The 115,343-nt window shown below is 27.4% G+C and carries 109 protein-coding genes and 11 tRNA genes (2 of these 120 cut by a window edge); 78 read left to right on the forward strand and 42 right to left on the reverse strand.

All coding sequences use genetic code 11. From position 1 onward, the window contains the following. A protein-coding gene (gene lpxB / locus CURT_RS08255) for a lipid-A-disaccharide synthase (protein ID WP_018713606.1) crosses the window boundary here: on the reverse strand, nucleotides 1-868 show its 5' portion. 176 nt of this gene lie to the left of the window's left edge; only the first 868 of its 1,044 coding nucleotides appear in the window; it begins with the start codon at nucleotides 866-868; its stop codon lies off the left edge, out of view. Between the two features lie 318 nt (nucleotides 869-1,186). On the opposite strand from lpxB, the gene CURT_RS08260 reads away from it, so the two are divergent. The 3 genes from CURT_RS08260 (at nucleotide 1,187) to CURT_RS08270 (ending at nucleotide 3,044) form a co-directional block, all read left to right on the forward strand. Beyond that, nucleotides 1,187-2,107, forward strand: coding sequence for an AEC family transporter (locus CURT_RS08260; RefSeq protein ID WP_026320349.1), 921 nt, complete (start codon nucleotides 1,187-1,189; stop codon nucleotides 2,105-2,107). A gap of 79 nt (nucleotides 2,108-2,186) precedes the next feature. Next, nucleotides 2,187-2,263: transfer RNA gene (locus CURT_RS08265), tRNA-Met, on the forward strand. A gap of 115 nt (nucleotides 2,264-2,378) precedes the next feature. Next, nucleotides 2,379-3,044 (forward strand): DNA alkylation repair protein, encoded by a 666-nt coding sequence (locus CURT_RS08270; protein WP_018713608.1) that lies wholly within the window; start codon nucleotides 2,379-2,381, stop codon nucleotides 3,042-3,044. Between the two features lie 58 nt (nucleotides 3,045-3,102). On the opposite strand, the gene sodB is transcribed toward CURT_RS08270, so the two are convergent. From sodB to CURT_RS08290, 4 genes are all read right to left on the reverse strand, one after another. After that, the gene (gene sodB, locus CURT_RS08275) at nucleotides 3,103-3,759 is read right to left on the reverse strand and encodes a superoxide dismutase [Fe] (protein ID WP_018713609.1); all 657 of its coding nucleotides are present in this window, start codon (nucleotides 3,757-3,759) and stop codon (nucleotides 3,103-3,105) included. Nucleotides 3,760-3,878: 119 nt separating this feature from the next. Next, on the reverse strand, nucleotides 3,879-4,022 hold the full coding sequence (locus CURT_RS08280) for a hypothetical protein (protein ID WP_018713610.1): 144 nt from the start codon (nucleotides 4,020-4,022) through the stop codon (nucleotides 3,879-3,881). A gap of 75 nt (nucleotides 4,023-4,097) precedes the next feature. After that, nucleotides 4,098-6,308 carry a mechanosensitive ion channel family protein gene (locus tag CURT_RS08285; RefSeq protein ID WP_018713611.1) on the reverse strand — a complete coding sequence of 737 codons (2,211 nt, stop codon included), beginning with the start codon at nucleotides 6,306-6,308 and terminating at the stop codon, nucleotides 4,098-4,100. Further along, nucleotides 6,271-6,906 carry a carbonic anhydrase gene (locus CURT_RS08290; RefSeq protein ID WP_051080280.1) on the reverse strand — a complete coding sequence of 212 codons (636 nt, stop codon included), beginning with the start codon at nucleotides 6,904-6,906 and terminating at the stop codon, nucleotides 6,271-6,273. The genes CURT_RS08285 and CURT_RS08290 overlap by 38 nt, the downstream gene beginning before the upstream one ends. Nucleotides 6,907-7,105: 199 nt before the next feature. Between CURT_RS08290 and CURT_RS08295 the strand changes: the two genes are divergently transcribed. Genes CURT_RS08295 through ung form a run of 3 tightly spaced genes read left to right on the forward strand, consistent with a single transcriptional unit; the run spans nucleotide 7,106 to nucleotide 8,920 of the window. Next, nucleotides 7,106-7,807 carry a Bax inhibitor-1/YccA family protein gene (locus CURT_RS08295; RefSeq protein ID WP_018713613.1) on the forward strand — a complete coding sequence of 234 codons (702 nt, stop codon included), beginning with the start codon at nucleotides 7,106-7,108 and terminating at the stop codon, nucleotides 7,805-7,807. Beyond that, complete coding sequence (locus tag CURT_RS08300; protein ID WP_039750147.1) at nucleotides 7,797-8,234, forward strand: hypothetical protein; 438 nt, start codon at nucleotides 7,797-7,799, stop codon at nucleotides 8,232-8,234. Before CURT_RS08295 ends, CURT_RS08300 begins: the two co-directional genes overlap by 11 nt. Continuing rightward, nucleotides 8,231-8,920, forward strand: a complete 690-nt coding sequence (ung, locus tag CURT_RS08305) for a uracil-DNA glycosylase (RefSeq protein ID WP_018713615.1) — start codon at nucleotides 8,231-8,233, stop codon at nucleotides 8,918-8,920. The genes CURT_RS08300 and ung overlap by 4 nt, the downstream gene beginning before the upstream one ends. A 1-nt stretch (nucleotide 8,921) precedes the next feature. Here ung and CURT_RS08310 read toward each other — a convergent pair whose 3' ends face one another. The 15 genes from CURT_RS08310 to rpsU form a co-directional block, all read right to left on the reverse strand. After that, the gene (locus CURT_RS08310; RefSeq protein ID WP_018713616.1) at nucleotides 8,922-9,476 is read right to left on the reverse strand and encodes a hypothetical protein; all 555 of its coding nucleotides are present in this window, start codon (nucleotides 9,474-9,476) and stop codon (nucleotides 8,922-8,924) included. Next, the gene (locus CURT_RS08315) at nucleotides 9,473-9,730 is read right to left on the reverse strand and encodes a hypothetical protein (RefSeq protein ID WP_018713617.1); all 258 of its coding nucleotides are present in this window, start codon (nucleotides 9,728-9,730) and stop codon (nucleotides 9,473-9,475) included. The genes CURT_RS08310 and CURT_RS08315 overlap by 4 nt, the downstream gene beginning before the upstream one ends. Further along, nucleotides 9,712-9,981: a hypothetical protein gene (locus tag CURT_RS08320; protein WP_176324085.1), complete on the reverse strand. Its 270-nt coding sequence runs from the start codon at nucleotides 9,979-9,981 to the stop codon at nucleotides 9,712-9,714. Before CURT_RS08320 ends, CURT_RS08315 begins: the two co-directional genes overlap by 19 nt. Before the next feature lie 105 nt (nucleotides 9,982-10,086). Beyond that, a complete protein-coding gene (locus tag CURT_RS08325) occupies nucleotides 10,087-11,943 on the reverse strand; it encodes a hypothetical protein (RefSeq protein ID WP_018713619.1) in 1,857 nt (618 codons plus the stop codon). 41 nt (nucleotides 11,944-11,984) lie between these two features. Beyond that, nucleotides 11,985-13,013 carry a hypothetical protein gene (locus CURT_RS08330; RefSeq protein WP_018713620.1) on the reverse strand — a complete coding sequence of 343 codons (1,029 nt, stop codon included), beginning with the start codon at nucleotides 13,011-13,013 and terminating at the stop codon, nucleotides 11,985-11,987. A 3-nt stretch (nucleotides 13,014-13,016) separates the two neighbouring features. Next, complete coding sequence (locus tag CURT_RS08335; RefSeq protein WP_018713621.1) at nucleotides 13,017-13,280, reverse strand: YkgJ family cysteine cluster protein; 264 nt, start codon at nucleotides 13,278-13,280, stop codon at nucleotides 13,017-13,019. Between the two features lie 4 nt (nucleotides 13,281-13,284). Next, on the reverse strand, nucleotides 13,285-13,698 hold the full coding sequence (locus CURT_RS08340; protein ID WP_018713622.1) for a hypothetical protein: 414 nt from the start codon (nucleotides 13,696-13,698) through the stop codon (nucleotides 13,285-13,287). Continuing rightward, on the reverse strand, nucleotides 13,698-14,195 hold the full coding sequence (locus tag CURT_RS08345) for a TerB family tellurite resistance protein (RefSeq protein ID WP_018713623.1): 498 nt from the start codon (nucleotides 14,193-14,195) through the stop codon (nucleotides 13,698-13,700). Before CURT_RS08345 ends, CURT_RS08340 begins: the two co-directional genes overlap by 1 nt. Further along, nucleotides 14,186-15,007 carry a helix-turn-helix transcriptional regulator gene (locus CURT_RS08350; protein ID WP_081617955.1) on the reverse strand — a complete coding sequence of 274 codons (822 nt, stop codon included), beginning with the start codon at nucleotides 15,005-15,007 and terminating at the stop codon, nucleotides 14,186-14,188. The genes CURT_RS08345 and CURT_RS08350 overlap by 10 nt, the downstream gene beginning before the upstream one ends. A 162-nt stretch (nucleotides 15,008-15,169) precedes the next feature. Further along, nucleotides 15,170-16,513: a coproporphyrinogen III oxidase family protein gene (locus CURT_RS08355; RefSeq protein ID WP_018713625.1), complete on the reverse strand. Its 1,344-nt coding sequence runs from the start codon at nucleotides 16,511-16,513 to the stop codon at nucleotides 15,170-15,172. Nucleotides 16,514-16,615: 102 nt separating this feature from the next. Continuing rightward, complete coding sequence (locus CURT_RS08360) at nucleotides 16,616-17,554, reverse strand: D-2-hydroxyacid dehydrogenase (RefSeq protein WP_018713626.1); 939 nt, start codon at nucleotides 17,552-17,554, stop codon at nucleotides 16,616-16,618. 3 nt (nucleotides 17,555-17,557) lie between these two features. Further along, nucleotides 17,558-18,739: a glutathionylspermidine synthase family protein gene (locus CURT_RS08365; RefSeq protein ID WP_018713627.1), complete on the reverse strand. Its 1,182-nt coding sequence runs from the start codon at nucleotides 18,737-18,739 to the stop codon at nucleotides 17,558-17,560. Nucleotides 18,740-18,788: 49 nt separating this feature from the next. Continuing rightward, nucleotides 18,789-19,385 carry a UPF0323 family lipoprotein gene (locus tag CURT_RS08370; protein WP_018713628.1) on the reverse strand — a complete coding sequence of 199 codons (597 nt, stop codon included), beginning with the start codon at nucleotides 19,383-19,385 and terminating at the stop codon, nucleotides 18,789-18,791. A gap of 15 nt (nucleotides 19,386-19,400) precedes the next feature. Then, entirely contained in the window at nucleotides 19,401-20,057 is a 657-nt protein-coding gene (locus tag CURT_RS08375) for a hypothetical protein (protein ID WP_018713629.1), read from the reverse strand. Nucleotides 20,058-20,177: 120 nt separating this feature from the next. Continuing rightward, nucleotides 20,178-20,390, reverse strand: coding sequence for a 30S ribosomal protein S21 (gene rpsU, locus CURT_RS08380; RefSeq protein WP_018713630.1), 213 nt, complete (start codon nucleotides 20,388-20,390; stop codon nucleotides 20,178-20,180). 151 nt (nucleotides 20,391-20,541) lie between these two features. Between rpsU and ccoG the strand changes: the two genes are divergently transcribed. From ccoG to CURT_RS08405, 5 genes are all read left to right on the forward strand, one after another. Next, nucleotides 20,542-21,918: a cytochrome c oxidase accessory protein CcoG gene (gene ccoG / locus CURT_RS08385; RefSeq protein WP_018713631.1), complete on the forward strand. Its 1,377-nt coding sequence runs from the start codon at nucleotides 20,542-20,544 to the stop codon at nucleotides 21,916-21,918. Between the two features lie 9 nt (nucleotides 21,919-21,927). Next, nucleotides 21,928-22,560 (forward strand): TetR/AcrR family transcriptional regulator, encoded by a 633-nt coding sequence (locus CURT_RS08390; RefSeq protein WP_018713632.1) that lies wholly within the window; start codon nucleotides 21,928-21,930, stop codon nucleotides 22,558-22,560. Nucleotides 22,561-22,674: 114 nt separating this feature from the next. Continuing rightward, complete coding sequence (locus CURT_RS08395; RefSeq protein ID WP_018713633.1) at nucleotides 22,675-23,790, forward strand: efflux RND transporter periplasmic adaptor subunit; 1,116 nt, start codon at nucleotides 22,675-22,677, stop codon at nucleotides 23,788-23,790. Then, the gene (locus tag CURT_RS08400; protein ID WP_018713634.1) at nucleotides 23,790-26,951 is read left to right on the forward strand and encodes an efflux RND transporter permease subunit; all 3,162 of its coding nucleotides are present in this window, start codon (nucleotides 23,790-23,792) and stop codon (nucleotides 26,949-26,951) included. Before CURT_RS08395 ends, CURT_RS08400 begins: the two co-directional genes overlap by 1 nt. Next, nucleotides 26,944-28,389, forward strand: a complete 1,446-nt coding sequence (locus CURT_RS08405) for a TolC family protein (protein ID WP_018713635.1) — start codon at nucleotides 26,944-26,946, stop codon at nucleotides 28,387-28,389. Before CURT_RS08400 ends, CURT_RS08405 begins: the two co-directional genes overlap by 8 nt. Before the next feature lie 56 nt (nucleotides 28,390-28,445). On the opposite strand, the gene CURT_RS08410 is transcribed toward CURT_RS08405, so the two are convergent. Further along, complete coding sequence (locus tag CURT_RS08410) at nucleotides 28,446-29,279, reverse strand: hypothetical protein (RefSeq protein WP_018713636.1); 834 nt, start codon at nucleotides 29,277-29,279, stop codon at nucleotides 28,446-28,448. Between the two features lie 177 nt (nucleotides 29,280-29,456). Between CURT_RS08410 and CURT_RS08415 the strand changes: the two genes are divergently transcribed. From CURT_RS08415 to CURT_RS08445, 7 genes are all read left to right on the forward strand, one after another. After that, nucleotides 29,457-29,533 (forward strand) — tRNA-Pro (locus tag CURT_RS08415). A gap of 10 nt (nucleotides 29,534-29,543) precedes the next feature. Beyond that, nucleotides 29,544-29,620, forward strand: a tRNA-His gene (locus CURT_RS08420). Nucleotides 29,621-29,637: 17 nt separating this feature from the next. Then, nucleotides 29,638-29,714, forward strand: a tRNA-Arg gene (locus CURT_RS08425). An 18-nt stretch (nucleotides 29,715-29,732) separates the two neighbouring features. Then, a tRNA-Arg gene (locus CURT_RS08430) sits at nucleotides 29,733-29,809 on the forward strand. Between the two features lie 12 nt (nucleotides 29,810-29,821). Continuing rightward, a tRNA-Leu gene (locus CURT_RS08435) sits at nucleotides 29,822-29,906 on the forward strand. 398 nt (nucleotides 29,907-30,304) lie between these two features. Then, nucleotides 30,305-30,670, forward strand: coding sequence for a hypothetical protein (locus CURT_RS08440; protein WP_026320350.1), 366 nt, complete (start codon nucleotides 30,305-30,307; stop codon nucleotides 30,668-30,670). A 29-nt stretch (nucleotides 30,671-30,699) separates the two neighbouring features. Continuing rightward, nucleotides 30,700-31,137: a zinc ribbon domain-containing protein gene (locus tag CURT_RS08445; RefSeq protein WP_051080279.1), complete on the forward strand. Its 438-nt coding sequence runs from the start codon at nucleotides 30,700-30,702 to the stop codon at nucleotides 31,135-31,137. Between the two features lie 56 nt (nucleotides 31,138-31,193). Here CURT_RS08445 and CURT_RS09525 read toward each other — a convergent pair whose 3' ends face one another. Genes CURT_RS09525 through CURT_RS08455 form a run of 3 tightly spaced genes read right to left on the reverse strand, consistent with a single transcriptional unit; the run spans nucleotide 31,194 to nucleotide 31,880 of the window. Continuing rightward, on the reverse strand, nucleotides 31,194-31,328 hold the full coding sequence (locus CURT_RS09525) for a hypothetical protein (RefSeq protein WP_018713637.1): 135 nt from the start codon (nucleotides 31,326-31,328) through the stop codon (nucleotides 31,194-31,196). Between the two features lie 25 nt (nucleotides 31,329-31,353). Further along, entirely contained in the window at nucleotides 31,354-31,623 is a 270-nt protein-coding gene (locus CURT_RS08450; RefSeq protein WP_018713638.1) for a type II toxin-antitoxin system RelE/ParE family toxin, read from the reverse strand. Next, nucleotides 31,623-31,880, reverse strand: coding sequence for a hypothetical protein (locus tag CURT_RS08455; RefSeq protein ID WP_018713639.1), 258 nt, complete (start codon nucleotides 31,878-31,880; stop codon nucleotides 31,623-31,625). Before CURT_RS08455 ends, CURT_RS08450 begins: the two co-directional genes overlap by 1 nt. A gap of 693 nt (nucleotides 31,881-32,573) precedes the next feature. Between CURT_RS08455 and pepT the strand changes: the two genes are divergently transcribed. Then, entirely contained in the window at nucleotides 32,574-33,803 is a 1,230-nt protein-coding gene (pepT, locus tag CURT_RS08460) for a peptidase T (protein ID WP_018713640.1), read from the forward strand. A 108-nt stretch (nucleotides 33,804-33,911) separates the two neighbouring features. On the opposite strand, the gene dcuC (CURT_RS08465) is transcribed toward pepT, so the two are convergent. Continuing rightward, nucleotides 33,912-35,222, reverse strand: coding sequence for a C4-dicarboxylate transporter DcuC (gene dcuC / locus CURT_RS08465; RefSeq protein ID WP_018713641.1), 1,311 nt, complete (start codon nucleotides 35,220-35,222; stop codon nucleotides 33,912-33,914). A 205-nt stretch (nucleotides 35,223-35,427) separates the two neighbouring features. Here dcuC (CURT_RS08465) and CURT_RS08470 point away from each other — a divergent pair, with 205 nt between their 5' ends. From CURT_RS08470 to CURT_RS08655, 38 genes are all read left to right on the forward strand, one after another. Continuing rightward, the gene (locus CURT_RS08470) at nucleotides 35,428-37,122 is read left to right on the forward strand and encodes a ShlB/FhaC/HecB family hemolysin secretion/activation protein (RefSeq protein ID WP_018713642.1); all 1,695 of its coding nucleotides are present in this window, start codon (nucleotides 35,428-35,430) and stop codon (nucleotides 37,120-37,122) included. Between the two features lie 9 nt (nucleotides 37,123-37,131). Beyond that, on the forward strand, nucleotides 37,132-45,717 hold the full coding sequence (locus tag CURT_RS08475) for a hemagglutinin repeat-containing protein (protein WP_176324086.1): 8,586 nt from the start codon (nucleotides 37,132-37,134) through the stop codon (nucleotides 45,715-45,717). 729 nt (nucleotides 45,718-46,446) lie between these two features. Continuing rightward, nucleotides 46,447-46,692 carry a hypothetical protein gene (locus CURT_RS08480; RefSeq protein ID WP_176324087.1) on the forward strand — a complete coding sequence of 82 codons (246 nt, stop codon included), beginning with the start codon at nucleotides 46,447-46,449 and terminating at the stop codon, nucleotides 46,690-46,692. Between the two features lie 23 nt (nucleotides 46,693-46,715). After that, nucleotides 46,716-49,628 carry a hemagglutinin repeat-containing protein gene (locus CURT_RS08485; RefSeq protein ID WP_115651880.1) on the forward strand — a complete coding sequence of 971 codons (2,913 nt, stop codon included), beginning with the start codon at nucleotides 46,716-46,718 and terminating at the stop codon, nucleotides 49,626-49,628. Nucleotides 49,629-49,657: 29 nt separating this feature from the next. Beyond that, nucleotides 49,658-50,221, forward strand: a complete 564-nt coding sequence (locus CURT_RS08490) for a hypothetical protein (RefSeq protein ID WP_115651879.1) — start codon at nucleotides 49,658-49,660, stop codon at nucleotides 50,219-50,221. Between the two features lie 90 nt (nucleotides 50,222-50,311). Next, nucleotides 50,312-50,716 carry a hypothetical protein gene (locus tag CURT_RS08495; protein ID WP_176324088.1) on the forward strand — a complete coding sequence of 135 codons (405 nt, stop codon included), beginning with the start codon at nucleotides 50,312-50,314 and terminating at the stop codon, nucleotides 50,714-50,716. A gap of 6 nt (nucleotides 50,717-50,722) precedes the next feature. Continuing rightward, nucleotides 50,723-50,998, forward strand: a complete 276-nt coding sequence (locus tag CURT_RS08500; RefSeq protein WP_115651877.1) for a hypothetical protein — start codon at nucleotides 50,723-50,725, stop codon at nucleotides 50,996-50,998. Nucleotides 50,999-51,235: 237 nt separating this feature from the next. Further along, nucleotides 51,236-51,604, forward strand: coding sequence for a hypothetical protein (locus tag CURT_RS08505; protein WP_172539786.1), 369 nt, complete (start codon nucleotides 51,236-51,238; stop codon nucleotides 51,602-51,604). Further along, nucleotides 51,594-52,001, forward strand: a complete 408-nt coding sequence (locus tag CURT_RS08510; protein WP_018713849.1) for an adenylate kinase — start codon at nucleotides 51,594-51,596, stop codon at nucleotides 51,999-52,001. The genes CURT_RS08505 and CURT_RS08510 overlap by 11 nt, the downstream gene beginning before the upstream one ends. Nucleotides 52,002-52,947: 946 nt before the next feature. Beyond that, nucleotides 52,948-54,642 carry a ShlB/FhaC/HecB family hemolysin secretion/activation protein gene (locus tag CURT_RS08515; protein ID WP_018713642.1) on the forward strand — a complete coding sequence of 565 codons (1,695 nt, stop codon included), beginning with the start codon at nucleotides 52,948-52,950 and terminating at the stop codon, nucleotides 54,640-54,642. A gap of 9 nt (nucleotides 54,643-54,651) precedes the next feature. After that, nucleotides 54,652-63,240 (forward strand): hemagglutinin repeat-containing protein, encoded by an 8,589-nt coding sequence (locus CURT_RS08520; protein ID WP_176324089.1) that lies wholly within the window; start codon nucleotides 54,652-54,654, stop codon nucleotides 63,238-63,240. After that, entirely contained in the window at nucleotides 63,224-63,724 is a 501-nt protein-coding gene (locus tag CURT_RS08525) for a hypothetical protein (RefSeq protein WP_018713966.1), read from the forward strand. Before CURT_RS08520 ends, CURT_RS08525 begins: the two co-directional genes overlap by 17 nt. 9 nt (nucleotides 63,725-63,733) lie before the next feature. Then, on the forward strand, nucleotides 63,734-64,198 hold the full coding sequence (locus CURT_RS08530; protein WP_018713965.1) for a hypothetical protein: 465 nt from the start codon (nucleotides 63,734-63,736) through the stop codon (nucleotides 64,196-64,198). A 150-nt stretch (nucleotides 64,199-64,348) separates the two neighbouring features. Then, a complete protein-coding gene (locus tag CURT_RS08535) occupies nucleotides 64,349-66,223 on the forward strand; it encodes a hypothetical protein (RefSeq protein ID WP_115651874.1) in 1,875 nt (624 codons plus the stop codon). 351 nt (nucleotides 66,224-66,574) lie between these two features. Beyond that, nucleotides 66,575-69,130, forward strand: coding sequence for a hemagglutinin repeat-containing protein (locus CURT_RS08540; RefSeq protein WP_172539785.1), 2,556 nt, complete (start codon nucleotides 66,575-66,577; stop codon nucleotides 69,128-69,130). An 8-nt stretch (nucleotides 69,131-69,138) separates the two neighbouring features. Next, nucleotides 69,139-69,537, forward strand: coding sequence for a hypothetical protein (locus CURT_RS08545; RefSeq protein WP_018713934.1), 399 nt, complete (start codon nucleotides 69,139-69,141; stop codon nucleotides 69,535-69,537). A 43-nt stretch (nucleotides 69,538-69,580) separates the two neighbouring features. Beyond that, nucleotides 69,581-69,970, forward strand: a complete 390-nt coding sequence (locus CURT_RS08550; protein ID WP_018713935.1) for an Imm41 family immunity protein — start codon at nucleotides 69,581-69,583, stop codon at nucleotides 69,968-69,970. Beyond that, complete coding sequence (locus tag CURT_RS08555) at nucleotides 69,970-70,350, forward strand: Imm41 family immunity protein (protein WP_018713936.1); 381 nt, start codon at nucleotides 69,970-69,972, stop codon at nucleotides 70,348-70,350. Before CURT_RS08550 ends, CURT_RS08555 begins: the two co-directional genes overlap by 1 nt. A 225-nt stretch (nucleotides 70,351-70,575) precedes the next feature. Continuing rightward, nucleotides 70,576-70,860: a hypothetical protein gene (locus CURT_RS08560; protein ID WP_018713937.1), complete on the forward strand. Its 285-nt coding sequence runs from the start codon at nucleotides 70,576-70,578 to the stop codon at nucleotides 70,858-70,860. After that, nucleotides 70,844-71,062 carry a hypothetical protein gene (locus CURT_RS08565; protein ID WP_018713938.1) on the forward strand — a complete coding sequence of 73 codons (219 nt, stop codon included), beginning with the start codon at nucleotides 70,844-70,846 and terminating at the stop codon, nucleotides 71,060-71,062. The genes CURT_RS08560 and CURT_RS08565 overlap by 17 nt, the downstream gene beginning before the upstream one ends. 533 nt (nucleotides 71,063-71,595) lie before the next feature. Beyond that, on the forward strand, nucleotides 71,596-71,811 hold the full coding sequence (locus tag CURT_RS08570) for a hypothetical protein (protein WP_018713939.1): 216 nt from the start codon (nucleotides 71,596-71,598) through the stop codon (nucleotides 71,809-71,811). Next, a complete protein-coding gene (locus CURT_RS08575) occupies nucleotides 71,783-72,049 on the forward strand; it encodes a colicin E3/pyocin S6 family cytotoxin (RefSeq protein ID WP_018713940.1) in 267 nt (88 codons plus the stop codon). The genes CURT_RS08570 and CURT_RS08575 overlap by 29 nt, the downstream gene beginning before the upstream one ends. Before the next feature lie 4 nt (nucleotides 72,050-72,053). Next, complete coding sequence (locus CURT_RS08580; protein ID WP_018713941.1) at nucleotides 72,054-72,323, forward strand: hypothetical protein; 270 nt, start codon at nucleotides 72,054-72,056, stop codon at nucleotides 72,321-72,323. 85 nt (nucleotides 72,324-72,408) lie between these two features. Next, nucleotides 72,409-73,032 carry a hypothetical protein gene (locus CURT_RS08585; protein ID WP_018713943.1) on the forward strand — a complete coding sequence of 208 codons (624 nt, stop codon included), beginning with the start codon at nucleotides 72,409-72,411 and terminating at the stop codon, nucleotides 73,030-73,032. Nucleotides 73,033-73,118: 86 nt separating this feature from the next. After that, complete coding sequence (locus tag CURT_RS08590) at nucleotides 73,119-73,448, forward strand: hypothetical protein (RefSeq protein WP_018713944.1); 330 nt, start codon at nucleotides 73,119-73,121, stop codon at nucleotides 73,446-73,448. Between the two features lie 46 nt (nucleotides 73,449-73,494). Then, on the forward strand, nucleotides 73,495-73,725 hold the full coding sequence (locus tag CURT_RS08595) for a hypothetical protein (protein WP_154646927.1): 231 nt from the start codon (nucleotides 73,495-73,497) through the stop codon (nucleotides 73,723-73,725). A gap of 1 nt (nucleotide 73,726) precedes the next feature. Further along, the gene (locus tag CURT_RS08600) at nucleotides 73,727-74,668 is read left to right on the forward strand and encodes a hypothetical protein (protein ID WP_018713946.1); all 942 of its coding nucleotides are present in this window, start codon (nucleotides 73,727-73,729) and stop codon (nucleotides 74,666-74,668) included. Between the two features lie 37 nt (nucleotides 74,669-74,705). Next, nucleotides 74,706-75,110, forward strand: a complete 405-nt coding sequence (locus CURT_RS08605; protein ID WP_018713947.1) for a hypothetical protein — start codon at nucleotides 74,706-74,708, stop codon at nucleotides 75,108-75,110. 137 nt (nucleotides 75,111-75,247) lie between these two features. Then, on the forward strand, nucleotides 75,248-75,757 hold the full coding sequence (locus tag CURT_RS08610) for a hypothetical protein (protein WP_018713948.1): 510 nt from the start codon (nucleotides 75,248-75,250) through the stop codon (nucleotides 75,755-75,757). A gap of 588 nt (nucleotides 75,758-76,345) precedes the next feature. Beyond that, a complete protein-coding gene (locus CURT_RS08615; RefSeq protein WP_172539784.1) occupies nucleotides 76,346-78,619 on the forward strand; it encodes a hypothetical protein in 2,274 nt (757 codons plus the stop codon). After that, the gene (locus CURT_RS08620; protein WP_018713843.1) at nucleotides 78,616-79,080 is read left to right on the forward strand and encodes a hypothetical protein; all 465 of its coding nucleotides are present in this window, start codon (nucleotides 78,616-78,618) and stop codon (nucleotides 79,078-79,080) included. Before CURT_RS08615 ends, CURT_RS08620 begins: the two co-directional genes overlap by 4 nt. Nucleotides 79,081-79,119: 39 nt before the next feature. After that, nucleotides 79,120-79,548: a hypothetical protein gene (locus CURT_RS08625; RefSeq protein WP_018713844.1), complete on the forward strand. Its 429-nt coding sequence runs from the start codon at nucleotides 79,120-79,122 to the stop codon at nucleotides 79,546-79,548. Then, nucleotides 79,541-80,068, forward strand: coding sequence for a hypothetical protein (locus tag CURT_RS08630; protein WP_018713845.1), 528 nt, complete (start codon nucleotides 79,541-79,543; stop codon nucleotides 80,066-80,068). The genes CURT_RS08625 and CURT_RS08630 overlap by 8 nt, the downstream gene beginning before the upstream one ends. Before the next feature lie 32 nt (nucleotides 80,069-80,100). After that, nucleotides 80,101-80,268 carry a hypothetical protein gene (locus CURT_RS08635; RefSeq protein ID WP_018713846.1) on the forward strand — a complete coding sequence of 56 codons (168 nt, stop codon included), beginning with the start codon at nucleotides 80,101-80,103 and terminating at the stop codon, nucleotides 80,266-80,268. Then, nucleotides 80,255-80,602, forward strand: a complete 348-nt coding sequence (locus CURT_RS08640; RefSeq protein WP_018713847.1) for a hypothetical protein — start codon at nucleotides 80,255-80,257, stop codon at nucleotides 80,600-80,602. The genes CURT_RS08635 and CURT_RS08640 overlap by 14 nt, the downstream gene beginning before the upstream one ends. 56 nt (nucleotides 80,603-80,658) lie before the next feature. Beyond that, entirely contained in the window at nucleotides 80,659-80,898 is a 240-nt protein-coding gene (locus tag CURT_RS08645) for a hypothetical protein (RefSeq protein WP_018713848.1), read from the forward strand. A gap of 1 nt (nucleotide 80,899) precedes the next feature. Beyond that, the gene (locus tag CURT_RS08650) at nucleotides 80,900-81,295 is read left to right on the forward strand and encodes an adenylate kinase (protein WP_115651872.1); all 396 of its coding nucleotides are present in this window, start codon (nucleotides 80,900-80,902) and stop codon (nucleotides 81,293-81,295) included. Further along, nucleotides 81,292-81,852, forward strand: coding sequence for a DUF637 domain-containing protein (locus tag CURT_RS08655; protein WP_018713850.1), 561 nt, complete (start codon nucleotides 81,292-81,294; stop codon nucleotides 81,850-81,852). The genes CURT_RS08650 and CURT_RS08655 overlap by 4 nt, the downstream gene beginning before the upstream one ends. A 41-nt stretch (nucleotides 81,853-81,893) precedes the next feature. On the opposite strand, the gene CURT_RS08660 is transcribed toward CURT_RS08655, so the two are convergent. Together CURT_RS08660 and dnaG are read right to left on the reverse strand one after the other, a co-directional pair. After that, complete coding sequence (locus CURT_RS08660) at nucleotides 81,894-82,880, reverse strand: argininosuccinate synthase domain-containing protein (RefSeq protein ID WP_018713851.1); 987 nt, start codon at nucleotides 82,878-82,880, stop codon at nucleotides 81,894-81,896. Further along, nucleotides 82,877-84,526 carry a DNA primase gene (dnaG, locus tag CURT_RS08665; RefSeq protein WP_018713852.1) on the reverse strand — a complete coding sequence of 550 codons (1,650 nt, stop codon included), beginning with the start codon at nucleotides 84,524-84,526 and terminating at the stop codon, nucleotides 82,877-82,879. The genes CURT_RS08660 and dnaG overlap by 4 nt, the downstream gene beginning before the upstream one ends. 58 nt (nucleotides 84,527-84,584) lie before the next feature. Between dnaG and CURT_RS08670 the strand changes: the two genes are divergently transcribed. The 10 genes from CURT_RS08670 (at nucleotide 84,585) to CURT_RS08715 (ending at nucleotide 93,673) form a co-directional block, all read left to right on the forward strand. Then, nucleotides 84,585-85,604 (forward strand): tetratricopeptide repeat protein, encoded by a 1,020-nt coding sequence (locus CURT_RS08670; protein ID WP_018713853.1) that lies wholly within the window; start codon nucleotides 84,585-84,587, stop codon nucleotides 85,602-85,604. Further along, entirely contained in the window at nucleotides 85,582-86,019 is a 438-nt protein-coding gene (gene rnhA, locus CURT_RS08675) for a ribonuclease HI (RefSeq protein WP_018713854.1), read from the forward strand. The genes CURT_RS08670 and rnhA overlap by 23 nt, the downstream gene beginning before the upstream one ends. Nucleotides 86,020-86,022: 3 nt before the next feature. Further along, nucleotides 86,023-86,700, forward strand: coding sequence for a ribonuclease III (rnc, locus tag CURT_RS08680; protein ID WP_018713855.1), 678 nt, complete (start codon nucleotides 86,023-86,025; stop codon nucleotides 86,698-86,700). Then, nucleotides 86,697-87,797, forward strand: coding sequence for a chorismate synthase (gene aroC, locus CURT_RS08685; RefSeq protein WP_018713856.1), 1,101 nt, complete (start codon nucleotides 86,697-86,699; stop codon nucleotides 87,795-87,797). Before rnc ends, aroC begins: the two co-directional genes overlap by 4 nt. Nucleotides 87,798-88,152: 355 nt before the next feature. Then, entirely contained in the window at nucleotides 88,153-89,475 is a 1,323-nt protein-coding gene (locus tag CURT_RS08690; RefSeq protein ID WP_018713858.1) for an amidohydrolase, read from the forward strand. Between the two features lie 12 nt (nucleotides 89,476-89,487). Further along, a complete protein-coding gene (gene pepE, locus CURT_RS08695) occupies nucleotides 89,488-90,183 on the forward strand; it encodes a dipeptidase PepE (protein WP_016646457.1) in 696 nt (231 codons plus the stop codon). Nucleotides 90,184-90,192: 9 nt separating this feature from the next. After that, the gene (gene dcuC / locus CURT_RS08700; protein ID WP_018713859.1) at nucleotides 90,193-91,503 is read left to right on the forward strand and encodes a C4-dicarboxylate transporter DcuC; all 1,311 of its coding nucleotides are present in this window, start codon (nucleotides 90,193-90,195) and stop codon (nucleotides 91,501-91,503) included. Between the two features lie 62 nt (nucleotides 91,504-91,565). After that, complete coding sequence (locus tag CURT_RS08705) at nucleotides 91,566-92,132, forward strand: superoxide dismutase family protein (RefSeq protein WP_018713860.1); 567 nt, start codon at nucleotides 91,566-91,568, stop codon at nucleotides 92,130-92,132. Between the two features lie 152 nt (nucleotides 92,133-92,284). After that, the gene (nhaA, locus tag CURT_RS08710) at nucleotides 92,285-93,481 is read left to right on the forward strand and encodes a Na+/H+ antiporter NhaA (protein WP_018713861.1); all 1,197 of its coding nucleotides are present in this window, start codon (nucleotides 92,285-92,287) and stop codon (nucleotides 93,479-93,481) included. A 116-nt stretch (nucleotides 93,482-93,597) separates the two neighbouring features. Continuing rightward, nucleotides 93,598-93,673, forward strand: a tRNA-Val gene (locus CURT_RS08715). Nucleotides 93,674-93,937: 264 nt separating this feature from the next. Here CURT_RS08715 and CURT_RS08720 read toward each other — a convergent pair. From CURT_RS08720 to CURT_RS08735, 4 genes are read right to left on the reverse strand one after another with little or no spacing between them, the layout of a single operon-like run. Beyond that, complete coding sequence (locus tag CURT_RS08720; RefSeq protein WP_018713862.1) at nucleotides 93,938-94,546, reverse strand: nitroreductase family protein; 609 nt, start codon at nucleotides 94,544-94,546, stop codon at nucleotides 93,938-93,940. A gap of 47 nt (nucleotides 94,547-94,593) precedes the next feature. After that, the gene (locus CURT_RS08725) at nucleotides 94,594-96,303 is read right to left on the reverse strand and encodes an ATP-binding protein (protein WP_018713863.1); all 1,710 of its coding nucleotides are present in this window, start codon (nucleotides 96,301-96,303) and stop codon (nucleotides 94,594-94,596) included. Between the two features lie 37 nt (nucleotides 96,304-96,340). Beyond that, entirely contained in the window at nucleotides 96,341-97,180 is an 840-nt protein-coding gene (nfo, locus tag CURT_RS08730; RefSeq protein ID WP_018713864.1) for a deoxyribonuclease IV, read from the reverse strand. Further along, the gene (locus CURT_RS08735) at nucleotides 97,177-97,641 is read right to left on the reverse strand and encodes a hypothetical protein (protein ID WP_018713865.1); all 465 of its coding nucleotides are present in this window, start codon (nucleotides 97,639-97,641) and stop codon (nucleotides 97,177-97,179) included. The genes nfo and CURT_RS08735 overlap by 4 nt, the downstream gene beginning before the upstream one ends. Nucleotides 97,642-97,700: 59 nt before the next feature. Between CURT_RS08735 and CURT_RS08740 the strand changes: the two genes are divergently transcribed. Next, a tRNA-Glu gene (locus CURT_RS08740) sits at nucleotides 97,701-97,775 on the forward strand. 171 nt (nucleotides 97,776-97,946) lie between these two features. Here the strand turns inward: CURT_RS08740 and infC are convergent. From infC to CURT_RS08755, 3 genes are all read right to left on the reverse strand, one after another. Then, entirely contained in the window at nucleotides 97,947-98,462 is a 516-nt protein-coding gene (gene infC / locus CURT_RS08745) for a translation initiation factor IF-3 (protein ID WP_026320363.1), read from the reverse strand. Continuing rightward, nucleotides 98,459-100,282 carry a threonine--tRNA ligase gene (gene thrS / locus CURT_RS08750; RefSeq protein ID WP_018713867.1) on the reverse strand — a complete coding sequence of 608 codons (1,824 nt, stop codon included), beginning with the start codon at nucleotides 100,280-100,282 and terminating at the stop codon, nucleotides 98,459-98,461. The genes infC and thrS overlap by 4 nt, the downstream gene beginning before the upstream one ends. A 124-nt stretch (nucleotides 100,283-100,406) precedes the next feature. Then, a complete protein-coding gene (locus CURT_RS08755; protein ID WP_018713868.1) occupies nucleotides 100,407-101,603 on the reverse strand; it encodes a replication-associated recombination protein A in 1,197 nt (398 codons plus the stop codon). 183 nt (nucleotides 101,604-101,786) lie between these two features. Between CURT_RS08755 and CURT_RS08760 the strand changes: the two genes are divergently transcribed. From CURT_RS08760 to CURT_RS08775, 4 genes are all read left to right on the forward strand, one after another. Beyond that, nucleotides 101,787-101,863, forward strand: a tRNA-Ile gene (locus tag CURT_RS08760). A 153-nt stretch (nucleotides 101,864-102,016) separates the two neighbouring features. Further along, nucleotides 102,017-102,235 carry an Arm DNA-binding domain-containing protein gene (locus CURT_RS08765; RefSeq protein ID WP_018713869.1) on the forward strand — a complete coding sequence of 73 codons (219 nt, stop codon included), beginning with the start codon at nucleotides 102,017-102,019 and terminating at the stop codon, nucleotides 102,233-102,235. 9 nt (nucleotides 102,236-102,244) lie between these two features. Beyond that, nucleotides 102,245-102,949, forward strand: a complete 705-nt coding sequence (locus CURT_RS08770; RefSeq protein WP_018713870.1) for a hypothetical protein — start codon at nucleotides 102,245-102,247, stop codon at nucleotides 102,947-102,949. Between the two features lie 135 nt (nucleotides 102,950-103,084). Then, on the forward strand, nucleotides 103,085-103,912 hold the full coding sequence (locus CURT_RS08775) for a hypothetical protein (RefSeq protein WP_115651871.1): 828 nt from the start codon (nucleotides 103,085-103,087) through the stop codon (nucleotides 103,910-103,912). 176 nt (nucleotides 103,913-104,088) lie between these two features. Here the strand turns inward: CURT_RS08775 and CURT_RS08780 are convergent. The 6 genes from CURT_RS08780 to mraY all read right to left on the reverse strand — a co-directional run bounded on the left by CURT_RS08780 (nucleotide 104,089) and on the right by mraY (nucleotide 109,152). Then, a tRNA-Arg gene (locus tag CURT_RS08780) sits at nucleotides 104,089-104,165 on the reverse strand. A gap of 284 nt (nucleotides 104,166-104,449) precedes the next feature. Beyond that, entirely contained in the window at nucleotides 104,450-106,189 is a 1,740-nt protein-coding gene (locus tag CURT_RS08785; protein ID WP_018713925.1) for a lysophospholipid acyltransferase family protein, read from the reverse strand. A 128-nt stretch (nucleotides 106,190-106,317) separates the two neighbouring features. Further along, nucleotides 106,318-106,674 carry a sigma factor-like helix-turn-helix DNA-binding protein gene (locus CURT_RS09630; RefSeq protein WP_018713926.1) on the reverse strand — a complete coding sequence of 119 codons (357 nt, stop codon included), beginning with the start codon at nucleotides 106,672-106,674 and terminating at the stop codon, nucleotides 106,318-106,320. A gap of 54 nt (nucleotides 106,675-106,728) precedes the next feature. Continuing rightward, nucleotides 106,729-106,804 (reverse strand) — tRNA-Phe (locus tag CURT_RS08795). 73 nt (nucleotides 106,805-106,877) lie between these two features. Next, nucleotides 106,878-108,083, reverse strand: coding sequence for a UDP-N-acetylmuramoyl-L-alanine--D-glutamate ligase (murD, locus tag CURT_RS08800; RefSeq protein ID WP_018713927.1), 1,206 nt, complete (start codon nucleotides 108,081-108,083; stop codon nucleotides 106,878-106,880). Between the two features lie 4 nt (nucleotides 108,084-108,087). Beyond that, nucleotides 108,088-109,152 (reverse strand): phospho-N-acetylmuramoyl-pentapeptide-transferase, encoded by a 1,065-nt coding sequence (gene mraY / locus CURT_RS08805; protein WP_018713928.1) that lies wholly within the window; start codon nucleotides 109,150-109,152, stop codon nucleotides 108,088-108,090. 85 nt (nucleotides 109,153-109,237) lie between these two features. On the opposite strand from mraY, the gene gpmI reads away from it, so the two are divergent. Continuing rightward, nucleotides 109,238-110,701, forward strand: coding sequence for a 2,3-bisphosphoglycerate-independent phosphoglycerate mutase (gene gpmI, locus CURT_RS08810; protein WP_018713929.1), 1,464 nt, complete (start codon nucleotides 109,238-109,240; stop codon nucleotides 110,699-110,701). Nucleotides 110,702-110,719: 18 nt separating this feature from the next. Beyond that, nucleotides 110,720-111,043: a hypothetical protein gene (locus tag CURT_RS08815; protein WP_018713930.1), complete on the forward strand. Its 324-nt coding sequence runs from the start codon at nucleotides 110,720-110,722 to the stop codon at nucleotides 111,041-111,043. Nucleotides 111,044-111,258: 215 nt separating this feature from the next. On the opposite strand, the gene CURT_RS08820 is transcribed toward CURT_RS08815, so the two are convergent. Both CURT_RS08820 and CURT_RS08825 read right to left on the reverse strand, forming a co-directional pair. Then, a complete protein-coding gene (locus CURT_RS08820) occupies nucleotides 111,259-111,510 on the reverse strand; it encodes a ComEA family DNA-binding protein (RefSeq protein WP_018713931.1) in 252 nt (83 codons plus the stop codon). Nucleotides 111,511-112,171: 661 nt separating this feature from the next. Continuing rightward, complete coding sequence (locus tag CURT_RS08825; protein ID WP_143297708.1) at nucleotides 112,172-112,396, reverse strand: hypothetical protein; 225 nt, start codon at nucleotides 112,394-112,396, stop codon at nucleotides 112,172-112,174. Nucleotides 112,397-112,558: 162 nt separating this feature from the next. Here CURT_RS08825 and CURT_RS09635 point away from each other — a divergent pair, with 162 nt between their 5' ends. From CURT_RS09635 to CURT_RS08845, 4 genes are all read left to right on the forward strand, one after another. After that, nucleotides 112,559-112,690 (forward strand): type II toxin-antitoxin system RelE family toxin, encoded by a 132-nt coding sequence (locus tag CURT_RS09635; protein ID WP_408609400.1) that lies wholly within the window; start codon nucleotides 112,559-112,561, stop codon nucleotides 112,688-112,690. Between the two features lie 168 nt (nucleotides 112,691-112,858). Beyond that, a complete protein-coding gene (locus CURT_RS08835) occupies nucleotides 112,859-113,881 on the forward strand; it encodes an IS1595 family transposase (RefSeq protein ID WP_018713961.1) in 1,023 nt (340 codons plus the stop codon). Nucleotides 113,882-113,892: 11 nt separating this feature from the next. Then, nucleotides 113,893-114,717: a hypothetical protein gene (locus CURT_RS08840; protein WP_018713960.1), complete on the forward strand. Its 825-nt coding sequence runs from the start codon at nucleotides 113,893-113,895 to the stop codon at nucleotides 114,715-114,717. Then, nucleotides 114,717-115,343, forward strand: partial view of a site-specific DNA-methyltransferase gene (locus tag CURT_RS08845; protein WP_115651837.1) — the 5' portion only. It continues 456 nt past the right edge of the window; 627 of the gene's 1,083 nt are visible here — the first part of the coding sequence; the start codon lies at nucleotides 114,717-114,719; its stop codon lies beyond the right edge, outside the window. Before CURT_RS08840 ends, CURT_RS08845 begins: the two co-directional genes overlap by 1 nt.

The following is a 115,343-nucleotide window of genomic DNA, read 5'->3' on the forward strand; positions in this document are numbered from 1 at the left end:
GTTCGGATTTGCCCATAAAATCATAAAATATATTTGCTAAGCCAATATGTTTTATTTTAACAAAATTCTTAGCTATGAAAAAATCAATCTCCCTAGCTTTATAGCAAAGCACAAAAGGTGTTCCAATTAAGGCTGATTCAAGTGTTGCAGTTCCTGAGCAAATAAAAGCAAAATCACTTTTTTGCAAAGATTCATGAGTATTTGTACTAATCACAAATCCACTTGTATCTCCATAAATTTCATCGTCTTTTAAACTTGGTGGAGTAACTAAAATTTTAGTAAAATCATCATCAAATTTACAAACTAATTCTCTAAAAATAGGCATAAGTCTTTTTATCTCAGCTTTTCTTGAACCGGGCAAAAAAGAGATGATTTTTTTAGGAGTATAGTCATCTTTAAAGCTCTTAATCTGATCTAAAAGCGGATGTCCTACAAAGGTTGATTTTGAATAGAATTTTTCATCAAAAGGCAATATTGAGGCCAAATTATCACAAAATGCTTCTACTTTTTTTACTCTTTTTTTCTTCCACGCCCAAACTTGCGGCAAAATATAATAAGTAATTTTTGCCTTTACTCCCTCTTTTTTTAATGCTTTTGCAAGTGGGAGATTAAACGCTGGACTATCTATTAAAAGCACCACATCACATTCTTTGGCGAGCTTTACCATTTCTTTTATAGCTCTTTTTGCTTTAAAAATAAGTGGTAAAACTTCAACAAATCCCATAGCACTAAACTCACTACTTGCAAGTAGAGGTTCTCCAAATTTTGGATCAAAAATACCTTTTAGCTCATAATTTTCAAGATTTTTTAAAATATATCCTAAATGCAAATTTGCCGATGGCTCCAAAGACGAGACTAAAATTTTCATAAACTTCCTATTTTTTTTAAGACAATTATATCAAAATATCTAAAAGCTTTTTTAAAAATTCCGCTAATTATCACCAAAGCTCAACTAATACACAAAAACAGACCTAAAATATCATATTTATTTACGCTTTGTTTTTTTTTAACAAAAAATAGCCATAAAACAGAGCTTATGATATAAAGTCCTCTATTTATAATTTTAAATTTAAAAAAGAATTTTAACAAATTTTTTAAAAAATATTTTAATATAAATTTTTTAAATTTAAGTGTAAATTTAGATTGAAAATATTATATTTCCAACTTTAATTTTTAAAAAAGGATAATTATGGTTTTTGAACCTTTATTTGCCATTTTTATGATACTTGGTGGAGGTTATATAGCAAAAAAAGCTAAAATTTTAAAACAAAAACAAACTAGGATGTTTTTTGACTTTGCGATAATTTTTGCAACTCCGTGTTTGATATTTAATAGAATTTACCATCTACAAATCGACTTAACTTTAATTTCGCTTATTTTTACAGGATTTATTTCTACATCATTAGCAGCTTTTATCTCATTTGTAATAGGAAAAATTTGCGGGTTTTCAAAAGCGACTTTGGTTTCAGTTGTAGTGTTATCATCTTTTGGAAATACATTATTTGTTGGAATGCCAATAGTTGAAGGTGTTATAGGCACACCAAGTGCTATTGGTGAAGTTATATTTTATGATGCATTAGCTGGTGCTTTACCGATATCTTTATTTGTGCCACTTATTTTATCACTTGGCTCAAATGAAAAATTTAGCCTTATAAATAGTATTAAAAAAATCTTTTCTTTTCCACCATTTTACGGACTTTTGCTTGGAATAGGACTTAAAATTATAGATATTCCTGATTTTATTTTTAAACCTATTATAATGCTAGGAGATGCTGCCACACCAGTTGCGTTATTTGCCATTGGATTAAGTCTTGGATTTGGTGCTATAAAAAGCTCTTATAAACAAACTATGGTTGTAATTTTATGTAAAATGATAATAGCTCCATTAATTTTCATTATACTTTTTAAATCTCTTGGTTTTGAAATTACAAATAGCCTTAAAATTGCATTTTTAGAAACTACCATGCCAACAGCTACGATAGTTTGTGCAATGGTTATGAAAGCAAAAATGGATTCAAATTTAGCAGTTAGTTCAGTTGCCTTTGGATTAATTTTTAGTATTATTTCAATGCCATTTTGGGTCTATATAATGCAAAATTTAGGCTAAATTTGATTTATAATAAAAATGTTTAAAGTTAAAATAAGAATTTATTTGGTATAATTCATACTTCTTTTTTTAACTTTGTGTCAGGGTAGCTCAGCTGGTTAGAGCGCTGGTCTCATAAGCCGGAGGTCGGGAGTTCAAGTCTCCCCCCTGATACCATTTTTATTTTAAATCCATTTTATAACAAATTGATAAAACACAATTTTTACTTTATTGTAAAATTTTGGTTTTATTATTTTGTTAAAACTATAAAATAGTTCTAAAAAGGTAAAATTTGAATGAAATTTTAAATATTTTAAACAATTTAAAAACTCAGAAACAAAAAACTTTTATACAAAAATTAATTTTTACAAAATATAAAATTTTAGGTGTAAAAACTCCGCATTTAAGGAAGATTGCTAACAATTTATGTAAAAATTTAAATAATTCTAATCTTTTAAACTTTATAAACTCAGATGATGAAATTTTTGAAATGATTTTACTTAAAGGGCTTATTTTGACTGATTTAAAATGCGAGTTTTCTAAAAAACTAACTCTTTATGATAAATATATTAAAAAAGCTGATAATTTGGCATTAATTGATACTATTAAGTTTAAAAAAATAGATGAGAATTTACTTTTTAATGAAATAAATTTATGGTTAAAGTCAAATGATGAGTTTATTTTAAGAGCTGGTTTTGTAAATTTACTCTATTATTTTATTAAAGATGAATATTTAGATTTTATATTCAATACGCCAAATCCAAATAAATACTACGCACAAATGGCAAAAGCATGGCTGATTTGTGAATGTGCGGTACAATTTCCAAAAAAAACTTTATTTTTTTTAAAAGACAAAAAACTAAACAGTGAAATTTTTAAAATGACTAAAATAAAAATAAAAGATAGTTTTAGAATCGGTAATGAGTTTAAAGATAAAATTTCAAAAGTCATTTATTAAATTTTAAATAAATAAGTGATTTGAAGTCCGTTTGGACTTCAAATTTAATTTTGTTAAATTAAGCGTTGCATGAACAACCACAACTTTTTTTAGCAAGTTCTGGATGAATGTCTTTTATATAAAATTTAACTGAATTAACACCTTCTTTTAAAGCCCACTCATAAGCTTGTGATACAAATTCCCAGTTAATATTCTCATAAAATTTCTCTAGATATGCAGGTCTTGCATTTTGAGTATCAAGATAATATGCATGCTCCCAAACATCAACAACCAAAAGTGGAATTTTTCCATCAGTTACAGGTGTTGCTGCATTTGAAGTTTGAATAATTTCAAGTTTTTTTGAGTTTGGATCATAAGCCAACCAGCACCAACCAGAACCAAATAATGTTGTAGCTGCTTTTAAAAACTCAGCTTTAAAATCATTAAAATTCTCATCTAAAGCTTTTTTTAACTCATCACTAATATCTGATTTTTTAGCTATACAATCCCAGTAAAAATCATGATTATAAACTTGAGCTGCATTATTAAAAAGACCACCTTTTGCTTTTGTTAAAATATCATAAAAACAAGCATCTTTAAACTCGCTATCTTTTACAAGATTATTGAAATTATTAACATAAGTATTGTGATGTTTTCCATGGTGAAAATTACAGGTTTGTTCACTAACTACTGCATTGCTTTTTGCACAAAACGGAAGAACTCTAAGTTTTAACATTTTTTATCCTTTAATATAAAATTTAAAATCATTATATTGTTTTAAAGTAACAAAAAAGTAAGCAGATTGTAAATAAGAGTTATTTTGTATTATTACAATCTGCAAAAATTTAGCATTTTTTAGTATTCATCATCAAAAGTATAATCGTCTTTGTCGTAAACAAACTCATCATCATCCAAATCTCCCCAATTTTCTTCATCATCGTAAAGATCTTCATCAAAATCTTCACTTGGGTCGAAGTCATCTTCAAAGTCGTCTCTCATACTTATCTCCTTAGTAAAAATAGGCTTTAACTAATTAAAGCCTTGTAATTTTACTATTTTTTTTCAAAATTTCAACTATTTTTTGTCAATATTTTTATCATTTTTATCATCTACATCGATCTGTTTTGTTTCTGTAGCTTTATCGCCATTATCCTTAACTGAAATAATATCTTTAAGCATAGGAGTTTCTTCTATGTAGATGCTTTTAGAGGGAAAGGCGAATCCGACTTTATTTTTTTCTAAAATTTTCATCATTTTTATCATAACATCTTGTTTAACGTCCAAAAATTCAGCCCAAACAACGCTTTTAGTAAAACAATAAATCATAATATTTATAGATGAATCATCAAATTTATCAAGTGTTACAAACAAATTATTTTTATATCCTGCTAAATCATCCAATGAGACAATGCTTTGTCTATATTTAAATCTCATATCATTTAATGCATCTTTTTTTGTAGGATTTGCAATGCCTGGATGAGTATAAAGCATCTCTTTTATCTCTTTTATGACTTGCTCAACCATATGCGGAGGCGTTGCATAATTTAGACCTAAAAACATTTTTATCTGTCTTCCAACTTTTCTTCTGCTCCAGTTTATTATATTATTATCAATAATTTTTGAGTTTGGAACAAAGACTAAAGAGTTATCAAAAGTTCTAATAGTTGTTTTTCTTAGCCCTGTTTCAACCACAGTTCCCTCAACATTTCCTACAACTATCCAATCTCCTTGAGAAAATGAGTTATCAAATAAAACCATAATTGAAGCAAATAAATTTGCAATGATATCTTTAGTTGCCAAAGCAACAGCCAAACCACCTATTCCAAGTGAAGCAACAATGGCTGAAACATTTATCCCCATTTTGGTTAAAATAAGTAAAAATGCAACTATAACAACTACAATATATAAAATTTTAACAACTAAATTTAGCACTTCTTTTCTACTGCTTTTTTTGGCTAATTTGCTAATTATTATAATCCCGTAACCATTAATAATTTCAATAATAAGCCAAGAGTATAGGAGAATAAAAATTACTCCAAAGGCTTTATTAAATATCAGTGGAACAGGGCTTGGATAGTAAAAAATACTCAAACAAATATCGACGCCATAAGCTATCAATAAAACACCAAGTGGTTTTTTAATAAGATCAACAACTTGTGTTTTTATCTCTATGTTTTTTTCTTTATTTTTATTAAAGAGTGTAAAAACAAAATAGATAATATTTGCTAAAAATCGTCTTATTGAAAACAGAAGAACCATTATTAAAATAATTGGAATTATTTTTCCCAAATTTATAGCACTTGCCTCAAAAGGTGATAAGTCGTTAATATAATCAATTATAAATTTTAAATTCAATCCTACAAAAAGAGCATTTCCAGTTAATAAATTTGTATTTTTTGAAAGATAACTTAAAATTTCTTCATAAGTTTTTTTATTTGATATTAAATTTGAATATTTGTTATTAAGTGTAGTTTTTTGATCATCTTTTATATTAAGCTCATTTATTTTATTTTTTATATTTGAAAAATCTTTAATTTGTAAATTTAAAAGCGTATCTTGGATAAGTTTTTTTATCTCACTTTCTTTTCTGCCATCTTTAAACATATACTCAAGCCTTAATAAAGATGAGTAAAAGCTTTCTCCAATCTCTATAGCAGTAAGACTTAAATTAGCATCAAAATAATCAAACGAATTTTTTCTATTTTGCAAATTTGATAATCTTTTATTTAAGTCCTTTTTATTTGTAAGATATGCTATTAAAGCAGCCTCATCAACTGTTTGACTCGTAATAGCAGATGGTATATGCAAAAGTAAATTTTCTTTTGTGCTTTGCAAATTAGAAACCTCATCAACTGTTTTATTAGCATCAACAGAGGCTTTTAAAAGATCTATTTTTATATTTATATCTTTTATCTCTTTAACTATATCACCTAAACTTTGTTTGTTGGAATTATCAGGTTTTTTTGGTGAATTTACTGCTTTTTCAGCTATGAGCTCAGCAACTGCAATTTCATTATCGCTTTTATTTGCTTCTTTCCCATCAGTTAAAAACTCAACAAGCTTTTCTTTTTCGGCAGTTTTATTTTCTTCTGAAATTTGATCTGTGCTTTGCTTTATAATGCCACTTAATACCGAACTTTGCTTAACTTCTTCAGTTTGATTTGCCTCAGTTTGATTTGTCTCGGTTAAGACTTCATTAACCTTTGGTAGATCTGTATTTTTTGCTTGTAAGTTAAGTAAAAAAATACTAATTATCAGCAAAAATTTCGTTATAAATTTTCTCATAATCACTTCCTTCATTTAATAATTCAAAATCCTTTGTTACCATATCATAACTAAACAAAGAACCAGTTTCTATAACATAATGCCAACCATAAATTCTTATCTTTCCAAGCTTAACACCCTCTTTTACGCCTGGATAAGTTAAAAGGTTGTCAATTGAGTTTATTATATTTAATCTCTCAACAAACCAAGCTTTTTTCTTTAAATTGCTAAGTCCTAGCGCCTCAACTTGGGCTTTAACATTATCCAAAGATTTAAGCCAGGTTTTAACATTTGGTGTTTTATCAAATTTACTCTCATCGTAGTAAAGTGCCGCACAACCACCACAATTACTATGTCCGCAAATAATAATATCTTTTATGTTTAAAATATACAAAGCATACTCAATGGCTGAAGTTGTGGCTAAAAACTCATCACTAACTCTATATTTTGGTATGATATTTGCTATGTTTCTTATGACAAACATCTCACCTGGTTTTGTATTTGTTATAAGATTTGGCACAACTCTTGAGTCAGAACATCCAATAAAAAGTGTGTGTGGAGTTTGGCTATCCTTTAATGTTTTAAAAAGTTCAGCATTTTCCTTAAAATACTTCTCCATAAACTCTATTCCGCCCTTTACAACGTTTGCATTTTCCAAATTATCCAAAATTTTTTCCTTAAATAAAAATTTTCATTATTCTACCTTAAATTTAAAAACAGATATAAAATTTAAACTTACTTTTATATAATAAATTCAAATTTAGATTTTATTTACTGAGTTTTTGATAAAATCAAATAAAAATTACAAAGGAGAAAATATGAGTTTATACGATAGAGATTATGTACAAGATTCTCAAAGTATAGAGCATTCATTAGAACAAAGCTCAGAATTAAGTACCTTTATAAAAGATACTTATAAACTAATTGCAGCTTCATTAATTGCAGCTGTTGCAGGAGCGTTTGTAGGGATGAATGCAGGAATTCCAAGAAGTCCTATGCTTTCAATTTTATTTTTAGCAGTTGAGCTTATTATGCTTTTTGGTATGAGTTTTGCTGATAAAAGAGGCATGAGAGGACTTGCTCTTGGATTGCTTTTTGCTTTTACTTTTGTCACAGGACTTTTTTTAGGACCTGTTTTAAGCATGTATGTTGGAGCTGGTGCAGGACATGTAGTCACACAAGCTTTTGTTATGACAGCAGTTGCTTTTGGCGGACTTACACTTTATGCTATAAATGCAAAAGCTGATTTTAGTTCTTGGGCAAAGCCACTATTTTTTGTGCTTTTAGGCGTGATAGTTGCTGGACTTTTAAATCTATTTTTATTTAGAAGTACAATGCTCTCACTTGGAATTTCATCAGTAAGTGCGATTTTATTTAGTATGTACATACTTTTTGATACACAAAATATCATAAGAGGAAGATATGATTCTCCTATTATGGCAGCTGTTGGTATGTATCTAAACATATTAAATTTATTTATTTCACTTTTAAATATTTTAGGAATTTTAAATAGAGACTAAAATTTATCGCATAATTGATGCGAATTTAAACCGCTTTAAAGAAGGTATCAGAGTTGTTGAAGATATACAAAGATATATCTTTGATGATAAAGAGCTTTCTTTAAAGCTTAAAAACTTACGACATTTAGGAAATTTAAAGAGTTTAGAACTGCAAATAAATTGTCTAAATTCCCGCGATGCAAATCTCGATGTGCTTAAAAAATCAATAAATTTAGAACTCCAAAGAAAAGATTTAAACTCCGTTTTAACTGCGAATTTAAAACGCTCGCAAGAAAGTGCAAGAGTTTTGGAAGAAATTTTTAAACTTATTGATTTAGAAAATTCACAAATTTTTAAAAATGCAAGATATGAGCTTTATGATTTAGAAAAAGAAATTTTAACTAATTTTTTAGAGCATTCAAAAATGGGAGATAAGCCTATAAAATGAGTATTTTACTTGAAAATGTTAAAATAGAAAAAAGCTGGAAAGAAGCTTTAAAAGATGAGTTTTTATCACCATATTTTGAAAATTTAAAAGCAAATTTAATTATCTCTAAAAAATCTGCCACCGTTTTTCCACCATCAAATTTGATATTTAACGCGTTTAATCTAACACCATTTGATAAAGTAAAAGTTGTTATTTTAGGACAAGACCCGTATCACGGAGACAATCAAGCTATGGGACTTAGCTTTTCAGTTCCAAAAGGTGTAAAAATTCCACCAAGTCTAATTAATATTTATAAAGAAATTTATGATGATTTAGGCATAAGTGAGCCAAATAGCGGAGATTTAACATATTGGGCAAAGCAAGGGGTTTTACTTTTAAATGCGAGTTTAAGCGTTGAAAAAGGTAAGCCAAACTCACATAAGGACTTTGGCTGGCATCTATTTAGCGATGCAGTGATAAAAAAAATAAGTGATGAAAAAAATGGAGTTATTTTTTTGCTATGGGGTAATTTTGCTAAAAATAAAGCAAATTTGATAGATCAAAATAAACATTTTATTCTAACAGCCCCACACCCAAGCCCTTTGGCAAGAGGTGGTTTTTTTGGCTGCAAACATTTTTCAAAAACAAATGAAATTTTAAAAAAGCTTGGAAAAAGTCCAATTGATTGGGATTTAAATAACTATTAGTTTATTCACGATATTCAAGTTCAAGTTTTAAATCCATATTATTATTTTTTGCTATCATTTCAAAATATTCTTTTGAAATATTTTGTGTCATTTCAAGCATTTTTGGTTCATATTTTCGTAAAGTAGAATTTAAAGCTTCCAACATCTTTTTTTCTACATCGAACTCAGTTCCATTTTCATCAATTGGGGAATATTTTTCTCTTCTTGTTTTTAAATGTGCTATTTTTCTATCTATTGAAATCTGCTCTGGTCTTGGAAGTTTTACATAAAGTATTTTTTTATCACTGCCATAGACTTTTACTTTTATCTTATCAAGTGGATATCCGTAAAATATCCTAACATCATCAACTCTTACATAAAAATCATTACTTCTTATTAAATTTTTACTTGTATTTGTAAAGTCAATCCCATAAAAAGCCTCTAAATTTGACAAATAGCCCATATCTTTTAAAATTTGTGAATTTAATTTTTGTGTTAAAGCTTCATTTTCCTCACTATTAAAACAACCTGTAATTAAAAAAGAAATTATTAAAAATAAGCATAATCTAAATCTCATAAATTATCCTTTGCTTTATTTTGACTGGTCTGCATGTTGTTAGGGCAATAATTTTTCAAAAATGTAATCAGCATATTTTTACCATTTTTTGATATAGAATTTCCATAATTTTGATATATATGTCTTCTTATTTCTATCTCACTTTTTGAACCATTTGCCTCTTTTATATCATATGAATCACACTCCGATCTCGTATATTTTCCATAAATTTCTGATGAAACTGGATTTGTGGATATTATTTGTGGACTTGGCAAATTTTCAATGTTGTCATTTTGACAAATATCATTTTCATATTTTTTGAAAATTTCATAAATATTTTTGTAACCAAGTCAACTTCATAACGTCTAAGACAATAACCATCTGCCATATTAGGGTTATCGGAAAATAAAGTAAACCTATCCTTAAAAACAATAATTGGCACATAAGCAAAAGATGTAAATAGCGTATCGATTTTTTTACTTCCTCGCAGACTTACTTCCATACTTGTCTTTCCGATCTTTTTCATAAAATCAAAAAACCCAAGCTTGAAGCTACCACTAAATATTATAGTAAAACCAAATGGGCTTTTGTTGAGATATCGAATAAAATATTTTTTCATTTTTTTACTTTTTTAAATTTTTATCACATTATCACTAAGCATTGCTTGGTCAAATTCTTTAAAGCTGATATACTTTAACTTCTGACCATAAACTCCATTGATTTGCACCAAACTATTTATAAACAAAATTGAATTCGAACCAATGATTGCATTTTGCAAATCTTCAAATGAACTATCAAGCTTTAACTTCATATCTTTAAATTTTGTTTTTATAAGAGTTTCAAGCTTTTCGTTATCTTCTACGAGTTGTGGTAAAAACTCATCTATAACTTTTTCTATTTCAGCTCTTCTTTCTCTGCTTTTTATTAAATCTGCATAAACTCCGAATAAAGAATTTATAGCAGAATCAATAGCTCTTGTTCCAAGCACCACAGCAAAAGCTCCAACAACTATGGCTAAAATAGGTGCTACAAAAGATGCAATCATAGGTGTTATGATAGGCGATAAAACAGCTTCTATTTTAGCTTCAAGACCAATAGATGAAATAATTGTAGTAAAAGAAAATAAAGCTTTTATAATAGCACTTACTAAATCTCTATATGTTTTAGTTTTACCGGTTATAAAGTCATAAATAGCGTTATATATTGATTTTGCTGAACTTCTTAAATTCTTCCAAATATATTTGATTTTAACTGAAATTGATTTAAAAATTTGAGATAAAACCCCAACAATAGCATCAATACTGCCAAACCCAGCACCTCTTTTAAATGTGCTTTTAAAAGCTTCAATGACTTTTTTTATAAGTCTTTTTAATCTTTGAGTTATGGAAATTTTTTCTCCATTTTCGCTAAACATATCTTTTATCTCATAGATTGTTCCATTTGCAAGCGTGCTTAAAGCAACTACAACGCCATCGCTTGTGCCAACTGAGACTATATGAGAACTTGCAACCGCACTTTGAGTTAAAATAGCCGTGGTTTTTGGGTTATCACACATTAATCTATTTGCATAATTGCTTTTATTAAGTTTATCAAGTGCCATTTTTGCAGCTTTTTTTGTTTCTGGGTCTGTTTTTGGATCATTAATCATTTCTTCTAAATTTTCTCTATGGCGTTTATAGTCATCAAATGGAACTTTTAAATCGATATCTTTGTCATTGCCAAATTCATCTTTACCGATATATTTATATATAGGGTTTCCATTTTTATCAAGCTTATCTGTCATTTTTTTTCTATAGCAAATATTTCCGTTTTTATCTCTTTTAAAATTTCCATCTTTGTCTCTTTTGGGAATTTTTATCTCATTTCCATTTTCATCAAGTTCAGGTGTTTGTTCTTTAGCTAGCAAAACTTTGGTATTATTGCTAGCTTTAAGCTGTTGCCTGTTAACAATATTTCCATCTTCATCGTAAGTTACTAAATCAGTTTCTGTATCACATTTTGTGAAACTGCCAAAATTATCATTTCCATTTAAAACATCATCTACCTCGTCACTATAATTTCGCATGATATGATCAAATTTGGCTCTATCTTCTTCATTTAATTTTTCAAGCTTTTTTCTATCTTTAATGAGCTCAGCTGCATTTCTAATATCATGTATAGTATCTGTAGTATAAGTTTTATCTCCTTTATTTAAAAAAGCGTTATTTACGTTTTGAAATCCTTCTTCAAGGGTCTCATACATATAACCACGATATGTGCTTTTTCCTTTTTTTAACTTTTGATCATATGTTTTGTCCGTATCATCATCTTTTAATTCTGGCGTAAGCATTCCTTTTTTTCTATCGTGCTGATAAATTGTATTATTTGTCATAGTTACACTTGCACCATAAGCATTATAAGTGCTAAAACTAAAAATATTTAAGCCAACTCTTGCTAGGGTTTGCGTTCCTATCTCATCTATAACTTCTTCATAAATTGGTTTTGACATCTTAAATTCCTTGTAAATTTATAAGTGGCAAAAGCCACTTATTATTTATATTTTTCATCTATTTCGATAATTTTTTCAAGCATTCTTTCAGCTTTTCTCCTTGTTTTTCTTGCTTCTATTTCTATTTCTCCTTTTTCATCCATCAAAGGAACACTGATTAAATTTTTAATACTTTGCGCCATAAGAAGCGAGTGATGAACGAGAGTTTTTTCTTTTTCATCATATGCTTTATAGTTATCGTTTTTAGCAACTAAAGCATCTAAATTATTTATCATTGTATTAAAATAAAAAACTAATTTTTCTATGGTATTTTTTAATCTATCTGTTAGCTTGGAAACTTTTTCTAATTGCAAAATAATAGTTTTATTGCTCTCTTCGATAGCCCTTGCTTTGTTTAAATTTGTATAAGCATCATTTTTTGCTTTTTCAGCACTTGAAGCCATAACCCAACCAGCCACAGCAAGAGCAGGTCCTGCCACAAGACCACCCAAAACCATAGTTCCGCCTGCTATTCCAAGACCACCACTTGCCAAACTTCCGCCACCAAGCCATGCAAGAGTTGCATTTGTAGCAGCAGCTCCACTTAAAGTGCTTATTGCAGTACCGGTTGATGCAGTTGCCAAAAGCCCAACTCCACCATATGCACCAAATCCAGCCAATGCACCGGCTCCTAGACTTGTAACTCCACCACCTAAAAGTGATTTCATATTTAAAACATCTGTTTTTAACTTTTCAAACTCTTTCATATCTACTACAAAATCATCATCTTTGGAGACACTATTTTCAAATTCAATATTTTTAATTTTTTCGAAAATATTAAAATACCTTAAAAGAACAGAGTTAAAAATTTTTATTTTATACTCGCCAAACTCTTTAATATCACTGTTTGTTTTTTCTCTTTGATTATCTAAACTTTTTTGGCTTTCTTCAAAAACATCTTCTGCTCTTCTATTTAGTCTTTGTGCTTCTCCACTATCTTGTATGGCGTCATATCCCTTTTTAACTCCAAAGCCTGCTGTAACTGCTGCTAGACCTCCAAGAATAATTGGAACTAAGAATGGTGCTGGCATTTTTTATCCTTTATTATAAATTTCTTTTAATTTTTCACAAGATAAGGCGTTTAAATTCAGATACTCCTCTTTACTCATAAATTTGTAAAAAACCTTTTTAAACATCTCATCAACTCTACAAATATCAGGTCTTTTGTCATAAATTTTGCATAAATTTGAAGTTTTATCTAAATTTATGCAACTTTCATCATCAAGCATAAAATTTTCTAACTCTTTTATGCCTTTAATGTGCCGACAACAAAGACCACATTTATCACACTCAAACACAAATCTAGCTTTTAACACTACTTATAATTTTTACTGCATTATTTATATGTGAAGCTGTATTTATAGCCCAATTGTTAAGTGTCATGATCTTTTCATCTGATAAATTTAACTTCTCTTCTAATCTACTTTTTATATCATTTGTAAGCTTACTAGGGATTAGATTTATGAGCATCAAAAACTCAATATAAAAGTTAATATCAGCATTTTCTAATAAATCTAAAATTTCATCTTCAAACTCATCTTTATCATCTTTTAAAGATAAAATATCTTGGCATTCATCTGAAATCTCATTTACATCAAGAGATAAACCGCTTTCACAAATATAACTCTCAATAATATTGCTATCATCATAAATGATTCCAGCAAGTTTTATAAAATTTTCTTTTAGCTTGTCATCTTTAAATTTATTCAAAAACATCATATATCCTTTTTAATTAATTTAAGCATATTCATTTGAGATACTAAAGCTCTTGCACTATTTTCTAAAACCGGTAAAAGAACTTCTCCTCCAGCTCCTCTAAATAGATTTAGAGTGTTACTAGAAATATAACTTGCTGCACTCTCTAGAATCTTCTTTTCAAGCTTGAGAATGATATCTTTCTCAATCTCATCAAAAGAATTATCTGCATAAATCATCGCAAATAATTCAAAATAGACTATAATTAGCTCTTTTGGGGTAAAATTATTAAAAATATCTGTCAATTCTTGTTTGTATTTTTCAATATCATTTTTATACAAATCAACAATATAATCCGCCTTGTATGTCTTTGTAGGCTTAGCAATCCCCATTTCGTTGCAGTAAATTTCTAAAATTTCCGCTTCTTTATTGTCTAAATTTTCATCGGCCTTAGCACAAATTAAAGCCAAATCCAAAAACGCCTTTTTTGAATCATCTTTTAACTGATTTAAAAACATTGCTTCTCCTTTTTTAAATAATTTTTTATATTTTTTAATAACTCGTCTTTTAAATAAAGTGGTTCTAAAATGCTAATATGTGGTATCCAATAGCTTATAATCCCCAAAATATCTGGTATAAAACTAGCCTTTGTCTTGATGATGATATCTCCATCTTCAAGCTCTTTGATGGTTTGTTGATTTGGAAAAACAGCTCTTCTTGTTATAAATTCTTTTATTTGTTTATCAACTTTTAGTCTTATATTTACTGGGTTTGCTGAGATGAAAGTATGGTGATTGTCCTCAATAAATTTTGTTATTTTTGCATTTTTATTAAAATGTTTAGAGATTTGTAAATTTGATATTTTTCCTAGTGAGAAATTTTTTATAATATCGCCGTCAGTTGCTATAAGATACCAAATACCGTTTAAATTTATAAGTTTATAGGGATTGACATCTCTATTTTTGTTATTATATGTGAAATTTAATGTCTGATTTTCTACAATAGCGTTTTGAATTTCATCAAAAAAGTTTTTATCTATTTTTTCATAGTTAAAACCTTTTACAAAGTTATCCTCGTTTAAGTTGTCGATGCTTGGATAAAGTCCAAAAACACCACTTTTTTTACTAAAATTTATAAAATCATAATTTTTTAAATTTGAATTATCTGATAAAAAATATTTGCCATTTTTACAGACAATAGGAAGATGAATAAGCCTTTTATTTAAATCTGTTCTAATGGTTCTAGTTGTGACATTAAACTCATCTGCAAGCTCATCTATATCAAGTTTTTCGCCGCACAGCAAAAGAGTGATAATCCTAGCAATTCGTATGCCAAGTTTATCATAATCGCTTTTTAGCGACCCCCCCCAACATCTTTTTTGAGTTTAACTATCATTTTCCATCTTTAGAATAAATTTTCACTAATTATATCAAAACATATTGAAAAGATGCTTCATTTTTAAATTTAAATGTAAGATTAATATATTTTAAAATTATGCTGTGGCAATTTTATCTTCGCCAACCTTTAAATCGTTATCATACTCCATAACTCTTAGTTTTTTACTTGATTTTACTTTTGCATCATCTCTAAATGCAGCTCTTACTTTATCCATACCAGTATAAAATTCTTTCATTAAAACCATTGCAAGATAGCTTCCAAACTCAGTTGGTTTTATGACTCCGTTTTCTTCATAAATAGCATTTACAAGTTTTAATAAATTTATTTCTAAAAATAGTTCTTTTTTAATGTTTGTTTCATTTTGAGCATTAAAACTAGCAATATCAACACTTCCATCAAAGAGTTTTGTCAAAAATACATATTGAATTCTTTCTTTTTTATTAAAATCACAAACAGCAATAACAGGGCTTTTTTTAGATTTTATCCTATTGGAATATTCCTCTAAATTAAAAGCATTTACCAAAAGTCTACCATTTAAAAAGCTAAATGCCCCACTTCCAACACCCACATACTCAGCATTTGAGCCAACATACTCATCAACTAAATTTGAACTTTGTTTAGAAAATGCCCAAGCGTTACTTGCGTGATAATGTTTAAATTCTTCTTTTATGATTTTGTAAAATTCCCACTCTCTATCATCATCACTAACTCCCAAAGTTTTAGCAATTGCCTCTCTCGTGATAGGAGATTTCATTAATGGATAAAATGTAATTTGCTGTGGAGCAAGTTTTTTAGCTATATTTATATCACTTAAAAGTTGTTCTTTTGTTTGAAATGGAAAATTAAAAATTAAATCCAAACTTAAAGTTGGAAGAATATCAATCGCACGACTTAATTTCTCTATTAAAACCTCTTGTGATCCAAATTTATTATATCTTGAAACTTTTTTTAATATATCATTATCAAAGCTTTGAACTCCAACACTTAGTCTATCAATATAACCTTTAAATCTTTCTAAGGTTTTTGGCTCAATGTGGTTTGGATCACTTTCTGATGAAATCTCTTCTATGCTAAAAAGTTTTTTTGCTAAATCTAGCGTTTTTAAAAGCTCATCTTCATCTATTAAGGTAGTTCCGCCACCCACATACATCGAAGTAAAATCATAACCAGCTTCTTTTATTTGCTTTAACTCTTGTCTTAAATTTACAAAATAATCTTTGCATAAATTTGCTTCAAATTTGTATTTGTGAAATGAACAATATGGACAAAAAACATGGCAAAATGGCACATGTGCATAAAGCATATATTTTTTATCTTTACTTGGAATTTTTTCTATATTTTCATTTGTAATGTCTATGTTTAGGCTTTTGTAAAGAGCTTTTTGCATTTTATTATGTGCGTAATTTACAGCTTTTTCCTGTGCAAAATTTAATAACATTTCTTAAAGTCCTCTTGATAATATAATTAATTTAATTTGTTAAGTTTAGCATAATAAAATTAAGGTTTTATTAACAAATAACGATAGATAAAACAAATTTATCTATCTATTTTTTAAAAAATTTTCTATATTTAAAGATATTTTTTTAATAAGCAAATCTCTAGCCGTTTTACTTCCCCATGCCACATGCGGAGTTATTAAAACATTATTTTTATTTTTTACATTTAAAAGCGGATGATTTTTAATCATTGGCTCAACTTCAAGCACGTCCAAAATAGCTTTTATATCTTTTTCATCAACCGCCTTAGCAAGAGCTTTTTCATCAACTATTCCACCTCTTCCAAAGTTCATTAAAACAGCACCATTTTTCATTTTATTAAGTTCGTTTTCGCCAATTAGATTTTTTGTATTTTCATTAAGTGGAGCGTGGATTGATATGATATCAAAGTTTTTAAGCATTTCATCTAGCGAAATACTCTTAAACTCATCATTTTTATTTTTGCCACTTGTTGAATAATATGCAACTTCTGCGCCAAAGCTTTTTGCTATTCTTGCAACGCCTCGACCTATTTCTCCAAGACCAATAATTCCAAATTTTTTACCATAAATTTCAACTATTGGCTTATCTAAATTTGTAAAAATTTCACTTTTTGCCCATTTTCCACTTTTTACATAATCACTATAAAAAATTGTATTATTTAAAAGTGTGAATAAACTTGCAAAAGTTTGTTGAATAACGCTATTTGTCGAGTATCCTGCAACATTTTTTACCTCTATTTTAAGCTCTTTTGCAGCTTTTAAATCGACATTATTCATCCCAGTTGCACTTATGCAAATCAACTTTAAATTTGTTTTTTGCATAATTTCTTTTGTTATTAAAACCTTATTTGTTATCACAATATCAGCATCTTTTAATCTTTCAATTACCAAATTAGGATCTAAATTTGAAGTGTTATCATAGCTTTTAAACTCACCAAATTTATTAAATATACCTAAATCAATATCACCCAAAGTAAGAGCATCCAAACAAACTATTTTCATTTCTTAATCCTTTATATAATGTCCTACAAATTTGGCAAAATTTCCTAAAATTTCCCCGCCTTTTCTATATCCTAAAGCACATCCCTCGTAAGCAAAAAATACTCCTGCTTGATATGAATTTCCATCTTTGTCTTTATTGAACTCATAAAACTCTTGATAAATTTGTTTTTGATCTGCGTAATCACCACTTTCTTCTATGGTTTTTTTACCATCTTCATCAAAAATAGCAACATTTGCACCCTCTCTTCCCAAAACTGGTTTTCTTACCATTTTTTTGCCTATTAAAGGCTCATTTGAAGCCTCAAGCAAAAGCGGGTGATTTGGGTATAAATCCCATAAAATTTTTAAAATTCCTTTTGTTTGAAATAGTAGAGTATAAGCTGGATTTAAAATAATAGCTTTTTGATTTTTTATAATATTTTTTAAAATTATTGCAAGCTCACCCTCATCAATTGCAATATTTTCCCAAGGAATTAGTTTAAACCAAAACTCGTAATTAACATCGTTATAAAAAATACCCTCTTCATCGTTAAACTCAACCTCATCAACATAGGCAAACTCAGTTTCATAGCCTGCTTCTTTTGCACAAAGTTCTAAAAATCTAGTGGTAATTTCATCCTCGATATTTCCAGCAACGCTACTAAATAGTATTTTCCAACCATCATAATACTCATCAAATTTAGAAGTATCTTCACTTAAAGTTACAAGGCGTTTAAAATTCTCTTTCAAGGCTTCAAAAACATCATTAAATTGTGAACTTTCATCCATATTATTTTCTTTTAACATAGCCCATTGGATAATAGCTGTTTCAAACAAAGCAGTTGGCGTATCAGCATTAAACTCAATTAATTTTATAGGTTTTCCATCAAGCCCGCCAGCTAAGTCAAATCTTGCATAAAGATGCCAATGAACATCATTTTCCCAGCTATCTTTTATAATATCAACTAAATTATATGGAATTCCAACTTCATGAAAAAGATTATTATCTATTATATGCTGTGCAGCATTTATAAACATATCATAAAGTTCATTTGCTGCTTCATAATAGGCATTTGCTTCATCTTGACTAACCTCAACTAGCTCATTGGCTAAATATGGAGTTTTATCTTCATCAGTGTGCCAAGAAAAGCCCAAACTTTCTAAATATTCATCACTTAAAGGTTTAATTTTTTTTAAATATATCATTTTATTCCTTGTTTTGCTGTTCGAAGTCTATTTTGTGATTGTTAAAAATTTAACTTGCGGCTGATTTTTGCTTTGAGCCACCACCAAAAAAGCCACTTTTTCCAGTTGATTTTTTACTTGAAGCACCTGTTTTTTTAGCATTACTAAAACTATTTACACTTCTTTGATAAGCAGATGGATTTTTATAAGCATTTTGTCTTTGGCTTTGATAAGCTGGATTATTAAAAAGCTTACTTCCTATCCAGCTTCCTATCATTCCAGCTGCCATACTTGTTAAAATAACTTCTCCAAGTCCCATTCCGCCACTACTAATTTGGGCATTTGGATTGGTTAAATTTGAAGTTCCATTTTCTATTTTTTGGTTTTCAGCTCTTATTAATGCATCCATTTCCTCTTTTGTTAGGACTTTTTCAGTTCCATCAAGTTGCTTTAAAACTATTCTTGTTTCAGCGCTTGGAAATTCCTCTAAAATTTTATACTTCCCAGGTGAGGTTTCTTCGATGACTACAAAAGCACCTTTAACGGCTTGTTCTTCATTTACAACATTATTGCCACATCCAGTTAATCCCCCAGCTAAAACTAATCCTAAACCACCAACTAAACTATAAGCTGCTATTTTTTTTACTTTACCAAAATTTTTTTTCATTTTATTTACCTTTTTTTATATTGATTTTATATCAAAATTTGAATTTATATAGAGCATTCCAGCTTCTATTTTGATGTTTTCGTTTTCATACGCATTATCAACTAAGTATTTTTTAAGCTCTTTTCTCTCTTTTTTTTTCATATTTTGAGAATCTAAAAAATCTCTTAAAGATAACCAAATTTCTTCTTTTTTATTTTTCTTATCTGATTGAGATTTTTTGTTTTCATTTTTACTTCCATTAATAAGTTCTTTTTTTAGCTCTATTGCTTGTGTACTTACCTCAACATCGATTGGTTCTTTTGATAAAAATGGTTTTTCTAAAAGTGTTAAAAAATATTTTAATTTCTCATCTCTTTCTTTATAAATACCCTTAATCTCATCTTTTGTGCTGATTAAAAGCTCTTCTTTTTCTCTAAAAAGTTTTTCTTTATCGTCTTGTAAAGCTCTATTTTTAAGCTTTAAATATTCAATTTCACTTTTTAAATACTCTATAAAATCACTACTAGTTCTTTGAGTATTGTTTTTTATTGGAGTTTGCTTTTCATCTAAAATGACATATTTTGTGCCATTTTCTTCAAAACTTCTCATAGTCTTTCTTCTAATTCTATTATAAATAGCCTCTTTTGAAATTCCAAGTTTTGAAGCTGCATCAGCAACTGAAAGTTTTTGCATCTTAATAACCTTAATTAATATTTTATTGTTTATTATCGCAAATTTAGGCTAAAAGTCTTATAAAATAGAGTATTTTTTACTTTGCACTAACTAACAAAGTGCTAGTTAGTGCTTTTTGGCTTAGAGTCTTGATTCGTAACGTCTTAACATATAAAGTCTTTTTAGCATTTTTTTGCGAGCTGAAATTTTTTGTTTTTTTCTTATTTCAGTATTTGGTTCAAAAAATCTTCTAGCTCTTGCTTCTGTAACGATTAAGTTTCTATCAGTTTGCTTTTTAAACTTTCTGTAAGCTTCGTCAAAAGACTCATTTGGATGCACTTTAATACCAGGCAATCCAATCACCACCTTTCATAAAAATTGAAATGTGATTATACTTAAAAAAATAGTTTTATTCAAATTTAATTTTATTGTAACTTAAATGATTGTAGAATACTAAATAAACTTTTATAAATTTAATACAAATTTATAATTTTAAGGAGCTAGGATGCCAATTAATGCAAAATTTAAAACAAATTATACGAAAAAAAGATATTTTGTTTTTGGGCTTATAGCCATTGTTGCTTTAATTTTACCATTTATTACAATTGGTGAAAATCACTTTTTTTTATTAAGTTTTGATAAAAAAGAACTTCATCTTTTATTTTCCGTTTTTTCAACACAAGAGCTTTTTTTAATGCCTTTTGTTTTGATAATGGCCTTTTTAGGAATATTTTTTATCACAACTTTAGGAGGAAGAATTTGGTGTGGATGGGGCTGTCCTCAAACTAGTTTTAGGATATTTTATAGAGACTTCATATGCACAAAATTGCTTAAGATAAGAAAAAACATAAAAAATAAACAGCTTCACCCCAAAGGTCAATTTGTTAAAAAAACTATTGCAAAGATAATTTTTGCCTGTTTTACACTTTTAATGGCTTCAAATTTTATGTGGTATTTCATCCCACCAGAAGACTTTTTTAGATATTTAGCAAATCCAAGCGAACATCTTTTAATGGTTGGTATAGTTTTAGGAGTTGCTTTATTTATATTTACAGATGTTGTTTTTATAGCTGAGAATTTCTGCATATATATCTGTCCTTACGCAAGAGTTCAATCAGTAATGTTTGATGAAAACACCTTACAAGTTATGTATGATGAAGAAAGAGGCGGTAAAATTTATGATGAAAAACATAATAAAATAAACGACCGACCAACTGGCGAAGATGATGAATGCATCGGATGTTTAGCCTGTGTAAAAGTGTGTCCAACTCATATAGATATAAGGCGCGGTCTTCAGCTTGAATGTATAAACTGCCTAGAATGTGCTGATGCTTGTAGCAATATCATGGCAAGACAAAATAAACCTTCTTTAGTCAGATGGACTAGCGAACATGCTTTAAAACATGGTAAAACTAAAATTTTAAGATTTAGAACTGTTGCTTATATGGTTGCTTTGTCTATTGCATTTGTGGCTCTTTTAATAGTTGGATCAAAAAGAGAAACTATGCTTTTAAACATCAATAGAGATAGTAGCTTTTATAATTTAAAGGTTGAAAACAGCCAAGTTGTTATTGAAAATAACTATATATTTTTAATAGAAAATACAGATAAAGTAGCTCATGAGTTTTATTTCGAAACAAACAATGACAAAATAAGTGTTAAAAAGCCTAAAAAGCCTGTAAAAATTGATGCAAGAAAAAAAGATAAAATAATTGTGACTTTAGAGGCAAATGAAGGTGCTTTTGAAAAAAGCAATGTTGATATAACTATTCCTTTGGTAATTAATGCTTATGCTACTGATAACAAAGAAAATATAAATGTTAAAAGAGATACTATTTTTGTTTATCCAAAAAATAGCGTTATAGAAAATAAGCTAAAATAAAGGCTTTAAGTGGAATTTAATTTAGAAAACAAAAGAGCAAAAAATAGATGTGAGACCATTTTAGAAGATGCTCTTTATCTTTTTTTAAAAAAAGGGTATGCAAACACAAGTTTAAACGATATAGTGGAAAAAAGCGGTGGCTCACTTGCTACAATTTATAAATATTTTGAAAATAAAGAAGGTCTTTTTAAAGCAATTGTTTTAAAAGCAATTTCTAAATTTAAAGATGATCTTGAAAAAAATATAAGTGTTAGCTCAAATTTAAATCTTGAAGAGTTTTTATTTAAATTTAGTGAGCTTTACTTAACACTTATCTTAAGTCCAAAATCCATAGCACTACATAGACTTATTTTAAGTGAAGGCTTTAATATGGAAAATCACAACATAGGCAAACTTTTTGCCGATGAGTGTTCCAAATTTTTAAATGAGTATTTGATTGATTTCTTAAAATCCTGTAAAAAAACTGAAAATTTAAGCGTCGAAGATATAAGCAAGTTTGCAAATATCTACCTTTTTGCTATAAAAGAACCATTTTTTTATAGTTCACTAATAAATTCAAAAGAAGTAAAGCTTACACAAACAGATAAAAAAGCACATATTGATAAAACTATAAAAATGCTCTTATATGGATTTTTAGGTTAATTTTACTAATAATTTTTAAAATAAATAGCTTGACAAATAAAAGCTAAAAAGATAAAATCAGATTTTATTTTAGTGTAATAACAATTACACAAACTTATAAAAAGGAAAACTAATATGAAAAAAAAGCTACTAATTATCATCTCTTGTTTGCTTTTAATAACAGGTTGTGATTCTGGTAAAAAACAAAACCAAGGAAAAGAAGCTATGAAAAGAACTCAAGGGCCTGTTCCAGTAGCTACTTTTACAGCTAATATGACAGATGAGCTAATCACATTAAGATATCCAGCAAGAATTGTAAGTGATCAAAGTGTTGATATTATTGCAAAAGTTCCTGGAACTTTGATAAAGCAATACTTTAATCCAGGTGATTTTGTAAAAAAAGGCGACATTTTATTTTTAATTGAGCCTGACAAATACGAAGCTGCCTATGAGGTTGCAAAAGCAAATTTAGCACTTTCAAAAGCAAATTTTGAAAGAGCAAGGCTTGATTATAATAGAGCTATAAAACTTAATAAAACAAAATCAATAAGCCAAAAAGACTTTGATACTGCAGTTGCAAATTTTAAAAGTGCAGAAGCTTCTATAAAAAGCTCAGAAGCTTTGCTTAAAAATGCAGAAGTTGATTTAAACTACACAAAAGTAATAGCACCATTTGATGGTATTTTAGGCGATAAATATCAAGACGAGGGTGCTTATGTAGGACCTCAAAATCCAAATTTAATCCGCCTTACAAAGCTTAATCCTATTTATGCAAAATTTGCAATTGCTGATGTTGATGCACTTAGAATAAACTCAAAAACAAAAAACAATGAATGGGTGCAAAAAGAAACTTTTACCAAATTTTATGTAAAAGATATGGAATTTGATGGAAAGACTATTTTTATAGATAAAGTTATAAATCAAAAAACAGGCTCGGTTGATGCAAAGGCTATATTTGATAACAATGACTCAAAACTTTTACCAGGAAGTTTTGGAACTGTTGCTATGAGTGGACTTTATCAAAAAGATGGTTTTAAAATACCTCAAATTGCAGTTCAACAAGATGCAACAAATACTTTTGTATATGTTATAGAAAAAAATGCAACTACAAAAAAAATAGTTGATATAGTTTTTCAAACAAGTGAATTTGCTATTATTTCAAAAGGACTTACAAATGGTGATAAAATTATAATTGATAATTTTATGAAAATAGCTCCTGGAGTTCCCGTAAAAGAAATAGAGGTTAAATAATGTTTTCAAAATTTTTTATCCATAGACCAGTTTTTGCATCTGTAATTTCTATAATTATAGTAATTGCTGGAATAATTTCTATGAGAGTTTTACCAGTTGAAGAGTACCCTCAACTAACTCCTCCAAGAATTGTAGTTAAGGCAATTTATAGTGGTGCAGATGCCCAAACTATTGCAGATACTGTTGCAGCTCCACTTGAAGAGGCAATTAACGGTGTTGAAAATATGATTTATATGCAATCAACTTCAAGCTCATCAGGCGAAATGTCATTAAGTGTTTATTTTGATGTAGGAACTGATCCACAAGAAGCATTGGTAAATGTTAATAACCGAATTAGAATCGCTCAAGCTTCTCTTCCTGAAGAAGTTCAAAGAATAGGTGTAAATGCATCTGAGATGAATCCTAATATTTTAGAAGTCGTGCAATTTTATGATCCAACAGGCAAAACTGATATAGTTAAGTTAAATAACTATATAAACATAAATGTCGTTGATGAAATAAAAAGAGTTCCTGGAGTTGGAAATGCCGTCTTAATAGGAAGTAAAAACTACTCTATGAGAATTTGGATAAAGCCTGATTTACTTCAAGAATATAAAATAACAATACCTGAAGTAATCACATCTATTAGAGAGCAAAACAGCCAGTATGCAACAGGTAAAATTGGACAACAACCAATGACTACCAATAACCCATATGTTTATACTATAAAGCCAGATGGTCGTCTAAAGTCAGTTAAAGAATTTGAAAATATAATTTTAAGAAGCAATGAAATAGGCTCTTCTTTAAAGCTTAAAGATGTAGCTGAAATTTCGCTTGGAGCGGAAAATTATGCTTTTGAAGGATTTATGAAAAAATATCCCGGAGCTCCTGTTTTGATATTTACCCAAAGCAATGCAAATGCTCTTGAAGTAGCAACTGCAGTCAATGAAAAACTAAAAGAGCTATCTAAGTCTTTTCCAGGAGGACTTACTTATAAAGTTCCTTACGATACCACAACTTTTGTCCAAATCACAATAAAAGAGGTGGTAAAAACATTTATAGAGGCTATGGCTTTAGTTTTTATAGTAATGTATCTATTTTTAGGAAACATAAGAGCTACAATTATTCCTATGCTTGCGGTTCCAGTATCTATTATAGGGTCTTTTGCCGGACTTTTAATAATGGGGTTTTCTATTAATATGATAACACTTTTTGCGATGATTTTAGCTATTGGTATAGTCGTGGATGATGCAATTATAGTCATAGAAAATGTTGAAAGAATTTTAGAAGAAGAACCAAATTTATCGGTTATTGAAGCAACCGATAAAGCAATGAGCGAAATTGTTGCACCAATTATTTCCATTGTTTTAGTTTTAAGCTCTGTTTTTATACCAGTTGCTTTTATGGAAGGATTTGTTGGAGTCATACAAAAACAATTTGCCTTAACCATGGTTGTCGCAGTCGCAATATCTGGATTTTGTGCTTTGACCTTAACTCCTGCACTTTGTGCATTGATGTTAAAAAAAGAAAGAGGCAAGCAGTTTTGGTTCGTAAGAAAATTTAATGAATTTTTTAATCTAAGCACAAGAATTTACTCAGCTGGAGTTCAAAAAGTACTAAAGCATATAATTCCATCTTTAATAATTGTAGCAATTATGATATTTGCAATTACAAGTTTATTTAAAATAGTTCCAAGTGGCCTTGTTCCAAATGAAGATAAAGGAAGCTTAATAGTCATGAACACATTACCATCGGCTTCTTCAATCGCAAGAACAATAGACCATGGTCACTTACTTGGAAATTCAGTAGAACAAGATAAAAATGTTGATTTATATGCGCTTATGGCAGGATATGATTTAGTATCAGGCTCTTTAAGAGAAAATGCATCTGTTATGTTTATAAAACTTGCTCATTGGAATGAAAGAAAAGATCTTAGCCAGTCATCATTTGCACTTGCTGGAAAATACAACAAAATGTTTTCACAAAATAGAGATGGAATAAGTTTTGTTGTAAATCCACCACCAATTACAGGTCTTTCAATGACAGGTGGATTTGAGCTTTTTGCACAAACAACTACTGGAAAAACATATGCACAAATGCAAGAAGACATGAAAAAAGTTATTGCTGCTGCAAACAAACGAGGAGATCTGTTTTTAGTAAGAACTAGTCTTGATACAAATTTCCCACAATATAATTTAACATTAGACAAAGATAAGATTAAAGCACATGGAGTAAGCATAAATGAGTTATTTGCCACAATTAATTCAACCATAGGAAGTTATTATGTAAATGATTTTAATATGCTTGGAAAAACATTTAAAGTTAATATTAGAGCTAAATCTAATTTTAGAGACTCAGAAGCTGCATTTAGAAATATATTTGTAAAAAGCCATACAACAGGCGACATGATACCAGTAAATTCGCTCGCTAAACTTGAAAGGAGCCTTGGGCCTGATAATGTTGATAGATTTAACGCTTATCCAGCAGCCAAGGTTATGGGTGAACCAGCTCCTGGATACACCTCTGGTCAAGCAATAAAAGCTATTTCTGAAGTATTTAAAGAAGTTTTTCCTGATAATGATTATATTCTTGGATGGTCAGGAACAGCATATCAAGAGGTTCATTCAGCAGGAACAGGAATGATAGCATTTATCTTTGGACTAATTTTTGTTTATTTAATTTTAGCTGCACAATACGAAAGATGGCTTATGCCTATGGCAGTTTTAACTGCAGTTCCTTTTTCAGTATTTGGAGCTTTGCTTACAACATGGGCAAGAGGCTTAAGCAATGATATATATTTCCAAATAGGACTTTTACTCTTAATTGGCCTTGGTGCAAAAAATGCTATTTTAATTATAGAATTTGCGATGGAAGCTCACGAAAAAGAAGGAAAAAATCTTTTTGATGCAAGTATCCAAGCTGCAAAGCTTAGATTTAGACCAATTGTGATGACATCACTAGCATTTGCATTAGGAGTTTTACCAATGGTATTTAGCACAGGAGCTGGTGCAGCATCAAGACACTCTATTGGAACAGGTGTTGTAGGTGGAATGATAGCAGCTTCAACAATAGCAATTTTCTTTATTCCTATGTTTTATTATATGATTGAAAATTTTAATATTTGGCTAGGTAAAGCTTTTGGCAAAGATGATAAACAAAATAGAAAGGTAAAAAATGTTTAATAAAAAATTACTTCTTACTCCTTTGGTATTGTTTTGTTTAGCAGGGTGTTCTTTTAAGCCAGTTACTCCACTTAAAGACACAAGTTACACTTCAACTTACAATGAAGCAAATATAAATGCTTTTTGGTGGAAAGAGTTTAATGACCCTGTTTTAGACGATCTTATTGCTAGTGCATTAAAATATAATTCTGATTTAGCACTTGCTTTGAACAATATAGAAACAGCGAGAGCAAATTTAGGACTTAGCAAAATAGAGTATTTGCCAAATGTAAATTATCAAGGAAAAGCCTCAAGAGGTACTCCAAGTGGTGATTTAAACTCTTATGCCTCTTATAGTGCAAATGCTGTTTTAAACTACGAGCTTGATCTTTGGGGAAAAGTGAGAAATAGCGTAAAAGCTAAAAATTCTCTTTTTAAAGCCACAAAATATGACTATGAAGCAGCGAGATTAAGCATCGCAAGTAGTGTTGCAAATAGCTATTTTAAACTACTATTTTTAAAAGAGCAAGAAAGTGTTTTAAGAGATACATTAAAAAGCTATGAAGATACATTTAAATTTAGGCAAAATCAATTTAGCGTTGGAGCAATAAGCTCAATCGCACTTTATCAGGCTAAAACTCAAGTTGATAGCGCTAAAGTAAAACTAACAAATGTTATAAATGAACTCTCAAGCACAAACACAGCACTTGCTATTTTAACAGGCAAAAGCTATGATGAAATTTTATATAAAGATATAATTACAGATAAAGCTCATCAACCAACCCCACCAGAAGTTCCAAACGGAGTTCCTTCGGATTTGTTATTAAGAAGAGCTGATGTTGCTGCAAGCCTAGAAAGACTAAAGGCAACAAATTTCTTAGTAGGCGTAGCAAGAGCTAATTATTTTCCAAGTTTTTCATTAACTGGAATGTTTGGATACACAAGTATGGAATTCGATAGATTATTTATAGAAAATGCCAATAGCTGGAGTGCTGGAGGATCTTTAGTCGGTCCATTGCTTGATTTTGGAAGAAGTGCAAAAAGAGTTGAAATAGCAAATTTAGAACAAAATGCAAGCTTTATAAATTATGATAAAACTTTGAAAGAAGCCTTTGGAGAAGTTAGAAATGCTCTTGTTGGTAGAGAAAACGCAATTTCAAAACAAACTGATATGGCAAATTTACTAAACTCACAAGAAAAACTTTACAACATTGCAAATGAAAGATTTAAAACTGGATATAGTGATAACTTGGAATTGCTAGATGCTCAAAGAGGATATTTATCAGCTAGACTTGAATATGCAGCTTCAAATTTAGAAGTTTCAAATAGCGTTGTTGAAGTATTTAAGGCTTTAGGTGGCGGGTTTAAAGTTGAAGATAATAAAACAAAGCAGATGCTTGAATCAAATGCAACTATTATTCCAACCTCATCAGTAAATCCATTTAAAGACTTAAACTAAATTTATTTAACCAAGCTTTTGGCTTGGTTAAATTTTGTATTTTTTATGATTATTTCTCAAAACAATATAAAATAATCTTTTCTAACCTTATCAATATCAATACGCTTTCTATCTAAAAAATAAGCTTTAATTTCATCATAAGTTTTTTTATCAAAATAATAAATAAGATAATATCTTTGAGCTAGTATTCTCCCATCTGTTATATAGCCTTTTGGGATTATGGGTTCGGCGACGCAAATTGTATTAAAAAATTTAAAATCTCTTAAATTTTTACCAAAAATTATTTGGGTTATTGCTTTAAAAATTATCATATAAACATACAAAAGAAATATTGTTATTACTGAAAACTTTAAAGATATAGCAAACAATAACAAACATAAAACTATATGAAAAATTTTATTCCAAATATTATTTGTTCTTGGAAAATAATAACACCAAAGTGGTTTAGAAATTATGTGTTTTATAAGTATATTATCCACGCTTGATTTTGGCTCATCATTTTCGTAAAATCTAATAAAGTTTTGATTAAAATGTATTTGGTCATTGTTTTTTACAATATCTCTATAATAAACATAAACGCCACCAACACTAAAAAGAACAATATGATAACAAATTAAAATTATAATTATATTTAATGGTTGATTTTCCCAAAACAAAAACGAGTAAATTATAGTAGTAGTAAAAATGGCTAACCATATAGATATAAAGTGCAAATACCCAACAAAAAATCTCTCATAGCTTTTTATAATAAGTGGCTCTTTATCATAATCTCTTTTATTTGAATTTGTTTTATTGTTTGAAATTTGAGAACCTTTTAAATCACCTTTTGAAGCATTTAAATTTGTCTTATTTTTAAAATATTGCTTAATTCTTTGGTATTTTTCATCCAAATTTAATCCTTTAATTTATGCTTTATCTATTTTACTATTTTATATCTTAAAATATTTCTTAAATTTAATTTAAAAAATTTCCTATATTTTTGCTGAATTTAAAAAAACAAATTAAAATTTAATTTATCTTGACATTTATAAAAAAATCTTGTATAATTCTCCTTTACTTTTAAGTTACGGGGCGTAGCGCAGTCTGGTAGCGCATCTGGTTTGGGACCAGAGGGCCGAAGGTTCGAATCCTTTCGCCCCGACCATTTACAGATGGTGAGTGTAGCTCAGTTGGTTAGAGCATCAGATTGTGGTCCTGAGGGTCGTGGGTTCGATTCCCATCACTCACCCCATTTAAAGAATGTTTGTTGCGTTCGTAGCTCAACTGGATAGAGCAACAGACTTCGGATCTGTAGGTTGAAGGTTCGAGTCCTTTCGAGCGTACCATTGTTAATAATATTTTATGCGTCCTTAGCTCAGCTGGATAGAGCAACGCCCTTCTAAGGCGTAGGCCAAAGGTTCGAATCCTTTAGGGCGTACCATTTATAGCTAGTGCGGATGTGGTGAAATTGGCAGACACGCCAGACTTAGGATCTGGTGCCTCACGGCGTGAAGGTTCAAGTCCTTTCATCCGCACCATTAAGCTATTTTTTATCTCTCAAAGCCCCTTAAAATTTATACTTCAAACTTATAAAAATAAACTGAATGTAGCCTATGTATAGCCATAATTTAATTTTTGTATTTTTTGTAACCCTTAAGGATAAAATCTCTTATGCTTCATTGTTAAATTTAATTGATTTTTGTAAATGCGTGGGTAGTTTGTCAATAGATAGATATATTTTTTTGAGTGCAAATCATCTCTAAAGCTATAAGCTCTTGTTATGGCTATCTTTTGCGATGAATTTAACAATGCTTTCTATTTCTATCTGAAATCTAACAAAAAAAACAATTAAAATAGTTTAAGTCTTTAAACTTTTTAATAACTCATCTGTTCTTTTTAAGCTATTATCAAAAGTATTAACAAAGGAAAGCCTATAATGATACCTTTAAAATCAAACAGCTACTTTGATAGTATAAAAGGCAATATTGCTAATTTTATTCAGATAAATAACAGAGATATTTCTTTAATTAAAGAGATAAATAAATCAGAATATAAACCTTTAACTGATAAAATAGCTATAGATTTAGGACTTTGTTCTTTATTTGTAACTAATTATGGAGATAGATTTGGTAATAGCTATTTCTTTAATTATTTAAAGAAAATGGATACTATAATAACTAAATTAATATCTAACTTACAAAAGCAAGGTATTAAACCAAATCATTCTAAAAAATACAGAAAATTAATTAATAAAGTAAGAAATTTTATAAAAAATAACATAAATAGATTATTAAATTTATAGTAGATAGATATAAGCCACATGAAATTGTAATGGAAAGACTTAATTTTAAAAGCTCTAACTTATCCGAAAGATTAAATAGAATATTGCATAAATTTGTAAAAGGAGCTATAACATCTAAATTAGATGATTTTAAAAATAAACTAGGAATTACCATTACAGAAATTAATCCAGCTTATACAAGTCAAACTTGTAATAGTTGTGGCTATATAGCTAAAAATAATAGAAAAAGTAGAGATGAGTTTATATGTGTATGTTGTAATAAAAAATCCCATGCAGATATAAACGCATCTAGAAATATCTTTGGTAGAAGTTCTACCCCACTTAAAGATATTTATTTATCAAAAGCGTTTATTCTTGATAAATTGATAACAAGATTTATTGAGAGACAAAGAAGCCATTATAATTTGGCTAGTTTGATAGTTAATAATAAATATTTTAATAACTATCAACAAACTCTAGTGGAGTAGTACTATTGAATACTATTGTAAGAGAAACTATAAGTTTTCATCGTGTCTTTTTTTAATTATTCGATTGTATCTAATACCTCATCTTTAATTTTATCTTGCTTATCTATTTTGATATTTAGCTTATTAGCACTTATAAACTCTAATAATTTATCTATTGTGTTTTTATCAGCGTGTAAAGTTATAGTTTGCATTTTCAATCCATAAAATTAAAGCTTTTTATTTGCTCCAAAGATTATTTTTAAATATTCCTAAAATGTAGATATCATCTTTTAAAATTTCAAAAGGTATCACATATTTTTTATAAATCAACTTTCTGATAAATTCATTGTCTTTATACTCTGGATAAGCTAATGGGTGGTTTGGAATATTTTCAATTTTTAAAAATAGCTCATCACTAAATTTTAAAGCTCTTTGTTGGCTGTCTTTTAAGATAAAAGCAGTTATATTTTCTAACTCTTTATAAAAACGGCTTGAATAAATAATCATTAAAAGCCTTTTATAAAGTTGTAAATATTTCTTTTTACTTCATCGTGGCTTAAAAGTTTAGCAGTTTTGTTATGAATTTCTTTGCTGCGTTTTAAAACTTCTTTATAAATTTCATCATCGCTTAAAGCTGGTAAATCATCATCAAAATTACTTTTAATGTCTATTTTTTGATTTTGTTCTTTTGCTAGTTTTTCAAGTAGTTTTATAGCTTCATTTAAAAAGCTTTGATTTGCTTGTATTGTTATAGTCTTTTGCATTTTTACCCCTTTATAGCTTATCAAAGCCATAAAATAAGTTTTTATTAATTAGGTTATTTTATGTTTAAAGCCTTGAATAAAAGCTATTATACAAAAGTCAACTTTTAAATTTGCTAAATTTCATCAAAGATTTTTAAAACTTCATTTAAGCCGTTATCTTTAGTTAATTTTGCGTATCTCATTGTTTGCTTAATGTCTTTATGATTTAGCAGTTTTAATTAAAATATGTCATAAATGTGTATCATAACTCTATTAGTATCTATTATTATTGTTTGCAAAATATATATCTTTATAATCTGTACTAAAAATATTTACTTCAATAAGCTTAATCAACTATAATAGGTCAAATATTTACAATTAATTTACACTTAGAGTACATATTTTAGCAAAATTACAACTTATAAACATATTATTTTGTGATATCATGCCACTAAATATATGGCATTTATAAATAAGTTATATATTTATAGATGATCAAACTTAGAATATTGTGTCTTGTTTCGTTAAGTCCTAGGCCATTTCATCCATGCCATTAAGCTACTTTTATGCATATAAAAATTAATAAAAACTACACTTCAAATCTTATTTTGTGTAAAAAATTTCTATTAAACTTTAAATTTAAAAATTTTATTTTTATATAAATTTAAAATTTAAAGTGATAAAATATATTAAATTTTCAAAAAAGGACTAAAAATGGATATTGTAACTCGTTTTATAAACTACACTAAAATAAATACTACAACAAACAGAAAAAATGGAAGTCTTGGTATAATGCCCTCAAATCCAAATGAAACCAAGCTTGCTAAACTACTTGAAAATGAATTAAAAGAGCTAGGTCTAACAAATATAAAAAGAAGAGATAATGCCATCACAACTGCCGTACTTCCCTCAAATTCATCTAAAAAATTACCTAAGATAGCATTTTTTGCACATCTTGATACAAGTGCCGAGCAAACAAACGACACAAAAGCTCAAATCCACAAATTTAATGGTGGTGAAATTTGCCTAAATAAAGAACTTAATATCTATTTAAAAGATGAGAGTTTAAAAAACTACATAGGTGATGAAATTATAACAACTGATGGAACAAGTTTACTTGGAGCTGATGACAAAGCTGCAATTGCTTCAATTATGAATGCAGTGAAATATTTCGTTGATAATCCAAAAATAGAGCACGGTGATGTTACTGTATGTTTTGTGCCAGATGAAGAACAAGGATTACGTGGCGCAAAAGCCTTAGATATAAATGAAATTGATGCAGATTTTGGATATTGTTTGGACTGCTGCGAAATTGGAGAGCTTATCTATGAAAACTGGAACGCAGGAAATGCAGAAGTTACATTTAATGGAGTTTCAGCTCATCCTATGAATGCAAAGGGAAATTTAATAAACTCACTTTTACTAGCACATAAATTTATCTCAATGATTCCAAGTGGCGAAGCACCAGAATATACAGAAAATAAAGAGGGATATTTTTGGGTAAAAGAATTAAGTGGAAATAGTGCTCAAACTATTTTAAAGCTTGATATTAGAGAATTTGATGAAAAAAAATACCATGAAAGAATGGAATTTTTAAATGAGCTTACAAATTCCTTAAAAAAACTTTGGGGTGATGAGAGAATATCGGTAAAACTTACAGATAGATATAAGAATGTTTTTAACTACTTAAAAAATGAAGATGCAGCTCCTATAAAACTTGCTAAAAAAGCGTTTAAGAATTTAAATATTACTCCGAAAATAAAACCGATGAGAGGTGGATATGATGGCTCAGTAATATCAGAAAAAGGAATTCCATGCCCTAACTTATTCACAGGAGCACATAATTTTCACTCAATTTATGAGTTTTTGCCAGTTAGCTCATTAAAGGCTTCGAGCAACACAGTAATTGAAATAATCAAACTCGCTGCTAATTTAGAAAAATAACTAAAAAATTTAAGGCTAAAATATTATTAAATTTAGCCTTAAAAACACCATTTTAAATTCATTAGATTTAAAGAACAAAGTCTTATAAAATCTAAGACTTTTTAAATTTTATAAGACGAAAAACGCTATTGCACAAACTGATAAAAACATTCCAAGAGCTGTTCTTTTAGCTATTTCTATAGGATTTACTCCAGCAAGTCCTGCACAAACTATGCAAGCTCCTGCTATTGGGGAAGCACTTCTTCCAAGAGCACCTGAAATAGCAGCTGCCATACCAAGCTTATCTTGTGCAAAACCTAAATCATTTGCATGTATTGTTACTGCTTGATTAAAAGCAAATGCCGCTGCATCGCCTGAGCCGGTTACAACACCCATTATAAATGGCACGAAAGTTCCACCAAATTTAACAAAACTTTGGTCATTTTTAAGCCAACTTATAACAAAATCAATCGCCCCGCAAGCAGAAAGTCCAGCGACAAACACTCCTGCTGCTATGATAATACCGATAATATTTGCATACGCATTTCCCATTCCATTAAAAAATTCTTTTGTGATTTTTTCAGGATTTGTAAGGGTTACAATTATAGTTATAACAGCTCCTAAAATCATCGCTTCTGCAACACCCATTTTTGTCCAAGTTAAAAATGAAATTTTATTTAAACTAGTTCCTCCAATTATCAAAATAACAAGTGGAACAATTGGCATTAATGCATGAAGTGGATTTATTTTTTCACTATTTTCAGATGTGTTTTTGGAATTTGTTGCATCTAAAAGATAGTTTTTTCCTTTTGAGTAGTCCTTTAAGATTAGCGCCATAATAGAAATCATAATTAAAACTATAACTAAAGAAATAACAGCACTTTGAAACTGTACCTTTATAACATCTTGAACTGTATAAAGTGGATTTGTAGCTTTTACCATATCTGTTATAAATATATTGTGGGCTGAACCTGGGCTTAAAACACCTCCAAAAGTTCCAGCAAAAACAGCTGCTCCAGCCATCGCTGGCCTAACACCTGAAGCCATTAAAAGTGGTATCAATGTCGCTCCAACAGCAGCCGAACATCCAGCAGCTGATGGAATAGCTATGTTTATAAGATAAGTTAAAAACATAGTAAATGGAATTAGCAAAAAGCCAATGTTTTTCATAGGAAGAGTCAAAGCATTAACGAGTTGCTTATCACATTTTGTATATTTCATAACAAATGCAAAACCCATTGATGCGCAAATTGCTTTTATAAGTCCAGCCTTTGTCATATACTCAGTAAATGCACCAAATGCATTCATAGGCTTTAAACAAAGTAAGCATAAAATTAGCCCAACGCCTATTAAAACAGTTTTAGTTTCTTTTTTCATAACCAAAAGCACAACAACAGCAACAATGCCAAGAAGTGCTAAAATAAGCCTTAAGGTATCCATCATATTCCTTTAATTTGAAATTTTTATAGTCAAATTTTAGCAAATTTTAAATTTTATGTAAATATAATAAAAATTATATTAGTAAATATTGTCAATATTATATTTAATTTTAATTTAATATAATTTTAAGTCGAAAAGAATTTCATTTTTTCATAAGAATTATATGTTAAAATAACGAAATATGTTTCATTTTTGTGAGGTTTTTATGAGAGTATTTTTTATACTTATGCTTATTATAATTCAAATTTTTGCAAATACCTTAAACCAAATTTCTCAAACCCAAGCCAAGCAAGAAGAAGATAGACTAAAGTTTATAGAAAGTCAAAAAGAAAACTCAAATATTATTTTAACTCCTAAAAAAAATCAAATTTCAGCCATTATCTCAAACGAAAAACCCTGCTTTATTATTAATGAAATTTTATTAATCGGTAAAGATAATAATAAATTTGAAAAATATCTAAAAAAATCTTTAAAAAATGTAAAATTTAAAAATGGAAATTGTATAGGAAAAAAGAGTGTAAATATTATTTATAATTCTTTTTATAATGAAATTTTAAAAGCTGGATTGATTACAACTGCTATAAATTTACCATCACAAAATTTAAAAAGTAAAACTCTAAAATTTGAAATAATACCAGGAAAAATAGACACTATTAATATAAATGATAAAAATTCCACTAAAAATAGAGCTTCAATTTTTACTTCATTTGGCATAAACAAAAAAGGCGATATATTAAATTTAAGAGATATTGAACAAGCCTTAGAAATTTTACAAAACGCCTCTAATGGTAATGTAAGCTTTGAACTACTTCCATCAAATAAAGAAAATTATAGTGATATAAATATAACAAAAGAAGAGAAGTTGCCACTTAATTTATCTTTATCATTTGATAATTTAGGAAGTAAAGCAACTGGAAAGTATCAAGGTAGCTTAAATTTAAATGTGCTTAATTTAATGGGATTTAACGAAATCTTATATTCCTCTTACTCTAAAAATATATTTAAAGCAGACAAACAAAGTGTAGAAAATGATACAAAAAGAGGAAAAACAGACAATATTTATTACGGTATAACAATCCCATACAAAAGATTTTCTTTAGATTTTAACGAGTATAGATATAATTACGATCAAGCAATTCCTGGAGCTTTTGGAGTTTATAAATATAGTGGAAAAAGTAAAAGAAGAAATTTAACAATAAATTATCTTTATCACAGAGATCAAATTTCAAAAAACAGTCTATTTTTTAGACTTTGGGAAAAAGAAAATAAAAATTATATAGAAGACTATGAACTAGATAATCAAAGAAAAAAAACTGCTGGATACGAAATAGGTCTAAGCTCTCAAATTTTTATAGAAAATGGTCATGTAGTTTTTGGGGCAACTTATAAAAAAGGCACAGGTGCAAGAGGGGCTTTAAGAGCACCAGAAGAAGACTATAATGATGGAACAAATAGATTTGAGACAGTAACAATTGACTTTAATTTTAATAAATCATCTTTAAATGTGCCTTTAACTTATGATTTTAAATTTCACGGTATGTGGAACAATACATCTTTAACTATGCAAGAAAGACTAAATATAGGTGGATATTATACAGTTAGAGGATTTGACGGAGAAATGAGTTTGGTTGGCGATAGAGGATATTATATAAGAAATACTTTGGAGTATAGTTATTTAAATTCCCATAAACTATACGCGGCTTTTGACTTTGGCAAGGTAAGTGGAAAAAGTTCAAATTATATGACTGATAATACTTTAGTTGGCTCTGGGGTTGGCCTAAAAGGACATTTTAAAAGAAAAGTACAATATGATCTTTTTTTAGGTTTTCCACTTAATAAGCCAGAATTTTTTAAAACAGATAAAACTGTTTTAAATTTTAATACTACATACAATTTTTAAGGACAAGCAATGAATTTCAAAAACCATCTCAACATAATTTTATCCTTAACACTTCTTTTTCCAAATCTATCTTTAGCTGAGATTTTAGCTGATACTAATGTCCCTAAATCTAACCAACCTACCATTTTAAAAACTCCAAATAATGCTATACAAGTTGATATCGTTAAACCAAACAATAAAGGAGTATCAATAAACGAATACTCTAAATTTAATACAACAGATGATGGAACGATACTTAATAATTCAAGAAATGGAGCAGATACTATAACAGGAGGCTATATACATGCAAATCCAAGACTAAGCGAAGGCTCAGCCAAACTTATTGTAAATAAGATAAACTCAGATAAAAAAAGTAGCTTAAAAGGAAATATAGAAATAGCAGGAGATAAAGCTGATCTTATGATAGCAAATCCTAGTGGTATAGATATAGATGGAGTTCATTTTATAAACTCTAAATCAACTACTTTAACTACAGGAGAGCTTAAATTTAAAGATGGAGCTTTAAATAATATAGATGTAAAACAAGGTGAGATATCTATAAGTAATAGAGGTTTAAAAGATGAAAGTAATTATTTAAATATCATTTCTAAAACTGCTAAGATAAGTGCTAATGTTTATGCCAATAATCTAAACATAATAACTGGAAAAAATAAACTAGATAAAGATTTAAATATATTATCAAGTAGTAGTGATGATACTAAAATATCAATTGATACTTCAAATTTAGGTGGAATGTATGCAAATAGAATAAAACTTATTGCTACAAATAAAGGTATTGGAGTAAATAATAATGCAAAAATAGTTGCAAATAATGATATATCTATAAACTTAAATGGAGATCTTATAAATAAAGCAGATATAGTATCTAATGATAATATAAATATAAAAGCTAAAGATGTAGAAAATAGTGGAAATAATGATAAAAAAACCATAGTTAAATCGCAAACCATAAATTTAAAAGCAAATAATTTAAACAATAAAGACTCTATCATACAAACCAACTCTAAACTAACCCTAAAATCAAATAATTTAATAAATAAAGACTCTATCATAGGAAAAGATAATTTAAATAAAAATACTCACAATAATATAAAAAACAATAATAACAACAATAAAAAAAACACTAACAACAGCCAAATAGTAGTAAAAAATACTATTTTAAATAAAAACTCTAAAATACTATCTAATAAGTTAAATCTTGAAATAAATAAAGATATAGATAACAAAAACTCAAATTTAAATATTTCAAGCATAAATAATAAACTAGATAATATAAAAAACAGTAATACAAACTTTATAGTAGAAAATGAAGTAAATTTAAACCTTAATAGCCTTCTTCAAAACAGCTCTAACTTTAGCTCAAACAATAATTTATCCATAAAAGCAGATAGTGATATTATAAATAGCCATAACTCACAAATCTCATCATGTAAAAATTTAAACTTAATAGCTAGTAACACTATAAAAAACAGTAACTCTAAGCTAGTTTCTAATGGTGATATAAATTTAAAATCAAATTATATATACACAGATAAATTGATATCATCAAATAAAAACTTATTTATAGATTCTAAAAAAATAGATAATTTAGGCGATATAAAAGCAAACAATATAACAATTAATTCAAATTTTTTAAATAACGAGTTAAGTATAATATCTTACAGCAATTTAGATATTAAAACAAACTTTTTAAATAATAAAAACTCTTTAGTTTATGCATTAAACAAAGCTATTATTAAATCAGATGAAATTATAAATAGTAGTGATGAAAAAAACAATAAAGGTATTCAAGCTAAAAATTTAAAAATAGATTCAACTACTTTAGATAACTCAAACGGAAATATTATTTCAAATGGGTTGTTAGATATAAAGATTAAAGATTCTTTAAATAATACCTTAGGCTATATAGGTGCTTATTTAGATCTTAATTTAAACTCATCACTTCTTAATAATAAAGATGGATTTATCATCTCAAATAAAAATCTATTTATAAATACCGATAAATACAGTAATCACGGAAATCTTCAAGCAAGAAAGAATTTATCTTTAATCACAAAAGATACTATAAACTATAATGGTGGCTTTTATGCAAATAAAGATATCTTTATAAAAACAACAGATGATTTTATAAATAATACAAAGCTTATATCAAACAATAACCTTATAATAAATGCAAACAATATAACAAATAAAGGCACTATTCACTCATTAAACGATATGAGTTTAAACTCATATTTAAATTTAAATAACTTTGGCGAAATAGCATCAAATAAAAATCTTTTTATAAACTCTAATTATTTAATGAACAATAAAGCAAATATCTATTCAAACAAAGCTTTGATAATTAATTCAAACGATATTTTAAATATAGATAAATCAACTCTTTATAGTAAAGATGATATGATTTTAAATACAAATACTCTTATAAATAAAGATAGCTCAAATATAATATCGGACAAAAATCTAAATATCTTTTATACAAAAGATAAAATTTCAAATAACAGTTTAGATTATAATAATTTACTAAAATCAAATTATGACTATTTATCTTATCTATCAAAGCTAAATAGTAATGAAAACTATAAAAGTTTAAAAATAGATAATCTATCATCTTTAATGTATTCTAGAGGTGATATGAGTATAAATGCTAAAGAGCTTAATAACAGATCACTTGATGAACTTAAAATAAATAAAAATCCTAAAACAAAAAAAGGAAGTATAAATTTAAGAGATAATAATCAAAAAATAATACCATTTGGAGTTGATATAGATAAATTAAAACAAGATATTATAGAAAACTATAAAATAAATAATAATTATAAAGAGCCCAGTAGCAAGTATGTAGAAAATGAACTTAAAAAAGAAATTATTAACAAAAATGAAAAACTATATATCTTAAGCTTACATAAAAATACAAAATCAAATGGTAAAAATATCTACAATGATATAAAATTTGATTTTATAAATAATCAAGCCATTATTACAACAAGCCATATAAGAGATAATGAAAAAACAAGAAAGATAGATTATGCAATTAATAAGCAAACTATAAATGAAGATGATTTGGCTAAATTTAGACCATCTAGTATTATTTCAAATAAAAGTATTAATTTTTTAACAAATAATTTATTAAATGATAAAAGCATAGTATTTGCAAACAAAGATATAAATTTAAAAGATACAAATTTAATTAATCAAGGTCTTGATTTAACTCATAATATCATATCAAGAGCTACTTATGAGTGGAGAGAGAAAAAAAGACGAAGAGATAAAATAAGACACAAATGGGTTACAAAAGGTGGATCTTTAGGAACCATATCTAAAAATTACCAAGAGGTAGGATATCCATCTATATTTGCAGCAAATGGTAAAATAACAGGCTCTTTAGCTAAGCTTAATAACGGAAAGCCAAATATCGCAGATACAATAATAAATAAAACACCCAAATTTATGAAAGATGATAAGGATATATTTTATAAATCTTTATTAAAAAAAGATATATATTTAAACAATATCACAAATCCATATAAAAACAACTCTTTTATAATTAGCAATAACCCCCCTACTTTTAAAGATAATTTTATAAATCCTACTAATCAAAAATACTACTATTTAAATAACGGTTATATTTATGATGAAAACATTCCAAATAGTGATTATATGCATAATAAACTAACTTATATTTATGATTTTAGAAACAGCGCTTTAAAAAGCATATTATTTAAAAATAACACTCCATTAAATGCTTCATCTTTAATTTATTCAGGTAGTGGAATTTCTCTAGATATAGATGGAGACTTAAATAACTACTCAAGCATTATAAGCAATAACTACATAAAGATAAATGCAAATAACATTACAAATAAATTTGCAGATATAAAGGCAAATAATGAATTAATCCTAAATGCAAATAATGATATATTAAATCTATCTTCTTTAATTGAGGCAGGAAGTATCTATCTACAAGCAAATAATATATTTAATCAAACCCTATCAAATACAAACACCCTAACTCACTCTTATGGAAAAGAAAGTTTTACAAATATAGCAGATATTTCAGCTATTACTTCAACCAAAGGCGATACAGTATTAAATGCAAAAGATAGTATCTATCTAAGAGGTTCAAACATAAACTCAAATAAAAATATAGCCCTACTTGCAAATAACAACATCTTAAGTAAGACTGTAAAAGATAAAGGCTCATATGACTTTTCTATGAGCGGGGGATATTATAAAAGAGATTATGAATACAGCCTAGGATCAAATTTAAATGCAAAAGAAAATATTTTATTAAAGGCAAATAAAGATATAACTTTAATAAGTTCAAATTTAAACTCAAATAAAGATACAATCCTAAACTCAGGTAACAACATAAATGTCCTCTCATCCTTAGAGAGTGATTACAGCGAAACTAAATCAACCTCAAAAGGATTTATGTCTAAAAAAACAGAACTTATAAAATCTTTAGAGCAAAACGTAAAAAGCTCAAATATAGATGGAAAAAATGTATTAATAAACTCAGGAAAAAACATAACTATTGCAGGATCTAGTATAAAAGCTAATAATGCTATAAATTTAAACTCAAATAACGATATAAATATACTATCTTCTAAATACTCAAATTTTAGCCAAAGCTATAAAAGTAAATCCAAATTTGGTGGAGTTAGTAAGAGTATAAATTTAGATGAGAGCGCAAATACTTTATTAAAATCAAGCAGTTTAAAAAGCAGTGATATCTTACTTAATTCAAACTTTAATATCTTACTCTCATCAGCTACTATAAATGCAGATCAAAGCATCTTTTTAAATGCAAAAGATAGTGTATTTATAAACTCAAGCAAAGAGATAACTAGCAAAAGATCTATTAGTAAAAAAAGTTCATTTAATCCGTTTAATTTAGCTTTGTCAATATCAAGTCTAGGAGTTATAGATAATCCCATCTACACACAAAACATCCATAAAGATCTAAACTCTAAAGTTACTCAAAAAGCTTCTAATCTAAAAGCCAATAAAGATATATTAATTAACTCAAACAACGATATCAATATAAATGGATCAAACCTAATTGCAAATAAAGATATAAGCTTAACTTCAAAAAAAGGAAGTGTTAATATACTAGCTTCTAAAGATAGCATAACAAATGCTGTTTATGATAAAAAAATAGAAGTTTCTATGATAAGTCCATTTGAGTCTTTTAAAAACTCAATCAATGATATAAAAAATCAAGAAACCAAAGCAAAAACTAATTTAGCCAAAGCAAGTTATGATGAGTATGATAAACAAACAAACATATCTAAAACAAACTCATCAAATTTAATCTCAAATCAAAATATAAAAATAAACTCTTTTAAGGATACAGACATTATAGGTTCAAACCTAAATGCTAAAGAAAATATTAATCTCTCTTCAAAACATGGAGATATAAACATACTCTCATCAACTAATAATCTATTAGAAGATATTAAAAAGAAAAACATTGAAGCAACCCTTTCTCTTACTGTACAAAACGAATACGCACAGATAGGAAGTGCGGCTAAGGATTTAGAGGAAGCAACCAAACAGTTAAAAAGTGTAAAAAAAGAGTATGACTCTTATAAAAAAGAGCTTAACTCCTTAAAAGATAAACTTTCAAATTTAAAACAAAGATATAAAAATAAAGAAGAAGGAATTGATTACTTAGATATAGAAGATTTACAAGATTTTATAAATGATCTAACAGATGAAGAAAAATACTATAAATCAAACATAGCTTTAGCTACTGAAAATGTAGCTTCTAAATCAGCAGCTTTACTCTCTCAAACAGCCTCAGCAGCAGCAAGCTCAGGAACTTATGGATTTAGTGTAGGAGTAAGTGCTGATATAAAAGGAAATAAATTTAATTCAAATCTAAATGATATAACAAATATAAGCTCAAACCTAAAAGCAAACAATATAAATTTAAACTCCTATAATGATACAACCATAACAGGATCAAATTTATTAGCCTTAAATGATATAACAATAAACTCAACTAATCTAAATATAAACTCATCACAAGACACTTTTACATATAAAGATAAAAACAAAGAATTAAGTGGAAGTATAAGCTTTACAATCTATGGAGGAGGTGGTGGAAGCTTAGGACTAAATTATGCTCAAAGCCATCTTAATAAAGACAGTATAATAAACAATAACTCAAAGCTTTTAGCAAACAATGATATAAATATAAATACTGCAAATAATACAGCTATAAAAGGAGCAAATTTAAAAGCTGATAATACTTTTAATCTAAAAACAAACAATCTTACATTACAGAGTCAAAGAGATATATTAAACTCAAATTTCAAATCAAACTCATTTGGAGTAGGAGTTGGATTTAGTGGAGATAATAATCCAAATCCATCTGCTATCTCTAACAATATGGTAAGTTATAAAGATACAAAACTATCAAATGCAAATGCAAACTTTTCTAAAAATAGATCTAGCTCTAAAACTAAGCAAACAGTTCTTTCAAGTATAACAGGAGATAAGGTAAATATAGATGTGCAACAAAACACTAATCTAAAAGGCTCTTTAATAGCAGCAGGAGAGTATAAAACTATAATAGATGAAGATGGAAGTAAAAAAACTATATTTATAGATAATAAAAATCTAAATTTAAAAACAGGCTCTTTAACATTTAGTAATCTTAAAAACTCAAACTACTCTAAAAAAACAAGTTTAGGTGTGGGAGTAAATGTAGCTTTAAATAAAGATGATAAAAATAAACCAAACAATCAAAAAACAAATAACACAAATCTAAACTCTAAAATAACAAGTGCAACTTATTCTAATAACAAAGACTTAACTTATAACTCATCAAAAACATTAGCAACTATAGGAAAAGGAAATCTAATAGTATCAAACATAGATATCTCAAATTTAAATAAAGATGAGTTAGATAATTTTCAATCTAATAAAACAGATAACTTATCTAATTTAGATGACTTAGTAAGACTAAATAAAGATACAAATCAAATAAATAAAGATTTATATAATACAAACATAAACTCAAACATAGATGCATCAATAGATACAAGATTATTTAGTAAAGAAGGAAGGAAAGAGATAAAAGATGATTACAATAAAGCAACCGCTATAACTAAAGCTCTTTCAACTATAATTCAAACAAAAGAGCTAAATTTTAATGAAGAAGTTGGACAAAACTATAATTCGTATGTATTTAATACTATCTACGGCAAAGAGCTTATAGATACTTTAATAAACCCAACTATTCAAATCAATGAAAAAGAAAACTACATAAGCTACTTAATGAAAAACTTAGCTAAACAAAACGGATATAACCTTGATAATTTAGAAGTTAAATTTATAGATGATACTAATACATTAGGAGCAAACAATCAAAAATTTAAAGGAAACTACAATCAACAAAATAACACAATAATTCTAAATTTAGCTAATATAAAAAATTTAAATGAGTTTATAAATACATTAGGACACGAACTAACTCATGCTATAAAATCTCATCAAAATAGTTTTATTCCACAAGATAATTTTCAAAACAACTATGCAAACATAAAAGGTGAAATTTTAAGTAATTATTTAAATAAAGCTTTAAATTTAAAAGATGAAAATGTAAATTTAAACAATACAAATCTAAATTACACAAACAATACAAACACCAAAGATACACTATTATCAAACTTAGACAAATTTAACTCGCAAGATATGAGTAAGAGTGATAATAAAATATTTATATACAATAATCGTGTCGTTGGTATAGATAAAAATTTAAATGATAATTTAGTTGTAGATCTAACAACTTGGGAAGCTTTAACAAACGGATATCTTATGCCAGATATAAAAGATAAATTGTTTTTTTCACCATTTATTAAAATCAATAATATCTTATCAGACAAAACAATTATAAACGATATCCCAGATACAAACAAATACACAAATCAATATGATTTAACAAACAAATCAGACTTTGAAAAATTAAGAGTAAAAACAGAGCAAACATATGAAAATATAAATAATAATACAAAGATTGTATTTATAAATGGTATGGGCAATACTTTGGAAAATGCAAGGGAAAGTGTAAATTTAATAAAACAAGATTATGGAAACAATGTGGGTTTAATAAATAATGCTACAGGTAAATATTTAGGCATAATAGAAGATGCTGCTGAGTGGGTATCAAACTTCACTACTACAAAAGATGTATTAAATGCATATAGCATAAAGCAACTATCAAAAGATACAATCATAATAACTCACAGTGCAGGAAATGAAGATATATTCAAAGCAAATAAAATAAATAAAGAAATAGGAGTAAAAACGCCATACAATCTAATAAGTGTAGGTTCACCAAAATCAGCAACTGATTTAAAACAAAGCACTAAAAATGTAGGTGCAAATTTCATAACACAGATAAATCATAAAAATGATCCTGTGGCAAATGGATGGTTAAATAAGGATGCGAGTTATAGGATGAAATTTTTAAATGATGATAAAAGCTTTAGATTGCCATTTTTTGACGATTTAAAAGAATATCATCCGTTTGAAACATATTATCCAGATATAAAAGATATAAAGAATAAAAATGATAACTAAATTTCAATATATATCGTTTTTGCTGATTTATTTGCAAGCGATTATCCTTGCTCCAAATTTAACGCAATATAGCAAGATAATGCATAATACGATTTTATTTTACATTTTTATCTTATGTGAGATATGCTTTATTTTGTCTATACTATTTTTTAATGTCAAATATAAAATATTTAAAATAAAACATATGATTTTAATTATATTTTTTTGTTGTTTTTTATTTGTGTATATTTGGATAGAGCAAATAATTATAAAATTAGTTATGTATAATTTGTTTGACGAAGGTGGGATCGTTAGATACATCATGAAAGATTGGTACTATAATTTTAAAATAGTTGAAGTTTTGTTTTGGAATTTTATATTTTCTTTGCACTATTTTTTATATCTGTTTTTTATTATAAAGCCATTTTTTGGCTATGTGAACAAAATTTCCAATAAATATAAATGCGTTAAAAAGGACAATAGTTGAATAAAAAAGAGGAATTTTTAATAACGATTTTTTACATGCTGCCAGTTTGGTTTCAGGCTGTTTTTTTTGAATCAAATTTACCAAATATTAGATTTTTAAAAGAAACAATACTTTTAATATATTTTATTTTATTATTAAATATGATGTATCAAGCTTATAAATTGTGCATAAAATATTTTATCAATATAAAATTTGGTTACCTTTTTTCTACAAAAATTGTATTTTTCACTTTGATATTTTTATTTTATTTTTTTATATATAAATTGATTTTTGAATTATGTTTTTTTGGCGATGGGCTTTTTCAAGTAAATATACAGTATAAAGAGGATATTTATGGTCAAAATTTTAAAAAATTGTTTTGGAATTTCATTTTTTCACTTCACTATCCAATCTATATATTTATATTTATAAAACCATTTGTCAATCATCTAGATAGATCTATAAAAGAATATAAATCAAGCATGAAAGATTTAAACGAGAAAAATGAAACAAAAAATACTCAAAGTTAAAAAATTATATAAAGAAAATAAATATGTTTAATGATCTAACAGATGAAGAAAAATACTATAAATCAAACATAGCTTTAGCTACTGAAAATGTAGCTTCTAAATCAGCAGCTTTACTCTCTCAAACAGCCTCAGCAGCAGCAAGCTATGGAACTTATGGATTTAGTGTAGGAGTAAGTGCTGATATAAAAGGAAATAAATTTAACTCAAATCTAAATGATATAACAAATATAAGCTCAAACCTAAAAGCAAACAATATAAATTTAAACTCCTATAATGATACAACTATAACAGGATCAAATTTATTAGCCTTAAATGATATAACAATAAACTCAACTAATCTAAATATAAACTCATCACAAGACACTTTTACATATAAAGATAAAAACAAAGAATTAAGTGGAAGTATAAGCTTTACAATCTATGGAGGAGGTGGTGGAAGCTTAGGACTAAATTATGCTCAAAGCCATCTTAATAAAGACAGTATAATAAACAATAACTCAAAGCTTTTAGCAAACAATGATATAAATATAAATACTGCAAATAATACAGCTATAAAAGGAGCAAATTTAAAAGCTGATAATACTTTTAATCTAAAAACAAACAATCTTACATTACAGAGTCAAAGAGATATATTAAACTCAAATTTCAAATCAAACTCATTTGGAGTAGGAGTTGGATTTAGTGGAGATAATAATCCAAATCCATCTGCTATCTCTAACAATATGGTAAGTTATAAAGATACAAAACTATCAAATGCAAATGCAAACTTTTCTAAAAATAGATCTAGCTCTAAAACTAAGCAAACAGTTCTTTCAAGTATAACAGGTGATAAGGTAAATATAGATGTGCAACAAAACACTAATCTAAAAGGCTCTTTAATAGCAGCAGGAGAGTATAAAACTATAATAGATGAAGATGGAAGTAAAAAAACTATATTTATAGATAACAAAAATCTAAATTTAAAAACAGGCTCTTTAACATTTAGTAATCTTAAAAACTCAAACTACTCTAAAAAAACAAGTTTAGGTGTGGGAGTAAATGTAGCTTTAAATAAAGATGATAAAAATAAACCAAACGATCAAAAAACAAACAACACAAATCTAAACTCTAAAATAACAAGTGCAACTTATTCTAATAATAAAGACTTAACTTATAACTCATCAAAAACATTAGCAACTATAGGAAAAGGAAATCTAATAGTATCAAACATAGATATCTCAAATTTAAATAAAGATGAGTTAGATAATTTTCAATCTAATAAAACAGATAACTTATCTAATTTAGATGACTTAGTAAGACTGAATAAAGATACAAATCAAATAAACAAAGATTTATATAATACAAACATAAACTCAAACATAGATGTATCAATAGATACAAGATTATTTAGTAAAGAAGGAAGGAAAGAGATAAAAGATGATATTCAAGATGCTACTACTATAAAAGATGCAATTACTCAAATAGTAACTACAAATAGAGCTAGCATAATAGATTTTTTTAAAGAAAACTATAAAGCTTATAACACTCTTCAAGGAGTAAAAGAGCAAATCTCAAATAATAAAGAGTTAAAAGAGATTTTAAATAGTTCAAATGTATCAGACACTCAAAAAAGTAAGATTATACAAGAAGTTACAAACTCTGTTATGATAAATCTAGGTTATTTACCAAATGAAACTAAAGCAATCTTTTCAGATGAAAAAGGTTACAACAATAAAAACATAAAAGGTTTTTACTCTCTTCAAACAGATACTAGTTATATAAATATAAAAAATACTTCAACTATAAAAGATTTAGTTAATACAACAGCTACAGAGTCTCAAAGAGCAATGGATACTATAGATAATATAGACATAACAATAAATAGAGATGATAATTCAAAATACTCACAAAACTTTGGAGAGTATGTAAGTAGATACTACTCTTATGCATTAGGTAAAGATACACACAACTATAAAAATAACTCTTTTAATAATAATTTAAATAATATAAATAAAGATTACTACACAATAAACAATTATGAGTTTAGTAAGTTAAATAAGAATAAGGGGGATAATAGACAGTTGCATAAAGATGAGATTGAGTTTATAAATAATAACCATGAAGAGTTTAAAAAATATTACAAAACTAAAATAGGTAAAAACATAACTAAAGATGAAGCAAAAAAGCTACTTGATTTTTCAGGTAAATATATGATTGATTATGAAAAAAATGGATGGTATAATTTTAAAAGTCTATTTGGTAAAGAAGAATATAGCAAAGATGAAATAAATACAGCGATGGGATTTTTAATTGATAAATCAAAGGGGTTGAAATTCGAGGATAAATATTTAAAACCATTCACTAATGAAGCTCCACAACAAGATTATTTTACCGCTACTAATTTACAATTTTATAATAATTCTTATGACCCATCCAATGAATTTTTTGAATCTGACACATTGGCAACAAAATTATATGCTATAAATAACCCATATAAATATAGTCATTATTCTAGAAATAAGTTTAATAAAGTATCACAACAAGAGCTAGATATAATATCTAAAGGTTTGCTGAATCATAGTGATACTATAAAATTGCTTCAGGATAAAAACAATAAAGATATTAAAATAAAAATTGGGGATTGGGAAGTATATCCGAAAGATAAATCAATTTATCATCAAATGGGCGATAAAAAAAATAGAAACAATGTAAAACTGGTAAATAATGACGGTAGAGAGATAGTTGTTCGACTGACAAACGATAAATATACAATTATAGACGATAACCTTAATGTAGGAACTTACAATTACAGTAATCCAAATGGAGGTTTAAATACTTTTATGCATAGCATTGCTGATGTTTTGCCATATTATATTTATGGAAATACTCCTTATGATGGTTTAAAATATGGCGATCGAGTTATTACCACAATTGAAGGATTAAAAAATGATTTTTGATACCAATATGCCAAAATAAGGTAAAAAAGATGAAAAACATAATTGAAACTATTTTATGTATATTATCAGGATGCATCGGTGCTTTCACAGGTCTTTTATCTCCGTTTATATTTGCTTACTTTGTCGATAATTACCTTGGGCATTCTGTTGTTCGTGAGTATTCTTTTAATTTAGACACAATTGACTATAAAAGCAATCCAATTTTATCCCCTTATGTCTATACAAATAGTAAAAAAGGTTTTTCTGATTTGCTATTTGTTGTAGGTTTTGACACAGGCAATATTGTCAGCACGGATCCTAAAAAAGATATAAATATGCTATATAGCATAAGCATAAAAGATTATGAAACAAAACAAATTATATATGAATTTCAAGATATATACTTAGAAATTCACCTTCCAGGAAGCAAATATTCTAACATAAGTAAAAATATTTATTTTAATAATCTATCTTTGGAGGATAAAAAATATATTTTTGAGATGAAATACTATCAAGTAGGTGATTCTGCTACTATCTATCATTATAATGCGGTAATGAAACCATACGATTGCAATATTGAATATAAACTTTTTAATACACTTATGTCTGTATAATAGAGGATTAATATGATTAAACGGATTATTAAATATTTTTTTCTTTCATTTTTTTTAGTAGTTTTTTTAATAATTGGCTTTTTTTCTTTTATGATAGGTATGTCATATCTATATGAACACCTTACAAAAGAAAGTTACAGCAATCACCATTTTATATTAAAACAAAAAATGAATTTTAATAATAGTAAGTCCAAAATAAAAGTGGATTTGTCTTGGAAAAAAGAATTTTTTAAAGAGTACAGATATACTTTAAAAATACTTCCGAACAATAATGAAGACAACATTATCTACGGCTTTACACTAAAAGAAGAAGACACTCTAAAAACTATTTATGGTATAGAAAAATTAATCTCTCCAGCAAATATAGAGCTTACAAACTTATATTTAAGAGATAAAATATACCTGCTTGAAGTTAAATTTTACTATTTAAACAATCCAAATGATATTTTTGTATATAATTATGAAATTGTGCCAAAGGATAAATTGAAAGATTGATTTTAGATGATTTTATTTTTAGATAATAAGCAAAATATAAAACTTGTGAATAATTACGGTAGAGAAGTGGTTTTAAGACAAATGGATAATGGAGAATATATTATAATAAATGACTATAAAAATATAGGAACTTATAATTTTTCAAACCCTACACCATTTAGACATTCTTTTGATTTTTTGAGTGCTATAACTGGCGAAAGTATGGAACATGCAGTGCAAGACTTGTTGCCGTATTTTATTTATGGCAATACTCCTTATGATGACATAGGAAAATCAAAATGAAAAAACTAATAAAAATTTTTAAAATTTTATTTTTTACATTAGCTTTTATAGGTGCTATTTTGTTTATACGAGTAGTTGGGCTTTTGAGTAGGGGTTAGAAATTAGTATGAAAAAAATTTTTTATACAGCATTTGTAATTTTATGTGTATTATTGATAATCTTTGCTATACATTTCACATATAATTGTATTGCTGATAGACATTTTAGAGAAATTTATCTTTTTACAAGGTGGATTTAATGACTAAGTTTTTGTGGCTTTTATTAGATATATTTTGCTTTGCTTTTCAAGTTTTGATTTATTTATTTTTAATGATTTTGTTTTTAATTTTTTTAGGGTTTATGTATGGTGCGTATATATATTCACCTAAATATGATGATAATCAAGCCATATCAACAACAAAACCAATAAATTATACTATACCTGATAATGCTTATTGGTTTGGAAATACTATATCAGATCCTAGAGTTTGGATATATGGAACAGCTGGGTTTGAAATTGCAAATGATATATTTAATGATAGCACAACGCCAGGGACACAAAAAGGAACATTGGGAGCTATTATTAAAAATATGTATCAAAATATTAAAAAACGAGATGAAGAATAAATTGAATAGTTTTTCTTATGTTTTTTTAGGAATTATTTTTATTGTAGAAGCCGTTTGGTCTTTTTGTGGTGGAAAAATTTATATAAAATATACCGGCTGGATAGAACCATCCATACAAATGTCTATAACCTCTATGGCTATAGGAATTATTTTTATATGTATAGGAATTTTTTATAACTCAAAACATTCAGATTTTATGCGTTGCAAAAAATGCCATAAAGTTTATAATTATATTGATGTAAAAGATAAAGATAAAATTTGCCCAAAATGTGGTGGAGAGTTGCAAGATTATAAAGAATTTGAAAAGGAAGAACAAGAAAAGAAAAACAAAGAATTTAAAAGAATTGATAAAATAGAAAGAGAATTGATTGAAGAATATAAAAAGAGTAAAAAATGAAATTTATCTTAAATTTATTACTATTTATAAGTCTATTTTTTAACAATATATTATTAGCATCAAGCTCAACTATACAAAGTGGAATTTATGGAACAATTTAAACAATGAAATATATAGAAGAATACTTAATTATAATAACAAAAACAGATATGCACAACAAACTAAATTTTAACACATAAATTAGATAGTGATAATTTTTGGAGGGGCGTTCAAAGAAAAGAAAAATTTTTAGGATTATTGCTTAACTTTAAAAAATTTAACTATTGAAGATTTCAAAAAAGTTGGAATAAAATTATGGATAATTTAATGATAGTCGATTAGATGGCGATTGGGTTAAATATCCGTATGTTGTTAAAAACAGCCATGAAAAAACAGAGATGAAATTTTTATTATATTGTTAAGTGTAAAACTGATAAATTTAGAAATACTTTATTAGATAAATATTGACACCTATTATAGATAAGGTTGTGAATTTTATTTGAATATTAGAAATATATAATCAAAATAAAACATCAATAAAAGCTGAACTTTCATATAAAAAACAATAGAAAATATAGGTGCTAATTTATATAAATTGATTAAATTTAAAAATAAAGATATAAATATAATACAAGATAAAGGTGTAGATTTGTACTTTATAAAATCAAACAATAATAATTTTAAAGCAGATTTTAGTATCAATAAATTTTGACATTATTTTAAAGCATGCTAATAAGTGGTTATTTGATAGTTGATTAATAATTTCTCCTAAATAGCGTTATATTAAAGAATTTTTAATATATTTTGGAAAATCTTTAAATAAATATAATAAAAATTATATTAGTAAATATTGTCAATATTATATTTAATTTTAATTTAATTTAAATTTAAGTCGAAAAGAATTTCATTTTTTCATAAGAATTATATGTTAAAATAACGAAATATGTTTCATTTTTGCGAGGTTTTTATGAGAGTATTTTTTATACTTATGCTTATTATAATTCAAATTTTTGCAAATACCTTAAACCAAATTTCTCAAACCCAAGCCAAGCAAGAAGAAGATAGACTAAAGTTTATAGAAAGTCAAAAAGAAAACTCAAATATTATTTTAACTCCTAAAAAAAATCAAATTTCAGCCATTATCTCAAACGAAAAACCCTGCTTTATTATTAATGAAATTTTATTAATCGGTAAAGATAATAATAAATTTGAAAAATATCTAAAAAAATCTTTAAAAAATGTAAAATTTAAAAATGGAAATTGTATAGGAAAAAAGAGTGTAAATATTATTTATAATTCTTTTTATAATGAAATTTTAAAAGCTGGATTGATTACAACTGCTATAAATTTACCATCACAAAATTTAAAAAGTAAAACTCTAAAATTTGAAATAATACCAGGAAAAATAGACACTATTAATATAAATGATAAAAATTCCACTAAAAATAGAGCTTCAATTTTTACTTCATTTGGCATAAACAAAAAAGGCGATATATTAAATTTAAGAGATATTGAACAAGCCTTAGAAATTTTACAAAACGCCTCTAATGGTAATGTAAGCTTTGAACTACTTCCATCAAATAAAGAAAATTATAGTGATATAAATATAACAAAAGAAGAGAAGTTGCCACTTAATTTATCTTTATCATTTGATAATTTAGGAAGTAAAGCAACTGGAAAGTATCAAGGTAGCTTAAATTTAAATGTGCTTAATTTAATGGGATTTAACGAAATCTTATATTCCTCTTACTCTAAAAATATATTTAAAGCAGACAAACAAAGTGTAGAAAATGATACAAAAAGAGGAAAAACAGACAATATTTATTACGGTATAACAATCCCATACAAAAGATTTTCTTTAGATTTTAACGAGTATAGATATAATTACGATCAAGCAATTCCTGGAGCTTTTGGAGTTTATAAATATAGTGGAAAAAGTAAAAGAAGAAATTTAACAATAAATTATCTTTATCACAGAGATCAAATTTCAAAAAACAGTCTATTTTTTAGACTTTGGGAAAAAGAAAATAAAAATTATATAGAAGACTATGAACTAGATAATCAAAGAAAAAAAACTGCTGGATACGAAATAGGTCTAAGCTCTCAAATTTTTATAGAAAATGGTCATGTAGTTTTTGGGGCAACTTATAAAAAAGGCACAGGTGCAAGAGGGGCTTTAAGAGCACCAGAAGAAGACTATAATGATGGAACAAATAGATTTGAGACAGTAACAATTGACTTTAATTTTAATAAATCATCTTTAAATGTGCCTTTAACTTATGATTTTAAATTTCACGGTATGTGGAACAATACATCTTTAACTATGCAAGAAAGACTAAATATAGGTGGATATTATACAGTTAGAGGATTTGACGGAGAAATGAGTTTGGTTGGCGATAGAGGATATTATATAAGAAATACTTTGGAGTATAGTTATTTAAATTCCCATAAACTATACGCGGCTTTTGACTTTGGCAAGGTAAGTGGAAAAAGTTCAAATTATATGACTGATAATACTTTAGTTGGCTCTGGGGTTGGCCTAAAAGGACATTTTAAAAGAAAAGTACAATATGATCTTTTTTTAGGTTTTCCACTTAATAAGCCAGAATTTTTTAAAACAGATAAAACTGTTTTAAATTTTAATACTACATACAATTTTTAAGGACAAGCAATGAATTTCAAAAACCATCTCAACATAATTTTATCCTTAACACTTCTTTTTCCAAATCTATCTTTAGCTGAGATTTTAGCTGATACTAATGTCCCTAAATCTAACCAACCTACCATTTTAAAAACTCCAAATAATGCTATACAAGTTGATATCGTTAAACCAAACAATAAAGGAGTATCAATAAACGAATACTCTAAATTTAATACAACAGATGATGGAACGATACTTAATAATTCAAGAAATGGAGCAGATACTATAACAGGAGGCTATATACATGCAAATCCAAGACTAAGCGAAGGCTCAGCCAAACTTATTGTAAATAAGATAAACTCAGATAAAAAAAGTAGCTTAAAAGGAAATATAGAAATAGCAGGAGATAAAGCTGATCTTATGATAGCAAATCCTAGTGGTATAGATATAGATGGAGTTCATTTTATAAACTCTAAATCAACTACTTTAACTACAGGAGAGCTTAAATTTAAAGATGGAGCTTTAAATAATATAGATGTAAAACAAGGTGAGATATCTATAAGTAATAGAGGTTTAAAAGATGAAAGTAATTATTTAAATATCATTTCTAAAACTGCTAAGATAAGTGCTAATGTTTATGCCAATAATCTAAACATAATAACTGGAAAAAATAAACTAGATAAAGATTTAAATATATTATCAAGTAGTAGTGATGATACTAAAATATCAATTGATACTTCAAATTTAGGTGGAATGTATGCAAATAGAATAAAACTTATTGCTACAAATAAAGGTATTGGAGTAAATAATAATGCAAAAATAGTTGCAAATAATGATATATCTATAAACTTAAATGGAGATCTTATAAATAAAGCAGATATAGTATCTAATGATAATATAAATATAAAAGCTAAAGATGTAGAAAATAGTGGAAATAATGATAAAAAAACCATAGTTAAATCGCAAACCATAAATTTAAAAGCAAATAATTTAAACAATAAAGACTCTATCATACAAACCAACTCTAAACTAACCCTAAAATCAAATAATTTAATAAATAAAGACTCTATCATAGGAAAAGATAATTTAAATAAAAATACTCACAATAATATAAAAAACAATAATAACAACAATAAAAAAAACACTAACAACAGCCAAATAGTAGTAAAAAATACTATTTTAAATAAAAACTCTAAAATACTATCTAATAAGTTAAATCTTGAAATAAATAAAGATATAGATAACAAAAACTCAAATTTAAATATTTCAAGCATAAATAATAAACTAGATAATATAAAAAACAGTAATACAAACTTTATAGTAGAAAATGAAGTAAATTTAAACCTTAATAGCCTTCTTCAAAACAGCTCTAACTTTAGCTCAAACAATAATTTATCCATAAAAGCAGATAGTGATATTATAAATAGCCATAACTCACAAATCTCATCATGTAAAAATTTAAACTTAATAGCTAGTAACACTATAAAAAACAGTAACTCTAAGCTAGTTTCTAATGGTGATATAAATTTAAAATCAAATTATATATACACAGATAAATTGATATCATCAAATAAAAACTTATTTATAGATTCTAAAAAAATAGATAATTTAGGCGATATAAAAGCAAACAATATAACAATTAATTCAAATTTTTTAAATAACGAGTTAAGTATAATATCTTACAGCAATTTAGATATTAAAACAAACTTTTTAAATAATAAAAACTCTTTAGTTTATGCATTAAACAAAGCTATTATTAAATCAGATGAAATTATAAATAGTAGTGATGAAAAAAACAATAAAGGTATTCAAGCTAAAAATTTAAAAATAGATTCAACTACTTTAGATAACTCAAACGGAAATATTATTTCAAATGGGTTGTTAGATATAAAGATTAAAGATTCTTTAAATAATACCTTAGGCTATATAGGTGCTTATTTAGATCTTAATTTAAACTCATCACTTCTTAATAATAAAGATGGATTTATCATCTCAAATAAAAATCTATTTATAAATACCGATAAATACAGTAATCACGGAAATCTTCAAGCAAGAAAGAATTTATCTTTAATCACAAAAGATACTATAAACTATAATGGTGGCTTTTATGCAAATAAAGATATCTTTATAAAAACAACAGATGATTTTATAAATAATACAAAGCTTATATCAAACAATAACCTTATAATAAATGCAAACAATATAACAAATAAAGGCACTATTCACTCATTAAACGATATGAGTTTAAACTCATATTTAAATTTAAATAACTTTGGCGAAATAGCATCAAATAAAAATCTTTTTATAAACTCTAATTATTTAATGAACAATAAAGCAAATATCTATTCAAACAAAGCTTTGATAATTAATTCAAACGATATTTTAAATATAGATAAATCAACTCTTTATAGTAAAGATGATATGATTTTAAATACAAATACTCTTATAAATAAAGATAGCTCAAATATAATATCGGACAAAAATCTAAATATCTTTTATACAAAAGATAAAATTTCAAATAACAGTTTAGATTATAATAATTTACTAAAATCAAATTATGACTATTTATCTTATCTATCAAAGCTAAATAGTAATGAAAACTATAAAAGTTTAAAAATAGATAATCTATCATCTTTAATGTATTCTAGAGGTGATATGAGTATAAATGCTAAAGAGCTTAATAACAGATCACTTGATGAACTTAAAATAAATAAAAATCCTAAAACAAAAAAAGGAAGTATAAATTTAAGAGATAATAATCAAAAAATAATACCATTTGGAGTTGATATAGATAAATTAAAACAAGATATTATAGAAAACTATAAAATAAATAATAATTATAAAGAGCCCAGTAGCAAGTATGTAGAAAATGAACTTAAAAAAGAAATTATTAACAAAAATGAAAAACTATATATCTTAAGCTTACATAAAAATACAAAATCAAATGGTAAAAATATCTACAATGATATAAAATTTGATTTTATAAATAATCAAGCCATTATTACAACAAGCCATATAAGAGATAATGAAAAAACAAGAAAGATAGATTATGCAATTAATAAGCAAACTATAAATGAAGATGATTTGGCTAAATTTAGACCATCTAGTATTATTTCAAATAAAAGTATTAATTTTTTAACAAATAATTTATTAAATGATAAAAGCATAGTATTTGCAAACAAAGATATAAATTTAAAAGATACAAATTTAATTAATCAAGGTCTTGATTTAACTCATAATATCATATCAAGAGCTACTTATGAGTGGAGAGAGAAAAAAAGACGAAGAGATAAAATAAGACACAAATGGGTTACAAAAGGTGGATCTTTAGGAACCATATCTAAAAATTACCAAGAGGTAGGATATCCATCTATATTTGCAGCAAATGGTAAAATAACAGGCTCTTTAGCTAAGCTTAATAACGGAAAGCCAAATATCGCAGATACAATAATAAATAAAACACCCAAATTTATGAAAGATGATAAGGATATATTTTATAAATCTTTATTAAAAAAAGATATATATTTAAACAATATCACAAATCCATATAAAAACAACTCTTTTATAATTAGCAATAACCCCCCTACTTTTAAAGATAATTTTATAAATCCTACTAATCAAAAATACTACTATTTAAATAACGGTTATATTTATGATGAAAACATTCCAAATAGTGATTATATGCATAATAAACTAACTTATATTTATGATTTTAGAAACAGCGCTTTAAAAAGCATATTATTTAAAAATAACACTCCATTAAATGCTTCATCTTTAATTTATTCAGGTAGTGGAATTTCTCTAGATATAGATGGAGACTTAAATAACTACTCAAGCATTATAAGCAATAACTACATAAAGATAAATGCAAATAACATTACAAATAAATTTGCAGATATAAAGGCAAATAATGAATTAATCCTAAATGCAAATAATGATATATTAAATCTATCTTCTTTAATTGAGGCAGGAAGTATCTATCTACAAGCAAATAATATATTTAATCAAACCCTATCAAATACAAACACCCTAACTCACTCTTATGGAAAAGAAAGTTTTACAAATATAGCAGATATTTCAGCTATTACTTCAACCAAAGGCGATACAGTATTAAATGCAAAAGATAGTATCTATCTAAGAGGTTCAAACATAAACTCAAATAAAAATATAGCCCTACTTGCAAATAACAACATCTTAAGTAAGACTGTAAAAGATAAAGGCTCATATGACTTTTCTATGAGCGGGGGATATTATAAAAGAGATTATGAATACAGCCTAGGATCAAATTTAAATGCAAAAGAAAATATTTTATTAAAGGCAAATAAAGATATAACTTTAATAAGTTCAAATTTAAACTCAAATAAAGATACAATCCTAAACTCAGGTAACAACATAAATGTCCTCTCATCCTTAGAGAGTGATTACAGCGAAACTAAATCAACCTCAAAAGGATTTATGTCTAAAAAAACAGAACTTATAAAATCTTTAGAGCAAAACGTAAAAAGCTCAAATATAGATGGAAAAAATGTATTAATAAACTCAGGAAAAAACATAACTATTGCAGGATCTAGTATAAAAGCTAATAATGCTATAAATTTAAACTCAAATAACGATATAAATATACTATCTTCTAAATACTCAAATTTTAGCCAAAGCTATAAAAGTAAATCCAAATTTGGTGGAGTTAGTAAGAGTATAAATTTAGATGAGAGCGCAAATACTTTATTAAAATCAAGCAGTTTAAAAAGCAGTGATATCTTACTTAATTCAAACTTTAATATCTTACTCTCATCAGCTACTATAAATGCAGATCAAAGCATCTTTTTAAATGCAAAAGATAGTGTATTTATAAACTCAAGCAAAGAGATAACTAGCAAAAGATCTATTAGTAAAAAAAGTTCATTTAATCCGTTTAATTTAGCTTTGTCAATATCAAGTCTAGGAGTTATAGATAATCCCATCTACACACAAAACATCCATAAAGATCTAAACTCTAAAGTTACTCAAAAAGCTTCTAATCTAAAAGCCAATAAAGATATATTAATTAACTCAAACAACGATATCAATATAAATGGATCAAACCTAATTGCAAATAAAGATATAAGCTTAACTTCAAAAAAAGGAAGTGTTAATATACTAGCTTCTAAAGATAGCATAACAAATGCTGTTTATGATAAAAAAATAGAAGTTTCTATGATAAGTCCATTTGAGTCTTTTAAAAACTCAATCAATGATATAAAAAATCAAGAAACCAAAGCAAAAACTAATTTAGCCAAAGCAAGTTATGATGAGTATGATAAACAAACAAACATATCTAAAACAAACTCATCAAATTTAATCTCAAATCAAAATATAAAAATAAACTCTTTTAAGGATACAGACATTATAGGTTCAAACCTAAATGCTAAAGAAAATATTAATCTCTCTTCAAAACATGGAGATATAAACATACTCTCATCAACTAATAATCTATTAGAAGATATTAAAAAGAAAAACATTGAAGCAACCCTTTCTCTTACTGTACAAAACGAATACGCACAGATAGGAAGTGCGGCTAAGGATTTAGAGGAAGCAACCAAACAGTTAAAAAGTGTAAAAAAAGAGTATGACTCTTATAAAAAAGAGCTTAACTCCTTAAAAGATAAACTTTCAAATTTAAAACAAAGATATAAAAATAAAGAAGAAGGAATTGATTACTTAGATATAGAAGATTTACAAGATTTTATAAATGATCTAACAGATGAAGAAAAATACTATAAATCAAACATAGCTTTAGCTACTGAAAATGTAGCTTCTAAATCAGCAGCTTTACTCTCTCAAACAGCCTCAGCAGCAGCAAGCTCAGGAACTTATGGATTTAGTGTAGGAGTAAGTGCTGATATAAAAGGAAATAAATTTAATTCAAATCTAAATGATATAACAAATATAAGCTCAAACCTAAAAGCAAACAATATAAATTTAAACTCCTATAATGATACAACCATAACAGGATCAAATTTATTAGCCTTAAATGATATAACAATAAACTCAACTAATCTAAATATAAACTCATCACAAGACACTTTTACATATAAAGATAAAAACAAAGAATTAAGTGGAAGTATAAGCTTTACAATCTATGGAGGAGGTGGTGGAAGCTTAGGACTAAATTATGCTCAAAGCCATCTTAATAAAGACAGTATAATAAACAATAACTCAAAGCTTTTAGCAAACAATGATATAAATATAAATACTGCAAATAATACAGCTATAAAAGGAGCAAATTTAAAAGCTGATAATACTTTTAATCTAAAAACAAACAATCTTACATTACAGAGTCAAAGAGATATATTAAACTCAAATTTCAAATCAAACTCATTTGGAGTAGGAGTTGGATTTAGTGGAGATAATAATCCAAATCCATCTGCTATCTCTAACAATATGGTAAGTTATAAAGATACAAAACTATCAAATGCAAATGCAAACTTTTCTAAAAATAGATCTAGCTCTAAAACTAAGCAAACAGTTCTTTCAAGTATAACAGGAGATAAGGTAAATATAGATGTGCAACAAAACACTAATCTAAAAGGCTCTTTAATAGCAGCAGGAGAGTATAAAACTATAATAGATGAAGATGGAAGTAAAAAAACTATATTTATAGATAATAAAAATCTAAATTTAAAAACAGGCTCTTTAACATTTAGTAATCTTAAAAACTCAAACTACTCTAAAAAAACAAGTTTAGGTGTGGGAGTAAATGTAGCTTTAAATAAAGATGATAAAAATAAACCAAACAATCAAAAAACAAATAACACAAATCTAAACTCTAAAATAACAAGTGCAACTTATTCTAATAACAAAGACTTAACTTATAACTCATCAAAAACATTAGCAACTATAGGAAAAGGAAATCTAATAGTATCAAACATAGATATCTCAAATTTAAATAAAGATGAGTTAGATAATTTTCAATCTAATAAAACAGATAACTTATCTAATTTAGATGACTTAGTAAGACTAAATAAAGATACAAATCAAATAAATAAAGATTTATATAATACAAACATAAACTCAAACATAGATGCATCAATAGATACAAGATTATTTAGTAAAGAAGGAAGGAAAGAGATAAAAGATGATATTCAAGATGCTACTACTATAAAAGATGCAATTACTCAAATAGTAACTACAAATAGAGCTAGCATAATAGATTTTTTTAAAGAAAACTATAAAGCTTATAACACTCTTCAAGGAGTAAAAGAGCAAATCTCAAATAATAAAGAGTTAAAAGAGATTTTAAATAGTTCAAATGTATCAGACACTCAAAAAAGTAAGATTATACAAGAAGTTACAAACTCTGTTATGATAAATCTAGGTTATTTACCAAATGAAACTAAAGCAATCTTTTCAGATGAAAAAGGTTACAACAATAAAAACATAAAAGGTTTTTACTCTCTTCAAACAGATACTAGTTATATAAATATAAAAAATACTTCAACTATAAAAGATTTAGTTAATACAACAGCTACAGAGTCTCAAAGAGCAATGGATACTATAGATAATATAGACATAACAATAAATAGAGATGATAATTCAAAATACTCACAAAACTTTGGAGAGTATGTAAGTAGATACTACTCTTATGCATTAGGTAAAGATACACACAACTATAAAAATAACTCTTTTAATAATAATTTAAATAATATAAATAAAGATTACTACACAATAAACAATTATGAGTTTAGTAAGTTAAATAAGAATAAGGGGGATAATAGACAGTTGCATAAAGATGAGATTGAGTTTATAAATAATAACCATGAAGAGTTTAAAAAATATTACAAAACTAAAATAGGTAAAAACATAACTAAAGATGAAGCAAAAAAGCTACTTGATTTTTCAGGTAAATATATGATTGATTATGAAAAAAATGGATGGTATAATTTTAAAAGTCTATTTGGTAAAGAAGAATATAGCAAAGATGAAATAAATACAGCGATGGGATTTTTAATTGATAAATCAAAGGGGTTGAAATTCGAGGATAAATATTTAAAACCATTCACTAATGAAGCTCCACAACAAGATTATTTTACCGCTACTAATTTACAATTTTATAATAATTCTTATGACCCATCCAATGAATTTTTTGAATCTGACACATTGGCAACAAAATTATATGCTATAAATAACCCATATAAATATAGTCATTATTCTAGAAATAAGTTTAATAAAGTATCAGATGATGAGTTTAAAAATATTTCTAATACTTTATTAAAAAATAAAAATATTACCCAAATTGGAAATTGGAGCGTATATCCGAACGATAAGTCTATTTATCATCAAATGGGAGATGACAATAATAAGCAAAATATAAAACTTGTGAATAATGATGGTAGAGAAATAGTTGTTTATAAAAAAGATAATTCATACAAAATTGTTGATGATAATTTAAACATAGGAACTTACAATTACAGTAATCCAAATGGAGGTTTAAATACTTTTATGCATGGCATTGCTGATGTTTTACCATATTATATTTACGGAAATACACCTTACGATAGTTTCGATACTTCCAAATTTAGTGTAACCTTGAAACACATTTTTGGTAATAACAAAAAGGAAGCTGATGAAAACAAAAATTAAAAATTTTATTGCATTTTTGGTCGGTATATTTCTTGGTATCACTATTGTAGTTGCAATTCCTATACTATTTCTTTATGTCTTAGATATCTATTATGGCGATATCATATTTAAATCATATGATTTTAATAGCACAATTATAAAAAGGCCTGAAAATGAAAATTTAAAATTACAAATTTTGTTAAATAGTGAAATAGGCTTTAACAATATGGATTTGGAAATTTATTTTTTAAATTTTGATAAAAATATAACTACTTATAGTTTTAAAATTTATGATGCCAATACAAATAAAACTATTTATGTTTTTACGGATATAAAATCAAAATCCGACTTAAAATTTAAAAATTTAAATTTTGAAAACAAAACATATATTGCTGAAATAAAACTTTTTGCAAACAACAATGATGCATATAATTATAAATTTATATTACATCCTTCATATAGCGAAACAAGATACTCGCGTTATGAATTTATAACGTCTCAATAATGGATAAATATGCTTAAAACAATTATAAAATATAGCTTTTTAGTAGTGGGAGTTTTATATGGAATATTGCTGATTCCATTAATATTTACAATTTTTATTGGCTATACAATAAATCATTACAAAAACGATAAAATAAAAATTTACGAATTTAAGACAATAAACATTGAAAAATCAAATGATTTAAATGCAACCGTGAACTTAAAACCAAAAAAAGGCTATGAATTTAATAAGGCAAACCTAGTAATCAACTTGCCAGAAAATATATTTTATAAGTTTAAATTTACTGAATATGGAAACAATGAGTGTGTTTTATGTATAAATGAAATTTACTCACATACAAATATTTCATACAGTATTTCAAATTTAAAAAATAAAGAATATTATATTGATATTATTTACAATAATAGCGATGGTAAAATTTTGCACTATAAAGCTAAGTTTATACCAAATATATATGAAAAAATAAAAAAATGAACAAATTAGCTTTTAAAAATCTAAAAACAATAAGAAATTTAACTGCTATTTTATTAGCCTTTATAGTTTTAATATAATTAAATAATAATTTTATTATGATAAGATAATCTAAAATAAAAATAGATAAGTTTTTATGTTTAAGGCAGGTAAATGAATTTTAAAATATTTTTAAACTTTTTTGTAAGTATTTTTTTACTCTTTTTACCTCTTTCATCTTATTCTGATATCCTACCCGATAAAAACTCACCTATTGCTAACCAACCTACCATTTTAAAAACTCCAAATAATGCTATACAAAAAGATACAAAACTATCAAATGCAAATGCAAACTTTTCTAAAAATAGATCTAGCTCTAAAATTAAGCAAACAGTTCTTTCAAGTATAACAGGAGATAAGGTAAATATAGATGTGCAACAAAACACTAATCTAAAAGGCTCTTTAATAGCAGCAGGAGAGTATAAAACTATAATAGATGAAGATGGAAGTAAAAAAACTATATTTATAGATAATAAAAATCTAAATTTAAAAACAGGCTCTTTAACATTTAGTAATCTTAAAAACTCAAACTACTCTAAAAAAACAAGTTTAGGTGTGGGAGTAAATGTAGCTTTAAATAAAGATGATAAAAATAAACCAAACGATCAAAAAACAAACAACACAAATCTAAACTCTAAAATAACAAGTGCAACTTATTCTAATAATAAAGACTTAACTTATAACTCATCAAAAACATTAGCAACTATAGGAAAAGGAAATCTAATAGTATCAAACATAGATATCTCAAATTTAAATAAAGATGAGTTAGATAATTTTCAATCTAATAAAACAGATAACTTATCTAATTTAGATGACTTAGTAAGACTAAACAAAGATACAAATCAAATAAACAAAGATTTATATAATACAAACATAAACTCAAACATAGATGCATCAATAGATACAAGATTATTTAATAAAGAAGGAAGAAAAGAGATAAAAGATGATTACAATAAAGCAACCGCTATAACTAAAGCTATTGACTTAATACTTTCAACAAAAAATTCAAAGACACGTGATGTATTTAATTATATAAGAGAATATGTTCAAAGATACGAAACCGATAAAAAAGCAGAATTTGAAAGAAATTTAAGATTGATAGATAATCCAAATATTTCAGTATTAGACAAACAAAATGCAGCTAAAAACATAATTGACATCATTGACCTAGATATAAAATTTGCAAATTTTGAAGAATATAATGGCGGTAAATTTAATTCAGATGATCCAAATTCATTATATATAAACGCTTCATCTGTTAGAAATTCATCCGAGTTTTTAACAGCCCTAAAACATGAGTTGCAACACTATAAAGATAATATAAATGACAGTTTCATACCAAAAGACATTTTGCAAAACGAATTTGCTACAAAACACTCATTAAATTTACTTGATATGTCAAAAAAGGCTTTGAATATTAACGGTTACAACATAGATAATTATAATTTTAATGTAAATTCAAATGATTATATTATCAAACAAAACACAGATTATTTTTATTCTTTAGATCAAAGTAAGAGTGATGATTGGATAATGCAAGCAATTGGCGGCATTATTGGCGCTGGATCTAATATATACACACAATATAAAAGAAATGGAGATAGCCTATCTTTCAGCAATATAAATTGGACTGAACTTGGTATAAATACAGCTGCGAGTGCTTGGTCTGGCGGAGCAACAAGTTTGGGAGGCTCTATTGCTAAAGGTGGGGCTGCGTCAGCAGTAACAGAAACTTATAATCAGGTTAAATATAATAAAAATAGAGTTGATACAAAAGAAATCATTACAAAAGGAGCAATAGGTGGAGTAACTGGCTTAACGATAGGGGTTTCTGGGAATATAGGAAAAAATATAATAAAAAATAAAGGTGTTATTGGAAAACCAGTTGACTATGATCTAAAAACATTTAAATATGAATTTGAAGGTGCGGCTGGCGTAGGTGGAGCAATTACACCAAATTATATTGTAAAAGATAAAGATGAAAAATAATTTATTGCAATTTATAAAAAGCTTTGTTATGGTTCTGTTGATACTAGTTTTTTATATAGTGTTATGCAAATTCTCATTATATATTTTTGGCAAAAATTGGATTTATATATTATTTATTTTTCCAATCTTATATTTTGGATATTTTACTATGAAAAAAGATATCAAAAAAAGCGATTTTTGTTATGAAAAAATTAAAAATCCAAATATACAATATGGGGGTGTAGCGTTTGTTTGGTTAATTATGAGTGTGCTATTTTTGATAGTTTTTATATGCACAAAATAGTTATAAAATTATTTGATTTTAATAGTGTGAAAATCTTTAAGAATAAATTGAAACAGATGGAGTTAAAAATGATATTTGAAATATGGATATCAAACTTCACTACTCAAAATATAAAAATAAACTCTTTTAAGGATACAGACATTATAGGTTCAAACCTAAATGCTAAAGAAAATATTAATCTCTCTTCAAAACATGGAGATATAAACATACTCTCATCAACTAATAATCTATTAGAAGATATTAAAAAGAAAAACATTGAAGCAACCCTTTCTCTTACTGTACAAAACGAATACGCACAGATAGGAAGTGCGGCTAAGGATTTAGAGGAAGCAACCAAACAGTTAAAAAGTGTAAAAAAAGAGTATGACTCTTATAAAAAAGAGCTTAACTCCTTAAAAGATAAACTTTCAAATTTAAAACAAAGATATAAAAATAAAGAAGAAGGAATTGATTACTTAGATATAGAAGATTTACAAGATTTTATAAATGATCTAACAGATGAAGAAAAATACTATAAATCAAACATAGCTTTAGCTACTGAAAATGTAGCTTCTAAATCAGCAGCTTTACTCTCTCAAACAGCCTCAGCAGCAGCAAGCTATGGAACTTATGGATTTAGTGTAGGAGTAAGTGCTGATATAAAAGGAAATAAATTTAATTCAAATCTAAATGATATAACAAATATAAGCTCAAACCTAAAAGCAAACAATATAAATTTAAACTCCTATAATGATACAACCATAACAGGATCAAATTTATTAGCCTTAAATGATATAACAATAAACTCAACTAATCTAAATATAAACTCATCACAAGACACTTTTACATATAAAGATAAAAATAAAGAACTAAGTGGAAGTATAAGCTTTACAATCTATGGAGGAGGTGGTGGAAGCTTAGGACTAAATTATGCTCAAAGCCATCTTAATAAAGACAGTATAATAAACAATAACTCAAAGCTTTTAGCAAACAATGATATAAATATAAATACTGCAAATAATACAGCTATAAAAGGAGCAAATTTAAAAGCTAATAATACTTTTAATCTAAAAACAAACAATCTTACATTACAGAGTCAAAGAGATATATTAAACTCAAATTTCAAATCAAACTCATTTGGAGTAGGAGTTGGATTTAGTGGAGATAATAATCCAAATCCATCTGCTATCTCTAACAATATGGTAAGTTATAAAGATACAAAACTATCAAATGCAAATGCAAACTTTTCTAAAAATAGATCTAGCTCTAAAACTAAGCAAACAGTTCTTTCAAGTATAACAGGTGATAAGGTAAATATAGATGTGCAACAAAACACTAATCTAAAAGGCTCTTTAATAGCAGCAGGAGAGTATAAAACTATAATAGATGAAGATGGAAGTAAAAAAACTATATTTATAGATAACAAAAATCTAAATTTAAAAACAGGCTCTTTAACATTTAGTAATCTTAAAAACTCAAACTACTCTAAAAAAACAAGTTTAGGTGTGGGAGTAAATGTAGCTTTAAATAAAGATGATAAAAATAAACCAAACGATCAAAAAACAAATAACACAAATCTAAACTCTAAAATAACAAGTGCAACTTATTCTAATAATAAAGACTTAACTTATAACTCATCAAAAACATTAGCAACTATAGGAAAAGGAAATCTAATAGTATCAAACATAGATATCTCAAATTTAAATAAAGATGAGTTAGATAATTTTCAATCTAATAAAACAGATAACTTATCTAATTTAGATGACTTAGTAAGACTGAATAAAGATACAAATCAAATAAACAAAGATTTATATAATACAAACATAAACTCAAACATAGATGTATCAATAGATACAAGATTATTTAGTAAAGAAGGAAGGAAAGAGATAAAAAAGGAATTTGAGGATATTGTAAACGATATAAAAGTAGTAGAATTTTACGTTATAAACTATAATGAAATAAAAGAAAGCAAACAACTTACAAAATCAATAGCAGATAATCTAATAAAACTACGAGAAACCGATAGCAATAAATACGAACAAATTGTTAAAGAATTAAAAGATTATAACACCGCAATAGAAAATCAAAATAAAAATGAAAAACAAGATTTTGCATTTGTTTTAGCTGTTCCGCCTGCCCTATCTGAATTTTTAGCTATTTGTGGAATTACTACTGTTGCAGGTACTACGGCATATGGAGCTAAAAAGCTTGGTGAAAAGTATGTAAGTGGTAAAAACATGCAAGATGATATACCACCTATAGAAGGAAAAAATCAAGACATAAACTTAGAAGCTTTTCCAAAACAAGAAGAAAATATAAATGATAATGTTTTAGTTACACCAAAAGCAGATAAAAATGATAAAATAACAAATGAAGGCATACAAGCAAACAATTCTCTTAATGAACCTTATGTTGGCGGAATAGAAGGAAAAGAGCGAGGGGTTGATGTTGTTTATGCAGAAAAAGATAAAAAACTATCAAATTATGAAATAAATAAATTAAAAGAAGGCGGTATTCATCCGCACGATTTAAAACCACATTCGGATTATGATCTATATAAAGATAAAAAAGGAAATATTTTTGTAAAATTAAAAAACGGCAAAGGTCAAGGTGAACCAACTGGTTATAATATAAACGATTTTTAAGGAAAACAGTGAATAAAAATGAGATATTTATTATATTAAGAGCTACTTCAAATAAGAAAATAAGTGATATAAAAAATATTAGTTTTAGTAAAATTTGGAAAAAAGGTGATAATAAAATAGCCGGAAACAGTATTTTAAAACATAAAAATTTTGGTTTTGAGATAGAGCAAAAATACTTTAATAAATACTATATTCAAGAAATTTTAGATGATTTTTTTACTAATGAAAATGTTATGAAATTTGCTAAATTAAGCCTTTTAAATAAAGAGTTGCTTGTGGTTGTGTATAGTTATGATATGTTTCCTGCAATAAACTACAACAGTAAATTTTTAAAATTTCTTGGTGATAATGATATAAGTTTATCGCACGATTTATATGATTTTGAAAATATTAATGCTTTGTGTTAAATATAAAATTTGAAATAAAAGATATGAATAGGATTGGTGATTAATGAACTTAGAAAATTTTTATATAAATGTTAAAAAAAGCGATAAATTCTCTCCAAAATCATTTGTTGGAAAGTTTATATTGCAAGGCGTTTGGTCTGATAAAGACTATTGGAAACTTGATAGTGTTTTGATTGAAATTTATAAATTTTATAAAAATAAAAAACTTCCAAAAGATATTTTTGCAGGGATTATATCTATAGTGGCGGATATTTGTGGAATTTGTGAAAAATCTGAAATTTATATAACAAATAAATGTTATGGTAAAAACAGCGATAATGTAATCCCTGATCTGTATAACAGATATGAAAGGCTTAATGTGCTTTGTAAATGTATAATTTATAAAGATAAATTTGAAGATATTTGTTTTTGGTACAACAAAAAGGAAATATAGTGGAACTAACTGATTTTCATAGAAATACTTCATTTGATGAAAGATATGATGAAAACTCTTTCATCGGGATACTTCTTGATTATCTAAAATGGGACGATGAAGAGTACTGGAAACTGGATGCAAATCTGCAACAAATTCTTAAGTTAAACTCAAATAAGAAATTTATTTCACAAGAAATTATGGAAGGGATATTTTCTATTTGCAATGATATTTTTTTAACAGGTAGTTGGAGCGACATCAAAATACACAAAGGGAATTCCGTAAAAAAATGCAAATTAAATATTTATGATAGATTTAGAAGATTAAAAACTCTTTTAGTATCGGCTGCATATTGGGATAAAAGTTTTTTTAAAATAGATTTTGTATATAAAAATAGCTAAAATCAATTTTTAACATTTATATTAAACTATTTAAGCAAAAATTATATATAAATATATTATTTTTTAATGTTTAAATAAAATAATGTTAAATTTTACATAGACAAGGACTCGCAATCGATGAACTTAGAAAATTTTTATAGAAATATTAAAACATCATCTAATTTTTCACAAAATTCTTTTATCGGAAGGTTTATTTTTTAATGGAATTTGAGATAATAAAGAGTATTGGAAGCTAGAAAAGATTTGCTAATGATTCATAATAAATACTTAAATAAAAATATTCCAAAAGATATATTTGCTGATATTTTATCTATTTCAGAGTCATTTTTGATTGGTAATATTTCCGAAATCTTATTTAAAAAAAATAATAAATTACAACCATATTACAGTTTAGGATTTAATCCAAAAGAGAGATATGATATTTTGGCTTATTGTATTTTTAAATTTATGATGAAAAATTTGAAAGTTTCGATTTTGATTATCAGGAGATATGATGAAAAATTTTTATAGAAATTTAACATACGATAAAAGATATAATGCAAGGTCTTGTTTGGATACTAAATGGCAATTTATACACGCATGGTGCTTATTTTGCAGCGTTAAAAACAAAGATAATAAAAACAGTAAAAAATATTTTACACCTATTTTGGCACCAACAGCAGATGATAGACTAAAAAGGCTTAAAAATACTGATACTTTATATCGCTTATAATGATGACAGCTTCTTTCATAGAGATTTTATTTATTCCAAATGAGATATTAAACTCAGATATGTTTTAGAAAAACTTCCCTAAAAATAAAAATAATTTTAGATAATTGATAAAAACAGATTACTTTCAATAGGCGTAATAGATATCACAAACAAAGACAATATAGATAAAATTTGTATAATTAGAGCTATTTTTAAACTTATAATTTATAAAAAGCAGTCGGAATTACAGTTTATTTAAGGATTATCACCAATGAAACAAAAAATTAAAAAAAGATGTTTTGCACCATACATGGTAGCATTTTCTTACATAATTTTAATATTGGCTTTTTTTAATAATTTATTATTACGATAGAGCAGTTTGTGATATAAAAGATTTTATCTTTGGAAAATACTGCCACCCATCTCAAAAATGCCAAGCAATCCTAGCTACAAGAGCATTAAATGGTAACCTAAAATCCGATAGAAGGCTATTATATTTTTACGACGGATATTTTAGATATAACATATGCATATCAGAAGCAAATTTAACTAAAATGGACGAAAATGAAATTTTATTTCTTAAACAAAATGTTAAAAAACATATATCAAAACCATTCTGCAATGACAATGAAGCTATCTTAAAATGGTATAGCGAGTGTGCTAATAATCAAAGTTCTGAAATTTGCAAAGAATATTTAAAACTAGAACCCGAAATAAATTTAAAAGAGATTGAGAGATTGTATGATAAAATCGAACAAAATAACTATTAAAATAAATAAAAAAGAATTGTCTGATGATTATTTGCCCGAACTATCAAAGGCAAAATCAAAAACACCTGTTAGCGGTGGTGGTGCTTTAAGACCTAGGTGGAAAGATAACAAAGGTGACATGTATGAATGGGATTCTCAACATGGGGAAATGGAAATTTATGACAAACAAGGAAATCATAAAGGCTCTTATAATCCAAAAACTAAAGAAAAAAACCAGCAGTTAAGGGCAGAAAGGTAAAAAAATGATAAAAAGAAAAATTATAATTTCATATTACAGCAAAGAAAATGATAAGCTCATAAAATCAAAACCTATAAAATGTACTTTAGACCAAATAAATAAGCTTTTGTTAAAATTTTATCCGAAAGAAAAACATATTCAAACTGATAAAAATGGCAATAAATATCTAAGTGGAAGTTATGATGTAACCTCTAAGATAAATGAGGAATTATTTAAAACATTCGGTATTTTAGCAGATATAGAAAATTTTAATTGCCAAATAGAGTATGAATAGTGCTTGGAAAAAATATAAAAATAAAAAAGAATGGGAAAAGAGAAGAAACTTATGATAAAAAACGGAAAAAGACTAAGGGATTAAAATGAAAAATTTACCGATTTTAGAAATATTAAAAGATTCTAATATTGTTAGAAACAGTTTTACAGAGTTATTTATGGCAAAAGATATAGATCAGATTCTTGAAAAAATGAGACTTGACTATAATCACGCTTTGCTTAGCAATTTTGAAAAAATTTTAAATAATGACGATGAAAGAAACAGACTTTTGTCTAATAAATACTATATGAATTTGCAAGAGGATAAATTTATCGGTTTTTTTATAGATATTTTTAAAAATAATAGCAACATTTGTGTCATTAAGACAGATTTTTTTACTAAAGACTATGATTTGTTTTTGCCATATCTAAATAGTGGCATAGATATAAAATTTCAATATCTATTACTTCATCAATATATAAAATTCCATAACAAAAAAAATAGATATTTTATTATAAAGAATATTGAGCTTTTAAAACTTTTTATTATTTTTGGGTTAAGAGAGCAGTGGATTAATGACTTTTTTATTTTTCCAAAAGATGAAATTTGCCTTATAAATAACTATGATCAGCTTTTTCCAATATTTTTTAAAAATAATCATTCGTTGGAAAAATACGATAAAATAGCTAAATTACATAAAATATTTTTAATTAATAAGGTTATTATTTAGAAATTATAAGTCATTAAATAAACATATCACCAATGGTTCAAAGAGTGACTCTAAGAAAAAGCTATTTTTGCCAAAAAAGGAAAGAAGTGAAAACAATTAAATTTTTAATTTTTTTATCTTTTTATACAATGATAGTTTTGTATTTTGCAGTGCCTAAACTTGCAACCAGACCCGATTTAGTTTTGATAGATATGTATTATTTATCAAAAAACGACTTAAATAAAAATGAATTTTTTAAAGTATTAGAAAAAAGCGAGTGGTTTATAAAAACTGATGAAAATGTTAAAAAAATAAGCCACAACGATCTTTGGAAACACTTCAAAGATATAAATTCTACGACACTGTTTGGGGTTTATGATCCACTCAGCAGTTTTTTTACAAAAAAACCAAAAAAGGAAAGAAGTGAAAGCAATTAAATTTTTAATTTTTTTGTCCTTTTATACGCTTATAATTTTGTATTTCGTGATTCCTAAAATACCGTCTAAACCGCATTTAATCTTAGAAAATTTAATCTATGCTTCAAAAAATGGTAAAGATAAATTTATGGACTTATTACAAGATGATTATTATGGAAGTTCTTGGTTTATTAAAAAAGATGGTAATTTTACAATGATTACTGATAAAGAATTGTTTGATAATTTTAAAGATCAAAATTTAACTATTATTTTTGGCGTTTACAACAGTGGTGATTGATATGAATTATGGTTCCCAAATAAGAATTATGTCCAATTGTGTCAATAACAAAAACTTAGCTCAACAAAACGGATATAACCTTGATAATTTAGAAGTTAAATTTATAGATGATACCAATACATTAGGAGCAAACAATCAAAAATTTAAAGGAAACTACAATCAACAAAATAACACAATAACTCTAAATTTAGCTAATATAAAAAATTTAAATGAGTTTACGAATACATTAGGACACGAACTAACTCATGCTATAAAATCTCATCAAAATAGTTTTATTCCACAAGATAATCTTCAAAACAACTATGCAAACATAAAAGGTGAAATTTTAAGTAATTATTTAAATAAAGCTTTAAATTTAAAAGATGAAAATGTAAATTTAAAAAACTTAAATACAACACTTGATATCTATAATCCACAAACAACTAAAATATTAAAAAATAATCTTGTTAAATTTAACTATCAAGATATGAGTAAGAGTGATAACAGAATAAATTTATTTGATCCAAATGAACCTTTGGTTGAAAAAGAAAAAAGCAGTCCAGCTGATAAAATAGATATAAGTGGAAATTGGAGAATGCATAATAGTGCAGATATTTCAGCTTTTTGGTCAGAGGTGTTTGATAACTCTACTTTATATATAGATGGACATGGTGGCTTTGGTATTATTGGTGATAAAGGGAGTGATTTTACGCCAATCAGATTTTATAAAGAAAGGCTTATATATGATTCAACTTGGCAAAAAGGCAATGTAAAAATTATAGAAATTCGTAGTTGTTATGCCGGTGCTGATATTATAAAAGATGATTCATTTGCTCAACAATTGGCAAATATAATATATGAAAAAACAGGTAAATCAATTGTCGTTAGAGGTTCTACTGGTAAAATGCTTGTTCCAACTATTCCAATTAATTATCTCTATAAACCAGAAAAGGTGCTTTTATAAAAGAATTTAAACCACAAATTACAACAAAGGATAAAAAATGAAACTCGGTTTAAACGCTAAACCTTCAAAATTTACAATTTTATTGGCAGTAGTTTTTGGCATTTTGTGTATTTATACATTAGTTTCATCTATGCAAATAAGAAAATACGATGATTGTGTATATTATAAAATGTTGGAAAATGATAATTTGGCTAAAAAATGTTTGCAAAGTAAAATTGCTACAGTTGAGTCCATAGAATATTCAACTTGGTTATATTTTTCAAAACTAGAAAAGGATTTTGAACTTAGTGATATTCATATAAAAGCGATTAAAAAGCTAAATTTAAATAAAAGATTTCCGATAAAAGAAATTCAAAAAGAAATAAACGGCTCTGTAAAAATTATAAAAGTTATAGATGTAGAAGCGTATATTAAAGAGAGAAGTAAAAATGAAAGTAAATAAAAATTTAGCTTTTTAATTATATTTATATTGCAGCGGTATTTATAAAATTCAATCAGAAAAAGTTGAAAATCATTAAAACTATATTTTTTCTTATGAAAAAACTTTTTACCCAAATATGAATAAAAAGGAATGCAAAATTGGAAAATGCAAGGGAAAGTGTAAATTTAATAAAACAAGATTATGGAAACAATGTGGGTTTAATAAATAATGCTACAGGTAAATATTTAGGCATAATAGAAGATGCTGCTGAGTGGGTATCAAACTTCACTACTACAAAAGATGTATTAAATGCATATAGCATAAAGCAACTATCAAAAGATACAATTATAATAACTCACAGTGCAGGAAATGAAGATATATTCAAAGCAAATAAAATAAATAAAGAAATAGGAGTAAAAACGCCATACAATCTAATAAGTGTAGGTTCACCAAAATCAGCAACTGATTTAAAACAAAGCACTAAAAATGTAGGTGCAAATTTCATAACACAGATAAATCATAAAAATGATCCTGTGGCAAATGGATGGTTAAATAAGGATGCGAGTTATGAGTTTGATATTAAAGAGCCATTTAAGCACTCTTTCAAAACTTATTATCCAATAATTCAAAATTTATTACCAAAGAGTATTACAAATGAAACAAAATAATAAAAAAAATTTGATATTTTTATTTTTTATGGTATTTCAAACAATATGCATTATTTTTATACTGAATAAATTTGATAATCTTATAAATATTTTTTTAGTTTCTCTTTTATTTTTTATAGTTACATCTACAACAATGGTTTATATATTTAAGATTACCGGAATACAGCAAATTCTTGCTATATTTTTATATAACATACTCATTTCTATTATCCACGCTATATTGATAATAGTGTTTTTTATATTAGTCGGTATAGATTTAGAAATTAGATTTCAAAATTTTCAATTTATTCTGATTGTTTCGACTATAATGTGGTATGTTTTGGTCTGCATATTTACATTTATTTTTGTTACAAAACAAATAATAAAAAAATTATAGAATAGTTTTAAATTATGTTAGAATTTAAAAATCTAAATGAAACAAAAGATACTTAGAAAAGGACATAAGAGAAGCTATGAAAACCAAAGGCATTCCAACGACTATAAAAAATGGGCTAGTTACTAGGTATGTTCACCCAAGGACCGGAAAATCTATTGTCATAGATAACAAGACAAATGAAATATTCCATGTCAGCGGAGAATGATTTAAATATGATTACTAAGATATATCTAAAAATACTAAATGAGGATTTAATCGTTTATAGACCCGTATTAGCAAATTCTATTAGAGAAAATACTTTTAAAATCATTGATAAGCATAATTTTTTAGATGATTTTGATGAAGAGCTTGAATTCGTTTTTGGAGATATTGTAAAGTGTAAAAAAATAGATAACTGTTATTATGCGTTTAAAAAAATTAAAAATGATGATAAAAATAAACCAAACGATCAAAAAACAAACAACACAAATCTAAACTCTAAAATAACAAGTGCAACTTATTCTAATAATAAAGACTTAACTTATAACTCATCAAAAACATTAGCAACTATAGGAAAAGGAAATCTAATAGTATCAAACATAGATATCTCAAATTTAAATAAAGATGAGTTAGATAATTTTCAATCTAATAAAACAGATAACTTATCTAATTTAGATGACTTAGTAAGACTGAATAAAGATACAAATCAAATAAACAAAGATTTATATAATACAAACATAAACTCAAACATAGATGTATCAATAGATACAAGATTATTTAGTAAAGAAGGAAGGAAAGAGATAAAAGATGATATTCAAGATGCTACTACTATAAAAGATGCAATTACTCAAATAGTAACTACAAATAGAGCTAGCATAATAGATTTTTTTAAAGAAAACTATAAAGCTTATAACACTCTTCAAGGAGTAAAAGAGCAAATCTCAAATAATAAAGAGTTAAAAGAGATTTTAAATAGTTCAAATGTATCAGACACTCAAAAAAGTAAGATTATACAAGAAGTTACAAACTCTGTTATGATAAATCTAGGTTATTTACCAAATGAAACTAAAGCAATCTTTTCAGATGAAAAAGGTTACAACAATAAAAACATAAAAGGTTTTTACTCTCTTCAAACAGATACTAGTTATATAAATATAAAAAATACTTCAACTATAAAAGATTTAGTTAATACAACAGCTACAGAGTCTCAAAGAGCAATGGATACTATAGATAATATAGACATAACAATAAATAGAGATGATAATTCAAAATACTCACAAAACTTTGGAGAGTATGTAAGTAGATACTACTCTTATGCATTAGGTAAAGATACACACAACTATAAAAATAACTCTTTTAATAATAATTTAAATAATATAAATAAAGATTACTACACAATAAACAATTATGAGTTTAGTAAGTTAAATAAGAATAAGGGGGATAATAGACAGTTGCATAAAGATGAGATTGAGTTTATAAATAATAACCATGAAGAGTTTAAAAAATATTACAAAACTAAAATAGGTAAAAACATAACTAAAGATGAAGCAAAAAAGCTACTTGATTTTTCAGGTAAATATATGATTGATTATGAAAAAAATGGATGGTATAATTTTAAAAGTCTATTTGGTAAAGAAGAATATAGCAAAGATGAAATAAATACAGCAATGGGATTTTTAATTGATAAATCAAAGGGGTTGAAATTTATAGATAATTATAAAGAAGAATTTACTCCTACAAATTATTTTGGTGTTACAAAAGAACAGTTTTATGATAACAATTATAATCCAAATGAAGCACAAGGTTTAGGTGATATGAGTTCATGGCTTTTTCCGATGGGTAAAATTGGCGGAAGTATAGCTAAAGAAACCGGAGGAATAATTTATGAAGGCAGTAAAGTAATCTTACAAAACGGCAGCAATAAAGTAAGCTCATTAACCATACCTACTGCAGTAGTCGGATTATCTGATTATGTAAATGCACCTACAAGCAATAATGATAAATTATATAATGGACCTACTGATGCCACATTAATAATAGGTGCAGGATTATTATCCAATCAAGGAACTAAAATGTTATCACAAACAATACTTAAACAAAATGCTAAAACATCAATAAAGTATGGGCTTGAAGCAGGTGTATTTGATGGAGCACTGCAAATAGGAAGTCAAATCACAGACCAAATGATTGATGTTGGTGGCTCTGTAGATTTTAGAAAAATTTCTTTGGATTGGGATAATATTAGTAGGAGTATTATATCTGGAGCTGTTATTGCACCAAATTTTTTTGATTCCTCTAAAACAATTATTCACTCTTGGAAAGCAAATAAGAATTTAGAAAAACAGCTTAGCAATGCAAATACAATCAATAGACAAAATAAAATACAAGGTAGAATAGATAAAAATAATAATAAACTTAAGAATCACATCTATTTTCAAACAACCAATAAAATGCTTAATAAAGCAATAGATTATGAAGTAGAAAATCTTCAAGGCGATAATAAGTGAAATACTCATACGATTATGTTTTATGGAAATATCTAGGAAGACTTGCAACAAACTATCCAGTAATATATTGGATAGTTTTTTGTATTATTATGTCACTATTTTTATATATTTTTGATTTTAATTATATAAAGAATAATAAAAAAAGAGACATACTATTTTTAATTTTTATGATTTGTTGGCTCATATGGTTAACGGTTTATAAAAGTAACGGTTGGCTTATTTATCCTTGTATAGTCGCTTATATATTAATATTTGGAATAATTATCTATAAATACTATATTTTTAAAAAAGATAAAATTGAAAATTCTTGCATAAACCAAAAAACTAAAATTTCAAACCTTAGTCCAACCAAACCTAAAAAACAACAAAAACCAAATAAACAAAAAGATGTTCAAAAATCAAATTTTAAAAAATATAAACTTATTAATAAAAATAGAGTAAAAGATAAAAATAATAATTAAGAAATAGGTGCAGGATTATTATCCAATCAAGGAACTAAAATGTTATCACAAACAATACTTAAACAAAATGCTAAAACATCAATAAAAGCCGGTTTAGCCGGTGCAGGACTTGATGCTAGCAGTCAAATAGGAACTCAAATTTATACTCAAGCTATTAATAATAACGGATATGTAAATTTTAATGATATAACTTTAGATTATGACAGTATTGCATTTAGTGGTGTGGCTGGAGCAACTACAGTGCCGAGCATGATACAATCTGGTAAAGATGTTTTTTATTCCATAAAAGCTATTAATAAAAAATGGAAAGATTTTTTAAATTCAAATACTATAAACAGGAAAAATAAGAATTTTGATAAAATAATTTATCATGGTGAAAATATAATGAGGCATTCTGTTTTCCAAGGAGCAAATATTGAACTTGGCAACTCCATTAAAAATGCAACAATAGATTCTCAATATGAATGAATTTAATAATGCTTTTTGGAGAGAATTTCAGTATAAAATTGTCAATGTGGTAATAAAATTTGCCAATGAATATCCTATAGTTTCTTGGATAATTTTATACATTGTGGGTTTGTTTTTTTTATTTTTAAATATAAAATTAATTAAATATTCTTTGATTGCATATAAAAAAACAAATCAAGTAAAAATTATAAAATTAGTCTTTGCAGCTTGTTTCCAAGTGGTTATATTTTTTTATATTCTCATAAAGTTTAGTATATATAAATCTTACGGCTTATTGATATATCCTTGCATATTCACATGGTTATCTACATTTTATCTCATTTATATATCATACAAGGAATACAAAAAGATTATAGAAAAAACTACACATACAAATAAAAATGATATTTTTTTTAAAAAACCCAAAAAACAACAAAAACCAAATAAGCAAAAAGATGTTCAAAAATCAAATTTTAAAAAATATAAATTTATTAATAAAAATAGAGTAAAAGATAAAAATAACAATGAAGATAAGAAATAGGTGCAGGATTATTATCCAATCAAGGAACTAAAATGTTATCACAAACAATACTTAAACAAAATGCTAAAACATCAATAAAAGCCGGTTTAGCCGGTGCAGGACTTGATACCGGTAGTCAAGTAGGAACTCAAATTTATACTCAAGCTATTAATAATAACGGATATGTAAATTTTAAAGGTAAATTTAATGTCATCAAATGATAAAAAACAAATTTTGAAAAATCTTATAAAATTTAACAAATCTTTAAAAAACATAAAAAATGAGATTTCAAATTTAAATTTTGATAGCAAATTTGAATTATATATAATAACAAAGAATGATATAAAGCAAATTTTAAACAGAGCCTTAAAAGAAAATATTACTTTTAAAGAACTTGAAGAATGGGCGAATTTAATAGAATGCAGAGATGATTTAGGCTTTGAAGAAGAAATTTTACAAGAAATTATATTTGATTTTGCAAATCCTGAAATTAATGGTTTGATTACAAAGGATAAAATAAAAACTGCATTAAAAGAATTGGATATGATAGCATAACCAAGCAACCAATATATGGACAAATAAAAAATGAAAAACTTACAGGAAATTATAAAATGTTTGTAAATAATAAATCCATATCAACAACAAAACCATTAAATTATACCATTCCTAATAATGCTTATTGGTTTGGAAATACTATATCAGATCCTAGAGTTTGGATATATGGAACAGCTGGGTTTGAAATTGCAAATGATATATTTAATGATAGCACAACGCCAGGGACACAAAAAGGAACATTGGGAGCTATTATTAAAAATATGTATCAAAATATTAAAAAACGAGATGAAGAATAAATTGAATAGTTTTTCTTATGTTTTTTTAGGAATTATTTTTATTGTAGAAGCCGTTTGGTCTTTTTGTGGTGGAAAAATTTATATAAAATATACCGGCTGGATAGAACCATCCATACAAATGTCTATAACCTCTATGGCTATAGGAATTATTTTTATATGTATAGGAATTTTTTATAACTCAAAACATTCAGATTTTATGCGTTGCAAAAAATGCCATAAAGTTTATAATTATATTGATGTAAAAGATAAAGATAAAATTTGCCCAAAATGTGGTGGAGAGTTGCAAGATTATAAAGAATTTGAAAAGGAAGAACAAGAAAAGAAAAACAAAGAATTTAAAAGAATTGATAAAATAGAAAGAGAATTGATTGAAGAATATAAAAAGAGTAAAAAATGAAATTTATCTTAAATTTATTACTATTTATAAGTCTATTTTTTAACAATATATTATTAGCATCAAGCTCAACTATACAAAGTGGAATTTATGGAACAAATTTTAAAGACTCTTTATTATCGAATATATCTTCTAGCACAGGAAACTACTTATTTAATAAAGCAGGAGATATAGGAGTAGTAACAAATAGTAAAGATGGAAGTTTAACTAAAACTGCACTTCATTCATTAATAGGTGGAAGCATAAACGCTATTCAAGGAGAAAGCTTTATAGATGGAGCTGTTATTTCAGGTATAAATGAACTATTAACTCCATTAAGCAGTAATCTTAATAAAGATGAACAAATTCTAACTTCACAACTAACAGGAATTCTAACAGGAGCTTTAATAAATAGTGAAGCTGGAGCCAAACAAGGATATAATCTTACAACAAGTGCCGAACTTAATAATAGGCAATATCATCAAGAATTTATAAATAAACACTATAAAGAATTTAAAGAGTATTATAAAAGACAAAAACTATCAAGCAAAATCACAAAATCAAACTTGATAATTAAATAACTATTTAGCCTATTATTAATTGAAATTTAACCTTGGTGTAATTACCCAACAAAAAACTCTTTTGCCCTATCTTTGCTTTCAAAAGCTTTTACACTAAACTCATCACCACAAACTATCATCTTATAGTTTTTTGAAATATCTGCTTTTGAATAAGTTAATGCAAATTTTGCTGCTAGAATTTTATCATCCAAACATGCGTTCTTGCTTATTAAAACATACGCTCCAACTACCCCATTTGGCAAATTTATCTCAACAAATTTATCGTTTTGTATGTTTTTTAGTTTTAAATTATCATTTTCATCTTTACCGATTATTAGCTTTGCTCCACCTTCTAGTCTTAAATGCCTTCCAAATTTTAAAATTTCACTATCGTTTGGTGTATCAAGCCCTTCATGATTTAGCGCATCGGTTAGTTTTTTACTATAATTATCAAGCGTTAGCAAGCATCCTCCAGCTGGACTTTCAAAATCATCAAAACCAAACTCTTTAGCTAAATTTAACTGAGTATGACGCCCACGACCGCTGATACTAAGAAGCTTTTCTCTATCAACCCAGCCATTTATTTCAGGTGTTGTTGGCTTTAAAAGCTTAGCACAAAGTGGTCTTAAAATAAGCAAATCTTCATCGCCTGATAAACTTAAAACTTGATTTAAAGCTTCTTTTCTTTGGCTCATCGGACGCTGTCCTAAAACTTCACCTGTGATTAAAAAGCTAGCTTCTTGGTTTTTAAGCATACTTAAAGCAGTTTTAAACATATAAGCGTGGCAGTCAATGCAAGGATTAAAGTGTTTCCCATAGCCATATTTTGGATTTAAAAGTACATTTTGAAGATATTTGTTTCTTATATCAACGATTTTAAAATCAGCCCCTGCCATATTAGCCCTTTTTCTTAAAAGCTCGCTTTTATCTTCCTTGCCGCCAAATCCTATATCCATATAAATTGCCGTTACTTCAATGCCTTGCAAGGTTATAAGTTTTATAGCAAGCATACTATCAAGTCCGCCACTAAAAAGCGCTAATGCTTTCATTTTACTCCTTTAAGCTTTATTATTCTTCTTTGTACTTGTTTAATTTTTTCTTGTTTATTTTCTATATCGCTGTTTTTTAATTTTTTTAACATATTTTCATAAGTATTTATAATTAAAATTTTATAAGCACTTGAAAGCTCATCAATGCTTTTAAACTCATCAATGCTTATATCAATACTTATTTCTCTTAGCATTATCTCATCTTCTGGGGTTTTTTGAGTACGCAATAAGGCCTTAAATTCATCTTCATGAGTTTGAAATTTAGCATCTAAAAACATATCTTTGCATTTATTAAAAAGATCCTTATTCAAATAAAGGGTTTTTATAATCTGAAGCTCTAAATAGTCCTTTTTTTTCTCAAATTTAGCAAAATTTGGAATACTTTTTATGCTATTTTTACCGGAATTTGAAAGCGAAAAACTATCTATTGATATGCCTAAAATCATACTTACCAAACTTTTATAACTATCAGCAACTATTGGATTTAATGTTTTTGTAAATTTGACTATTTCTTCTAATGCAAGTTGTTTTTGAACTGGTCTTTGAAGTTCAAATTCATTTGCAATTTGACGGATTACAAACTCACCAGCTTCTGTTTTTGAGTTTAAAATTTTATCTAATTCTTTTAAATTTCCAGCTTGAACCAGATCTGCTGGATCAGCACCCTTTGGGATTACAACGACACTTGTATCAAAATCGTTTTGAAGTAGAAGTTTTGAACTTTTAAAAGCTGCATTTATACCAGCACTATCGCCGTCAAAACAAAGAGTTATTTTTGCATTACTTCTTCTTAAAAGTGGCAGATGTTTTGGAGTTAGAGCTGTTCCAAGTACGGCAACTGCATTTTTATGACCAGCTTTATGAAGCATTATAGTATCCATATAACCCTCAGTTATAATTATCTCTTTTAGCTTGTAAATTTCATCTTTTGCCTTATCATAAGCATAAAAAATTTGAGATTTATCAAACACGGAACTTTGCGGGCTATTTACATATTTTGCTGGATGATTTGTAATAGTTCGTCCTCCAAAACCGACAATTTTTCCTGCATGATTGTTTATAGTAAAAATTATCCTATCTATAAAACTTGCATATAAATTTCCCCCCTCGCCCACTTTTACAATACCTAAATTTATAGCATCTTTTGGATCTATTTTTTCATTTGCAAGTAAATTTAGTGTATTTTGCGAATTTGGAGCATAACCTAGCTCAAATTTAGCAATCAACTCATCGTTAAAACCTCGATTATAAAGATAATTTATGGCAGCTTTGTTTTGATATAAAAGACTTTGATAGTAAGCTTTTACAATACTTAAAGCCTCTTTATCAAGCTTTTTAAAATTACTTTTTTCATCTGTATATTCAAGTGCAAAATTTTGCATGGAAGCTAGTTTTTCAACAGCTTCTGGGAAATTTAGTTTTTCATACTCTTTTATGAAATTTATAGCATTTCCTCCAGCTTTGCAAGAAAAACAGTGATATATATTAAGTTCTGGGCTTACACTCATACTTGGATTTTTATCATCATGAAATGGACAAATTCCTACAAAATTTCGCCCACTTCTTTTTAAATTTACATATCTTGAAACAACATCTACGATATCAGTTTGTTCAATAAGTCTTTGGATACTTTCGGGTTTTATCATAAGCTAGATTATACAAAAACTTTGTTATAATTAGGCTAAATTTTTTTAAAGAGGTTTTTTGGAAAGTTTTTTTATAGATTACAGAGATCCTATTTTTGGACTTATTATCCTGATTGCGGTTGCTTTTGTAGTGGCATTTTCAAGTTATGTTTGGGCAATTTTTTCTAAAAAAGATGAAGAGGCAAAACTTAAAAATTTCATTAGCAAATTTGAAGATTCAAACTCACTTAGCCAAAAACATATTGATCTTTTAAAATCTATTAATCTTGATATTGATACTTTTAGTGCTTTAGGCCTTGTCTTTACCAAAACAGGAGATTTTTCAAGAGCTATAAATATCTACTTAATCGCACTTGAACAAGCAAAAACAAAGGCTCAAAAAAACTTTATTTTACTAAATTTGGCAAAAGCATACTTTGAGGCAGGATTTTTAAAAAAAGCTGAAAATGTCTTTTTACAAATTTTAAAATTCAATCCAAGAAACGAAGAAGCTTTGCGTCTTTTAAGTGTAATTTATGAAAAACTAAAAATGTATGATGAAGAGCTTGACGCACTTGATGCCTTAAAAGAACAAGGCATTGATGTGGATGAAAATTTAGCTCTTATAAAAGCTCAAATTATCGCAAATGACAATAGCCTCAAATTTGATAAAAAAATAAAAGAAATCTCAAAAATAGAGTTTGACTTTACAAAACGTTTTATACTTGAGCTTTTTATTAAAACAAATGAACCACTTTCTAAAATCAAAAAATTTCCACCTTTAAAAAATGTAGTTGACATAATATGGTTTTTAAACGAACCTATAAATTTAAAAGATGATGAATATAAAGCTTTATTTTACGCCAAAGCTTTGAGTAATGAGTATAAACAAAGTTCATTTTTTGAGATAAATGCCATCTCAGCGATGAGAAACTCAGGTTTTTTTGAAGCGGATTTAAGTTTTAAATTTATGTGCAGTAAGTGTAAAAATTCATTTCCATCATTTTTTTATAGATGCCCAGTTTGTTATACCTTAAACAGTATTCAAATTCTACCAAAAATTATAAGAAAAGATAATGAAGCAAATCTTACTTTTTAGTGATGGATCTTGTCTTGGAAATCCTGGAATTGGTGGCTGGGCATATATATTAAGGTATAAAAACCATGAAAAAAAAGAATTCGGAACAAATGAGCTTACTACAAATAACCAAATGGAATTAACAGCAGTTTTAAAAGCTTTAAAAAAATTAAAAGAGCCTTGTAAAATCGAGCTTTTTACAGATAGTAGCTATGTTGCAAACTCGATAAATTTATGGCTTGATGGCTGGGTTAAAAAAAATTTTAAAAATGTTAAAAATGTTGAGTTGTGGAAAGAGTATTTATCTCTTTCAAAACCTCATCAAATAACGGCATTTTGGGTAAAAGCTCATGCTGGACATAAAGAAAATGAGGAATGTGATGATATGGCAAGAAATGCAGCACTAAAACTAAAAGAACAACTAAAAAATGGATAAAAAATGCTAGAAAAATTACAAAAAAAATTAAATTATAATTTTCAAGATTTAGACCTTTTACAAAGAGCCCTTACTCACAAAAGTTCAAATAAACCTTATAGCAATGAAAGATTAGAGTATCTAGGTGATGCAGTTATGGATCTTGTAGTTGCAAAATATCTTTTTGAAAAATTTAAAAATACGCCCGAGGGTGATTTATCAAAACTAAGAGCTGCTTTAGTAAATGAAACAAGCTTTGCAAAACTGGCAAAAGCTTTAAATTTAGGCGATTTTATCATAATTTCAAGTGCTGAAGAAAGAAATAATGGAAGAAATAAAAACTCGCTTTTATCTGATGCATTTGAAGCACTAATGGGAGCTGTTTTTTTAGAAATAGGTTTTGAAAAAACAAGTAGAATTGCTTTAAATTTGCTTGAAAAAGAGTATCATCATATAAGCCTTGAAGAGATTGTAAAAGACTATAAGACAAAGCTTCAAGAAATAACCCAGAGCATTTTAGGGTTAATTCCTACTTATATACTACTTGATTCAAAAGGACCAGATCACAAAAAAGAGTTTAAAATAGGTGTTTTTTTAGGAGATGAAAAATATGGCGAAGCAGTAGGTAAAAGCAAAAAAGATGCCGAACAAAAAGCTGCTAAAATAGCTATTGAAACTCTACATAAAAAAGGAAGAGCTTGAATACTTTTGGAGTAAAACTTAGACTTACAACTTTTGGAGAAAGCCATGGCATAGCAATTGGTGGCGTGCTTGATGGTTTTCCTGCTGGAGTAAAGATAGATTTTGATTTTTTACAAAATGAACTTGATAAAAGAAAACCTAGCTCAAAATTTGCTACCAAAAGAAAAGAAAGTGATAAAGTAGAAGTTTTAAGCGGAGTTTTTGAAGGGCTTAGCACGGGAACTCCAATTGGTTTTATTATAAAAAACGAAGATCAAAAAAGCAAAGACTATGGAAATTTAAAAGATATTTTTAGACCAGGACATGCAGACTATACATATTTTTATAAATACGGTATAAGAGATTATAGAGGTGGTGGTAGAAGTAGCGCAAGAGAAAGTGCGATAAGAGTTGCTGGTGGGGCATTTTGCCAAATGCTTTTAAATGAGTTTAAAATAAGTGTTGAAAGTGGAGTTTTTAGTGTTGGGGAAGTAAATTTTAACGCTGATTTTAACGAGGAGTTTAAAAAAGGGAATTTAGACTTTGAATTTGCTAAAACTTCGGAAATTTTCTCACTTTTTAAAAATTTTGATGAAGAGTTTAAATCTGAAATATTAAAAGCCAAAAACTCTCATAATAGTGTTGGAGCCTCAGTTGTAACTATCATAAAAAACTCCCCCATAGGACTTGGAGAGGTTTTATATGATAAATTTGATGCAAGATTAGTAGCTGCTATGATGGGGATAAATGCTGTAAAAGCTGTTGAAATTGGAAATGGAATAAAATCAGCCAAAATTTATGGCGATGAAAACAATGATGAAATTTCAAAAAATGGTTTTTTGACAAATAATTCAGGTGGAATTTTGGGTGGCATTACAAACGGCGATGATATTTTAATAAAATCATATTTTAAACCAACACCATCAATTTTTTTAGAACAAAATACTATAAATTTAAGTGGAGAAGATGAAATTTGTAAGCTCAAAGGAAGGCATGATCCTTGCGTTGGAACTAGAGGAAGTGTAGTTGCAACTGCTATGGCAAGGCTAGTTACAGCTGATATGTTACTACTAAATACAAGTTCAAATTTACAAAATCTTAAAAAAATTTATGGCTAAATCTAAATTTAACACAACTAAATCACTAAATAAATAAAAAATAAATAAATTTAAAATTTAATTTTATATTTTTAAATTTATTTAAGATATTTCATATAAAAATTAAGATAAAATTACACATAAAGTTTTTATAAGAAGACAGTTTTTTCTCATAACATAACTTTTTAAAAAAATAAAAGATAAAACATGAAAAAGATTTTTTATATATCACCTAGTATCATATTTACTATCTTTTCAAAGCTAAATAGCTGTATGCTTATAACTTATAAAAATATTATAAAACTAAAAATCTATAAATTTTTAAATTTAAACAAAATAAAAATAATAATATTTAGATCATATTAAAGGAGATAAAATGGATCAAATTTCACAAAGAATAATGGATTTAAAAGATGAGATTGTAAAAACAAGGAGATATTTTCACTCTCATCCAGAAACTGGTTGGTTTACATTTTTTACAACAGCTGTGATTGCTGATAAAATGGCAAAAATGGGCTATGATGTAAAGCTTGGTAGAGAAGTTGTAGATCCAGATGCTAGACAAGGACTTGGCTCTAAGGAGGACTGCGAAAAGTACCTTAAAAGAGCAAAATCACTTCTAAATGACGAACAAGCTAAATATCTGGGCGCCATGGAAGATGGCTTAACTGGACTTGTTGCAGAAATTGATACTAAAAGACCTGGAAAACTTGTGGCTTTTAGATTTGACATTGACGGCGTTGATGTAACTGAATGCAAGGATGAAAGCCACCGTCCTTTTAAAGAGGGATTTCGCTCAGATATTGAGGGCATTACTCATGCTTGCGGGCACGATGGACATATCACAATCGGACTTTATACAGCTAAACTAATCGCTGAAAATTTAGACAAATTTCAAGGCAAATTTAGATTTATTTTCCAAACAGCAGAAGAAGGTACTCGTGGTGCAGTTGGTATGGAAAAAGCAGGAGTTGTAAAAGATGTAGATTATTTACTTGGTGGACATATTGGCTTTCAAGCAACTACAATGAAAGGTATAATTTGCAAAACTGACAAACTTCTTGCAACAACTAAATTTGATGTTATTTTAACTGGTAAATCAGCTCACGCAGCAGGAGCACCACAAGAGGGGAATAACGCGCTTTTAGCGGCTGCTCAAATGGCACTTAATATGCACGGCATTACGCGCAACGCAAAAGGAGTAACACGCATAAATGTTGGTGTTTTAAAAGCTGGAGAGGGAAGAAATGTAATCGCACCAAATGCCTATCTTGCATGCGAAACAAGAGGTGAAACAACAGAGCTTAATGAGTTTATGAAAAACGAATGCGATAAAATAATTAAAGGTGTTAGTGAAATTTATGGCGTAAAATACGAAGTAAAAGTCACAGGTGGAACAAGTGGTGGAGATAGCGATTATGAAGTTGCACAAATTTATGAAAACGCAGCTAAACAAAGTCCATTTATCGATAATGATAAAATAGAAAATGAGCTTAGCTTTGGAGCGTGTGAAGATTTTGCTCATTTTATGCACGCAGTTCAAAATCAAGGTGGAAAAAGCTCATATTTAATGATAGGAACAACATTAAAAGCAGGTCACCATAATGCTAAATTTGACTTTGATGAAGACTCTCTTTTAGCTGGAATTGATGTTTTTGTAAGAAGTGCATATGCAATAAATAAAAACGAAAATAAATAAGGATTAAAAAAAATGAAAGCTTTACTTTTAAGCGCATCAGGCTATAAAGATACAGGATATTTAAACCATTCAAAAGGTTGGATAAAAGAATTTCTAGGAAAAGACTGGGATGAGGAAATTTTATTTATCCCATTTGCAGGAGTTACTCGAACAAATGATGAATATGAAAAAAGAGTTAGGGATGCATTAGAAAATCAAAACATAAAAAGCATTCACCGCTACAGCGATATGAAAAAAGCTATAAAAAATGCAAAGTCAATCTGCGTTGGTGGTGGAAATACATTTATGTTAATGGCAAAAATTTATGAATTTGACCTATTGGAAGAAATTCAAAATGCAGTAAAAAATGGAACAAAATATTTTGGCTGGAGTGCAGGAGCAAATATAGCTGGAAAAACCATGATGACAACAAATGATATGCCTATCATTATGCCAAAAAGCTTTAAAACATTAAATTTATTCCCATATCAAATAAATCCTCATTTTATAAGCGGCCAAATAAAAGGACATAATGGCGAAAGTAGAGAAACTAGGCTAAATGAGTTTTTAATAGCAAATCAAAACGAGATAATTTATGCTCTACCTGAGGGAACTGGTTTTTTAATAAATGGCAATGAGGCCGAACTTATAGGTCATTGCGACGCACTAAAATTTGAATACAAAAAAGATGTTGCCACTGTAAAACTTGGTGAAAAGATAAAAATTTAAGGATATTTTATGGAAGATTTAAGATTGATTCTCGCAATTGTTGGAATAATTGCAGTTGTTGTTTTGTTGATTAAGAAGGTAGAAACTAGAACTGCGCTAATTGGTGTTGGACTTATTTTATGTGTGCTTTGTTTTAAACCAATGGATGCATTTACCGCATTTACCGCATCTATGACAAAAGCAGGACTTATAAAGGCGATTTGTGCCTCAATGGGTTTTGCTTTTGTTATGAAATTCACAAAATGTGATCAACATCTTGTAAATGCTCTTACAAAACCTCTTGGAAATATCGGTTTTTTCCTAATTCCAATGGTTACACTTTTAACCTATATGATAAACATAGCCATTCCATCAGCTGCTGGATGTTCAGCTGCCGTTGGAGCCACATTAATACCACTTTTAATGGCTTCAGGAGTTAGACCTGCGATGGCTGGAGCTGCTGTTTTTGCTGGAGTTTTTGGCTCGGTTTTAAGCCCTGGAAATGCCCACAATATCTTTGTTACAGAAATGGTTGTAAAAAGTGGTAATACAGCATATACAGTTCAAGATGTTATAAAGGTTCAAATGCCAAGTGCGTTTGTGGCATTAGGAATAGTTTTGGTTTGTATAACACTAATGGCATTTGTTTTTAAAGACTATTCAAAAGGTAAAAACTATCTTATAGAAACTGGAATTGAAGAAAAAAATACAAAAGATTTAAAAGTAAATTATTTATACGCCTTAATGCCCCTTGTTCCGCTTGTAATTTTAATAATTGGAGGAACTAGCCTAAACAAAGTTCCATTTTTAGCTTGGACAAAAATGGGAGTCGCAGAAGCAATGCTTATAGGTGGGGTTTTATCAATTTTTGTCACCATGACAAATCCTCAAACTATCGTAAAAGAATTTTTTAATGGAATGGGAAGTGCTTATGCAAATGTTATAGGCATTATCATTGCAGCTGGAGTTTTTGTCGCTGGTCTTACAGCTTGCGGAGCAATTGATTTTATAATCGAACTTTTAAAAAGCGAACAAAATTATGTAAAATTTGGTGGAACATTTATACCTTACCTTATGGGAATTATAACAGGTTCTGGTGATGCGGCAACTTTTGCATTTAATGAAGCAATTACCTCTCAAGCAATTCAGCTTGGATTTGAACAAGACAAGCTTGGTATGGCAGCATCAATTGCAGGGGCACTTGGTAGAGGAAGTTCACCAATTGCAGGAGCTTGTATAGTTTGTGCGGGTTTAGCTCTAGCAAATCCAGTTGAACTTGCTAAAAGAACAGCTCTTGGAATGTTTATATCAATAGTTGTAATTGCATTTTTCATTTTGTAATTAAACTATTTGTTAAATATTAAATGATAAAATTTATTAAATTTAGAAAATAAGGAGAAAAAATGAAAAAAATTATTTTAGCAAGCCTTGTGGCTTCAACCATGCTTTTTGCAAACGAACATCATCATGATAGCGATGCAAATATGATAAATGAATTTAATCCAAAAAGTGTCGAGCATATTGTTGTTGAGATGAATATGCTTGATGAAAACGGAGATAAAAAAGTTGGTGAAGTTGTAGCTATAAATACAAACTATGGAGTTGCACTATTTCCAAATATGAGTGGCTTAGGAGAAGGTGGCATGCATGGATTTCATATTCATGTAAATGCTGATTGTGGTGCAACAGATAAAGGTCTTGGCATGAAAGCTGGTGGTCACTGGGATCCAAACGATACAAAAAAACACTCATTTGCATGGGATGATAGTGGTCATAAGGGTGATTTACCAGCTCTTTATGTTGACAAAAATGGAGTTGCAAATTACCCAGTTTTAGCTCCAAAAATCAAAAATATAAACGAACTTAAAGGCCATTCTATAATGGTTCATGTAGGCGGAGATAACCATAGCGACAACCCTGCTAAACTTGGCGGTGGCGGTGCAAGAATGGTTTGTGGCGTTATAAAATAAAATATCAAGCATAAAGCACAATATTTGCTTTATGCTTTTTGTTACTAAATGTTATACCGATATAAAAAAACCTTTAAAACTTCTTTAATTTATTGTATTTTATGCTTTTATCTATTAAAATGTAACATTAAATACAATTAAAAGGCTTATTGATGAAAAAACTTATAGACAGATTAATCTCCTCAGAAAGCGGAGCTGGGATGCTACTACTATTTGCGGCATTTTTAGCACTTGTTTTTGCAAATATCCCAGGTCTTGATAAACTTTATAATTGGTTTGTTCATTTTACCCCTTTTACAATACCGTCTTTTAATATCTTAGGAAGTATGCACTTTTGGATAAATGATGCTTTGATGGCTTTATTTTTCTTTGCAATTGGGCTTGAACTAAAAAGAGAGATGTTAGAAGGACAACTAAAACATTTTTCTCAAGTTTTACTTCCTGTTTTTGCAGCTCTTGGTGGTGTAGTGTTTCCTGCATTGGTATTTGTTATAATAAATTTAAATGCACAAAATCATGCTATCCATGGCTGGGCTATACCAACAGCTACTGATATCGCCTTTGCAGTTGGAGTTTTAGCACTTCTTGGAAGAAGAATTCCATCAAGTCTTAAAATATTTGTTTTAACTCTGGCTATAATGGATGACTTATGTGCTATTGTCATAATTGCACTTTTCTATACTGGTGATTTAAGCTTTTTATACCTTTTACTTTCTTTCATGATAGTTGGAGCTTTAATTTTCATAAATAAACTTGGCGTAAGCAACAAAACACCATATGTAATTCTTTCATTAATCCTTTGGTTTTTTGTCTTAAACTCAGGCATTCATGCAAGCATTGCAGGTGTTGTAGCTGCATTTACCATACCTCTTTATACAAAAAAAGGTAACTCGATGTCAAAAGAAATGGAGCAAACCTTAGGACTACCAGTAAATTACATAATATTACCTCTTTTTGCTTTTGTAAACGCTGGAGTTAGCATGCACGGACTTGATGCAAGTCACGTTTTTGGAACAGTGCCTATGGGAATTTTCCTAGGGCTTTTTGTAGGAAAACAGATAGGAATATTTTTATTTAGCTTTATTATAATAAAAGCAGGCTTTGCCTATATGCCTGAAAAAGCAAATTGGAAACAACTCTATGCTATAGCCATAATTTGTGGCATTGGTTTTACAATGAGTTTATTCGTTGATGGACTAGCATACGGAGAAAATTCAATTCTTCTCTATCATGGGACTGACAAGCTAGCTATTTTATGTGGTTCTTTAGTGTCAGGTGTAGTTGGATATTTTGCTGCCAAAATAGTTGGCAACAACCCAGACGGAAGTCCAAAAAAAGCAAAAAATTAAATTTGAGTGTCATCAGTGCACTCAAATTTTAACTATATTTTTTAATTAAAATAAGCAAAAATATATTTTAAAGTTCAAATTTATAATAACTTGATATAATTTTGGCTTAAATTTGTGGTCTCGTAGCTCAGTTGGTAGAGCACCACCTTGACATGGTGGTGGTCGTTGGTTCAAGTCCAGTCGGGGCCACCACTACCTATCCTTAATTATCCATATTGTTTTAATTTAAAGAAAAAAATTTAAAGCTAAAAAATTAGCTGCAAATTAAAAGCGCCAAGCATAAAATAATGAACTTATAAGGAAACTTATTTGTAAAAATGTGATGCTTTTTGAAATTTTAAAATATAATATCTACATTTTAGTGATTTTAAAGCATCCTTGGAAAGAAAAATACTAAAATTTTAATTGCTACAATAACCAAGCAAGGTGCCAAAAGGCACCTTAAAGCGTTTTATTTTATTTCCAAATAGCAACTTCATCCAAGCTTTGTCTAATTTTTGGAGTACTTTTTTCATCGCTTAGACCTAAAGCTACAACAATACAAGGCCTAAGCTCATTTGGTAAATTTAAAAATTTAGTTAATTTTTCTTTGTCAAATCCACCTATTATACAACTTTTAACTCTTTTTGAATAAGCAATATTTACCAAATTTGACAAAGCCATATAGCACTGAAGTGATGCGTAATTAAAAAGTTCATCCTTAGTCATTAAATCAGTTTTTGATGAAACCATTTTTAAAAATTTAATTGCCTTATCTTCACCTTTGTTTTTGCTATAAACAATGTGTTTTAAATACTCATCCTTGCTTTGCAAATCAGTTCTAGCAGTTATGACAACTATATGGGAGCAACTTGATACTTGTGGTTGATTAAGGCAAATTTCACCCATTTTTTTAATATCATCATCTTTTGATATAACTACAAATTTCCACGGCTCAAGTGCCAAAGAGCTTGGAGTTAGACGAGTGAGATCTAAAATTTCATTTATAACTCCATCTTTTATCTTTTCATCTTTAAAATTTCTGCATGAATATCTATTTTGCATAATATTTTCTATATATTCCATAATTTCTCCTTTTTACAAATTTTACTATTTTCATTTATTTTTTAAATTTACAATAAACCTACTTTTTTATCACTATCAAAAGCTGAAATTTGTTCTTTTTTGATCTCATCAATAAAATCTTTTAAGGTAAAAACATCATCTTCTCTAACAGCCACCTTTAATGCTGTATTTTTTAAAACAAGAGTTATTTGTGCTCCACTAAGTTCAAATTTAGCAAGCTCATTCAAGCTAAAGTTCTCTTCAAAATTTGCATTTTCTGGCATTATTTTTTGCCAAATTATAAGTCTTTCATTAAAATTAGGTTTTTTAAATTCTATTTTAAAATCAAATCTTCTTGAAAAGGCACTATCTAAGCTTTGTAAGAAATTTGTTGTAGCTATTAAAACACCTTCAAATCTCTCAATTTGCTCTAAAAAAATATTTTGCATTTGATTGTGCATTTTATCTGCACTACTTGTTCCGCTTTCCATTCTACTTGATAAAAATTGATCAGCCTCATTTAATAAAAGCACAGGCTCAATTTTTGCCTCATTACAAATGCTTTTATAAGTATCAAAAATTTTTCTTACATTTTGTTCACTTTCGCCAACATATTTTGATAAAATTTTTGAACAGTCAAAACTTAAAACTTGCTTTTTTAGACTTTTTGCCAAACTTAAAGCACTCATTGTTTTACCAGTTCCAGCAGGTCCGTAAAAAATAATTTTAGCATCGATTCCTTTTTTTGTCTTTATGCCCCAACTACTAAGTTTATTTATAACATCTTTATCAAGTTGTTTTAAAATAGAATTTAAAACAACTTTAATTTTTGGATTTAAGACAACATCATCAATATCCGTATTTGGCTCAATAAGCTCAAAAATTTCGCTTTCTTTTACCATATTTTCAAGCATTGCTTTTTTTGTTTTTTTATCATTTTTTTGTGGATGCATTATGCTATAAAGCACATCTTCACAAATAAAATAGCTTTTATTTATAGAAGTAGCTCCTAAAATTTCATCATAATCTATCAGCCCCAAACTCATTAATTTTGCATTTTCTTCTAATAAAGTTCTATTTTTTAACTTATGCATCTCATCTTTACTAATCATTGAAATAAGAGTATTAGAATCTTTTAATATTTCATCCTCGTTTGAATATTCTTCCTTTAAAAGCACTAAAAATATGATTTTTTCTTCTTGGCTTAATGAATGTTTTTTAAAAAGTTGTTCAACGCTTAAATTTGTCTTAGTTAAATTTACTCTTTGAGTGATTATATTTGTAAGTTTTTCTATTTTTTCATCAAGTTTCATTCTTATATCTTTACTTTGTGAATTTAACTTTTTTTTATATAAATTCACGAGTAAAAACTGATCTTCCAAATATTTAAGCTCATCATCATATTTGGTTATTTCAGGGAGCGTTGTTTTGGTTATACCGCACTCTAAAACAGACAAAAAATATTCGCTTAATTCGATTTCACTGTGCAAAAGCGATAGTTTTGTGTTTTGTTTGCTTTTTGAAAACATATTAATATTTTGTGTAATATATCCTAAATTTAATAAATTTTTTATCTCATCAAGATATATTAAAAAGCCATAACCACTTTCCTCAAAAGCAGTTGACAAGACACTAAAAACACTATTTATTGGTGAGCCCTCAATATAGTTTTTTGTTAAAAACTGAAGTATCTTTGTCTCGTTTTCATTAAGTTTTAATAAAGAATAAATCTGAGTTTTTGAAGCAGGTTTTTGCAAAAAATCTATTAAATATTTCAAATTTTTCCTTTTATTTTTTTAAATACTAGTTGAAATTTTAGCACATTTGCCTTAAAAGTTTTATTTCATCAGCCCAAATTTCAGGATTTATAGTCTCTAAAATAAGAGGAATTTCATCTATGTTTTCATCTCTCATGATATTTTCAAATGCCTCAAGCCCCAAAGTGCCTTTTCCGATGCTTTCATGACGATCTTTTTTTATACCAAGACTATTTTTACTATCATTTAAATGCATACCGCTTAAATACTTATATCCAACCAACTTATCAAACTCACTCATTGTTTTTTTATAACTTTCTTTTGAACGAAGATCATACCCACCAGCAAAGAAATGACAAGTATCAATACAAACGCCAATTCTTTTTTTATTTTGTGTTTTATCCATTAAATACGCTAAATGTTCAAGCTTATATCCCAAATTTGAACCCTGTCCAGCTGTATTTTCAATGACTAGCTTAACATCACTTGTATTTGCAATAATAAAATTTATAGAATTTGAAATATTTTCTAAGCATTCATTTTCTGAAATTTCTCTTAAGTGTGAGCCTGGATGAAAATTTATCATCTTTAATCCAAGCAAATTTGCTCTATTAATCTCGTCTATAAAAGCATTAATTGATTTTTTTCTTTTTTCAGCATCTGGATGACCCAAATTTATAAGATAACTATTATGTGGTAAAATATGTCCTTTTTTAATATTTGCAAGTTTTAAATTCTCATCAAATTTATTTATGCTTTCAATTTCAAGGGCTTTTGCATTCCATTGTCTTTGATTTTTTACAAATAAGGCAAAGGCATCAGCTCCTATCTCAAGAGCATTTAAAGGTGCATTTTCTACTCCACCAGCTGCACTTACATGCGCTCCAATTCTTTTCAATTAATCTCCTTAATTATAATTTTTATGCCTTTTTGGTTTTTAAAATAGACCTTATTATCACAAATTTGATATATTGCATTGCTTAAATTTTGATCAAATCCACAATCTGTTTTAACCAAATCTCTTCCATTATAAATAGGTTTTTTTCCTAAAATTTCAGCAAAAAAACCTTTATAATACGGCATTTTTAAAAAACTTTTGTTAAATTCTATCTCATCTTTACAAACACCGTTATAACAAATTTTATCTTTTATACTAATTTTTAATATATTAACACCACTGCTATAAATTTGAAGCTCGGTTGATTTGTTGCTAGTTTTGATAAAACCTGCATCGCTAAATTTAAAATCTGGACTAACCATAGTAAAAAGAACGCCGTTTTGTTTAGTTAAATTCTTTGTGGCACATCCACCAAACACAATAATACAAATAAGAAAAAATATTTTTAAAATTTTATTCATTTTTAAGTAGCCTTTAAGTTAAATTAAAGTATAATTACATTTCATTTATTTTAAAGCGTGGCCCCTTCGTCTAGCGGTTAGGACATCGCCCTTTCACGGCGGTAACACGAGTTCAATTCTCGTAGGGGTCACCATTTAATCCCAACTTATAAAAACATTTAAAAATTAAAATACTCTAAGAAATTCTATACAATTAACAATAAACATATTTTATAAAAACATATACCAAATCCTAAAAACAAATAATATAAAGTAGCTTTTAGCATCATATTATTTATTGTGTAAAAATAAGCCTTTAAAAAGGCTTATTTTTTAGGAACAACAAGCATATTTACGTATCTTCCTTCAAATTTTGGCTCACTGTCTTTATCACAAATATCGCTTATTGAGTTGTAAACATCGTTTAAAAGCTCAACACCAACTTCAGGGTTTGCCATCTCTCGTCCTTTTAAAAATACACGAAATCTAACATGCTTTCCACCCTCTAAAAAGTTCATAGCGTGCTTTATCTTATAGTTTATATCATTTTGTGCTATTTTAGCCGATAGTTTTATCTCTTTAATCTCAATAACTTTTTGTTTTTTCTTAGCTTCTTTTTGCTTTTTTTCTTGCTGGTATCTAAATTTACCATAATCCATAATCTTACAAACTGGTGGTTTTGCATCAGGAGCTATTAGCACTAAATCAAGACCTTGTTTGTTTGCTAAGTCTAAAGCCTCATCTTTTGATATGACTCCGTAATTCTCGCCATCATCTCCAACACATCTAACCTCTTTTGCACGAATATCTTCATTTAGATAAACCATCTTTTCCTTACTCAAAAGTGCACCTCATCAAGTTTTTCCTTTATAAATTTAATAAACTCATCAAAGCTTAAATTGCTTTGAGTTCTAGCTCTTCTATCTCTAAGAGCAACACTATTTTTTTCAACCTCTTCATCGCCTATTACTAAAATATAAGGAATGTGAGCTTTTTCAGCTGTTCTTATTCTTTTGTTTAAAGTTTCATTTTTACTTAAAATTTCACTATCAACTTCAAGTTTTCTAAGCTCTAAAGCTATTTTTTTTGCATAATCAAAATGCTTATCATTTATAGGAACTATTGCCACACCAGTTGGTGCTATAAAAAATGGAAGCTCACCTGCGGTATGCTCAATTAAAATTCCTATAAATCTTTCAAAGCTTCCTAAAATTGCTCTATGAAGCATTACAGGTTGTTGTTTTTCATTATTTTCATCAATATATGCTAAATCAAATCTTTCAGGTAAATTAAAATCAACCTGAATTGTTCCACACTGCCATTTTCTTTTTAAAGCATCGGTTATTTTAATATCAATTTTTGGTCCATAAAATGCGCCACCACCTTCATCTATGCCGTATTTATAGCCATTTTCATCAAGTGCTTCTTTTAATGCGTTTGTTGCTACTTCCCATACTTTTTCATCGCCTATTGCCTTATCTGGCCTAGTTGAAATTTCCATTTCATAGTCAAAATTGAAAGTTTTCATTATATTTTCAACAAAATTTAAAATTTCAAGCACATTTTCTTTTATTTGATTTGGAGCACAAAATATATGAGCATCATCTTGAGTAAATTCTCTAACTCTAAAAAGTCCGTGCATAACGCCACTTTTTTCATGCCTATGAACTACTCCGTATTCAAAAAATTTAAGTGGTAAATCACGATAAGATCTAATTTCACTTTGATAAACTTTGATATGTCCTACACAATTCATAGGCTTTATCCCATATTCTTGCTCATCAATTTTAGTAAAATACATATTTTCTTTATAGTTATCGTAATGGCCTGAGGTTTTCCAAGCATCGGCTTTTAGAATTTCCGGTCCTCTAACTGGCTCATAGCCCCTATCTCTATGAATTTTAAACAAAGCTTTTTCAAGTTTTGAGCGCATTCTTGCACCATTTGGAAGCCATATAGCAAGCCCGGCTCCAACCTCTTCATCAAATGTAAAAAGCTTCATTTCGTTGCCAAGTTTTCTATGATCTCTCTTTTTTGCTTCTTCAAGCATTTTTAAATGCTCATTTAAGCTTTCTTTATCGGCAAATGCAACCCCGTAAATTCTTGTAAGCATTTCACGTTTTTCATCACCACCCAAATATGCACCAGCAACCCTAGTAAGTTTAAAAAATCTTAAATATTTTGTATTTGGAACATGCGGTCCTCTACAAATGTCCTCAAATTTGCCTTGTGAATAAATACTTACAACGCCATCAGGTATTCTTTTTAAAACTTCTTGTTTTAAATCATCACTTTTAAATTTAGCACTAACCTCAGTTTTTGTTGAGTTTGTTTTTATAAAATCAGCCTTTTTTTCAATGAGGCTTTTCATCTTTTTTTCTATTTCTTTTAAATCAGCTTCACCAATTTTGCTACCGTCTTCTTTAAAAGCTCTAAAATCATAATAAAATCCATCTTCAATAGCTGGTCCTACAAAAAATTTTGCATCCGGATAAAGCTCTAAAATGGCTTCTGCCATAAGATGAGCACAGGAGTGTCTAATAACCTCTAATGCTTCTTTTGAGTTGTCAAAATATATTGGCTCTAAGCCTTTTTCGTTTTCATCCACACTAAGAGTGTCTATAATATTTCCATTTAATTTATATGCGATAATATCGCTCATTTTTCTTCCTTTTAAATTTACCGATTTGTCTTTTTTACGATAAAAGAACAACTATTATTCTAGCTTATTATGATTTAAGTTTAACTTAAAGTTGTTATTTAAACTCCTATATTTTTACCTTTTGTTAATCATTTAATTTTTTCGTAACTTTTTTATGCCATAAATTTAGAGTTTTTTCAAAACCAATGTCATTTGAGAAGTAAAATTTAAGTGGAATTTCTAGATAATCTTGATCCACAAACCCACCAAAATCATGCGGATATAAGTAGTTCTTTATAGCTGGATCTGTGTTTATAAGATACTTTGGAACATTTAGTTTTGGGTTATTTTTAATATATTTTAAAGCTTCATTTATTGCTTTATAGCTTGAGTTTGACTTTGGAGAACTAGCCAAATATACAACACATTGAGATAAAATTATCCTAGCCTCAGGATATCCTATCTTTGAAACAGCCAAAAGTGTATTTGTGGCCAAATTTAATGCACTTGGATTTGCATTTGATATATCCTCACTTGCAAAGATAACAAGTCGTCTTGCGATAAAATCAGCACTCTCACCACCATCAATAAGTCTTGCAAGATAGTAAATACTAGCATCAATATCGCTTCCCCTTAAACTTTTTATCAAAGCACTTGCTAGATTATAATGTGTATCATCACTACTAACGCCATCTTTTAATGGAAAAGCTCTTAACTCTTTTAATGTTTTTAAGGAGATATTTTTTGAAATTTCTAACGCAAAATCAAGCAAATTAAGCATTGCTCTTGCATCTCCTCCGCTTGAGTTTAGGAGATAGGTTTTTGCATCATTTTCAATACTAAATTTAAGTTTGTTTTGCACCCTTTGCAAAAGCTCATCTAGATCACTACTTGTTAGGGGTTTAAATTCAAAAAGCATAGATCTAGATCTAATTCCACTGCTTAGCACAAAGTATGGGTTTTCTGTACTGGCACCAATTATTGTTGCTTCACTGTTTTCCATTGGTATAAGCAATATTTCTTGCTGTGTTTTAGAAAGGCGATGAACCTCATCTATAAAAATAACTGGTTTAATAAGTGAGTTTTTATGTAAATTTAATATTTTTCTAATATCTTCAACCTTTAAACTACTTCCATCAAGCTCATAAAAACTTGTATCAAGCTCATTTGCTATAACTTTTGCAAGAGTTGTTTTTCCACTTCCCGCTGGTCCAAACAACATAATATGCGGAATTTTGCCAGTTTTTATCAAAGCATAAAGAGCTTTATCTTTGGCTATTATGTGCTTTTGTCCGCAAATTTCATCTATATTTTTTGGTCGAAAATCAAGTGCTAAGTTCATACAATTCCTAAATTTAGATATATTTTATTATATCAAATTTGAAATTTATACTTTCTTAGCATTTAGAATATTGCAATTTTTAAAATTTTTTGGATGCTATAATAATAATTTTCACATAAATAAAAAAATTTAGGAAAATTAAAGTTTTAATTGTGTATAATTACGGTTCTTTATTTTACAAGTGGGTTCATAGCTCAGTTGGTTAGAGCATCCGGCTCATAACCGGATGGTCCTAGGTTCGAGTCCTAGTGAACCCACCACTTACATATTTCAAACTTCCATTTTTTATCACAAAATGCCTAAAATAGGGTTTTTAACTAAGCATATGTTTTTAAATAAGTGCTAATATGCTATAATATCTACAAATAATTATGTAACCTATAATGTAACCTTTAAGCAAAAAAGGACACAAAATGGCTAATGTAGGCAAGATAAATTTAAGCGACAAAGATATTAGAGAATTACCAGTAAAAGATAGAAAATATTTTAAAACCGTAGGAAATCCAACTGAATTATATATAAGAGTTTATCCAAGTGGAAGAAAAAGTTTTGCTATAAGATACAATAATAAATTTACCACTATTAAAGAATTTAGACAATATCGCCAAAATTACGCGAAGTTAAAAAGCTAATGAGATAAAGTGAAAAAGATAAAATCACTTCTTATTGGAATTATCGCACTTACAACTTTAACTGGTTGTGCTGAATTTCTTGTGAATTTTACAGCAAAAATTTTGATTCTTTTGGGAAGTGAGCTGATCGCTGCACCTTTTCAAAAACTAAAAGGCACTTTAAAGTGTAAAAATGGCACTCCCAATATAGAAACTAAATACATAGAAGACTATGCAAAATTTGCACTAAATTTGACAAATAATCTTAATAGTAAAATTGAGTTATCCCACAAACTAGCCAAAGAAGAATTTGATAAAGGAAGTAAATTTGTAACTCTATCTAACAATCCAAACTATGGCACTTACATCATCAGTTTAGAAAGAAAAACACCTTTTAAAGAAAAAATTGATAGGATAGGACTTTACACAAAAGAAGAGGGTCTTAAAGTTGAACCAGCTATTTACAACGAAGCAAATAAAACTATAATGCATAAAGTGCTTGCAAATAAAGAAATATATTTTAAAAATGAAGAAAAAGTCATAAAAAATGAAAAAAGGGGCATGAGCTTAGCATATTGCGGAGATAGGTACTATTACGAACTTTTTATTGTTGGTGGATATAGAGTTAATTTTACAACAAGTGACATAGATAATCCCAGCTATGATTTTATAAATATTTTGGTTGATAAAAAGTTTTGCGATGCCTACTTAGAAGAGATTAAATATTGCAAATAAAATTGATGAGTTTGTTGTGAAATAGTTAGATTTGGAAGTAAAATTTCGCTTTGGTTTTTTGTGCTAATGTATTGATTTAGAAAATTTATGATAGAATAGTTTTGTAAATTTAGCCCATAGTAAAAGGAGTTTAAGATGAGAGTGGCAGCTGTTTTGCTTCTATTAAATAGCTCTCTTTTGTTGGCAAACAATAGCTATATTGAACCAATTAATAAAAATCCACCTAAAAATTTAAGCTATCTTATATCTTGGATCAAAAATATGGATATCAAAACTGATGATGTTTATAGCTCTGAGATAGCGCCATCTTTGCACTCTTACGCAAGTTTTGAAAATCTGTTAGAAGGCAAAAAAGTCTATCGGGACAATAACAAAACTTGGCAAAGAAAAAAGAGAGCACTTGGCATAGAGTTTGACTATTTTTGCGATAAATTTTATGATGATTTGCTAAATTTAGAAAATATTTTAGTTCATAAACCGGTTGTTAACCATACTTCATACGACAATGAAAGATTTCAAAAATATATGGGTAATTGCCTTTCAATGCTTCATTATGCACAACAAAATCAATTAATTGAAGATAGCCCCGATTCATATAGTTTATATGACAATATAAATATTGGATATGGCAGTCAAATTTTTATAATTGAGCATAAAAATAGCGATACTGTCGTTACCTATGAAAAAGATTATTGTGATAATTTTAAAGACAGAGCTAATTTATACTATGTTCCAACTAGATATAATGATGAATACTATGCTAACACTGATAATAGCTTGCAAGATTTATATTTTGGGATTATAAAGTATAAAAATGAGGACTATATTTTACAAATATCAAAGCCTGATATTGCTATGAAAAATTACGATGTGATATATGTAGAGATAAAAAACGATATTCCTGTTGGTTGGCGTTGGAATATGGGTGATGTTTGCAGTAGGACATATTTTAAGAAGAGATAAGACTAAAGTAGGATGGCTTGGTAAAATGGCTAAATTTGACTTCAAATTTAAAGAGCTTAAATTTAATTAAAGAGCTTTAAATTTCATTTACAGAGTTTAAATTTCATCTATAAAGCTTTAAATTTCAATAGGGAGTTTAATAAATAGAGATGTCTAAATAGTAGGAAATTGCAGGCTGGTGTCCCCGGCGAGGTTTGAACTCACGACCTCAAAATTAGAAATTTTGCGCTCTATCCAGCTGAGCTACGAGGACAAACTTAGCAAAACTCTTAAATCCAAAGCAAAGAGTTACCTAGAATTAAATTAAATTTGTAGATATTCTAAACCAAAAAAGGGCGAGAAAAAATTCCCACCCTTAAATTTGATTAGCCATTTTTGGCATTGGTTAAAGTAGTCCACCATTAACATATTTTAGACATTGCATATTTTTTAAAAAAACTATAATTTTATACAATAAATATTAATTTTGTATTTAAATATCCTTTTATAATTCCAAGCTATATAAATACAAAATATAAAAATTTAAAAAACCTAAAATTACTCCAAGTCCCCAATATATCTTTTTCTTTTTGCTTCTTTTATCTTTTCTGTTTGAACCAAAATAAATCCATCAGCACAATCTTCAAAATCTGTATCTATACCAAAATCTAAAAACTCAACACCGCCTTCATCGCATAATTCACTATATTGTTTATACAAAGTCGGAACCGATAAATCAAAATTTGCCAAACTTTCTTTTAGAATTTTAAAATCTTCTTCGTAGTTTTGTCCACAAAACAAAAGATCTAACTCCTCTTTTTCAGCTTGAGAAATAAAATATCTGTTTTTAGAAACTACTATTTCTTCCTTAGAAGTAAAATGTTTCTTATAAAAATAAATCATCATATCTCTCGCGGTTTTTGGATAGTTTGCACTTATACTAACAGGTCCAAACATATATTTTGTCTCCGGGAATTTCTTAATATAAGCACCAATTCCATACCACAAATAATCTAGCGCCCTTGTACCCCAAAATTTTGGCTGAACAAAGCTTCTGCCAAGTTCAATTGAGTCTTTTAACAAAAATTTAGCTTCATTTTTAAAACTAAATAGAGTTTGAGTATAAAGTTTTTTGCTATCTAAAGTAGGATTTATTTCATTTGTAACACCGATTCTATAAGCTCCAACTATCTCTTTTAGCTCTGTGTCAAATAAAACTAAATGCTCATAGTAAAAATCAAACTCATCAACATCGCACTCCTTTCCAGTTCCCTCACCAACTCTTCTAAAGGTAAGTTCTCTAAGCCTTCCAATTTCTGTAAGAAGTGCTGATTTATTTGAAGTTTTGCAAAGATAAATTTCTTTGCCATCTTTTGTTTTTCCTAAATTTAAGCCTTTTAAAACCTCGTCATAGACTTCATTTATGTCAACCTTATCGACCAAACATCTCTGAGTTTTAAAAATAGTTTTTCTATTTTTTCCAATATTATAAAGGTGTCTTTGAATTAATTTTAATGTATTATCTGGAGATTTTATCTCAGGCAAAATTAAATTTTTATAAGGTATCATTTCACCTATTTTTATAGTTATGCTTTTATTTTTTTTATTCATAACCTCATGACCTAGTAAAAGCCCTGCAAGCGGCTTATAAATAGCCGAGATTGCATAAAATAAAGAAGAATTTCTAGCATTTACAAATATCGGAACAATCGGAGCTTGGGCTTTCTTAGCAAATTTTAAAAATCCCCCCTTCCAATTTAAATCCTTTATGCCAAAAACTTTTGCACGAGATACCTCACCAGCTGGAAATATAATAATCGCACCTTCATTTTTAAGATGCTCGTCAACTGATTTTATAGCCTCACGAGAGCTCTGATTTGAGATATTATCAATTGGAATTAGCATATCACTAATTGGATCAAGTTTCATTAAGAACTCATTTGCTAAAATTTTAACATCTTTTCTAACGCCATTTATTAAATGCATCAAAGATAAAGCGTCAAGTCCACCAAGTGGATGATTTGATATGAATATTACTCTACCGCTTTTTGGGATGTTTTGAAGTGAAATATTATCTATTTTATAAGTAAAATTTATAGATTTTAAAAATCTATCAATTATTTCTTTATTTTTTGCATCTTTATTTTTTAATATAAAATCATTTAATTTATCTTCATAGAAAAGTTTTTTTAATAAGCCTATGAGCAAATTTGAAATAAATTTAGGATATTTTGTGAAAAGTTTTGGGTATTTATCATTTAGTGCCTTTTCTAAATCTACTATTTTTTTTTCTTGCAAATTTGATTCTCCAAAATATGTAATTATATGAAAGCTAATTATAGCTAAAATTAGCTTAGTTTATAAATTTAAGAACTTTTGATTTGAAACAAATTTGTAAACTAAGTTATAAAATTTTATAAGCTAAATTAGTCTTTTATATAATCATACAGTTCTTTAATTAATTTTGGATGCTTCATCTTTTTTATAGCTTGATCTTGAATTTGTCTGACACGTTCTCTTGTTATATTTCCAAGGACAATACCAATCTCTTCCAGGGTATAAGAGTTAGAATCGGAACTTGGTTTTATTTTATTTTCTTTTAGGATTTCTCTGATTTTTTTGGCTTCTAAATCTTTTATTTGGCAATAAATGTCAAATTTTAGGACTTTAAGATCGAAAACTTCCTTGTCTGAAGCAGTCTTTAAAAGCTCTTTTACCTCATCTAATTGAGAATTAGCTTCGAAAAGTAACTCGTTGATTTTTTGCAAATTAGTGGAAGGCATTTATTATCTCCTAGAATAAACATAAAGCAAATGCATAAAAAACTAACGCGAGAATGGTGGTTAGAGGCAGAATCGAACTGCCGACACGCAGATTTTCAGTCTGCTGCTCTACCGACTGAGCTATCCAACCACTGAAAAAAGAATTATAATTATATATAAACCAATCTTAAAATAAGGTTAAATTTTATCAAATTATTGAAAATTTATAGTTCTTGAACAAATTTTTTAAATAGATTTCCTCTCTCTTCATATGAACTAAACTGATCTAAACTCGCGCAAGCTGGACTTAAAAGTGCAACTTCATCATTTTTTAAATTTATATCTATGTTTTTTACAGCATTTTGTAAAAACTCACACTTATATGCTTTAATGTTAAATTTCAAAGCCAAATTTAAAATTTTTAAAGTATTTGAACCAATCGCATAAATTTCTAAATTATAGCCTTTAAAATTTTCAAACAAAGGTGCTAAATCAACGCCTTTATCATCTCCACCTAAAATTAAATGAATTTTTTTATCTCTGTATCTTTTTAGAGCTTGAATTACAGCATCTAAATTTGTAGCTTTTGTATCATTGACCCAAAGTCTATTTTTACTATCTTTAAATTCCTCAACCCTATTTTTATCTATTTTAAATGTATTTAAAAGATCTAAATTTAAACTATTTGTAGCAAATTTTTCTATGCATAAGGCAAGCAATGCATCCATTAAAAATGGTACTTTAAATTTGATATCTTTTAAATTTGCACCGCAAATTTTGGCTAGGTCACTTTCATCTTTATAAAAATAAATTTTTGCTTTTGATTTAATGCCATCATATTTTTTAGGAATAATGGCAACTGAGCCTTTACCCATCATACTCAATGGTTTTAGCTTTGTCTTTTCATACTCTTCAAAGCTTCCATGCCAGCTTATATGATCTGGAGTTATTGGTAGTAAAGCATAAATTTGTGGAGCTGCAAATTTGGTATAGTAAATCGTAAAAGAGCTTGTTTCAAGTATCCAAAATTTGGCTAATTTATCTAAATTTGCCAAAGGCTCGCCAACATTTCCACCAATTACTGCATCGTTATTTTTTAAAACAAGTCCAGCCATTTGCGTGGTTGTAGTTTTACCATTTGTTCCACTTATCCAAATTTTAACAGGGGATGTATCTTTAAAATAATCATACTCACTTATTAAATTCTTAGCTTTTTTTACTAATTCGTGATTCCTAGGAAAACCTGGACTTGGGATTTCAAGAGTGCTTTTTAACGGATCAAATTCACTTACTGGAAGTAAATTATTTCCAAACTCATCTTTTGAAATTTCATTAAATTTATTATCATAAATATCCCAAACACCATTAAATTTGACATTTCTTGCAATTGCCTTAGTTGTTTTTCCATAACCAAAAAGCGATTTTCTCATAACACTACCTTAATTTTATAGAGGCTAGAGCAATAATATTTGCAATTAATGCAATTATCCAAAATCTTATAATTATTTTGTTTTCAACCCAGCCTTTTAACTCAAAATGATGGTGTAAAGGAGCCATCAAAAAAACTCTTTTTTTAAAAATTTTAAAACTTCCAACTTGTAAAATTACACTTAATGTCTCAGCAACAAATATAAATCCAACCAACATAAGTAAAAATTCATTTTTACTTATAATTGCACTATATCCAATAAAGGCTCCAACGCTTAAACTTCCACTATCTCCCATAAAAATTTCAGCTGGATGACAATTGTACCACAAAAACCCTAGCATTGAGCCAATTAGCGCAGCACAAACAACCACAACTTCGCCAACTAGACTTACCTTTGGCAAAAACAGATATTCGCTAAAAAGTGCATGCCCACTAAGATAGATAAAAACACCCAATGTAAGCACAGCAAAAACTGAGGGAATAGTAGCTAGACCATCAAGTCCATCAGTTAAATTTACAGAATTTGAGCTAGCCGTAATAACTAAAACCCAAAAAAGTATAACACCATACTTTAAATCAATTATAGAATTTTTATAAAATGGAATAAAAATCTCACTAGAAAGCCCTGAAAACATAAATAAAATTAGAGCAATTACCAAAGAAAATAAAATTTGAAGCCTAAATTTTGTTTTAGCCTTTAAACCTGCTTCGTTTTTTTTACCAGCAATTTTAGAAAAATCATCCTTAAAGCCAATGTATGAAAAAAACACAAGCGTCATAAGAGCTGATAACACATAAATATTTGTAAGTTTTGCACATAAAAATGAGGCGATAATAGAACTTCCCACAAAAACTATTCCACCCATTGTTGGAGTGTGATTTTTTGACTTGTGAGATTTTGGAGCAAGATCGTAAATTGGCTGATTTGCTTTTTTTACTTTTGCCCATTTTATAAATTTTGGCATTAAAAAAATAGTCATAAAAAATGATATAAAAAATGCGAGTCCAGCTCTTGCAGTAATATAGCTAAATATGTTAATATTAAAAAATTCATATAAAAAATAAAACATCAAACACCTTTTGACAGCTTTTAAAAATTTAAAAGGGTAATTTTACTATAATGTTGCTTAGATAATTATTTTAAAGAAGGTTTTGATGAAACAAAAAGTAGTTTTAGTTATAACTGATGGGATTGGATTTAATAAAAGCAATGAATTTAATGCATTCAGCAATGCAAATAAACCAAATTATGAGTGGCTGTTTGAAAACAGTGCAAATTCACTTTTAAAAACTTCTGGCGAGGCTGTAGGGCTTCCAAAAGGACAAATGGGAAATAGTGAAGTTGGACATATGAGCATTGGAAGTGGGCGAATTTTATACCAAAACCTAGTTAAAATAGACAGAGCAATAGAAAACGGCTCACTAGAACAAAATAAGACTTTACTAAATTTATTAGAAAAACATAAAAGAATACATATTATTGGGCTTTATAGTGATGGCGGGGTACATTCTCACCTAAATCATTTTGATTTTATGTGTAAATTTGCAAAAGAAAATGTTTGCGAAGTTTTTGCACACGCAATAACTGATGGACGCGATGTAGCACCAATAAGCGGAATAAATTTTATAAAAAAACTTGAAAAAAATGTAAATTTAGTGAGCATTAGTGGTAGATTTTATGCTATGGATAGAGATAATAGATGGGATAGAATTAAAGAATTTTATGAAACAGTGGTACAAAACAAAAATAAACTTGATATAAAACCATCTGATTATTTAGAAATTTCTTATGATAAAAAAATCAGCGATGAGTTTATAAAACCTGCGAGTTTTAAAGATTTTGGCGGTATTAAAGAAAATGATGGTGTGATTATAATAAATTTTAGAAGTGACCGTGCAAGAGAGATGTGTATGGCATTTGGCGATGAGAGTTTTAATGAATTTAAAAGAGAACATAATATAAAAAATATCATAACCATGACTTCATATGATGATAATTTTAATTTTGAGATTCTTTTTAAAAACGAGGAAATTAAAAATACTTTAAGTCAAACTATTGCAGATGCTGGCTTAAGACAACTTCACACTGCTGAAACCGAAAAATATGCACATGTGACGTTTTTCTTTAATGGAGGAACTGAAGAGCCATGCCTAAATGAAACTAGAATTTTAGTACCAAGTCCAAAAGTAAAAACTTATGATGAAAAGCCGGAAATGAGTGCTTATGATGTTTGCAAAAATGTAATAAATGGAATAAATTATGGGTTTGATTTTATTGTAGTAAATTTTGCAAATGGTGATATGGTCGGACATACTGGAAATTATGAGGCATCTATCAAGGCTGTTGAAGCTGTTGATGAATGCATAGGAAAGATACTAAAGGCTGCAAAAAAGCAAAATTATGCTTATATTCAAATTTCAGACCATGGAAACTGTGAAGCAATGCGGGATAAAAAAGGCGAAATTTTAACAAATCATACCACTTTTGATGTATTTTGCTTTGTAATGGCAAATGAAGTTAGTAAAATCAAAAACGGTGGATTAAATAATGTCGCACCGACAATTTTGAAAATAATGGGACTTGATATTCCAAAACAGATGGATGAAGCGTTATTTTAACAACCTTAAGGAAAATATTTGAAAATAAATGAAAAAAATAAAAGAGTAAAATACTTAAGAGCTCTTGATAGATTTGTAAAATCAGCCATTAATATTTTAAAAAGAGAAGATTTTGATGATGAAATTTTTAGAAAAAGAGTTGAAAAAAATACACAAACATTAGAAAAAGTAGAGCCCGTTTTATTAAATGATCCATACACAAAAGCTTTAGAAAATTTCGCTAATTCAGTAATACAAAATAAAAATAAAGATGAACTTTTAAGGGAAGCAAATTTGCTAGATAAGCTTAAAAATTCAAAAAACTATAAAAAAGAAAAGCATAAAAAATTTGATGAATGTTAAGAAATAATCACCTAAACGGCACTGCGTATCAAACCATGTAAATCAACTCTAGACAATATAGTCCTATTCGTTAATTTTATATATTTTAAATTCAAACTATATCATAAATACAATTTATAAAAACTATAGACACCTTAAGAGTACAAATTTAAAGTGTCTATGTGTAAGCCCATAGAAGTGATATTATCTAATAAAATAAAGCAATATTCCTAAAATTACTTCTTATTATCCTTAACTTCAATATCTTCTTTTATTGATTCAAACTTCTTATCACCTATGCCTTTTACATTTTTAATATCTTCTATTTTTGTAAATTTATTCTCTTTTCTATATTCTATTATAGCTTCTGCTGTAGCCTCTCCAATACCCTTAAGAGTCATAAGTTCTTCCTTGGAAGCAGTGTTTATATTTACAGCACCAAACAACAAACTAAAACTAAAAACAAATAATAACAATAGTCTTTTCATAAATATATCCTTTAAATAATAATATTTATTCAGTATATAAAATATATATTAATATATTCTAAACTAGCATATATTATTTAACATATTCATTAATATTACAAAGCGAAAAAATTTAATTAATTCATATTAAATTCATATTTAACTAAATTTACTTTTATAAATTTGATTAATTTAAGACATAAAAAGAGCTATTATGATAAATATTTGTTTTTACATCTTTATTTGTTAAAAAAATTATTTCTATGATAGTTGTCGCCAAACTGATTATTATTAGTTTTATTAACACCTAGTTTTTAGTTGTCTTGCTTAGTATTTTGTTTATTCTAACATTAACTTTCATGTATTTACTCCTTTTTCAATGGTTTTATCTATTACTTTTGAAGTTTTTATCATATTTTTTACTAAATAGTTGAGCCAGAAATATCACCAAAATTTGATGTACCCATACCATCCGAGGCTCCTATAAAAAAGCCCTCTAATTTTCTATCTTCATTATGCCAAATACCCTCTAATTTCACCGCCTATATAGCTAACTATTATGTTTTAGCCATGCTTTAAGTAGTAAAACCATCTTTTATTTTATTATTTAAGTTTTGCTTTGGCATACTACCACCAAAAGATACTGTTTGAAACGGATGTGCTTGAAGTCTTAGCCGTAAATCTATTTTAGTGAGGATATGCTGAAGTAGTGGCTTCTTTTCATATTTAGATTATCTGTATTTTTAGCATAATATCTTTCACTGGAGTTGGTTAAGGGCAGCTTATCCGTAAAAAAAGCATCGCTGAAAGTCTTGTCTTTTTCTCTAGTTATTTCATAAGATGTTATTATCCATTTATTTTCACCACCATTATTAAACCCTTGATAATCATAATCTATAATATTCATCCCATTTTATGACATACAGTAATTGAACATTGCTTTAAATCCTAAACATTGCAATCTACAAACTCATTAGAAGTAAAGTTCATAATATCACCATGAGTAATATGTAAGGCGTAGACTATTAAACATGAAAAACGGCTCATTATAAATCAAACTGTAAAAAAGATAAAAGGCAATGAATATAAAGATGTCTTTCGCCTAAAACTTAGAAGCTATAAAGTTTTTTATAAAAAGATATATAATGAACTTATTATTTTAGTTTTAAGAGTTAGAGATAGAAAAGATATCTATAAGTGATCTAACGCTCAAACAGATAAAGCTCCAAAAAATTATTACTAAAATCAGTTGGCTAAAAACAAACTTCTTTTTTATTATCTTTTGGCTCTGTTAAAATATTTTATTGATTTTTAAGCTAATTTATATTATAATTTCCTATATAAAATAACGATAGTAAGGAGGTTTGCGATGAAAAATAAGACAACAGAGTTAGATATAATTTTACAGCTTTTTAACTCTCTTTCAAATGATGATAAAAAATCATTCATAAAAGAGATAAAAAATAAAGAAACTTCTAACAAAGTATCTATCAAAAAAGAGATTAAATATTGTCCTCATTGTAAATCTACTAAATTTGTTAAAAATGGAAAAAGTAGCAATACTCAAAGATTTTTATGTAGAGATTGTAATAAAACATTTACTACTACAAATAATACGATATTTTTTAGTGTTAAAAAAGATATAAAAACCTGGAAATTATATATTCATTGTATGATAGAAAAATATTCACTTAGAAAAACAGCTAAGATTTGTAATATTTCACTACCTACTGCATTTGCTTGGAGACATAAAATTTTAGATGCTTTGCAAATTATGATGAGTGAAGTTGAATTAAATGGAATAGTTGAAGCTGATGAAACTTTTATACCGCTATCTTTTAAAGGTAATCATAAAAATTTTAAATTGCCACGCTTAGCAAAGAAAAGAGGAACACCTGCTACTAAGCGTGGATTAAGTAGAGAGCAGGTCTGTGTAAGTTGTGGAATAAATTTAAATTGTTTATCTATTGCAAAAGTATCAAATCTTGGCAAACCTAAATTAAAAGATTTAGAAAAGGTTTTAAATGGTAAAATTATAAAAGATAGTATGTTTGTAACTGATAGTTTTAGAGCTTATTTAAAACTTGCAAAAGATATGGAGTTAAGTCATATTAGAATACCAAGAAACAAATATAAAGCTGGAACATTTAATATTCAAACTATAAATAGTTATCATAGTAGATTGAAAGCAATGATAACTTATAATTTTAAAGGTGTTTCAACTAAATATCTTAATAACTATCTTGTTTATCATAATTTTGTAAATTTTGCAAAAGACAATAAAAATGACAAAGAGATAATTCTATTTGATTTTATACAAGAGAATGATTGTATAAGTAAATCTATTAACATCGCTAATAGACCAAATATACCATTGCCAGATGTGGCTTAGAAAGGGAAACAATGACACTATGGACACAAAACAGCTTAGAGCTTGCAAATAATTATGATTATTTAGACAGATTATATTCTGTTTATCCTGTAATATCTAATATAAGAAGAAATTTAGATCAAGAAACTATTAATGAATTATCATCCATGCTTACAAGTCCGCCAAATTTTGAACGAGGTAATTTATTAAGATTATTATTAAATTTAGATATTTTTCCTATTAAAGATTCTTATGTTGCATATCTTAGACGAGATAGAAGTGCAATTGATCGCAATCCAAATACTGTATGTAGAATTGAAAATATAATTGTAAATATGGGGCTTACAAATGTTTTGAATGAGATTACTAGACCTATTGAAGCAAATAGACAAATGGGTCAACATTTTAAAAATTGGGTAAATTCTACTAATTTTAATTTTGATAAAACAGATAATATAGATGTCTTTTTAAATACAGATACGCTAATGGTTTTTATTGGCAATGATAATATTATGTTAAATTTAGCAAAAGATATTTTTGGATACACAGGGAATAAAGGAATTGATTTTATTGCAAAAAGAGGTGAAAATGTAGCAATAGGAGAAGCTAAATTTCTTACAGATTTTGGTGGTCATCAAAATGCACAACTAAACGATGCTAAAAATATTTTACTAGATGGTTCTTTTACGCCTTGCGATTATCAAATTTTTCCTATTGCAATATTAGATGGTGTATTATATATTCAAAATACAGCCACTAGAATGACTAAAAATCATATGTCTGAGTTTGTTAATAATTCAACTAATGAACTTATAATGTCTGCATTATTGCTAAGTAGTTTTGTGGTTACGTTATAATGTCTATATCTTTAAATTATGATATAAAAAAGACTGAAATTGAAATTTTAGAAAAAATAAATAGATGTTCATCAGATAAATTAAATGTTATATATTCAGATCAAAAAACTAAACTTATATATCAAGATAATTTTCAAGCAATGTCTATTTTATTAAAAACATATAATAATAAAATAGATTTAGTTTATATAGATCCCCCTTTTAATACAGGTCAGGATTTTTTTTATTCAAATTCTAGAACATCTTCAATATCTAATTCAGAAACAGATAAATTAGCATATAGTGATATTTTTGAATTAGATGATTATCTAGAATTTATTAGAGAAAGACTTTTTTTGATTCATAAATTATTAAGCGATAAAGGAACTTTATATTTACATATTGATATAAAAATGGGACATTATATTAAAATTATATTAGATGAAATATTTGGAAAAGATAATTTTTTGAATGAAATTACTCGTATAAAATCAAATCCTAAAAACTTTAAAAGAAAAGCATATGGAAATATAAAAGATACAATTTATGTCTATGCTAAAAAAAAATGTATGCAAATTTTTAATGACATATCTATAAAACTTAGCGATGAAGAGCTTTTAAAAAAATTTCCTAAAATAGACAAAAAT

Source organism: Campylobacter ureolyticus (assembly GCF_013372225.1).
Lineage (GTDB): Bacteria > Campylobacterota > Campylobacteria > Campylobacterales > Campylobacteraceae > Campylobacter_B > Campylobacter_B ureolyticus.

Excerpts from the sequence above, each read along its gene's own strand:
- CURT_RS08295 (WP_018713613.1), top strand. The coding sequence starts at position 7,106 with ATGAGTTTATACGATAGAGATTATGTACAAGATTCTCAAAGTATAGAG.
- CURT_RS08365 (WP_018713627.1), bottom strand. The coding sequence starts at position 18,739 with ATGATATATTTAAAAAAAATTAAACCTTTAAGTGATGAATATTTAGAA.
- CURT_RS08325 (WP_018713619.1), bottom strand. The coding sequence starts at position 11,943 with ATGTCAAAACCAATTTATGAAGAAGTTATAGATGAGATAGGAACGCAA.
- CURT_RS08600 (WP_018713946.1), top strand. The coding sequence starts at position 73,727 with ATGAATTATGGTTCCCAAATAAGAATTATGTCCAATTGTGTCAATAAC.
- ung (WP_018713615.1), top strand. The coding sequence starts at position 8,231 with ATGAGTATTTTACTTGAAAATGTTAAAATAGAAAAAAGCTGGAAAGAA.
- CURT_RS08285 (WP_018713611.1), bottom strand. The coding sequence starts at position 6,308 with ATGAGAAAATTTATAACGAAATTTTTGCTGATAATTAGTATTTTTTTA.
- CURT_RS09525 (WP_018713637.1), bottom strand. The coding sequence starts at position 31,328 with ATGCAAACTATAACTTTACACGCTGATAAAAACACAATAGATAAATTA.
- CURT_RS08525 (WP_018713966.1), top strand. The coding sequence starts at position 63,224 with ATGAAAACAAAAATTAAAAATTTTATTGCATTTTTGGTCGGTATATTT.
- CURT_RS08440 (WP_026320350.1), top strand. The coding sequence starts at position 30,305 with ATGATACCTTTAAAATCAAACAGCTACTTTGATAGTATAAAAGGCAAT.
- CURT_RS08360 (WP_018713626.1), bottom strand. The coding sequence starts at position 17,554 with ATGAAAATAGTTTGTTTGGATGCTCTTACTTTGGGTGATATTGATTTA.
- CURT_RS08345 (WP_018713623.1), bottom strand. The coding sequence starts at position 14,195 with ATGTTTTTAAATCAGTTAAAAGATGATTCAAAAAAGGCGTTTTTGGAT.
- mraY (WP_018713928.1), bottom strand. The coding sequence starts at position 109,152 with ATGTTTTATTTTTTATATGAATTTTTTAATATTAACATATTTAGCTAT.
- CURT_RS08540 (WP_172539785.1), top strand. The coding sequence starts at position 66,575 with ATGATATTTGAAATATGGATATCAAACTTCACTACTCAAAATATAAAA.
- CURT_RS08505 (WP_172539786.1), top strand. The coding sequence starts at position 51,236 with ATGACTAAGTTTTTGTGGCTTTTATTAGATATATTTTGCTTTGCTTTT.
- CURT_RS08510 (WP_018713849.1), top strand. The coding sequence starts at position 51,594 with ATGAAGAATAAATTGAATAGTTTTTCTTATGTTTTTTTAGGAATTATT.
- CURT_RS08645 (WP_018713848.1), top strand. The coding sequence starts at position 80,659 with ATGTTTGTAAATAATAAATCCATATCAACAACAAAACCATTAAATTAT.
- CURT_RS08495 (WP_176324088.1), top strand. The coding sequence starts at position 50,312 with ATGATAGGTATGTCATATCTATATGAACACCTTACAAAAGAAAGTTAC.
- CURT_RS08575 (WP_018713940.1), top strand. The coding sequence starts at position 71,783 with ATGATAAAATCGAACAAAATAACTATTAAAATAAATAAAAAAGAATTG.
- CURT_RS08615 (WP_172539784.1), top strand. The coding sequence starts at position 76,346 with ATGATTACTAAGATATATCTAAAAATACTAAATGAGGATTTAATCGTT.
- CURT_RS08765 (WP_018713869.1), top strand. The coding sequence starts at position 102,017 with ATGGCTAATGTAGGCAAGATAAATTTAAGCGACAAAGATATTAGAGAA.
- CURT_RS08400 (WP_018713634.1), top strand. The coding sequence starts at position 23,790 with ATGTTTTCAAAATTTTTTATCCATAGACCAGTTTTTGCATCTGTAATT.
- CURT_RS08280 (WP_018713610.1), bottom strand. The coding sequence starts at position 4,022 with ATGAGAGACGACTTTGAAGATGACTTCGACCCAAGTGAAGATTTTGAT.
- pepE (WP_016646457.1), top strand. The coding sequence starts at position 89,488 with ATGAAAGCTTTACTTTTAAGCGCATCAGGCTATAAAGATACAGGATAT.
- CURT_RS08355 (WP_018713625.1), bottom strand. The coding sequence starts at position 16,513 with ATGTTATTAAATTTTGCACAGGAAAAAGCTGTAAATTACGCACATAAT.
- CURT_RS08705 (WP_018713860.1), top strand. The coding sequence starts at position 91,566 with ATGAAAAAAATTATTTTAGCAAGCCTTGTGGCTTCAACCATGCTTTTT.
- CURT_RS08330 (WP_018713620.1), bottom strand. The coding sequence starts at position 13,013 with ATGCCAGCACCATTCTTAGTTCCAATTATTCTTGGAGGTCTAGCAGCA.
- pepT (WP_018713640.1), top strand. The coding sequence starts at position 32,574 with ATGGATATTGTAACTCGTTTTATAAACTACACTAAAATAAATACTACA.
- CURT_RS08290 (WP_051080280.1), bottom strand. The coding sequence starts at position 6,906 with ATGGAGAAGTATTTTAAGGAAAATGCTGAACTTTTTAAAACATTAAAG.
- CURT_RS08635 (WP_018713846.1), top strand. The coding sequence starts at position 80,101 with ATGTTATCACAAACAATACTTAAACAAAATGCTAAAACATCAATAAAA.
- CURT_RS09630 (WP_018713926.1), bottom strand. The coding sequence starts at position 106,674 with ATGCCTTCCACTAATTTGCAAAAAATCAACGAGTTACTTTTCGAAGCT.
- dcuC (WP_018713641.1), bottom strand. The coding sequence starts at position 35,222 with ATGGATACCTTAAGGCTTATTTTAGCACTTCTTGGCATTGTTGCTGTT.
- CURT_RS08405 (WP_018713635.1), top strand. The coding sequence starts at position 26,944 with ATGTTTAATAAAAAATTACTTCTTACTCCTTTGGTATTGTTTTGTTTA.
- CURT_RS08735 (WP_018713865.1), bottom strand. The coding sequence starts at position 97,641 with ATGAATAAAATTTTAAAAATATTTTTTCTTATTTGTATTATTGTGTTT.
- CURT_RS08530 (WP_018713965.1), top strand. The coding sequence starts at position 63,734 with ATGCTTAAAACAATTATAAAATATAGCTTTTTAGTAGTGGGAGTTTTA.
- CURT_RS08340 (WP_018713622.1), bottom strand. The coding sequence starts at position 13,698 with ATGTTTTTGAATAAATTTAAAGATGACAAGCTAAAAGAAAATTTTATA.
- nhaA (WP_018713861.1), top strand. The coding sequence starts at position 92,285 with ATGAAAAAACTTATAGACAGATTAATCTCCTCAGAAAGCGGAGCTGGG.
- CURT_RS08445 (WP_051080279.1), top strand. The coding sequence starts at position 30,700 with ATGGAAAGACTTAATTTTAAAAGCTCTAACTTATCCGAAAGATTAAAT.
- CURT_RS08755 (WP_018713868.1), bottom strand. The coding sequence starts at position 101,603 with ATGAACTTAGCACTTGATTTTCGACCAAAAAATATAGATGAAATTTGC.
- CURT_RS08370 (WP_018713628.1), bottom strand. The coding sequence starts at position 19,385 with ATGAAAAAAAATTTTGGTAAAGTAAAAAAAATAGCAGCTTATAGTTTA.
- CURT_RS08580 (WP_018713941.1), top strand. The coding sequence starts at position 72,054 with ATGATAAAAAGAAAAATTATAATTTCATATTACAGCAAAGAAAATGAT.
- thrS (WP_018713867.1), bottom strand. The coding sequence starts at position 100,282 with ATGAGCGATATTATCGCATATAAATTAAATGGAAATATTATAGACACT.
- ccoG (WP_018713631.1), top strand. The coding sequence starts at position 20,542 with ATGCCAATTAATGCAAAATTTAAAACAAATTATACGAAAAAAAGATAT.
- dcuC (WP_018713859.1), top strand. The coding sequence starts at position 90,193 with ATGGAAGATTTAAGATTGATTCTCGCAATTGTTGGAATAATTGCAGTT.
- CURT_RS08605 (WP_018713947.1), top strand. The coding sequence starts at position 74,706 with ATGAAACTCGGTTTAAACGCTAAACCTTCAAAATTTACAATTTTATTG.
- CURT_RS08375 (WP_018713629.1), bottom strand. The coding sequence starts at position 20,057 with ATGCAAAAACTTTCAGTTGCTGATGCAGCTTCAAAACTTGGAATTTCA.
- CURT_RS08455 (WP_018713639.1), bottom strand. The coding sequence starts at position 31,880 with ATGCAAAAGACTATAACAATACAAGCAAATCAAAGCTTTTTAAATGAA.
- CURT_RS08690 (WP_018713858.1), top strand. The coding sequence starts at position 88,153 with ATGGATCAAATTTCACAAAGAATAATGGATTTAAAAGATGAGATTGTA.
- CURT_RS08820 (WP_018713931.1), bottom strand. The coding sequence starts at position 111,510 with ATGAAAAGACTATTGTTATTATTTGTTTTTAGTTTTAGTTTGTTGTTT.
- CURT_RS08550 (WP_018713935.1), top strand. The coding sequence starts at position 69,581 with ATGAACTTAGAAAATTTTTATATAAATGTTAAAAAAAGCGATAAATTC.
- sodB (WP_018713609.1), bottom strand. The coding sequence starts at position 3,759 with ATGTTAAAACTTAGAGTTCTTCCGTTTTGTGCAAAAAGCAATGCAGTA.
- CURT_RS08640 (WP_018713847.1), top strand. The coding sequence starts at position 80,255 with ATGTCATCAAATGATAAAAAACAAATTTTGAAAAATCTTATAAAATTT.
- CURT_RS08565 (WP_018713938.1), top strand. The coding sequence starts at position 70,844 with ATGAAAAATTTTTATAGAAATTTAACATACGATAAAAGATATAATGCA.
- CURT_RS08535 (WP_115651874.1), top strand. The coding sequence starts at position 64,349 with ATGAATTTTAAAATATTTTTAAACTTTTTTGTAAGTATTTTTTTACTC.
- CURT_RS08475 (WP_176324086.1), top strand. The coding sequence starts at position 37,132 with ATGAATTTCAAAAACCATCTCAACATAATTTTATCCTTAACACTTCTT.
- CURT_RS08835 (WP_018713961.1), top strand. The coding sequence starts at position 112,859 with ATGAAAAATAAGACAACAGAGTTAGATATAATTTTACAGCTTTTTAAC.
- CURT_RS08825 (WP_143297708.1), bottom strand. The coding sequence starts at position 112,396 with ATGAATATTATAGATTATGATTATCAAGGGTTTAATAATGGTGGTGAA.
- CURT_RS08520 (WP_176324089.1), top strand. The coding sequence starts at position 54,652 with ATGAATTTCAAAAACCATCTCAACATAATTTTATCCTTAACACTTCTT.
- CURT_RS08485 (WP_115651880.1), top strand. The coding sequence starts at position 46,716 with ATGTTTAATGATCTAACAGATGAAGAAAAATACTATAAATCAAACATA.
- CURT_RS08585 (WP_018713943.1), top strand. The coding sequence starts at position 72,409 with ATGAAAAATTTACCGATTTTAGAAATATTAAAAGATTCTAATATTGTT.
- CURT_RS08450 (WP_018713638.1), bottom strand. The coding sequence starts at position 31,623 with ATGATTATTTATTCAAGCCGTTTTTATAAAGAGTTAGAAAATATAACT.
- CURT_RS08775 (WP_115651871.1), top strand. The coding sequence starts at position 103,085 with ATGAGAGTGGCAGCTGTTTTGCTTCTATTAAATAGCTCTCTTTTGTTG.
- CURT_RS08660 (WP_018713851.1), bottom strand. The coding sequence starts at position 82,880 with ATGAAAGCATTAGCGCTTTTTAGTGGCGGACTTGATAGTATGCTTGCT.
- CURT_RS08625 (WP_018713844.1), top strand. The coding sequence starts at position 79,120 with ATGTTATCACAAACAATACTTAAACAAAATGCTAAAACATCAATAAAA.
- murD (WP_018713927.1), bottom strand. The coding sequence starts at position 108,083 with ATGAGAAAATCGCTTTTTGGTTATGGAAAAACAACTAAGGCAATTGCA.
- CURT_RS08470 (WP_018713642.1), top strand. The coding sequence starts at position 35,428 with ATGAGAGTATTTTTTATACTTATGCTTATTATAATTCAAATTTTTGCA.
- CURT_RS08630 (WP_018713845.1), top strand. The coding sequence starts at position 79,541 with ATGAATGAATTTAATAATGCTTTTTGGAGAGAATTTCAGTATAAAATT.
- CURT_RS08570 (WP_018713939.1), top strand. The coding sequence starts at position 71,596 with ATGGACGAAAATGAAATTTTATTTCTTAAACAAAATGTTAAAAAACAT.
- CURT_RS08515 (WP_018713642.1), top strand. The coding sequence starts at position 52,948 with ATGAGAGTATTTTTTATACTTATGCTTATTATAATTCAAATTTTTGCA.
- CURT_RS08395 (WP_018713633.1), top strand. The coding sequence starts at position 22,675 with ATGAAAAAAAAGCTACTAATTATCATCTCTTGTTTGCTTTTAATAACA.
- rnhA (WP_018713854.1), top strand. The coding sequence starts at position 85,582 with ATGAAGCAAATCTTACTTTTTAGTGATGGATCTTGTCTTGGAAATCCT.
- gpmI (WP_018713929.1), top strand. The coding sequence starts at position 109,238 with ATGAAACAAAAAGTAGTTTTAGTTATAACTGATGGGATTGGATTTAAT.
- CURT_RS08655 (WP_018713850.1), top strand. The coding sequence starts at position 81,292 with ATGAAATTTATCTTAAATTTATTACTATTTATAAGTCTATTTTTTAAC.
- dnaG (WP_018713852.1), bottom strand. The coding sequence starts at position 84,526 with ATGATAAAACCCGAAAGTATCCAAAGACTTATTGAACAAACTGATATC.
- CURT_RS08720 (WP_018713862.1), bottom strand. The coding sequence starts at position 94,546 with ATGGAATATATAGAAAATATTATGCAAAATAGATATTCATGCAGAAAT.
- CURT_RS08310 (WP_018713616.1), bottom strand. The coding sequence starts at position 9,476 with ATGAGATTTAGATTATGCTTATTTTTAATAATTTCTTTTTTAATTACA.
- CURT_RS08500 (WP_115651877.1), top strand. The coding sequence starts at position 50,723 with ATGATTTTATTTTTAGATAATAAGCAAAATATAAAACTTGTGAATAAT.
- CURT_RS08490 (WP_115651879.1), top strand. The coding sequence starts at position 49,658 with ATGAAAAACATAATTGAAACTATTTTATGTATATTATCAGGATGCATC.
- CURT_RS08320 (WP_176324085.1), bottom strand. The coding sequence starts at position 9,981 with ATGAAAAAGATCGGAAAGACAAGTATGGAAGTAAGTCTGCGAGGAAGT.
- rnc (WP_018713855.1), top strand. The coding sequence starts at position 86,023 with ATGCTAGAAAAATTACAAAAAAAATTAAATTATAATTTTCAAGATTTA.
- CURT_RS08840 (WP_018713960.1), top strand. The coding sequence starts at position 113,893 with ATGACACTATGGACACAAAACAGCTTAGAGCTTGCAAATAATTATGAT.